82 protein-coding genes, 22 tRNA genes, 3 rRNA genes and 3 riboswitches are annotated in these 88,189 nt (G+C 37.0%); of the genes, 83 read left to right on the top strand and 24 right to left on the bottom strand.

Annotated features, from left to right (window positions below):
• The 13 genes from BKP35_RS06350 to BKP35_RS06290 all read left to right on the top strand — a co-directional run.
• Window positions 1-111: ribosomal RNA gene (locus BKP35_RS06350) — 23S ribosomal RNA — on the top strand; the annotation flags it as partial.
• Between the two features lie 289 nt (window positions 112-400).
• Window positions 401-516, top strand: a 5S ribosomal RNA gene (gene rrf / locus BKP35_RS06345).
• A 49-nt stretch (window positions 517-565) separates the two neighbouring features.
• Window positions 566-640, top strand: a tRNA-Asn gene (locus tag BKP35_RS06340).
• 1 nt (window position 641) lies between these two features.
• Window positions 642-717, top strand: a tRNA-Thr gene (locus BKP35_RS06335).
• 12 nt (window positions 718-729) lie between these two features.
• A tRNA-Glu gene (locus BKP35_RS06330) sits at window positions 730-804 on the top strand.
• 187 nt (window positions 805-991) lie between these two features.
• A tRNA-Val gene (locus tag BKP35_RS06325) sits at window positions 992-1,067 on the top strand.
• A gap of 48 nt (window positions 1,068-1,115) precedes the next feature.
• Window positions 1,116-1,188, top strand: a tRNA-Thr gene (locus tag BKP35_RS06320).
• Window positions 1,189-1,207: 19 nt separating this feature from the next.
• Window positions 1,208-1,292: transfer RNA gene (locus BKP35_RS06315), tRNA-Tyr, on the top strand.
• A gap of 9 nt (window positions 1,293-1,301) precedes the next feature.
• A tRNA-Gln gene (locus tag BKP35_RS06310) sits at window positions 1,302-1,376 on the top strand.
• Between the two features lie 5 nt (window positions 1,377-1,381).
• Window positions 1,382-1,457, top strand: a tRNA-Lys gene (locus BKP35_RS06305).
• A gap of 34 nt (window positions 1,458-1,491) precedes the next feature.
• Window positions 1,492-1,563 (top strand) — tRNA-Gly (locus tag BKP35_RS06300).
• A gap of 13 nt (window positions 1,564-1,576) precedes the next feature.
• Window positions 1,577-1,650, top strand: a tRNA-Gly gene (locus tag BKP35_RS06295).
• Window positions 1,651-1,654: 4 nt separating this feature from the next.
• Window positions 1,655-1,730, top strand: a tRNA-Ala gene (locus BKP35_RS06290).
• Window positions 1,731-1,959: 229 nt separating this feature from the next.
• On the opposite strand, the gene BKP35_RS06285 is transcribed toward BKP35_RS06290, so the two are convergent.
• Window positions 1,960-2,169, bottom strand: a complete 210-nt coding sequence (locus BKP35_RS06285) for an aspartyl-phosphate phosphatase Spo0E family protein (RefSeq protein WP_071312536.1) — start codon at window positions 2,167-2,169, stop codon at window positions 1,960-1,962.
• A 174-nt stretch (window positions 2,170-2,343) separates the two neighbouring features.
• On the opposite strand from BKP35_RS06285, the gene sigW reads away from it, so the two are divergent.
• The 6 genes from sigW (at window position 2,344) to glmS (ending at window position 9,815) form a co-directional block, all read left to right on the top strand.
• A complete protein-coding gene (sigW, locus tag BKP35_RS06280) occupies window positions 2,344-2,907 on the top strand; it encodes an RNA polymerase sigma factor SigW (protein ID WP_071312535.1) in 564 nt (187 codons plus the stop codon).
• A gap of 13 nt (window positions 2,908-2,920) precedes the next feature.
• On the top strand, window positions 2,921-3,544 hold the full coding sequence (locus BKP35_RS06275) for an anti-sigma factor family protein (protein ID WP_071312534.1): 624 nt from the start codon (window positions 2,921-2,923) through the stop codon (window positions 3,542-3,544).
• Between the two features lie 471 nt (window positions 3,545-4,015).
• Window positions 4,016-4,837, top strand: coding sequence for a diadenylate cyclase CdaA (cdaA, locus tag BKP35_RS06270; RefSeq protein ID WP_071312533.1), 822 nt, complete (start codon window positions 4,016-4,018; stop codon window positions 4,835-4,837).
• On the top strand, window positions 4,830-6,125 hold the full coding sequence (locus BKP35_RS06265) for a CdaR family protein (protein WP_071312532.1): 1,296 nt from the start codon (window positions 4,830-4,832) through the stop codon (window positions 6,123-6,125). Before cdaA ends, BKP35_RS06265 begins: the two co-directional genes overlap by 8 nt.
• A gap of 41 nt (window positions 6,126-6,166) precedes the next feature.
• Entirely contained in the window at window positions 6,167-7,516 is a 1,350-nt protein-coding gene (gene glmM, locus BKP35_RS06260; RefSeq protein WP_071312531.1) for a phosphoglucosamine mutase, read from the top strand.
• 496 nt (window positions 7,517-8,012) lie between these two features.
• Window positions 8,013-9,815: a glutamine--fructose-6-phosphate transaminase (isomerizing) gene (glmS, locus tag BKP35_RS06255; protein WP_071312530.1), complete on the top strand. Its 1,803-nt coding sequence runs from the start codon at window positions 8,013-8,015 to the stop codon at window positions 9,813-9,815.
• Between the two features lie 130 nt (window positions 9,816-9,945).
• Here the strand turns inward: glmS and BKP35_RS20060 are convergent, their stop codons facing one another.
• Window positions 9,946-10,080: a hypothetical protein gene (locus BKP35_RS20060; protein ID WP_281244184.1), complete on the bottom strand. Its 135-nt coding sequence runs from the start codon at window positions 10,078-10,080 to the stop codon at window positions 9,946-9,948.
• Window positions 10,081-10,455: 375 nt separating this feature from the next.
• On the opposite strand from BKP35_RS20060, the gene BKP35_RS06245 reads away from it, so the two are divergent.
• From BKP35_RS06245 to BKP35_RS06230, 4 genes are read left to right on the top strand one after another with little or no spacing between them, the layout of a single operon-like run.
• Window positions 10,456-11,376, top strand: coding sequence for a helix-turn-helix transcriptional regulator (locus BKP35_RS06245; protein WP_071312528.1), 921 nt, complete (start codon window positions 10,456-10,458; stop codon window positions 11,374-11,376).
• A 13-nt stretch (window positions 11,377-11,389) separates the two neighbouring features.
• Window positions 11,390-12,235: an ABC transporter substrate-binding protein gene (locus tag BKP35_RS06240; RefSeq protein ID WP_071312527.1), complete on the top strand. Its 846-nt coding sequence runs from the start codon at window positions 11,390-11,392 to the stop codon at window positions 12,233-12,235.
• A gap of 21 nt (window positions 12,236-12,256) precedes the next feature.
• Complete coding sequence (locus tag BKP35_RS06235) at window positions 12,257-12,955, top strand: ABC transporter permease (protein ID WP_071312526.1); 699 nt, start codon at window positions 12,257-12,259, stop codon at window positions 12,953-12,955.
• Window positions 12,952-13,689 carry an ATP-binding cassette domain-containing protein gene (locus tag BKP35_RS06230; RefSeq protein WP_071312525.1) on the top strand — a complete coding sequence of 246 codons (738 nt, stop codon included), beginning with the start codon at window positions 12,952-12,954 and terminating at the stop codon, window positions 13,687-13,689. The genes BKP35_RS06235 and BKP35_RS06230 overlap by 4 nt, the downstream gene beginning before the upstream one ends.
• 208 nt (window positions 13,690-13,897) lie before the next feature.
• Here the strand turns inward: BKP35_RS06230 and BKP35_RS06225 are convergent, their stop codons facing one another.
• Together BKP35_RS06225 and BKP35_RS06220 are read right to left on the bottom strand one after the other, a co-directional pair.
• On the bottom strand, window positions 13,898-14,434 hold the full coding sequence (locus BKP35_RS06225) for a hypothetical protein (RefSeq protein ID WP_169819151.1): 537 nt from the start codon (window positions 14,432-14,434) through the stop codon (window positions 13,898-13,900).
• Window positions 14,431-15,336 carry a flagellar assembly protein A gene (locus BKP35_RS06220; protein WP_071312523.1) on the bottom strand — a complete coding sequence of 302 codons (906 nt, stop codon included), beginning with the start codon at window positions 15,334-15,336 and terminating at the stop codon, window positions 14,431-14,433. Before BKP35_RS06220 ends, BKP35_RS06225 begins: the two co-directional genes overlap by 4 nt.
• 331 nt (window positions 15,337-15,667) lie before the next feature.
• Between BKP35_RS06220 and BKP35_RS06215 the strand changes: the two genes are divergently transcribed.
• Window positions 15,668-15,991 carry a BC1872 family protein gene (locus tag BKP35_RS06215; RefSeq protein WP_071312522.1) on the top strand — a complete coding sequence of 108 codons (324 nt, stop codon included), beginning with the start codon at window positions 15,668-15,670 and terminating at the stop codon, window positions 15,989-15,991.
• A 216-nt stretch (window positions 15,992-16,207) separates the two neighbouring features.
• Here the strand turns inward: BKP35_RS06215 and BKP35_RS06210 are convergent, their stop codons facing one another.
• Window positions 16,208-17,929: a BCCT family transporter gene (locus BKP35_RS06210; RefSeq protein ID WP_071312521.1), complete on the bottom strand. Its 1,722-nt coding sequence runs from the start codon at window positions 17,927-17,929 to the stop codon at window positions 16,208-16,210.
• Between the two features lie 494 nt (window positions 17,930-18,423).
• A riboswitch (cyclic di-GMP riboswitch) is annotated at window positions 18,424-18,515 on the top strand.
• Between the two features lie 265 nt (window positions 18,516-18,780).
• On the opposite strand from BKP35_RS06210, the gene BKP35_RS06205 reads away from it, so the two are divergent.
• The 9 genes from BKP35_RS06205 (at window position 18,781) to BKP35_RS06165 (ending at window position 26,036) form a co-directional block, all read left to right on the top strand.
• Window positions 18,781-18,963: a Flp family type IVb pilin gene (locus tag BKP35_RS06205; RefSeq protein WP_071312520.1), complete on the top strand. Its 183-nt coding sequence runs from the start codon at window positions 18,781-18,783 to the stop codon at window positions 18,961-18,963.
• A 166-nt stretch (window positions 18,964-19,129) separates the two neighbouring features.
• A complete protein-coding gene (locus BKP35_RS06200) occupies window positions 19,130-19,642 on the top strand; it encodes an A24 family peptidase (RefSeq protein WP_245741886.1) in 513 nt (170 codons plus the stop codon).
• Window positions 19,639-20,019, top strand: coding sequence for a TadE/TadG family type IV pilus assembly protein (locus tag BKP35_RS06195; RefSeq protein WP_071312519.1), 381 nt, complete (start codon window positions 19,639-19,641; stop codon window positions 20,017-20,019). Before BKP35_RS06200 ends, BKP35_RS06195 begins: the two co-directional genes overlap by 4 nt.
• A 13-nt stretch (window positions 20,020-20,032) precedes the next feature.
• On the top strand, window positions 20,033-20,941 hold the full coding sequence (locus BKP35_RS06190; RefSeq protein ID WP_071312518.1) for a Tad domain-containing protein: 909 nt from the start codon (window positions 20,033-20,035) through the stop codon (window positions 20,939-20,941).
• A gap of 9 nt (window positions 20,942-20,950) precedes the next feature.
• Window positions 20,951-21,622, top strand: coding sequence for a Flp pilus assembly protein CpaB (gene cpaB, locus BKP35_RS06185; protein WP_071312517.1), 672 nt, complete (start codon window positions 20,951-20,953; stop codon window positions 21,620-21,622).
• Window positions 21,623-21,887: 265 nt separating this feature from the next.
• Complete coding sequence (locus BKP35_RS06180; protein ID WP_245741884.1) at window positions 21,888-22,718, top strand: CpaE/TadZ family protein; 831 nt, start codon at window positions 21,888-21,890, stop codon at window positions 22,716-22,718.
• Window positions 22,719-24,158, top strand: coding sequence for a TadA family conjugal transfer-associated ATPase (locus BKP35_RS06175; RefSeq protein ID WP_071312515.1), 1,440 nt, complete (start codon window positions 22,719-22,721; stop codon window positions 24,156-24,158).
• Window positions 24,155-25,120 (top strand): type II secretion system F family protein, encoded by a 966-nt coding sequence (locus tag BKP35_RS06170; protein WP_071312514.1) that lies wholly within the window; start codon window positions 24,155-24,157, stop codon window positions 25,118-25,120. Before BKP35_RS06175 ends, BKP35_RS06170 begins: the two co-directional genes overlap by 4 nt.
• Before the next feature lie 4 nt (window positions 25,121-25,124).
• Window positions 25,125-26,036 (top strand): type II secretion system F family protein, encoded by a 912-nt coding sequence (locus BKP35_RS06165; RefSeq protein WP_071312513.1) that lies wholly within the window; start codon window positions 25,125-25,127, stop codon window positions 26,034-26,036.
• A 137-nt stretch (window positions 26,037-26,173) separates the two neighbouring features.
• Here BKP35_RS06165 and BKP35_RS06160 read toward each other — a convergent pair whose 3' ends face one another.
• The 3 genes from BKP35_RS06160 to modA are packed head-to-tail and all read right to left on the bottom strand — an operon-like array spanning window position 26,174 to window position 28,682.
• Window positions 26,174-27,214 (bottom strand): sulfate/molybdate ABC transporter ATP-binding protein, encoded by a 1,041-nt coding sequence (locus BKP35_RS06160; protein ID WP_071312512.1) that lies wholly within the window; start codon window positions 27,212-27,214, stop codon window positions 26,174-26,176.
• Entirely contained in the window at window positions 27,214-27,894 is a 681-nt protein-coding gene (gene modB, locus BKP35_RS06155) for a molybdate ABC transporter permease subunit (RefSeq protein ID WP_071312511.1), read from the bottom strand. Before modB ends, BKP35_RS06160 begins: the two co-directional genes overlap by 1 nt.
• 11 nt (window positions 27,895-27,905) lie before the next feature.
• Entirely contained in the window at window positions 27,906-28,682 is a 777-nt protein-coding gene (gene modA, locus BKP35_RS06150) for a molybdate ABC transporter substrate-binding protein (RefSeq protein ID WP_071312510.1), read from the bottom strand.
• A gap of 345 nt (window positions 28,683-29,027) precedes the next feature.
• Between modA and BKP35_RS06145 the strand changes: the two genes are divergently transcribed.
• From BKP35_RS06145 to BKP35_RS06135, 3 genes are all read left to right on the top strand, one after another.
• Window positions 29,028-30,638: a GGDEF domain-containing response regulator gene (locus BKP35_RS06145; RefSeq protein WP_071312509.1), complete on the top strand. Its 1,611-nt coding sequence runs from the start codon at window positions 29,028-29,030 to the stop codon at window positions 30,636-30,638.
• 186 nt (window positions 30,639-30,824) lie between these two features.
• Window positions 30,825-31,529 (top strand): response regulator transcription factor, encoded by a 705-nt coding sequence (locus tag BKP35_RS06140; RefSeq protein WP_071312508.1) that lies wholly within the window; start codon window positions 30,825-30,827, stop codon window positions 31,527-31,529.
• Between the two features lie 16 nt (window positions 31,530-31,545).
• Window positions 31,546-32,946, top strand: coding sequence for a sensor histidine kinase (locus BKP35_RS06135; protein ID WP_169819150.1), 1,401 nt, complete (start codon window positions 31,546-31,548; stop codon window positions 32,944-32,946).
• 213 nt (window positions 32,947-33,159) lie between these two features.
• Here BKP35_RS06135 and BKP35_RS06130 read toward each other — a convergent pair whose 3' ends face one another.
• Window positions 33,160-33,717: a flavin reductase family protein gene (locus tag BKP35_RS06130; protein ID WP_071312506.1), complete on the bottom strand. Its 558-nt coding sequence runs from the start codon at window positions 33,715-33,717 to the stop codon at window positions 33,160-33,162.
• A gap of 300 nt (window positions 33,718-34,017) precedes the next feature.
• The gene (locus BKP35_RS06125) at window positions 34,018-34,662 is read right to left on the bottom strand and encodes a GerMN domain-containing protein (RefSeq protein WP_071312505.1); all 645 of its coding nucleotides are present in this window, start codon (window positions 34,660-34,662) and stop codon (window positions 34,018-34,020) included.
• A gap of 223 nt (window positions 34,663-34,885) precedes the next feature.
• On the opposite strand from BKP35_RS06125, the gene BKP35_RS06120 reads away from it, so the two are divergent.
• Complete coding sequence (locus BKP35_RS06120; RefSeq protein ID WP_071312504.1) at window positions 34,886-35,029, top strand: BH0509 family protein; 144 nt, start codon at window positions 34,886-34,888, stop codon at window positions 35,027-35,029.
• Window positions 35,030-35,111: 82 nt separating this feature from the next.
• Here BKP35_RS06120 and BKP35_RS06115 read toward each other — a convergent pair whose 3' ends face one another.
• The 3 genes from BKP35_RS06115 to BKP35_RS06105 all read right to left on the bottom strand — a co-directional run bounded on the left by BKP35_RS06115 (window position 35,112) and on the right by BKP35_RS06105 (window position 38,099).
• Window positions 35,112-36,002, bottom strand: a complete 891-nt coding sequence (locus BKP35_RS06115) for a glycine betaine ABC transporter substrate-binding protein (RefSeq protein WP_071312503.1) — start codon at window positions 36,000-36,002, stop codon at window positions 35,112-35,114.
• 68 nt (window positions 36,003-36,070) lie between these two features.
• A complete protein-coding gene (locus BKP35_RS06110) occupies window positions 36,071-36,913 on the bottom strand; it encodes an ABC transporter permease (RefSeq protein WP_071312502.1) in 843 nt (280 codons plus the stop codon).
• The gene (locus BKP35_RS06105) at window positions 36,882-38,099 is read right to left on the bottom strand and encodes a quaternary amine ABC transporter ATP-binding protein (protein WP_071312501.1); all 1,218 of its coding nucleotides are present in this window, start codon (window positions 38,097-38,099) and stop codon (window positions 36,882-36,884) included. Before BKP35_RS06105 ends, BKP35_RS06110 begins: the two co-directional genes overlap by 32 nt.
• A gap of 432 nt (window positions 38,100-38,531) precedes the next feature.
• Between BKP35_RS06105 and BKP35_RS06100 the strand changes: the two genes are divergently transcribed.
• The 4 genes from BKP35_RS06100 (at window position 38,532) to BKP35_RS06085 (ending at window position 42,790) form a co-directional block, all read left to right on the top strand.
• Complete coding sequence (locus tag BKP35_RS06100) at window positions 38,532-39,089, top strand: GbsR/MarR family transcriptional regulator (RefSeq protein ID WP_071312500.1); 558 nt, start codon at window positions 38,532-38,534, stop codon at window positions 39,087-39,089.
• 578 nt (window positions 39,090-39,667) lie between these two features.
• Window positions 39,668-40,210: an RNA polymerase sigma factor SigX gene (gene sigX / locus BKP35_RS06095; protein WP_071312499.1), complete on the top strand. Its 543-nt coding sequence runs from the start codon at window positions 39,668-39,670 to the stop codon at window positions 40,208-40,210.
• Window positions 40,207-41,424 carry a GerMN domain-containing protein gene (locus tag BKP35_RS06090; RefSeq protein WP_071312498.1) on the top strand — a complete coding sequence of 406 codons (1,218 nt, stop codon included), beginning with the start codon at window positions 40,207-40,209 and terminating at the stop codon, window positions 41,422-41,424. Before sigX ends, BKP35_RS06090 begins: the two co-directional genes overlap by 4 nt.
• A 499-nt stretch (window positions 41,425-41,923) precedes the next feature.
• On the top strand, window positions 41,924-42,790 hold the full coding sequence (locus tag BKP35_RS06085) for a metal-dependent hydrolase (RefSeq protein ID WP_071312497.1): 867 nt from the start codon (window positions 41,924-41,926) through the stop codon (window positions 42,788-42,790).
• Window positions 42,791-43,014: 224 nt separating this feature from the next.
• Here BKP35_RS06085 and BKP35_RS06080 read toward each other — a convergent pair whose 3' ends face one another.
• Window positions 43,015-43,599, bottom strand: a complete 585-nt coding sequence (locus BKP35_RS06080) for a YitT family protein (protein ID WP_071312496.1) — start codon at window positions 43,597-43,599, stop codon at window positions 43,015-43,017.
• Between the two features lie 218 nt (window positions 43,600-43,817).
• Window positions 43,818-45,221 (bottom strand): sigma-54 interaction domain-containing protein, encoded by a 1,404-nt coding sequence (locus BKP35_RS06075; protein ID WP_071312495.1) that lies wholly within the window; start codon window positions 45,219-45,221, stop codon window positions 43,818-43,820.
• Between the two features lie 876 nt (window positions 45,222-46,097).
• On the opposite strand from BKP35_RS06075, the gene pruA reads away from it, so the two are divergent.
• From pruA to rocF, 4 genes are all read left to right on the top strand, one after another.
• Window positions 46,098-47,645, top strand: coding sequence for an L-glutamate gamma-semialdehyde dehydrogenase (pruA, locus tag BKP35_RS06065; RefSeq protein WP_071312493.1), 1,548 nt, complete (start codon window positions 46,098-46,100; stop codon window positions 47,643-47,645).
• A gap of 182 nt (window positions 47,646-47,827) precedes the next feature.
• Window positions 47,828-49,021, top strand: a complete 1,194-nt coding sequence (locus BKP35_RS06060) for an ornithine--oxo-acid transaminase (protein WP_071312492.1) — start codon at window positions 47,828-47,830, stop codon at window positions 49,019-49,021.
• A 221-nt stretch (window positions 49,022-49,242) separates the two neighbouring features.
• Window positions 49,243-50,148, top strand: a complete 906-nt coding sequence (locus BKP35_RS06055; RefSeq protein WP_211274599.1) for a proline dehydrogenase family protein — start codon at window positions 49,243-49,245, stop codon at window positions 50,146-50,148.
• Window positions 50,149-50,181: 33 nt separating this feature from the next.
• Window positions 50,182-51,084 (top strand): arginase, encoded by a 903-nt coding sequence (gene rocF / locus BKP35_RS06050; protein WP_071312490.1) that lies wholly within the window; start codon window positions 50,182-50,184, stop codon window positions 51,082-51,084.
• Between the two features lie 199 nt (window positions 51,085-51,283).
• On the opposite strand, the gene BKP35_RS06045 is transcribed toward rocF, so the two are convergent.
• Window positions 51,284-52,447 (bottom strand): MFS transporter, encoded by a 1,164-nt coding sequence (locus BKP35_RS06045; protein ID WP_071312489.1) that lies wholly within the window; start codon window positions 52,445-52,447, stop codon window positions 51,284-51,286.
• Window positions 52,448-52,775: 328 nt separating this feature from the next.
• Between BKP35_RS06045 and BKP35_RS06040 the strand changes: the two genes are divergently transcribed.
• Window positions 52,776-53,177: a rhodanese-like domain-containing protein gene (locus BKP35_RS06040; RefSeq protein ID WP_071312488.1), complete on the top strand. Its 402-nt coding sequence runs from the start codon at window positions 52,776-52,778 to the stop codon at window positions 53,175-53,177.
• 114 nt (window positions 53,178-53,291) lie between these two features.
• Here BKP35_RS06040 and BKP35_RS06035 read toward each other — a convergent pair whose 3' ends face one another.
• The 3 genes from BKP35_RS06035 to BKP35_RS19135 are packed head-to-tail and all read right to left on the bottom strand — an operon-like array spanning window position 53,292 to window position 55,644.
• Window positions 53,292-54,992 carry a b(o/a)3-type cytochrome-c oxidase subunit 1 gene (locus BKP35_RS06035; RefSeq protein ID WP_071312487.1) on the bottom strand — a complete coding sequence of 567 codons (1,701 nt, stop codon included), beginning with the start codon at window positions 54,990-54,992 and terminating at the stop codon, window positions 53,292-53,294.
• Window positions 54,989-55,459, bottom strand: a complete 471-nt coding sequence (locus tag BKP35_RS06030) for a cytochrome c oxidase subunit II (protein ID WP_071312486.1) — start codon at window positions 55,457-55,459, stop codon at window positions 54,989-54,991. The genes BKP35_RS06035 and BKP35_RS06030 overlap by 4 nt, the downstream gene beginning before the upstream one ends.
• Window positions 55,460-55,482: 23 nt before the next feature.
• A complete protein-coding gene (locus tag BKP35_RS19135; RefSeq protein ID WP_139192814.1) occupies window positions 55,483-55,644 on the bottom strand; it encodes a cytochrome c oxidase subunit 2A in 162 nt (53 codons plus the stop codon).
• A gap of 319 nt (window positions 55,645-55,963) precedes the next feature.
• Here BKP35_RS19135 and BKP35_RS06025 point away from each other — a divergent pair, with 319 nt between their 5' ends.
• The 8 genes from BKP35_RS06025 to BKP35_RS05985 all read left to right on the top strand — a co-directional run bounded on the left by BKP35_RS06025 (window position 55,964) and on the right by BKP35_RS05985 (window position 65,155).
• Window positions 55,964-56,227, top strand: coding sequence for a metal-sensitive transcriptional regulator (locus BKP35_RS06025; RefSeq protein ID WP_071312485.1), 264 nt, complete (start codon window positions 55,964-55,966; stop codon window positions 56,225-56,227).
• Window positions 56,228-56,637: 410 nt separating this feature from the next.
• Entirely contained in the window at window positions 56,638-58,068 is a 1,431-nt protein-coding gene (locus BKP35_RS06015; protein WP_071312483.1) for a spore germination protein, read from the top strand.
• 123 nt (window positions 58,069-58,191) lie between these two features.
• Window positions 58,192-59,289 carry a GerAB/ArcD/ProY family transporter gene (locus BKP35_RS06010; RefSeq protein ID WP_071312482.1) on the top strand — a complete coding sequence of 366 codons (1,098 nt, stop codon included), beginning with the start codon at window positions 58,192-58,194 and terminating at the stop codon, window positions 59,287-59,289.
• Window positions 59,286-60,440 carry a Ger(x)C family spore germination protein gene (locus BKP35_RS06005; protein WP_071312481.1) on the top strand — a complete coding sequence of 385 codons (1,155 nt, stop codon included), beginning with the start codon at window positions 59,286-59,288 and terminating at the stop codon, window positions 60,438-60,440. Before BKP35_RS06010 ends, BKP35_RS06005 begins: the two co-directional genes overlap by 4 nt.
• A 299-nt stretch (window positions 60,441-60,739) precedes the next feature.
• A complete protein-coding gene (locus BKP35_RS06000; protein WP_071312480.1) occupies window positions 60,740-61,798 on the top strand; it encodes an ABC transporter ATP-binding protein in 1,059 nt (352 codons plus the stop codon).
• A 217-nt stretch (window positions 61,799-62,015) separates the two neighbouring features.
• Window positions 62,016-63,149: an extracellular solute-binding protein gene (locus BKP35_RS05995; RefSeq protein WP_071312479.1), complete on the top strand. Its 1,134-nt coding sequence runs from the start codon at window positions 62,016-62,018 to the stop codon at window positions 63,147-63,149.
• Window positions 63,150-63,181: 32 nt separating this feature from the next.
• Window positions 63,182-64,867, top strand: coding sequence for an ABC transporter permease (locus BKP35_RS05990; protein ID WP_071312478.1), 1,686 nt, complete (start codon window positions 63,182-63,184; stop codon window positions 64,865-64,867).
• 132 nt (window positions 64,868-64,999) lie between these two features.
• Window positions 65,000-65,155: a DUF1540 domain-containing protein gene (locus BKP35_RS05985; RefSeq protein WP_071312477.1), complete on the top strand. Its 156-nt coding sequence runs from the start codon at window positions 65,000-65,002 to the stop codon at window positions 65,153-65,155.
• A 137-nt stretch (window positions 65,156-65,292) separates the two neighbouring features.
• On the opposite strand, the gene mgtE (BKP35_RS05980) is transcribed toward BKP35_RS05985, so the two are convergent.
• From mgtE (BKP35_RS05980) to mgtE (BKP35_RS05970), 3 genes are all read right to left on the bottom strand, one after another.
• Window positions 65,293-66,657, bottom strand: a complete 1,365-nt coding sequence (gene mgtE / locus BKP35_RS05980) for a magnesium transporter (RefSeq protein WP_071312476.1) — start codon at window positions 66,655-66,657, stop codon at window positions 65,293-65,295.
• 20 nt (window positions 66,658-66,677) lie between these two features.
• Window positions 66,678-67,391, bottom strand: a complete 714-nt coding sequence (locus BKP35_RS05975) for an MgtC/SapB family protein (protein ID WP_071312475.1) — start codon at window positions 67,389-67,391, stop codon at window positions 66,678-66,680.
• Between the two features lie 92 nt (window positions 67,392-67,483).
• A riboswitch (M-box (ykoK) riboswitch) is annotated at window positions 67,484-67,647 on the bottom strand.
• A 6-nt stretch (window positions 67,648-67,653) separates the two neighbouring features.
• Window positions 67,654-69,024: a magnesium transporter gene (mgtE, locus tag BKP35_RS05970; RefSeq protein WP_071312474.1), complete on the bottom strand. Its 1,371-nt coding sequence runs from the start codon at window positions 69,022-69,024 to the stop codon at window positions 67,654-67,656.
• 256 nt (window positions 69,025-69,280) lie between these two features.
• Window positions 69,281-69,447, bottom strand: a riboswitch (M-box (ykoK) riboswitch).
• 167 nt (window positions 69,448-69,614) lie between these two features.
• Here mgtE (BKP35_RS05970) and BKP35_RS05960 point away from each other — a divergent pair.
• Window positions 69,615-69,944, top strand: a complete 330-nt coding sequence (locus BKP35_RS05960) for a DUF2325 domain-containing protein (RefSeq protein ID WP_071312472.1) — start codon at window positions 69,615-69,617, stop codon at window positions 69,942-69,944.
• A gap of 919 nt (window positions 69,945-70,863) precedes the next feature.
• Here BKP35_RS05960 and BKP35_RS05955 read toward each other — a convergent pair.
• Window positions 70,864-71,613 (bottom strand): rhomboid family intramembrane serine protease, encoded by a 750-nt coding sequence (locus BKP35_RS05955; RefSeq protein WP_071312471.1) that lies wholly within the window; start codon window positions 71,611-71,613, stop codon window positions 70,864-70,866.
• A gap of 401 nt (window positions 71,614-72,014) precedes the next feature.
• Here BKP35_RS05955 and acpS point away from each other — a divergent pair, with 401 nt between their 5' ends.
• The 15 genes from acpS to BKP35_RS05880 all read left to right on the top strand — a co-directional run bounded on the left by acpS (window position 72,015) and on the right by BKP35_RS05880 (window position 85,263).
• Window positions 72,015-72,374, top strand: coding sequence for a holo-ACP synthase (gene acpS / locus BKP35_RS05950; protein ID WP_071312470.1), 360 nt, complete (start codon window positions 72,015-72,017; stop codon window positions 72,372-72,374).
• A gap of 393 nt (window positions 72,375-72,767) precedes the next feature.
• Window positions 72,768-74,294: an NAD(P)H-hydrate dehydratase gene (locus BKP35_RS05945; protein WP_337959634.1), complete on the top strand. Its 1,527-nt coding sequence runs from the start codon at window positions 72,768-72,770 to the stop codon at window positions 74,292-74,294.
• A 68-nt stretch (window positions 74,295-74,362) separates the two neighbouring features.
• Entirely contained in the window at window positions 74,363-75,388 is a 1,026-nt protein-coding gene (locus BKP35_RS05940; RefSeq protein WP_071312468.1) for a LolA family protein, read from the top strand.
• Between the two features lie 239 nt (window positions 75,389-75,627).
• A complete protein-coding gene (gene alr / locus BKP35_RS05935; RefSeq protein WP_245741888.1) occupies window positions 75,628-76,788 on the top strand; it encodes an alanine racemase in 1,161 nt (386 codons plus the stop codon).
• Between the two features lie 154 nt (window positions 76,789-76,942).
• Window positions 76,943-77,218, top strand: a complete 276-nt coding sequence (locus BKP35_RS05930; protein ID WP_169819149.1) for a CopG family ribbon-helix-helix protein — start codon at window positions 76,943-76,945, stop codon at window positions 77,216-77,218.
• A gap of 3 nt (window positions 77,219-77,221) precedes the next feature.
• Window positions 77,222-77,572: a type II toxin-antitoxin system PemK/MazF family toxin gene (locus BKP35_RS05925; RefSeq protein WP_071312465.1), complete on the top strand. Its 351-nt coding sequence runs from the start codon at window positions 77,222-77,224 to the stop codon at window positions 77,570-77,572.
• Between the two features lie 249 nt (window positions 77,573-77,821).
• On the top strand, window positions 77,822-78,643 hold the full coding sequence (locus BKP35_RS05920) for an RsbT co-antagonist protein RsbRA (protein ID WP_071312464.1): 822 nt from the start codon (window positions 77,822-77,824) through the stop codon (window positions 78,641-78,643).
• A 16-nt stretch (window positions 78,644-78,659) separates the two neighbouring features.
• Window positions 78,660-79,016 carry an STAS domain-containing protein gene (locus BKP35_RS05915; RefSeq protein WP_071312463.1) on the top strand — a complete coding sequence of 119 codons (357 nt, stop codon included), beginning with the start codon at window positions 78,660-78,662 and terminating at the stop codon, window positions 79,014-79,016.
• A 2-nt stretch (window positions 79,017-79,018) separates the two neighbouring features.
• Window positions 79,019-79,417: an anti-sigma regulatory factor gene (locus BKP35_RS05910; RefSeq protein ID WP_071312462.1), complete on the top strand. Its 399-nt coding sequence runs from the start codon at window positions 79,019-79,021 to the stop codon at window positions 79,415-79,417.
• 13 nt (window positions 79,418-79,430) lie between these two features.
• Complete coding sequence (locus BKP35_RS05905; RefSeq protein ID WP_071312461.1) at window positions 79,431-80,444, top strand: PP2C family protein-serine/threonine phosphatase; 1,014 nt, start codon at window positions 79,431-79,433, stop codon at window positions 80,442-80,444.
• A gap of 48 nt (window positions 80,445-80,492) precedes the next feature.
• A complete protein-coding gene (locus BKP35_RS05900) occupies window positions 80,493-80,825 on the top strand; it encodes an STAS domain-containing protein (protein WP_071312460.1) in 333 nt (110 codons plus the stop codon).
• Window positions 80,826-80,848: 23 nt separating this feature from the next.
• Window positions 80,849-81,310 (top strand): anti-sigma B factor RsbW, encoded by a 462-nt coding sequence (gene rsbW / locus BKP35_RS05895; protein WP_071312537.1) that lies wholly within the window; start codon window positions 80,849-80,851, stop codon window positions 81,308-81,310.
• On the top strand, window positions 81,270-82,055 hold the full coding sequence (gene sigB, locus BKP35_RS05890) for an RNA polymerase sigma factor SigB (RefSeq protein ID WP_071312459.1): 786 nt from the start codon (window positions 81,270-81,272) through the stop codon (window positions 82,053-82,055). The genes rsbW and sigB overlap by 41 nt, the downstream gene beginning before the upstream one ends.
• A gap of 1 nt (window position 82,056) precedes the next feature.
• Window positions 82,057-82,662: a SpoIIE family protein phosphatase gene (locus BKP35_RS05885; protein ID WP_071312458.1), complete on the top strand. Its 606-nt coding sequence runs from the start codon at window positions 82,057-82,059 to the stop codon at window positions 82,660-82,662.
• A 423-nt stretch (window positions 82,663-83,085) separates the two neighbouring features.
• Complete coding sequence (locus BKP35_RS05880; protein WP_071312457.1) at window positions 83,086-85,263, top strand: Tex family protein; 2,178 nt, start codon at window positions 83,086-83,088, stop codon at window positions 85,261-85,263.
• Between the two features lie 84 nt (window positions 85,264-85,347).
• On the opposite strand, the gene cmpA is transcribed toward BKP35_RS05880, so the two are convergent.
• The gene (gene cmpA, locus BKP35_RS19130; protein ID WP_139192812.1) at window positions 85,348-85,488 is read right to left on the bottom strand and encodes a cortex morphogenetic protein CmpA; all 141 of its coding nucleotides are present in this window, start codon (window positions 85,486-85,488) and stop codon (window positions 85,348-85,350) included.
• A gap of 369 nt (window positions 85,489-85,857) precedes the next feature.
• Here cmpA and BKP35_RS05875 point away from each other — a divergent pair, with 369 nt between their 5' ends.
• The 13 genes from BKP35_RS05875 to BKP35_RS05815 form a co-directional block, all read left to right on the top strand.
• A complete protein-coding gene (locus BKP35_RS05875) occupies window positions 85,858-86,325 on the top strand; it encodes a SprT family protein (RefSeq protein WP_071312456.1) in 468 nt (155 codons plus the stop codon).
• 136 nt (window positions 86,326-86,461) lie between these two features.
• Window positions 86,462-86,536, top strand: a tRNA-Asn gene (locus BKP35_RS05870).
• Window positions 86,537-86,541: 5 nt separating this feature from the next.
• Window positions 86,542-86,632 (top strand) — tRNA-Ser (locus tag BKP35_RS05865).
• An 8-nt stretch (window positions 86,633-86,640) separates the two neighbouring features.
• Window positions 86,641-86,715, top strand: a tRNA-Glu gene (locus tag BKP35_RS05860).
• Between the two features lie 60 nt (window positions 86,716-86,775).
• Window positions 86,776-86,851 (top strand) — tRNA-Val (locus BKP35_RS05855).
• Window positions 86,852-86,861: 10 nt separating this feature from the next.
• Window positions 86,862-86,937: transfer RNA gene (locus BKP35_RS05850), tRNA-Asp, on the top strand.
• Between the two features lie 17 nt (window positions 86,938-86,954).
• Window positions 86,955-87,038, top strand: a tRNA-Leu gene (locus BKP35_RS05845).
• 53 nt (window positions 87,039-87,091) lie between these two features.
• Window positions 87,092-87,177 (top strand) — tRNA-Leu (locus BKP35_RS05840).
• A gap of 11 nt (window positions 87,178-87,188) precedes the next feature.
• Window positions 87,189-87,262, top strand: a tRNA-Arg gene (locus BKP35_RS05835).
• A 21-nt stretch (window positions 87,263-87,283) separates the two neighbouring features.
• Window positions 87,284-87,360 (top strand) — tRNA-Pro (locus BKP35_RS05830).
• 15 nt (window positions 87,361-87,375) lie between these two features.
• A tRNA-Gly gene (locus BKP35_RS05825) sits at window positions 87,376-87,449 on the top strand.
• 29 nt (window positions 87,450-87,478) lie between these two features.
• Window positions 87,479-87,555 (top strand) — tRNA-Ile (locus tag BKP35_RS05820).
• Between the two features lie 310 nt (window positions 87,556-87,865).
• Window positions 87,866-88,189 (top strand): 16S ribosomal RNA (locus BKP35_RS05815); the annotation flags it as partial.

Genomic DNA, 88,189 nt, shown 5'->3' with positions numbered 1-88,189 from the left:
ATGGAGTTAATCCAGTAAGACCCCTTAGAGATGATGAGGTTGATAGGTCTCGGGTGGAAGCGTGGCGACACGTGGAGCTGAGAGATACTAATCGGTCGAGGACTTATCCTAAAAATAAGTTTTGAGTTATGAAAGTACCTCAAAGAAGCAAAACACAAACATCGAAAGATGAAGCTCAAAAATGAAATGAATGAAATACTCAAGTAACTTAATTGTGTCTGTTATCTAGTTTTGAAAGAACAATCTTTCAATGAATTATGGATATGAAGATTGATGCTAGTGAGCCTCCAAGAGACGCTTGTAAGTAACTCAACACTCAAAACTCATAATTCAAAACTAAAAAGTATTGACATAAACTTAAAAATGTTTTATTATATCAATTGTCTATATGATATATAAGCTTGGTGGCGATAGCGAAGAGGTCACACTCGTTCCCATGCCGAACACGATCGTTAAGCTCTTCAGCGCCGATGGTAGTTAGGGGTTTCCCCTTGTGAGAGTAGGACGTTGCCAAGCACTCTTGTTTTTTTGTTCTGCTTATTTTGGTAATGGATTTCATAAACATTCCACAGTAGCTCAGTGGTAGAGCAATCGGCTGTTAACCGATCGGTCGTAGGTTCGAGTCCTACCTGTGGAGCCATGCTTCCATAGCTCAGTAGGTAGAGCACTTCCATGGTAAGGAAGGGGTCATCGGTTCAAATCCGGTTGGAAGCTCCATTTACAAAACATGGCCCGTTGGTCAAGTGGTTAAGACACCGCCCTTTCACGGCGGTAACACGGGTTCGAATCCCGTACGGGTCACCATTTATTTTATGATAGCTTACTATTAATGTAAGAGCTAACATATTTTTTTTGAGTGTTGAAGGACTAGCTCAGCTACGAAGCAATACTTCATCGAATAATCTACGAGTTGTTTTGACGCACATACGTCTGAGTAACAATTGTAGAGGAAGAAACAGGATATTCACTGAATAGGCTTCATCAATACTACGGAGGATTAGCTCAGCTGGGAGAGCACCTGCCTTACAAGCAGGGGGTCGGCGGTTCGATCCCGTCATCCTCCACCAGAATTTTTTTGCGTAACAAAGTGAAGCGAAAAAAATTTACCTGTTTAAGCCGGCCTAGCTCAATTGGTAGAGCAACTGACTTGTAATCAGTAGGTTGGGGGTTCAAGTCCTCTGGCCGGCACTCTGTTTTAAAACTAAGTGGAGGGGTAGCGAAGTGGCTAAACGCGGCGGACTGTAAATCCGCTCCCTCCGGGTTCGGCGGTTCGAATCCGTCCCCCTCCACCATTTCATTTTTGGGCTATCGCCAAGCGGTAAGGCAACGGACTTTGACTCCGTCATGCGTAGGTTCGAATCCTGCTAGCCCAGCCAGATATGAGCCATTAGCTCAGTTGGTAGAGCATCTGACTTTTAATCAGAGGGTCGAAGGTTCGAATCCTTCATGGCTCACCAAAGTTCTTTTCTTAGGAAAATAACTTTTCATATTGCGGGAGTAGTTCAGTGGTAGAACACCACCTTGCCAAGGTGGGGGTCGCGAGTTCGAATCTCGTCTTCCGCTTTCTTAATATTTCGCGGGTGTAGTTTAGTGGTAAAACAAGAGCCTTCCAAGCTCTGGTCGTGAGTTCGATTCTCATCACCCGCTCCAATAAGGGGCCTTAGCTCAGCTGGGAGAGCGCCTGCCTTGCACGCAGGAGGTCAGCGGTTCGATCCCGCTAGGCTCCACCATTACAAATTTTATAATACATTCCTAGTTTATCTAGGTTTTTTGTTGTTTAAGGAAGATATTAATATGAATGACTTATGGATAACTTCTTGTCACTAAATATATTTAACTCTAGCGATGCTTCTAATCGAACTCATTAATAAATAGGCACAAAGGATCACACTGACCTCTGTGCCTATTTATTTTGGCTACAATCAACATTTTAATTTTCTTGTTGTACCATCTGTTCTTTTAAATTACATTTTTAGTATGGTTGTAACAACCATGTTTAAGCTTTTTTTGTTGATATTTAGTATAAATATTAAGGAGCTTGTCCAGTTTTTGACTAGCACTAACAACCTCTTCAGAATTAAGGGGCTTTTCTTTAGCTACTGTAATCATATGTTTTCTTGCTTTAGAAATTCTGCAAAGAATAACATTGTTCAATTGCCTATTTTCCATGCTAATGCCTCCCTTTTTCTATTTATCTTACTAATACCCGATGTTCCTAAAATTAAACATTTTTCTAAAAAAGTAGGGAATTTATTTTCTAGCATGTTAAAATAAAAAATGTTGAAACTTATTTTGACGTTTTTACGTAAATAGAGTAACCGCATAGAGCGGAGGTATAAACTTATGGAGACTTTAATAAAGAGGATCATAATTGATGTAAAAAAGGGTGACCAAGAGGCCTTTGCTGAGCTTGTTGAACTTTATAAAGATAAAGTGTATCAAATTTCTTACCGGATGGTAGGAAATGTTCATGAGGCACAAGATATCGCCCAAGAGTCTTTTTTACGGGCTTATGTGAACATTGATACTTATGATGTGAATAGGAAGTTTTCAACTTGGTTGTTTCGAATAGTCACGAATCTTTCCATCGATCGTTTACGAAAGAAAAAGCCTGATTTTTATTTAGAGCAGCACATAGAAGGGACAGAAGGATTGACATTGTCGTCGCAAATTGCTGCTACCGAAGAACTTCCCGAAGATCAAGTCATCACTCATGAATTACAGCACTGGATACAAGAAGAGATCTTAAATTTACCTTTAAAATATCGTTCTGCAATTATACTAAAGTATATCGAAGACTTATCATTAAAAGAAATTAGTGAAATATTAGATATTCCTGTAGCAACGGTAAAGACGAGAATTCATAGAGGTAGAGAAGCACTTAGAAAGAAATTAAGTAGTAAATAAAGGAGAGAATAAAATGAAATGTGATAAAGAAATAGTCTCCTTGATGCATAAGTATTTAGATGAAGAAATAACTGAACAGGAACGAAAAATTTTAAAGAAACATTTAAGTTATTGTGAAGCTTGCAATAAACATATGAGCGAGCTAAAGAAATCCATAGCCTTTGTTCAAAGCTCTTCTCACATTGAGGCGCCTGAAAATCTGACCGAACTAGTGATGAGTCAGTTACCAGAACAAAAACGGTCTGTAAATTGGAAGCGTTGGATGAAGAGGCACCCTGCCTTAGTTGCTGCTTCTATTTTTATCTTATTAATGGCGACAAGTATGTTTTCGGTTTGGATCGATGGTGGAAATGAACTAACAGTTTCAGGTGAAGCAAATTTATTAATTGATAAAGAAAAAAATCTAGTCGTAGTCCCTAAAGGGGAAGTAGTTAATAGTGATTTAGTTATAAAGAATGGCGGCTTGCAAGTGGAAGGGCAAGTTAATGGAAATGTGACTGTTATTAATGGAGAAAAATATATGGCGCAAGCTGGTAATGTTGCTGGTGATATCGAAGAGATAAATAAAGGATTAGAATGGTTTTGGTACAATGTTAAATCTTTCTTTTCTGATGTTATCAACGTTTTTGAAAAATAAAAAAATGAGAGTCTATTTGAATTTTTTATCCGAAAAACGTAAAAGAAAACTCGTCAAAGGGCGAGTTTTTCTAATTAATGAATTTCATAATCTATTATTTCCGCCACTAAGATCAATAAATATAGTTGCGTCAAAACCATACGCAAACTATATATTGCGTGATGTGGCTCATTTTAGATGATTATGAAATTCACTCAATAGATAAGAAATTATATCTTTTTTGAAGTAGAAAAGGTGTCTAGCTCTAAGACACTTCACTGACCAAGGCGCTTACGTATTTCTTACTATAAATAGAAAATATTGTTTATACTATAAAGTAAGCCTTGAAATTATTTTATAAATTTATAAAGACGGGTATTAAATGGTTAAATGGGACTATCACATATATAGGTTACTGATATACAGTTAAGCATATGATATAATTAAAAAGTTAAGCCTCATGATAAACTACGATTGTTTGGAGGAAAAAAGATGTTACCCGAAGATATACAACTTCTTAATATACTAAGAATCGCAGTAGATATTTTACTCGTTACTTTTGTTATATATAAACTTATAATGATTATTCGTGGTACACGAGCAGTGCAGCTACTTAAAGGAATTATCGTTATTTTAGCGGTATGGTTCTTAAGTGGATATCTAGGTTTACATACACTTAGGTGGATTATGTCTCAAGCTGTGATTTATGGGTTACTAGCGATTATTATTATTTTCCAACCTGAATTAAGAAGAGCTTTAGAACAATTAGGAAGAGGTAAATTTATATCTCGAAGTAGTTCCATTGATGATGAAGAAATGGAGAAAACGATTGATGAAATCGTTAAAGCTTCTATATATATGGGAAAACGTCGGATTGGTGCATTAATGTCAATTGAACGAGAGACTGGTATGAATGATTATATTGAAACAGGAATTTCTGTGAAAGGAAAGCTTACTTCTGAATTGCTAATTAACATTTTTATACCGAATACACCTCTTCATGATGGTGCTGTGATTATCAAAAATCAACAAATTATGGCTGCGGGCTGTTATTTACCTTTATCTGAAGATCCGTTTATTTCTAAGGAATTAGGAACTAGGCACCGAGCAGCACTTGGGATTAGTGAAGTAACCGACTGTATAACGGTGGCTGTTTCAGAAGAGACAGGAAGTATATCTGTGACTAAAAATGGAGAGATCCATAGAGACCTAGATGAAGAAGCTTTAAAAGAAATTTTAATGCAAGAATTAGTAACGGCAATGAAAGCGAACTCAACTTCTCTTTGGCAGTGGGGAGGGAAGAAAAATGGATAAATTGTATAATAACCCTTGGTTTGTGAAAATAACTTCTTTTTTTATTGCTGTTATGCTGTTTGCTGTAGTGAATTACGATAATGTGAACAACCAGCCAGGTGTTTTACCAACGATTACTAATGCATCAAAAACATTAGAAGAAGTCCCTTTACATGTACATTACGATGAAGATCAATATGCAATTACAGAAATTCCAGAAAATGTGCAGGTTCATTTAAGAGGACCGCAAAATTTTCTTAACATTTTACAAATACGACCAACGTATGAAGTATATATTGATTTGCGTGATCTAGGCCCGGGAAGTCATAATGTTGCTGTCGAACATCGAAATTTTCCGAATGAATTGAACGTGAACATTGTTCCACAAACGGTTAGAGTAACTATAGAAGAAAAACGAACGATATCTTTACCAGTAGAAATCGACTTAATCAATAAAAATGCAATAAATGAGGGCTATAGTGTTGGAGAGCCTGTCGTAAATCCAATCAATGTTGAGATTACTGCCGCAGAGAGCATTTTAAATCATGTATCGTTTGCGAAAGGTTTTGTTGACCTTGAAGGGGTTAAACGAACGGTTGAAACGAGTGTTCCAGTGAAAGTTTACGACCAACAAGGAAATGAATTACACCTTGATGTTAATCCAACAGTCGTTGACGTAAAAATACCAATTACAAGTCCTAATAAAGATGTGCCATTAAAGGTAAATCGACAAGGAGAACTGCCAGAAGGATTAAGTATTCGTTCAATAACTACTGACCCTAAAGAAGTAACAATCTATGCTCCGAAAGATATCTTAAATGAAATTTCATATATCGATGGATTAAATATAGATTTATCGACAATTACGGAAAATACAATATTTGAAGTGGAAATTCCAGTTCCAGAAGGAGTCGAAGAGGTTTCTCCATCCACCGTTGATGTAGTTGTAGAAGTTGATTTAGAAGAGCAGCTCGAAGTTGATAATTTAGTGATTGAGGTCATAGGATTAACAGAACAAATGGAGGTTGCCTTTGTAGAGCCTGAAGAAGGACTCGTCACGCTTACGGCAAAAGGTTCTCCTAATTCCATAGATCAATTACAAAAAGAAGATATTGTAGTTTATATAGATGTAAGTCAATTATCAGTCGGTGAGCATGAGGTTCCCCTTCAAATAAGCGGACCACAAAATGTTACATTTGGAAACGAAGGAACAAATGTAACGATTATCGTATCAGAAGTGTTAAATGCAAGTGATGAAGATGAGAGTAGTGAAAGTGAAGAGTTAGATGATGAAACGACAACTAATTGACTAGAGAATATTGGCTTGTAAATTTAAGGAGAGATATTAAAATGGGAAAATATTTTGGAACAGATGGTGTCAGGGGAGTTGCTAATACAGAATTAACACCGGAACTTGCTTTTAAACTTGGGAGATTTGGTGGTTATGTTTTAACGAAAAACAGTGGTGAAAAACCAAAAGTACTAATCGGAAGAGATACACGAATTTCTGGACATATGCTAGAAGGAGCTTTAGTCGCTGGCTTACTATCGATAGGTGCAGAAGTAATGCGTTTAGGCGTTATTTCAACTCCCGGAGTGTCCTTTTTAACAAAAGCATTAAGTGCACATGCAGGTGTAATGATTTCAGCATCGCATAATCCTGTTGAGGATAACGGAATTAAATTTTTTGGCCCAGATGGATTTAAACTATTAGACGTTCAAGAAGCAGAAATTGAAAATCTACTAGATAAGACACAAGACCAACTTCCTCGACCGGTCGGTGACGGTGTTGGTCAAGTAAATGACTACTTTGAAGGCGCTCAGAAGTATTTACAATTTTTAAAACAAACCGTTGAAGAAGACTTTTCAGGGATGCATATAGCCCTAGATTGTGCTCATGGAGCAGCTTCTTCGATCGCACCACATTTATTTGCTGATTTAGAAGCAGACATATCCACGATCGGTACAAATCCGAATGGCTCTAATATAAATGACGGAGTTGGTTCAACACACCCTGAGAAGTTAGCGGAAGTTGTTGTTGAAAAAGGAGCACATATCGGCTTAGCATTTGATGGTGATGCTGACCGTTTAATTGCAATTGATGAAACAGGAAATATCGTCGATGGCGATAAAATTATGTACATTTGTGCGAAATACTTTAAAGGAAAAGGTAAGCTTAAACATGATACTGTAGTTTCCACAGTAATGAGTAACTTGGGCTTTTATAAAGCTCTTGAAAAAGAAGAGATTGCTACGAAGCAAACGGCAGTAGGCGATCGTTACGTAATGGAAGAAATGAGAAAAGGCGGTTATAATTTAGGTGGAGAGCAATCTGGGCATATTATCTTTTTAGATTATAATACGACTGGGGATGGATTACTTTCAGCATTACAATTAGTAAACATTATGAAAGTAACTGGTAAACCATTATCTGAACTTGCATCAGAGTTAGAAACATATCCGCAAAAATTAGTAAACGTAAAAGTACAAAATAAGGAAGATTTACTTACAAATCAAGTCATTGCTGATGAAATACGTCGTGTAGAAGGAGTAATGGCTGGCAATGGGCGCATATTAGTGCGACCTTCTGGAACAGAGCCACTTGTACGAGTAATGGCTGAGGCTCCTACAATGGAACTTTGTGAGCAGTACGTAGAAGAAATCGTTAATATAGTAAAAAAAGAATTGGGATCATTATAAATCGTGAACCTTTTATGCACAGTTAGCACTATTTAGGTGCGCTGTGCATATTTTTATATTATAGCAACTTTTTGTTGCTTGGAAAAATTTAGTCAAAATTACTAATTGACGGTTTTTGTTAGGATGTAGTATGATTAATCTTGATTTTAAGAAAGAGAGGAGGACCGGACAACATATAATGGAAAGCGCCTGAACTATTCTAATGGACGGGAAAGCTAGAATAGTTGACGAGGAAGAGGTTTATCGAGGAAATCGGCGGATGCCTCTCGGTTGCTACACCACAATCGTAAGCTTTAGTGAAAAACAAGAAGGTGACTTCTTGAACAAAGGCTAAAGCATTGGTGTTCTGCGAAGAAAATAACGTAAAGAGTGGGGCAAGTAGCCCCAAGGTTAATAAGCACTTGGAATAATAAAATCATTAAATAGGACTGCTCATTTATTTTGCTGTGCTATTGAAGTGCATTTTTCTTGCCTCACATAGGGAGGAATATAAATTATGTGCGGAATCGTTGGTTATATCGGTAATCAAGATGCAAAAGAAATTTTACTAAGAGGATTAGAGAAGTTAGAATATAGAGGCTATGATTCAGCTGGAATTGCCATTGCTAATGGAAATGGAGTTCACTTATATAAAGAAAAAGGGCGAATTGCTGACTTAAGAAAAACGGTTGATGAAAATGAGGCAGGAACTGCAGGAATTGGTCATACACGTTGGGCGACACATGGTCCACCTAGCCAAGAAAATGCTCACCCTCACCAAAGTGAAACACATCGTTTTACGTTAGTTCATAACGGTGTAATAGAAAACTATGAAAGCCTGCAGCGTGAGTATTTAAATGGTGTTCATTTCACAAGTGACACAGATACAGAAATTATTGTGCAACTTATTGAGCGCTTCGTTCGCGATGGTTTGGAAGTAGAAGAAGCATTTCGTAAAACTCTTTCTTTACTAAAAGGATCATATGCTACAGCTTTAATCGATAAAGAAAATACCGACACAATTTATGTAGGTAAAAATAAAAGTCCATTACTTGTAGGTAAAGGTGATGACGTTAATGTCATTGCAAGTGACGCAATGGCAATGCTTCAAGTAACCAATGAGTTCATTGAACTTATGGATGAAGAGATTGTTATCGTTACTCGTGAAGCAATTACGATTAAAACATTAACTGGTGAAAAGATCGAACGTAAATCTTATATTGCTGAGCTAGATGCTAGTGATATAGAAAAAGGTACGTATCCGCACTATATGTTAAAAGAAATAGATGAACAGCCTCTAGTCATTCGTAACATTATTTCTAAATATCAAAAAGAAAATGGCGAAATTAAATTAGATGAAGATATTCGTAAAGCAATGCAAGCAGCAGATCGTATTTATATTATTGCTGCTGGTACTAGTTACCATGCGGGGCTTGTTGGGAAGCAACTTATTGAAAGTATTGCGAAAAAACCAGTAGAAACGCATATTGCTAGTGAATTTCTTTATAATATGCCGTTAGTATCAGAAAAACCACTCTTTATATTTATTTCACAAAGCGGTGAAACAGCAGATAGCCGCGGTGTTTTAGTTAATGTGAAAAAGTTAGGTTATCCAGCTTTAACGATTACAAACGTTCCAGGTTCAACTTTATCACGTGAAGCAGATTTTACACTTCATACGTATGCTGGGCCAGAAATTGCCGTTGCTAGTACTAAAGCATATACTGCACAAATGGCGGTATTAGCTATTCTTGCAGTTGATACAGCGAAAGCTCGTGGACTTACGCTAGATTTTGATCCAATTAAAGAATTAAGTATTGTTGGAACTGTAATGGAAACGTTATGTGACCAAAAAGAAGCACTAGAAAAAATTGCTCGCGAATATTTAAGTGTTACTCGAAACTGTTTCTTTATCGGTCGTGCTTCTGATTATTATGTTGGTCTAGAAGGTGCTTTAAAGCTAAAAGAAATCTCTTACATTCAAGCAGAAGGCTTTGCTGGTGGAGAGTTAAAGCACGGTACAATCGCTTTAATTGAAGAAGGAACACCTGTTATTGCTTTAGCAACACAAAAACATGTGAACTTAAGTATTCGTGGAAATGTAAAGGAAGTTGCAGCTCGTGGTGCAAATCCTTGTATCATTAGCTTAGAAGGCTTAAATGCGGATAATGATGCATTTGTACTTCCGAAAGTACACGATTATTTAACTCCACTTGTAGCTGTAATTCCTCTACAATTAATCTCATACTACGCAGCTCTTCATAGAGGCTGTGACGTAGATAAGCCAAGAAATTTGGCTAAAAGTGTAACTGTAGAATAGAAAAAAACATCGGAAGGTAAACTCCTTTCGATGTTTTTTCTATATATTTAGCAAAACGACCTCTATAAAAGTCGCTTTAGTGTGTGCATGCGGTTAATCGATCGATTTTCATCGCATTTCCCTTAGGAATTTATGAAAATGCTTGAAATCCAAGAACGAAATGGACAAATGAAAATACAAATACCATAAGTAAGAAACCGATAATTAAGCCTCTTATTGCTTCTTTAACTATATAGTCGTCTTTATTTTTTATATCTTTATCCATAAACTTTCCTCCAATTTTAATTTCCTTGTTATGTTATTGTGTACACTAAATACATTTTTATACAAAAACGAGCATGACAGATCTAAGATGGAAAAAGGCGAATGATTTCCTTCTCTTCGCTGTGACCTTCTATCGAATCGCAGAGGCTCGTTCACGAAATCATCCGCCTTTTTCATACAAAATTCATCATGACGATTAATCGTCGCTATTAAGAATGAAAATGCCAGTCGCCATTTTAGTTTGTTAGCTGCAAAAAACAATAAAACATAACATCCCTTAACGAAACTAAACAAAACTTAACGAAAAAGGTTGTGTTAATCATGAAAATAAGTTATTTTTAAATAAAAGTACTACTAATGAAAGGGTCTAACGACGATGAATGATACTACTTATACACCAGATGAAATTGCGAAAATGTTTAAAATTTCTAAACATACGGTTTATGAGTTAATAAAAAGAGGCGAGTTAAACGCTTTTAAAGTCGGAAATAAAATGCGAATTAACCGTGAAGAGGTAGATCGCTATAAAAATAGTACGCAAGCTTATCAAACAAAAACAAATCAGACATTAGCATCAAATCCTTCTTATAATTCAACGATTCGACTAACAGGAAGCCACGATTTTTTAGTTGAGCAATTAACAAAGTACGTTAGTCAACATACCGATATCCAGCTGCAACCTACGTACATCGGTAGTCTTGAAGGGTTGATGATGTTATATCGGGGATCGGCAGATGTTGCGGCTGTCCACCTTCTTGATCCAACTTCTAAAGAATATAATCTTCCGTTTATTAAGCAGCTGTTTGTTCATGAACGTATTTCTGTCATAAGTCTAGCTTCTAGAAAGCAAGGGTTCATTGTTGCTAAAGGGAATCCGAAAAAAATTATTAGTTTTAAAGAATTAACTAGAAAAGATGTTGTTTTCGTGAATAGGCAAAAAGGTTCTGGAACCCGTTTTTTGTTTGACGCGTTCTTGGCCGAACAACAAATAAAACCTAATGAAATTAATGGCTATGAAAATGAAGAGTGGAATCACCTAGCAACTGCATCGTACATTAGTAGGGGGAGTGCAGATGTAGGCTTTGGAATTGAGTCAGCGGCAAAACAATTAAACCTAGAGTTTATCCCTATCACAGAGGAACAATTTGACCTAGTATTTTGCTGGACAGATGAAAATGAAAAAGAACTTAGTCATTTATATGATTTAATTTGTTCAGAACCATTCAAGTCTAATATCGCTACTATACCAGGGTATACACTAAAAGGGTTAGGGGAAATAAAGTATAAAACGAATTAGGAGCGAGGGTCGAATGAAAATTGTTAGTCAAATAGTATTAATGTTTCTGTTAATATTTGTAATAACGGCCTGTAAGAGCAATGATAATAATGAAGGGCAACCTAGTCACGGTCAAAAAGATATGATTTTAGCGACTACGACGAGTACACAAGATAGTGGGCTTCTAGATGTTCTAATTCCAATTTTTGAAGAAAAATACAATATTAATGTAAAAACAATTGCTGTTGGAACAGGACAGGCGTTAGCAATGGGGAAACAAGGGGAAGCAGATGCCTTATTAACACATGCTCCAACTTCAGAGGAAGAGTTAGTAGAAACTGAAGAGGTCATTAATAGAAAAAGAGTGATGTATAATGACTTTATTATAATTGGTCCAAAAGCAGACCCTGCAAGGATTAGTGGTGCTGATATAAATACTGCGTTACAAAGAATTTCTGAGAATAAAGCGACATTCGTTTCGAGAGGAGACGGCTCAGGTACTCATAAAATGGAATTAGACCTTTGGGAAAAAGCAAGAGTCGATCCGTCGAATGAATCATGGTATATAGAAACAGGACAAGGAATGGGTAGCACACTGCAATTAAGTGCTGAAAGAGAAGGTTATCTATTAGCAGACCGAGCAACGTATTTAGCTCATGCAAATAACTTTGAGCATATGTCTGTTCTCGTAGAAGGAACTGATGAATTATTAAATATCTACCATGTGATGCAAGTAAATGATAAAAACCATGGATTAGTGAATGGTGAAGCAGGGTTACTTTTTGTAGAGTTTATGGTTAGCAATGAAGCTCAAGAAATTATAAAAGACTTCGGCGTTGAGCAATATAATCAACCACTGTTCTTCCAATATACAGAATAACAATTAAGCGAGTGTTGTAAAATGAATCTTTTTATAGAAGGAATATTAAAAGCAATCGAGATGATTTTAAGTGGTGATAGAGAAATATTCAAAATCACTTATACAACATTACAAGTTTGTTTAACAGCGATTTTTATAAGTACATTGATTGGTATTCCTTTTGGTGTCTTCTTAGGCCTTAATTCATTTCCGGGAAAAAAAATTGTCCTTGTTTTTGTCAATATTGGGATGGGTTTACCTCCGGTAGTCGCTGGACTTTACATTACAATGTTATTATGGCGTTCGGGCCCATTAGGACATTTAGGGTTACTATATACAACTCATGCGATTGTTATTGCTCAAGTGTTAGTTTCATTACCAATTATTATCGGTTTGACATCAGCCGCTTTTCAGCAAATGGATAGTAAAATGCTTATGCAAATTAAAGCACTAGGGGCAACGCGTTTTCAAAAGGTTGGCCTCTTACTTCGAGAAACGAAATTAGCAATTATGGCTGCGATCATGGCAGGGCTTGGACGAGTGTTAGCAGAAGTTGGGGCTGCTATGATGGTCGGAGGAAATATAAAAGGAGACACTCGTATTTTAACAACTTCAATGGTAATGGAAGTTTCGCAAGGGAATTTTGATGTAGCTATCGCCCTTTCATTTATTTTAATGACTTTAGCATTTATTATTACGTTTATATTAACGTCGTTACAACAAAGGAAGCAACTAGTATGAAGAAGATATTACAATTACAAGAAGTAAAGGTGATTGCTAAAAAGCAAACGCTTTTGGATGTTCCGGAGTTTACTTTGCAACAAGGAGATTTATTAGGAGTGATTGGTCCAAATGGTGCGGGAAAAAGTACGTTGTTAAAAGTATTATCATTCTTACAAGCCCCTAATGAGGGGAGAGTCGTTTATAAAGGTGAAGAAAAGCATGCTAATACTTTAAGTTTAGATATTAGAAGAAGGTTTGCTGTCGCTATGCAACAACCACTGTTATTTGATACGAACGTTCAGCAAAATGTTGTGCTTGGCTTAAAGTTAAGAAAAGAAAACAAAAAAATAATAAATGAAAAAGTGGACTATTGGTTAAACAAATTTCAGATTGATCATTTAGCCAAAAAGAATGCTTTATCATTATCGGGTGGCGAAGCACAACGAGTTAACCTTGCACGGGCTTTAATTTTAGAGCCCGAGGTACTATTTCTTGATGAACCGTTTTCCGCTCTTGATTTTCCAACAAAAGCGCAGCTTATTCAAGATTTAAAAGAAATATTAAATGATACTAGTACTACGACTTTTTTTGTTAGTCATGATCTATTAGAAATTAAACACTTAACAAAAAGTTTAGCTGTGATTATGAATGGAAATGTCGAGCAAATTGGGTATACAAAAGAAGTTATTGACCAACCAAATCAAGCTGTGGCACCGTTTTTGAATAAATGGAAAGAACTCTATACGTTATAAAAAAGAAACGGGGATTAACCGAAGCGTTAATGAATCCCCGTTTCTTTTTTTAGATGCAATGAATTTCATAATTCAGTTCTCGTCACTAAGATCAATATATTGTTGCGTCAAAACCGTTCGCAAACTATATATTGTTTAGTGTGACTCGTTTTTGGTAATTATGAAATTCACTCGATTAACTAATTTTAAGACTAACAAGTCCAAATTATTAGCGGTGGACGGTTTTCAGTTCATCTGATTTTTCATCATAATAAATAGTAACGTTTTTTAATTGCTCAAAAAAATTTCTTGTTCTAGAAAGAATTTGGACTCTAGCATTTCTTAAATAGTGGACGAATATTTTATCCCCTGCTATTAAATAAGGTGGTTTTCCGGTTTCGGTCCCTATTTCTCCAGCTTTAATTGATCCTCTTGCTTCGATTTTTCCACCGCGTAATACGGCGTTTTCTTTGTTGAAACGGATGTCTCTGTCAGAGTATAGATCGGTATTAATTACGCCAATGTTTATGATATTAATTGACCCGTTTGTTTTAATAGTTGAAGCATTGGACGTTGAAAACCCAATATCGCTATCTTCGTGGACCATTTGCTCTGATTCGTCAAAAACAGTTTCTAAAAATTTAATAATATTATTAAGTGTCTTTTCAGAAGTGACTAAAAGAGCCAGGTTTTTTTTGGAAAATTTATTGAGTAAATTTTCAACTTTTAAGATATTTTCAGGAATGGGCATATCATTCTTTCTCATGTCACTAATAAAATCTTCGAACTTATTAGTTTCATGACAATTTGACCGTTACTTAATATATTTACATTTTCTTTTGCACGGATATTGACTGGTTTCGGTTTTTTAGGATAGATACTTTCACCGAAAACATTAACACCCTCTTTACCTTCGATCGCTTCATGAACTTTGCCGATGATATTTCCTGCTTCAACGGTTGGGATTTTAAATCGATTTTTAAAGTTTATTTTTCCACCAACTTCTTCGTACACTTCTTCCTTCTTGTTTTTAAAATAATATTCAACAAAGCCGTCTTTTCCTTGAACAGGTGGACTACCTTGGACGATGACAATTTCTTCAAATGTTGGTTGGAGCAACTCAGTCATAATCGCCGATAAATTAATTTCAAGCCGAATTCCTAATTGGATAAGGTCTTCTCTTACTTTTAATAACTCGCTTTGTATCTCTAGAGAAGGGGTAATTTCGATAACATCAACTTTAAGTTTCACTGTAGGGGCTGCTTCTTTTAAGATTAACTTCTTTTTTAGTTGAAAAGTAACTTTTAGTTTGTCCTCGCTTATAAGGATATGATAAGGAGAAGAATTAGAAAGTTCTTTTATTCGTATTTCATCGCCTTCACTAACAATAGTTTCTGAGTCGATTTGTTTTCCATTGACGAGAGTAGTGAGGTTATCGTTTGGAATAAGGGATGGTTGCTGACCGTTATCCTCCCCATCTTTTATGAATATTTCATTGTTTTTAACAGTGATATATCCATCATTCTCTTCCGGTTTAATAGTAAATACTTTACTGTTTTTATCGACTTCCTCATCAGCTGCTGTTGGTTTATTCGTTTTTCTTTGCTTCTCTTTTTGATCTATTTGGCTAATTAAATCGATGAGCTCTTTATCACTTCCTTGCCTCATTTACAAACTCTCCCTTAAAGTGATGAAACTTTTATCACTGTTACTATTTATATATGTAAAAAAAGGACAATTGGTACGACATATACCTAGAGTGAAAAGTTAGTCAGGACCTTCGTACCAATTATATTAGATGGTGACGATGCTTCGTCATGAACGTTTTGTATGAAAAGAGTCCTTTTAAATTGTTGTATTACACAAGTGGTTAAACGCCTTTTTTGAAAAATTAATATATAACAGTTGAAATCGCTTCTCTCCTGTTATATAATTTAATCAAATAAAACAAATTGTTATATAACATTTAATGATTAAGAATTTATGGGGGGAATTGGATATGACTAAAACGGAATCAATAGCTCGTAAAATTCTAGGTTGGAAGTTAAATCGGTGGGACAGATGGTATGATTACGAAAAGGCTATCTTTATTCAAACTTCGAAATTTCAACCAGAGAAAAACCTTGACCATGCGATGTTAATCGTTGATAGATTAAAAAAGTTTGGCTTTTCATATACTACAGATGGGGTTTCAGAGGCTTGCTTTAATGATGTAAGAGCATCTGGAAATACGTTAGCAGAAGCCATTACAAATGCAGCCCATTCCATCATTGAGAAAGATTCAACTGTTGATAGCAATAAGCTATGGCGACAATTGTGCTAAACATTTAACATTTATTTACTCTTAATTGGCAATCAAGTTATTATTTGAATGAATTTCATAATCACAAAAAATGAGCCACATCACGCAACTATATATTGATCTTAGTGGCGGAAGTAATGAATTATGAAATTCATTGATTTACCGTAATAATTAAAAAAAGAGGGGAGACCATAATAAAATGCTAAATCGGCACTTAAGGTCTGCCCTCTTTTTTGTTTATTTGTTTTGTTGATCGTCTTGATCAGAGTCAAAATGATCAAGGACTTCTTCCTTCACTTCATCAATGACTTCTTCTTTTACTTCTTCAATAACTTCCTCTTTAATTTCTTCATATAACTCTTCTTTTACTTCATCGTAAATGTCACTTTTAATGTCGTCGTACATTTCTTCACGAATCGTTTCTTTAATCGTTGTTAATTGCGCTTTTGTTCTCTTTTTCTTTATTTCCTTTAAGTCTTTGCTAAACATAATGATGATAGAAAAGCACATCGCTACCATAATAATAGCAAACGGAAGAGCCGCTACAATAGATGCTGTTTGGAGTCCTGTTAAACCGCCACTTAACAGAAGCACTGTTGCTGTACCTGCAATAAGTAGACCCCAAATAACTTTTATACCTAGTGAGGGGGTTAAGCTTCCTTTAGAAGTCATTGCCCCTAAAACGTAAGATGCCGAATCTGCTGAAGTAATAAAAAATATTAAAATTAAAAACACCGCTATTCCACTCATAAACATTCCTAATGGTAGCTCACTTAAAGTCACGAAAAGAGCGAGTTCAACGTTGTTCATGACAACATCAGCAATCCCTGAGCCTTGTGTTTTGATAAGATGAAGAGCAGTTCCACCAAAAGCAGTAAACCATATAAGTCCTAAAGCTGAAGGGACGATAAGAACACCGAAAACGAATTCACGAATCGTTCTGCCACGAGAAATTCGAGCGATAAACAAGCCCATAAACGGAGCCCAAGAAATATGCCATGCCCAAAAGAAGATCGTGTAAGCACCGAGCCAAACACTATCGGTAAATGGAGTCATCGTTAAACTCATTGGCACTAAATTAGAAATATACCCACCTAAAGTCGTTACGGCACTTTCAGCAATAAAAAGAGTTGGACCAAAAACAATCATGAACACTAATAAAATTCCAGCGATCGTTAAGTTCGTAATACTTAAAATACGAATTCCACGATCTAATCCCGACGCAGCCGAGATAATAAACAGGATTGTTACAATAAAAATAACAATTAATTGTGTAACAACGTTATTGGGAATATTGGTGAGGTGTGAGAGACCACCAGTAATTTGAATGGCACTTAATCCAAAAGTAGTTGCCACACCTGTAGAAGTTGCAATGACAGCTAAAATATCAATCCCTTTCCCGAAATTACCGTGTGCTTTTTTTCCTAAGAGGGGGTAAAAAGCACTACTAATTAGAGCGGGTTGATCTTTTCGATATTGGACGTACGCTAATGCTAAGGCGACCAGTGAAAAAATAGCCCAAGGATGAAAGGCCCAATGGAAAACGGCATAACGTAAACCAATTCGAGCAGCATCTGCGGTTTCTGGAGTGACTCCGTATGGAGCATCGATATAATATAATACCGGTTCAGCTACACCCCAAAATACGAAACCAACACCAATTCCCGCTGAAAATAACATACCAATCCAAGTGTAATATGAATATTGTGGAGTTTCATCTTGTTTACCAAGCTTTAACTTTCCAAACGGGCTAATTGCTAGAAAAAGAATAAAACCGATAAAAAAGGCAGTAACAATCATATAAAACCAACCAAAGTTTTCAATCGTTAAACCAAGGAAGTGATTGGCAGTTGATTGCAAAGAAGTTGGAGAAATAATCCCCCATGAAACGAATAAAGCGATAATAATACTTGAAATATAAAATACAATTCCTGGCTTTTCTTTTACATTCATATTCATAAATTTTTACTTGTCCAAAGATTTAATAATTCCAAATCGACAAGTCTACATAACCCCCTATATATTTAATAGTATTTTTATAGTATATCACTAATAGTAGAGTTGAAAAAAATAATGTCTTGAAGTATTTGTGGAATTTTCAAATTGTTGTAAAACAAAAAGGAGGCACTAAATTTCGAAGTAACACTAACGAAATGAAAGAAAACTAGACCTTTTATCACAGTATAAAAGGTTTTTAGTTTTTCTTTTTTTATTGTAGTAAAGAAGATGTAGAAGATCCTTTCGTAGTTAGTTAATAACGATACTTTAAACCTAAATTAATTAGAAATATTTAATAATAACGTACTTTTATGGGTTCTTTGTTAATTTTTATAGGTGATAGTGACCAATTAGGCGTTAAAATAAAATGAGAACTATGATGGATAGGCGAATTTTAACAGTTGTAATAAGATGAACTCATAACACAACGAAGATCCTAATCACAAACTACTGGATCTCGATAAAGGCAAAGCTAGCGAAAGTTAGTGACGCAAAGCTACAGGGGCTAAGGTGTATTACAAGTACACTACGCCAGCCAGTTACCGAAAGAAAAAGGGAGTTTGTTTTGTGCTACCTAAATGTAGTATAAATACATCGCACTTTTATTTAAGTGTGCAACCCCACTTTCGGTAAGGTGGGGTTATTTATATTGATGGAGGTGAACATGGAGAAAAGAGGGTGGACAAAAAACAAGTGTCAGACACTTGTTTGCCCCCTCCAATTGAACCCCGCCGATTCGATTTACACGTTAGAGCAAGTCTATTCGTGTTCACATGCTAAAAAATACACTAATTTAAAAGGAGCGATTTGTAATGGTAGATAAGTTAAAACAATTAGTAGTAGAAGAAGAAGGACAAGGGATGACAGAGTACGGATTAGTATTAGGTTTGATTGCAGTGGCGGTTGTTGGAGCGTTAGCGATGCTACGTGAGGAAATTATTGAAATGTTCGATGATGTTGTAGGAATTGTACAAAACCGAGAGGATACACCTTAATAAGAAAACACTTAAAAAGTAGGGCTGTCCCAAAATAAAGTGTCAGACACCGTTAGACACCGAAATATAGACCATTTGAAATCTATAGGTCTATATTTATTAGTAACGCGTGGTGATCTGACACTAATGGGACAGCCCTTTTTTGAAAGATTGTGAGGGGATGAAGATGATAGCGATCAATCTGTTTTTGATTACAGTGTTAGCAGTTTGTGTCGTTACTGATTTAAAGAGTAGGAAAATATATAACAAAGTTATCTTTCCGAGCTTAGTTATTGCTTTTATTGCTAACTTTTTTATTTACGGTTTTAGTGGAGTAACAACGGCCGTTATCGGTTTTTTTCTCGGCTTAGCCATCTTGATAATTCCATTTTTACTAGGTGGAATGGGGGCAGGTGACGTGAAGCTTCTTGCTTTTATCGGAGCATTGAAAGGAACATCTTTCGTTTTTATAACGGCTATTTATATGGCTATTATTGGGGCGATTATTGCGTTAGCGATTGTAGTACTTCGCAAAGGGTGGGCAAAGAACTGGTTATATTTCTTATACGGAAGAAAGTGTGGTTTAGATGTCCCACTAACATTTGATAACCGATCAATGAAAGCAACATATCCGTACGGAGTAGCGATTGCCTTAGGAGCAGTATTTACACTCGTATTTCAGGAGTTGCCTTTTTTATGATCAAAGATGAAAAAGGACAATCAATGGTTGAAATGGCTTTGCTCTTACCGATACTACTACTTTTATTAGTAGGGATATTTGACTTAGGTAGAGTTTTATATACTAACATTCATCTTCATTTAGCGACTCAAGAAACTGTTCGCCTTGGGGGACTCGGCGCTAGTGACGAGGAGATGAAGCAATTTGCAAAAAATTATGTTCACGTCGGTGATGTTTCATTATTAGATGTGGCTGTTCAACCGCCTCAAGCTGAGCGAGTTTCTGGAGAATACGTGACGGTTGTGCTAGAGTATCCGATCGAATTTTTTACTCCTTTCATCTCAAGGATTATTCCACCGTTTTCGCTGCAAACAAATTCGACGATACGAGTGGAGTGAGGAGAGGATAAAGATGTTATTACAATTAATAAAAAAAGAAAATGGCAATGCACTTGTCTTCGTTTCATTTGCGATGGTAGGACTTTTAGCAATTACGGGACTTGTTCTTGATGGTGGGACATTGTATATGACGAAAAGTCACTTACAAAAAACAGCCAATGCTGCTGTGTTATCAGGGGCACAAGAGTTGATAGGAACAGACGAAGAAGTAACTAGTATTGTCGAACGGGTTTTAAAGGAGCACGATGAAACAGAAAGTCTTCTTTCAATAGAGTTTACACTCGGTAACCGTGTTGAGGTAGAACTTGAAAAAGAAGTTCCACTCGCGTTTTCAAAGTTGTTTGGCCGCCAGACAGCACCGGTTCATGTTCATGCAGCAGCTGAGATCGGAACAATGGGAAGAGCACATGGTGCAGCACCATTAGGAATCGATGAGGCCATCGAATTAGAGCATTACGTAGAATATCTATTAAAGGTCGATGAAAAAGATGTTGATACAGGAAACTTCGGTGTTTTAGCACTCGGTGGTCCGGGGGCAAATACGTATGAAGATAATTTACGAAATGGCTATAATGCAGAAATAAAAATCAATGACATTTTAGAAACTCAAACTGGTAATATTGCAGGGAAAACGAGGTCGGTGATCAATGAATTAGTTCAAAACTGCCCTTATAGTCCAGGTGATGCGATTGAACGAAACTGTTCAAGAGTTCTTTTAGTTCCTGTATACAAGCCACATTATATTAGTACGAATCAGTTAAAAGAGGTTAAAATAACTGGTTTTGCTTATTTTTTTATAACAGAACCGATGAGTAATAATGACACGACAATTACTGGGATGTTTATAAAAAGAACGGGAACAGGATTTATTGAGCCAGATAGTAGCTACCAAGGAGCATACAGCGTTAGATTGACAAAGTAGGTGAAATGATTGAGATCTAAATTTATATTACTATTAGCAATTGTCATGGGGAGTATTACAACGATATTATTTTACAGTTATATGAAGCAGTATGATGCCACAGCAGCAATTACTGAGAGCATGGTGGAAGTAGTAGTTGCCGCACAACCATTGAAAAAAAATGAACGAATTACAACAGATAAAGTAGAAGTAACGAGCGTCCCAGAAAAAGGACTTCATCCTCAAGCGATCACATCGATGGAACAGTTAGACGGCCTCATCGTTAATGCCGACATTTCCACTGGAGAAGTCGTTTTATCCCACCGGGTACAGCGTGAAGAAGATGAGAAACTATTCGTTTCGCGAAAAGTGAAGGAAGGTCTTCGAGCGGTTTCAGTAGGAGTAAACTTCGTTCAATCTGTTTCAAATTTAGTCGAACCAGAAGATTATGTCGATGTTGTGTTTAGTGAAGTGATTAAAGTCGATGGAGAAAATATCGTTAATACAGAACTAATTTTAGAAAATGTTCGTGTATTAGCAGTTGGGCGAAAATTAATCGAGTCAACAAGTGGTGAAAACTACATGGAATATAGCGCAGCAACATTAGAACTAACACGAGATGATACAGTAAGACTGGTAAACGCCTCCGAACGCGGCAATATCCAGTTAACACTGCATAGTCGGGTCGAAGAGGGATCTTAATTAAAAATTAAGAATTAAGAATTAAGAATTAAGAATTAAGAATTAAAAATTGAAAATTATCAAAAGAAAAGCTCCGAAGAATAGGCATTAAAAAAATTCTAAATTTTAAATTGTCCTAAATTAAAAATCGACGAAGCTTCACAAAAAACAACTCAACACTTAACACTCAAAACTCAAAAATTAAAGAAACTACGCAGCTTAAACTCTCACAATTTTGAATTTTAAATTGTAAATTTTACATTAAAACGCGATGGAGGTGACGGGAATGGCTCATCGAGAAAAAAGTCAACGTGGGGAAATTATAGCTGTTTGTAGCGCAAAGGGTGGAGTTGGCCGAACTGTGTTAACCGTTAACCTCGCCATTGCCCTTAGAAAGAAAAATATTCAAATTAGTGTTGTCGATGGTGACTTCCAGTTTGGTGATATAGGGCTTGCATTAGACATCCAATCGACGTTAAGTATTAAAGATATTGTTGAAGAGGCTGATAGTTTAGATCAATATAGTCTCGTAAACTTTTTAAATAAGCATGAAAGTGGCATAAAAGTTTTATCTGCACCTGATCGCCCAGAGTATGCGGACTTAATTAACGAGCCAATTATTGATAAGGTATTAGATCTGTTAGCCCTAGAGCATGATTATGTTTTAGCAGATACAGGTGTTGGACTGCAAGAGAAAAATCTTCCTTTCATTGAAAAAGCGGATCAAATTTTACTAGTGACAACATTAGAGATGGCAACATTAAAAAATACAAAATTAATGTTAGAAACGCTCGAGACGTTAGGGTTAGAAGATAAAGTACAGATTGTTATCAACAGGTCGACGATGACGAGTGTCATAAATGCGGGAGATGTATCGGGAATTTTAGGAATTGAAAGTCCGTATTATATTCCGAATGATTTTAACGTTGCCTCACAATCTCTAAATATCGGTATTCCGTTTGTCATTAACCAAGGGAAAACCGACATTTCAAAAGCTTATTTTAAAATGGCCGAACAATTAACGTCGAGGCGAGAGATAATGGTATTTAAACAAAAAGAGCCATCGATTTGGTCAAAACTATTTCAACAGTCAAAACGCATAAAGGAGGGTGGATAGATGAGCCTTTTAAAGCGAATTCAAGAAAAGAAAGTAGAGCACCCCGAGACAGAGGTAACCGAGGATAAAACCCCTATTGTGAAAAACGATTTTGTCACAGCTTTTAGACAAACGAAAGAAGCAAAACCTTCTCGTGAAAAGCAAGAAATAGGAAAACAAAAACAAAGGCGAAAAGAATTAACGAAGCACCAAGAGTTAAAAGCGAGACTCCATAAAAAAATTATTACTGAATATAAAGATGCAGAAGTAGACGAGATTGTTGAAAAATTAGATGAACTAGCGATAGAAATTATTAAAGAAGATGAAAATTTTCGAGGTAACATTGATCGAAAAAAAGTGGTCACGGAACTCGCTAATGACTTAACCGGTTTTGGACCGATTAATCCTTTACTAATGGATCCTACTATTTCAGAAGTAATGGTCAATGGACCGAATCAAGTTTTCGTCGAGCGAAAAGGTAAGATTGAACTGTCAGACGTCACGTTTCGCGATGATGACCACGTTCTCCAAGTCATTGATAAAATTGTTGCTCCAATTGGTAGGAGAATAGATGAAAGTAGTCCAATGGTTGATGCACGATTACCGGACGGCTCAAGGGTTAATGCCATTATCCCCCCTTTAGCGTTAGTAGGACCGACAGTAACGATTCGAAAGTTTTCTCAAGATCCTTTTCAAATTGATGACCTTATAAACTTTGGAACGGTCACCCCGGAAATGGCAACGTTCATCGAAGCGTGTGTCAAGGCAAATTTAAATATTTTTGTTAGTGGTGGTACAGGATCAGGAAAAACGACGACGTTAAATGTGCTATCTTCGTTTATTCCAAATAATCAACGGATTATTACGATTGAAGATGCTGCAGAGTTGCAACTTTGGCAAGATCATGTCGTATCGCTAGAATCGCGTCCTCCGAACATTGAAGGAAAGGGTGGGATTACGATTCGAGACCTCGTGCGTAACTCACTTCGAATGAGACCAGATCGGATTGTTATTGGGGAGGTTCGTGGTGGAGAGGCGTTAGATATGCTCCAAGCGATGAATACTGGTCATGATGGTTCACTTGCTACCGGTCATTCCAATAGTCCGCGCGATATGATTTCAAGACTTGAAACGATGGTGCTTTTAGCAGGAATTGACCTACCGATCAAAGCGATTCGTGAACAAATTGCTGGTGCGATCGATGTCATTATACAGCAATCAAGGCTTAAAGATGGAACGAGAAAAATTGTAAATATAACTGAAGTACAGGGAATGGAAGGGGACGTGATTGTTCTTCAAGATATTTTTTCTTTTCAACAAGAAGGTGTCGATGAAGAAGGAAAAATTATCGGTCGACTTGTCCCAACCGGGGTAAGACCTAAATTTTATAGTCGCTTAGAAAGTTCTGGGATCCATATTCCCCCTAGCGTATTTATCGATGAGGAGGATTGGGGAGAATGACATATTTATTAATCCTCCTTGTCCTATTTTCATCTTGTTTATTTTTTATTGCCATTTTTCAATTGTTTTTTTTGACAGATAAACGTATGCAAAAAAGGATTAAACATTATTTGAAAAAGGGTCCTGAGGGCATAAAGCTTGACCGTAAAAAGTTCAATTTCATCGTTCAGTTTCGAGTCGCAAATCAGCAGTTAAAAAATCGTCTATTAACGAAAAAGAAAGATATTAAGTTAGATTTATCGTTAAAAAGAGCGGGGGTACCTTTAAAGCCAGAAGAATATTTGTTGTTTCAATTTATCTCAACTGCTTTATTAGGAATGTTTTTATATATTTTATCCGGTAATTTATTCTTTTTATTTTTAGGATTTTTTATTGGTTACTTTATCCCGATTTGGTGGGTAAAAAAGAAGCAATTAGAAAGAATGAAAAAGTTTAATGATAGTTTGCCAGATATGATCACGACGGTTGTTGGTTCACTTAGAGCAGGGTTTAGTTTTCCGCAAGCATTAAAGACGGTTGTGGAAGAAGCAAATTCACCAATGAAAGAGGAAATGGAGATCGTTCTTCGTGAGATGCAATACGGAAGTTCAATTGAGGAAGCATTGACAAGTTTAAAAGAACGAATGCCAAGTGAAGACTTAGAATTAATGATTCAAGCAATTTTAATCCAAAGGCAAGTGGGCGGTAACTTAGCTACCGTTTTAGATAAAATCGTTGAAACAATTCGTGATCGAACGAGAATTCAGCAGCAAATCTTAACGTTAACGGCGCAAGGGAGACTTTCGGGAATTGTCATTGGCCTTTTACCGATTATATTAGCCATCGTTATTTACTTTATTGAACCTGACTATATCGGAACACTTTTTTCTCATCCGATCGGTCTTGGGATGATCCTTATTGGACTTGTTGCCGGAATCATTGGTTTCATTTTAATCCGAAAATTAACAGTAATTGAGGTGTAGGAGGATGGTTTATTTCACCTTTTTCTTTACGATTACACTGTTTTTATACGCATTTTTACTATTTCATGATGAACGAAGGCAAAGGATTCAAAGACGGATGGCCATGTTTTTAAATAAAGAAAAACAGAAGCAAAGTGCTGAGGAAGAAACGGCTCCCTCATTTTTCAAACGCATATGTTATCCGCTTTGGTTAGAGCTCAAAAAAAGCTTTAAACGACGTCGTGTTCCAGGAGAAAAAGAAGCAAAGTTAGAAATCAAGTTACTTCAAGCAGGAAACCCATTTGGTATGGCAACCGTTGAATTCCGGTTGCTACAATTAGCGCTAATGCTTTTATTACCATTCTTTTTTGGAGTTTATGCTGTCATGTTAAAGGCTTCTTTTGCAGCAGTATTTATATTTGCATTATTTGGTTTGGTGATGAGTCTTTTTTTACCACATTTTTATTTGAAGCAAAAAATTAAAACGAGAAGCCATTTAGCGTTAAAACAATTACCTGATATTTTAGATTTACTGACGGTTAGCTTAGAGGCAGGGCTCGGCTTTGATGCGGCATTAAGTAAAGTCGTCGCCAAAAAAAACGGCGTCTTATCACAAGAGTTTCATCGTTGTTTAGAAGAAATCCGTCTCGGAAAAACGAGGCGTGAAGCACTAGTAGGAGTAAAGGAAAGGCTCGTCGTTGATGAAGTGAGTGTTTTAATTAGTAATATTTTGCAAGCTGAGAAGCTAGGGATCGGAATGGTTCAAGTGTTAAGAGTTCAATCGAATGAAGTTCGAGAGCGTAGAAAACAACGAGCCGAAGAAGAAGCAATGAAAGCCCCAATTAAAATGTTATTTCCACTCGTACTTTTCATTTTTCCTAGTCTCTTTATCGTTCTTTTAGGACCGGCGGTTATTCAGTTTATCGAGGCGTTTTAAAAAGAAGTAAGTGATTTTCCATTATATAGAAAGCGGCTGACCTTAGTAGGCGGCCGCTTTCGTGTGCGTCTCAGGTGGACAAATTGCCGAAATGTCCACGAGCGGTGTCTGACACCTTGTGAAAATATCACAAGGTGTCAGACACCCAATAAGAAAATCTTTTCAGGTGGTAAGTAGAGAAGTGTGTCACCTGCGGTAATTTGTTTAACGTTATCTTTTCGAACGTCAACTTTGAAAATCAAGTCACCTACCGTAACTGTAATTGTTGAATGGTCGATGCCTTCAACGATGTTCCTAACATCGAAACGAAATGTATTCGTCGTACAATCATTTTCATCTGTAACAAAAGTAACATCATAGCTGTGAATTCCTACGTATTTTCCTTCTTGCGCATCTGTATTAGCGGTTTTTAACTGTAAGCCCCCAACAGTGACGAAGTGACCTTCATAAGAATCGATTTCGTAAATATTTTCACAACCAACAATCCGGGCAGCCGCCTTATTCACTGGTTGCCTTAATACGTCCACTTTCTTTCCAAATTGAATATTACGACCACAATCATACAAACAAATGTAATCACATAGGCGGTAAGCTTCTTCGATGTTATGAGTGACAAAAAGTACGACTCCGGAAAAATTGTGTTTAATAATTTCTAAAAGTTCTAGTTCTAGCATTTTTTTTACATGTTGATCTAATGCTGAAAAAGGTTCATCTAATAGTAGAATATCGGGTTTTGTAACTAGAGTTCTTGCTAATGCCACCCGTTGTTGTTGTCCGCCAGATAGCTCATTAGGGTAGCGTTTTGCTAACCCTTTAAGTTGGACAGTTTCTAAAATATCGTCTACTTGTTTTTGTACTTCCTGTTTCGGTAGCCCCTTTAGACCATATCCGATATTTTCAGCAACAGTTAGATGAGGGAAAAGAGCATAGTTTTGAAAAACATAACCAACATTTCGTTGTCGAGTTGGAATATTTACCTTTTGCTCTGTATCAAAAAGAGTACGTTCCCCAATCGCTATACGTCCAGTATCAGGAGTTAATAAACCAGCAATCGCTTGTAATGTTAAACTTTTTCCACAGCCAGAAGGGCCTAAAATACCGATAATCCCACTTTCGACTTGAAACTCGACATTTAAATGGAAATCACCGAGATCCTTATTAATATTCACATCTAACATTACTTAGCCACTCCTTTCGACACACGTTTTTCAAGGCGGTTAATCGTATATAAAACGAGGAGGGAGACAGCTGTCATAATAAAGACAAGTATATTTGCAAGTTCACGATTCCCTGCAAGTAGCGCATCATAGATGGCGATCGGCATCGTCATCGTTTGGTTAGGAATGCTACCAGCGACCATTAATGTTGTTCCGAAATCTCCTAATGCTCGGGCAAATCCTAACGTAATGCCGGCAGCAATCCCTCGCCAAGCAAGCGGTACGGTGATCGTTAAAAAGATATTTAATTCTGTTCTTCCTAATACACGGGCAGCATTGACAACATTTTGATCAATTCCTAAAAAGGCTGCTTTTGCAGACTTAATTAAAAACGGAATTGAGACAACTGTAGCAGCAATAATAGCCCCCGTCGGTGTAAAGACGATCATAATGTTAAACCGTTCTTCAAGAAAACTACCAATTGAACTTTGTCTACCTAAAAGTACTAGTAAGTAGTAACCTAGGACGGTCGGTGGAAGAACAATCGGTAACGTGATCACTGTATCTAAAAAGTCCGCAAATCTACCACGGGAACGACTTAAATAATAAGCAATAGGAAGTCCGATAAAAATGGTAATTACCGTTGCCGTTAAAGCCACTCTTAAAGACAAATATAATGGAAATAAATTAATTTGATCCATATTGAAACTCCTTAAGGAAGGGAATACCCATACTCCACCAATGTTTGTTGCCCTCGTTCACTTAATAAGAAATCAATAAAAGCTTGAGCTTCTTCTTGTTTCTCCGACCTTTTTAAAATAGAAATCGAGTGGTTTAAAGGCTTATGTAGCTGCTCGTTTATCGGTGTAAAAGTTAATGTTTCTTCATCTTTTAATGATAAAGCGATCATTGCTACTTCGACATTTTTCGTTTGTAATAATGCTAACGTATCGGAAATATTTCTTCCATACACTAACTTTTCTTCTACCTTCCCCCATACGTCTGCTTCTTCAAGTGCTTGTTTCGCAGCCATGCCGTACGGTGCATGCTCTGGGTTAGCGATAGCGATTTTGACAATATCGTCATTAAGAAGGTCTTCAAAAGTATCCACCTGGAGATCATTTTCTTTTAATGTCGAAAAGCCAATCGTTCCAAATGCATATGTCGTATAGTTTTCTTCTAGTAATAAACCTTCATTACCTAATTGGTCTAGAAACTCGATATTGGCTGGAGTGAACATATCGTATGGGGCACCGTTAATGATTTGGTCTGATATCTGTCCAGAAGAACCGAAACTAAAAACTAATTCAATCGGGTGTTCTTCTTCAAATTGTTGCCCTAACTCAGTAAATACTTGTACTAAGTTACTTGCTGCAGCAACGTGAAGCTCTTGTTTACGCTCATTAACATCATTATTTGTAGCACAACCTAGTGAAATATTTATAAATAAAAGCACAATGATCAGTAATAAAATACGTGTGTTTGCCATGTGATTACCCCTTTAACTCGTCCATTTCAAACCTTCTTCTAATTAAAAGTTTGGCTCTTTTCTAAAAGATAGTTGCTTTTCACTTTGTGATCGATCGTAGACAAGCGCATGCTTAGAAAATTCACTCTTATATATAATAACAAACTAATGGTGACTAAAAAATCATTTTAAATGGAGGAACGATAAAATTTTTACAAAAAACTGTCGAATGAGATAGACTTTTCGCTTTTTTATTGTAAAAATAGGGTATATAGACTACATAAAAAGACTTATAGCGACTTGCATATAAATTAGTAGGAAGATCGCAGGATGGAATTAATATAGATTAATATAAGGGGAGAAAAAATGGAGAAATATCAAAAAATGTTTTTTGAGCGGATGAAAAAGACATTAAATCAGTGGGAGTTAAAAGATTTTGTTGAAGAAGGGCATATTTACCGTTTCCTTCATACGGTGAAAGGAACTGCTGCTTCAATAGGATTGGTTGATATTTCTAAAGAGGCCGAACAAAAAATAGAACAAGTAAACGAAATTGAAAGCCGGCCTTGGGGCATAGATGAATGGCAACCTTTTCTTCAGTTTATATTTGCTAAGGACACTATAAATGAAGAAGTACAGCGCGAGGAGGAAAAAATTGGAAAGATTACAGAAAATGAAAAATTAATCCTCCTTGTCGATGAAGATATTACAACGGTGAATGCTCTAAAAGCGAACTTAGAAAAAGAAGGATATATGGTATTGGCGGCACTATCGGCAAATAAAGCGTTAAAGCTTTTTTATGATCAAAAACCGGATTGTATTTTGTTAGGTATCGGTTTACAAGGTGAAAATGGATTTGAGTTATTAGATACACTTTTCGAAAAATCACAAGCATATTTGATACCGATTATTCTTTTAAGCTCAGAAGATACAAAAGAAACAAGATTAAGAGGATATAAGAGGGGTGCAGCAGATTATCTTGTTAAACCTTTTGAGTTTGATGAGTTACTCGTCAGGGTAGAAAATCGAATTAAATCTAAAGAGATGGCAAGTAATGCTGTACTTATTGATGAACTAACTGGCGCTTTTAATCGCAAGTTTTTTAAGATGGAATTAAGCAGGTATTTATATGAATTAACAAGAAAGAAAAGTGCACTAACACTAGTAGTAATAGATTTAGACAATTTTAAGAAAGTTAATGATAAACACGGACATATTGTCGGTGATATTGTATTAAGTGGCTTCGCTCAATGTATTTTAAAGAATAAAAGAAGCTCTGATTATTTGATACGCTACGGTGGGGAAGAATTTATATTATTACTACCGCATACAAAAAAGGAAGAAGCTAAAACCTTTGTTGAACGACTATTAAAAGAGTTCTCTGCAATTTCGTTTCTTTCGGAGCAAGGTGAAAGTTTTTCAGTAACTTTTTCGGCGGGTGTTGTTGAAGTGGATAATCCTAGTACTGAGATTGAAGAGTACGTCAAACAGGCAGACACCGCTCTATACGATGCAAAAAATAATGGGCGCAATCAAGTTTGTATTTATGATCAAAACCATGGAGTACCGGTGGCGAAAAAGAATGCTATTCATATTGCAGTTATTGATGATAGTGCAGTTGTTCATGAATTAGTGAAAGACCGACTGTCAAAACTATCTTTTGGCAAGACTGATATTGACTTACAATCGTTTCGAGACGGAGAAACATTTTTTACATCTCATTGGCATAAACAACCAGGGAAGTTTCTTATTTTATTAGATGGTATTATGCCGGGAATGGACGGGCTTGAAGTTCTTCGTAAGCTTAGGCATGAATATCAAGAGGACAAATATATCGTTCTTATGCTTACCGGAAGAAAAAGTGAAGAAGATATCGTAAGAGCGCTTGAGCTAGGTGCCGACGATTACTTAACGAAGCCTTTTAGCGTTGCAGAATTAGAAGCAAGAGTGAAGCGACTAGTAAAAAGAATGATGTAAAATTGGGGGAATAGGGCACTTCTTAAAATAGCCTTATTCCTCGATTTTATCTCCACACTTTTTTCATAAAAATATAGTATATTTTATGAAGGTTATTCGAGTGATGAAGATGATATTGCAGATATAAATTTTAACATATTATACTGAAATAATTGGATCGGAAGTTTACTAAAAGGGGTGATTAGAATGGCTTATAAAGTTTTAATTGTTGATGACGAAAAAGAAATGCGTACCCTTTTAACCGTATGTTTAAAACCTTATGGATATGAGATGGATGAGGCGCAAACAGGTTATGATGCAATGCAAAAATTAATCGACAATAAATATGATTTAATTATTCTTGATATTATGATGCCGACAATTGATGGATTTGAAGTATTAATGAATGTACGAGAAATGATTGATAAAGATATTCCAATCATTCTATTAACCGCATTAGGCGATACAGAACGGATTGTTGAAGGTTTACAGCTAGGTGCTGATGACTATATCGTTAAACCATTTGAACCGAGGGAGCTCGTTGCAAGAATACACTCGATCATGAGACGTGCAAAAAAAGAAGATGAAAAAGAAACCGTTAATTTCATCTTACATGGTTTGAAATTTGAAGAAAATAAATTAAAAGTTTCGTATCAAGATCAAGCACTTCCGTTAACGAAAAAAGAGTATAAAGTGTTGGTTCGACTAGCCAAAAGCCCTGGAAGAGTATACAGTAGAGAGCAGCTTGTTCAGTTAGAATGGGACGATTATTACGAAGGCGATGCTCGAACGATTGATACACATATTAAAAACATTCGTGAAAAGTTAAAAGAAGTTGGATACACAAAACAAATTATTGAAACGGTTTGGGGCGTTGGATATCAAATGATTGAAGAAGGGTCTAAGAATTAGAGGGATGATAAAATTTTTGAAACGAAGGCTGTCACAGAAAATAACGATATTCGTTTTACTTATACTTTTACTGATTATTAGTACGATGGTACTATTTTCTTATCACTTTTTTAAAAATTTTTATAAAGAACACTTATCACATGAAGTGTATGAAGAATTACGAGCATATACATCAATGATTGAAAATGGTTATGATGAAGAGGTGATCTCATACTTTATTATAGAAAAAAATCGCGAGCGCCATGCCCATTTAGTTTATTTCAGTCCAGACTTTGAGCTGATTTATTCTTCTCATCCTATAAGTGATCAGTGGTTGAGTCAGTATGAGGAGTGGGTGAAATATCAATATCAAACAGGCGGTGAAACATTAGAATATGTCGATACTGGGATTGACTTTCATATTCCTCACATATGGGCGTATCAACCGATATATAAAGAAGGGCAGCTAACCGGTTTATTTTTTATTGACAAAGATACTGGTGAATTTGAAAAAGCGAAGATGCAACTATTCTTTTTGCTTTTTTCAATGGGGTTATTTGCTTTTATTATCGGAATAGCTTTAACCCTATATTTAACGAAAGTTATTTCTATGCCACTCATTAAAATGGGGGAGACAACGCGAGAAATTGCCAAAGGTGATTTTGATACAAAACTAACCGTTTATGGTGAAGATGAAGTTGGCCAATTAGCCGAAGATATTCGGGTTATGACCAAGCAATTAAAAGATTTCCGTGATTCAAAACGACAGTTTATCTCACATATTTCGCATGACTTACGAACACCAATCACTTATATTAAAGGGTACTCTGCAGTTATGAAAGATGCACCAACGGTAGATGATAAAGAGTGGCGTCGAAATTTAGATGTTATTTATAATGAAGCAAAAAGGATGGAATATTTAGTCAGTGATTTATTTCAGCTTACAAAGCTAGAAGAAGGTAAAATTATCCTTCATAAAGAGAAGGTTAATGTTTTACCATGGCTTGAAGCGATAGTCGCTACAAGGCAGCTTATGTTGGATAACTTATCGATTCATTGTGAGGCTATTTCAACTAATAATGAAATTACCGTTTGTATTGATCAACAGCGACTAGGCCAAGCAGTAATCAACATTCTTGAAAATAGTATTCGCTATACACCAAAAGGCGGCTCGATAAAAATAGTAGTTGTAGAAAAGGAAACTGACGTAATCATCGAAATTAGTGATACTGGCGTCGGCATTGGAAAGGAAGATTTGCCTTACATTTTCGAACGCTTCTATCGAGTTGATAAGTCCCGTTCTCGTGAAAGTGGAGGCAGTGGTCTAGGGTTAGCGATTGTTAAGGAGATTGTTGAAGTTCATAATGGTAGTGTAGATGTGAAAAGTGAAGAAGGGAAAGGTACTAGCTTTTATATTAAAATTCCTAAAGGGGAATAAGTTGAGTGTCTCGTATTTAAAGCACTACGAAATAAGCACGAATTGGACCTAACTATTCAAATGGTTACACATAGATTAGAGGCTTTGATGGTCTTAAGATAAAGAAAATGAGAAATGAGCTTTGGAGACAAATTAGCCTGTCACTAAAGCTCATTTTTTTACAAGAACCCGAAAAGCAACGTAAAAAAGCAAGTTTAATTTGGTTATTAAAGACTACTTCTTTAAATCAATGGAGATCTTTTTCGAGTCTTTATTGGCAATTAAATACTCAGATTGACCAACGTAAAGAGGCATTTCAAGCTTGTTCCAATTAGGGCTAAATCCGTCAAAGCGAGTTTCATCTTTATGGAATTTCGTAATATCTCCGACGATCCAGTCGTGATCGCCATATTTTTGAATGTCTTTCACTTTACATTCGTAAACGACATAAGCTTCTGTCAGAATAGGAGAATTAATCGTTTCACCTTTTTTATAAGGGATATTTAAAGCTTCGAATTTGTCGCCATCGTTTCCAGTCAGTTTACCGGACCCTTCAATATATTTGGCAAATTCAGCAGGAACAAACTGAATAGCGAATTCGCCCGAATTTTTTACTAAATGGTGAGTAAAACGTTCTTCTGCAATCGCGACACCGTAAATAGGTGGTGCAAAAGATATGTATGAGTGCCAGCCAGCAGCCATAATATTTTTCGTTCCATTCCACTCGGCAGTAACTAATGCAATTAATCCAGGGTAACAATGGAGTACCGTTTCATCTGTACTTTTAAGCATAATTTCACCTTCCTAAAGCAATTAATATTTTTTATGTATGTAAGTGAGTGAATTTCATAATTACCTACATTAAGCAATATCAAACTATGTGTAGAAGCTAGCGATTTAACGCAACTACATATAGATACGTAATGGCGATAATATTGAATGATGAAATTCATTAAAGTATTACTACTCATAGTATAGTTGATTTTCAATAGTGATGCACCTTTTCATAGAAAAAACCTTGGCTCCCCACAGAAGATGTGGAAGGTCAAGGTTTTCATTGCTTAATAAGAAATATTACTCAGTGATTTTTCTTTAGTTTGTATATAATTCGTAGTCTTCAGGAGAATTTGTAGTAAATATTTGGTCTAAGCCGACATGTCCTAAAAACTCTGTATCTATTTCACCATCAATTAAGATAAATACTTCGTTATAGCCAAACTGCTCTACAACCATGGTGATTTGTTGAATTAGGAACGATTCTCCTGTAGATCCTAAATTGGCTTGTTGTAGTTCGTTTGAAAATGAAACGTGAAGGACGTCATCAATATTTTCGACAGATTGGACCGTTACACCTTCTGGAAGAAGACTTGTTAAACCATCTTTAGTCGGTTCTGGTCCGTTGATCCAAAGTTGTAACGCCTCTTTAAGACCCTCACTATCTTTTGTCAATGATGTATCAACTTTAACCCTATAAATATTCATTAAGTCTAGGTCAGAGAAGTACAAGTTAATAGGGTTTAAAACTTCAACTTCATTTGTAACTTTGGTAGTTTCCTCATTAGATTCGACAGGTTGTTCGACTTCCTCATTAGTCTCATCTTTTGTTTGTGATTTTTCAGTGTCTGTTCCTGCTTGTAGATTTTCTTCTTGCATATTATCACTAGTTGCTTGTCCACACGCTGAAATAACAAGGAGTAATAACAGTGTTAAAACTAGGTAACTTATTTTTTTCTTCATATTAACACCTTCCCTAATAGTATAATGGCTAAATTATTTTGATGCTTTAATGGTGTGAAATTCATTAAATGGCTTGTTAGTTACAAGAATAGCATAAAAATGTTGAGAAGTTACAATAAAAAATTAAAAAACTTGAAATTTCAGTTGACGTAAAAAAGTTAACTGTTATATAATACAAATACAATATTAATTATTGTACTAATACAAAAAGGGGGAGATAATTATGAGTCGACAAGAACGCAAAAACATGGTTAATTTTATTGAGAAAATGAATGGGGTTGAATCGAGTCAATTAAAAAATATGACAGATCAAGAGGTTGAACACATTTATAACTCGATTTATTCTCAGCTCGAACATCAAGAGTAGTTCAGGGAAATCGGTCTTTTTATTTTCCCCTTGTTGAACTGAAATGCAGACTGAACGAAAAAAAGGGCCCCAGGCCCTTTTTTTAATTATTTAAATCTTCAATTGAGTCGATATCCATGTAAGCTGGTACAACTAAACCAATTCCAGCGCCTTCTAGGTTAACACCTAAGTCGATAAAGTCCTCTTTATAGTCTTCATAATATGCTGCATGTGTGCCTGGTAACCAAGCAGCAACAATTGCATCAGCACTTCCAGTAGCAACAGCAGTCCACATACCAGCTGCTTCAAGAGATACTAATTCTACATCATATCCGATGTCTTCTAAAACTTTTCCGATCATATGAGTTGAAGCAATTTCAGAATCCCAAGCAACAAATGCTAACGTAATTTGGTCACCATCAACATGAGATACACCGTCTGTCCACTCAGATACTTTATCTTGGTTAGCCGCTACCCAGTCAGCTGCAGCGTCTACAGGATCCGCACCTTCATTTACATCGATCATGATTGCACCCATGTCATCCTGTTCCCAGTAGAAGTTTTCTAATACTTGATATGCTGAAGGGTGGTCTGTGTCAAGCCCAGCTCTAGCAATTGTATGAATAACCTCAGACTCTCCAAAAATTCCTTGTGGGTCTTCTAAATATTTAAGGTCATATTTAGCAAACTTCCAGTGTGGTGTCCAACCTGTAACAACGATTGGTTCTTCATTTGTATAAGCAGCATCAAGAGCTGCTGTCATCGCTGCTGAAGAGCTAGTTTGTAAGTTGTAGTCTTCTAGTCCGTAAGCTTCGATCGCTTCTTCTGTAGCAGCCATGATACCAGCACCTGCATCAATTCCTGTAATAGTGTAATCTAACGAACCTCCTACAGAACTGTCATCACCAGTTGTCGCATCAGAACCACAACCTGCAGCTAATAATGTAAGTGATAATCCTGCTGCGATACTAAGTCTTTTTAAGTACTTCTTCATTTTTTGACCCTCTCCTTATTTTCTATGTTTTATTTAATCCCTTTTTTAAAAAAAGAGTGAAAAACGATTTATGCTACGCCTTTTTGACGGTTGAAGCTTTGTGTTAGGCGGTCTAAAATGATTGCTAAAATAACTAGCGCAATTCCTGCTTCAAAACCACCACCAGCATCGTTACGGCCGACTGCATAATAAACTTTTGTTCCTAAACCTGCAGCACCAATCATTGAGGCGATAACAACCATTGATAAAGCAAGCATGATACTTTGGTTTACGCCAGCCATAATCGTCTTTTTCGCCATTGGCAACTGAACTTTAAATAGTTTTTGTAAAGGAGTACTTCCAAAAGCATCAGAAGCTTCAATAAGCTCAGTTGATACTTGACGTATTCCTAAATTCGTAAGCCTTACAGTAGGAGGCATTGCGAATATAACAGAAGCAATAACACCAGGGACCATTCCAATTCCAAAGAACACTACTGCTGGAATTAAGTAAACAAATGCAGGCATCGTCTGCATGAAGTCTAGAATTGGCGTAATAATACTTTCTACGGTTTTGTTTTTCGCCATCCAAATTCCAAAAGGAATACCTAGTATGACAGAAATACCAGCTGATGTTAACACGAGTGAGAGAGTTAACATCATATCACTCCAATAGCCTAAGTTATGGATAAACATTAATCCAAAGAAAACAAAGGCAGGTAAACCTAATCTCTTTTTCGTTGCAAAAAAGGCTAAACCAGTTAATAAGATTATAAATAACCACGCAGGGATAAAGCTTAAACCATTACTTAAATGATTAACAGTAAAACCAATAAATTCTTTTGGAACATCGAATAAGCCATCAAACCCTTTTAACCAATCAACAACAGCATCAATTCCATCAGCTAGCGGAAGCCTCGGTAGTAGACTCATCTTTGTTCACCTCCTGACCTGATGATAAGGCAGCTAAAACTGCTCCACGAATAATAATTCCTTTAAGTAACCCTTCTTCTACAACTGCTAATGGAACAGGTGAAGTTGAAACAACATCAAACAGTTCATTTAACGGTGTATCTGGGTGAACAGTAGGAACGTTTTCCTCAATAATATCTAGTAAACTACGATTCTCTTTCACTGCTTTAGAAACTTCCTCAGCACTTACGATACCTAGTAACTCTTTTTTACGATTTGTCACATAAATGCTAGAAATACCAGTGTCCTTCATTCTTTGCATGGCTACACGAGGACCATCTTTTTCTGCATTAACAGTTTCAGGACGCTTCATAACGTGGCTTGCTGTGAACACTTTTGAACGGTCAACATCTTCAACGAACCTTTCTACATAATCGCTTTCTGGATTTGTTAAGATATCTTCTGGTGTTCCAACTTGGACAATCGAACCGTCCTTCATAATCGTAATTCGATCACCAATTCGAAGTGCTTCGTCTAAATCGTGCGTAATAAAGATAATGGTTTTTTGCATTTTTTGCTGTAAGTCTAGTAATTCGTCTTGCATATCTTTACGAATTAATGGGTCCAAAGCTGAGAAGGCTTCATCCATTAATAAAACGTCTGGGTCGTTTGCTAAAGCACGAGCTAAACCGACACGTTGCTGCATGCCACCAGATAATTCATTTGGATACATATTTTCATAGCCAGCTAAACCAACTAACTCCAATGAAGAAATCGCTTTTGCTTTTCTTTCATCTTTTTCTACTCCTTGAACTTCAAGACCGAATTCAACGTTTTCAAGAACGGTACGGAACGGGAATAACCCGAACTTTTGAAAGACCATACTTAATTTTTTACGTCGAACTTCTCTTAGCTCTTTATCACCCATTGCTGCTAAGTCGACACCGTCAATCCAAACATTACCGGTTGTCGGTTCGATTAAACGATTAAGAAGGCGGACGAGCGTTGACTTACCACTTCCTGATAATCCCATGATAACGAAAATTTCGCCATCTTGAACTTCAAAGTCTGCTTTGTTAACACCGACCGTATTCCCGGTTAGCTTTAAAATTTCATCTTTTGATGTATTTTTGTTTAAAAGATCTAACGCTTTTTTCGGCTTTTTACCGAAGATTTTCGTTAAATTTTCTACTTTTATTTTTGCCATGGTACACCTCTATTTCTTTTAAGTATTGTTTATGTTGCGTTAAGTAATGTTTAGCAAGTGTTAAGAACATCAGAATTCGCCTGCCAGCTGAGTGAATTTCATAATTACCTAAACCAAGCCATATCAAACTATATGTAGTTGCGAACGACTTAACGCAACTACATATAGTTACTTAATGGCGATGATATTGAATTATGAAATTCATTAGCTTTTGCTGTTATAACTATATTCTTTTTTTATTTATCACACAAACTGTATATTCTTTAGAATTCGAATAAAAAGTACGTACAGAAAAAACTGTACAACGTATATAGATTGAATGCTTATAAATGCTACTATATCCTCCCATTTACGGTAGAGATGTAAACTTTTAACTTTATTTTTCCTTTGTTACACTACTATTAATCAATGAAACTGGTTGGAGGAGGAATGATGGATAATAACGTTCAAGAATTACAAGACTATGAAAAATTAAAGAAAGCACGAGATCGCTTTGTTAGTGAAGTTGCTAAAAATATTCATTTATATGATATATCTCATTCTGTCGGGAGGTTATATGGAACGGTTTTCTTTTCCGAAGATGCAATGACATTAGACGAAATGAGCGATGAGCTAGGCATGAGTAAAACTAGTATGAGTACTGGGATTAGGTCATTAGTAGAGGTCAACATGGTTGAGAGAGTTTGGGAAAAAGGCATAAGAAAAGATTTGTATAAAACGGAGGATGATTGGTATAAATCATTTTCCAACGTTTTTATTAATAGATGGAGAAATGCGACTGAACAAAATACAATCGCCATCCAAGAAACGAAGGAAATGCTACACGAATTAAATGATACAACAGGTAGCGATCATTTAAAGCAGTTAATTAAAAGTGATTTAACAAAACTTAAACAGGCAGAAGCTTACTATACATGGTTAGATGATGTAATTTCTTTATTTGAAACAGGAGAAATCTTTGATATTGTACCGAAGCGAGAACCTAATTAAGTTGGTTAGTTGGATAGTTGGAAAGGGCAGTGCTCGACTTTTACATTATAAAAGGTGAATGTATGGTCATTAGGGTTGTATAAAAAAAGTCGGGGGTATTTTCCTGAACGAGCCTCATAAACTAGATAGAGGGGTGCTCCTGCGGTTACTCGTCGCAAAGCTGCATGATGAATTCTCTAAGGAGTTTCACATGATGTGATTGAGGTCAGTAGCTTTACAGCGAAGAGAAGGAAATTGTCCGACTTTTTCATGCTAAAAGGTGCCGGTATGCGGTCATGAGGGTTTTGTATGTAAAGTTGTAGGAAAGACTAGAGAGATTAACTCTTTAGTCTTTTTTTATTGTAAAATAATGTTACAATTTAAATGGCAATTAAAGAATTTCATAATTATTTATTTAACGCCTAACGCCACTAGGGTTCTAAATCGATGGGACTAAAATCGTTCTCAACAAGGTGTAGTTGGATGTGGCTAGTTTGTTGGAATTATGAAATTCATTAATAAAGGAAGTAATTTTTATAAATTTTAATGTAACTTTTTTTATAAAAAATCGACTAGATTAGTAAGGGGGAACGTAAAAGGTGAATCATGAATTTGAACGCTTGTACGAAACTTATCACCACGCATTATTTCAGTTTTTATTTTATATGGTTCGTAATCGTCAAGTGGCTGAAGAATTAGTACAAGAAGTATATATAAAAGTACTCAATTCCTACTCATCTTTTAAAGGAGATAGTAGTGAAAAGACTTGGCTTTATTCAATTGCACGACATGTTGGGATTGATTGGATTCGTAGCCAAAATCGAAAGAAACGGAAATTTTTAGGGGTCTTTGAGTTATCTGAAAAAGAGTACCAAATTAAAGATGAAGATCCTTTACCGGAAGAAATTGTTGAAGAGCGCGAAGAAATGAAGCAAGTGTATGACGCCCTTCGAAAATGTACATTAGACCAACAACAAGTAATTATTTTAAGATATATAGAATCTCTTTCAATAAGTGAAACTGCAACGATTTTAGGTTGGTCAGGAAGTAAAGTGAAAACAACACAACATCGAGCGATTAAAGCGTTGAAAGAACTCCTTAACGTTAATGAACAATCAGAATTAAAGGAGGTGGGAAAATGAAGCGATCCTCTAATTGGGATGAAAAAACGATTGAAAGTCAACTAAAGAAGATGCCGAAAATTGAGGATAAGCAAAGTAAAGAAGCCTTATTCGAACGGATTCAAGAAAGACTTCAAGAAGATGAGGTGAAAGTCCGCAAGAAGAAAAGCTGGTTTATTCCCGCCGTTGCATCTGCTGCTGTTCTATTCTTATTACTATTACTCGTCCCATCGTTTTTAAATGAAACAGAATTTGCAACCGATGTTCCAGAAATGGGAGACGATGCAAATTTAATGATGGAAATAAATGATCACCCTGAAGAAGAAGCAGATGTAGCTAGAACAGAAGAGGCACCAGGAATTCAAACTACAGAAGAAGTCAATAATGGGTATTATTTAAGTGCTGGTCAACCGATTGACGAACTTGAATTTTCAGGAGAATTAGTGACACTAGCTGTTGTGGCGCATTATCCAAAAGGGGAGATAGTCATCCCAGTAACAGTGTTATCTGAAGGTGATAATGTATTGGATAGATTTATGGTAGCAAAAGATTTATTTTCTGGAGAAGCGTTTGGAATTGGGAGTTTTCCTAAGATCGAAATTAACTCTGTTACTGAAGAACAAGAAGGAGTAGTCGCTATAGACGTTCCTAGTAATAGCTTAGAAAATTTAACTTCAGCGGAGAGTACAGTTTATAGCTTAGCATTACAAGAAACATTTTCGAAATTAGGTTATGATCAAATTCAATTCACTTCTGATGGTGAGCAAGGTGTATTTTGGGGACAACATGGAATGTTACAGACGATGGAATTACAAGGGCCAAGGCGAGGCTATTATGTTTTTCACACGGATACAGGACATCAGTTTTTAATAAATGGTAGAACGGTGAGTGATCCACTTATTAATGCTAACTTTGATGATTTAAGTCTTGAAGAAGTATTACAGTTAATGCAACAAGGGGGCGAAAATAGTGCGTATAGTGCTTCGATCCCGACAGATGTTGTAATTACTAATGTCGAAAAAGAGGGCGATATCGTCACCGTTACTATAGATGAAAACTCAATTGACAGTTACCGTGAGGAATATTTAATCATGGTCGAAGCGATTATGTTTGCGGCACGAGATTTTGATATGAATTATGTTCAATTTGAAGGTTTAGATCAGTTATATCAAGTTGGACCTTATGTCATGAACGAGCAGATTGAAATTCCGAAGTATATGAATTTTATAAGGTGATTTAACAATTGAATGATGTGACTTCTTTTGGTAATTATGAAATTCACTTAATTGAATGAAAAATATAAATGTGAAAAAGCTTAGATGGTCGTGTCTAAGCTTTTTTAATTTGTTCAAAATTAAATGAATTTCATAATTCATTATTCTCACCACTAAGATCAATATATAGTTGCGTAAAAACCATTCGCAAACTATTGCTAAAAGTAGTCGTGCAAAATAAAACGGAAAAATCGCAAGTGAAACGAGGCGGATCGCAAGTAAAACAAGGAAAAACGCAAGAAAATTGAGGTTAACTCAATAAAAGAAGGTGCTAAAAGTAGTCGTGCAAAATAAAACGGAAAAATCGCAAGTGAAACGAGGCGGATCGCAAATAAAACAAGGAAAAACGCAAGGAAATTGGGATTAACTCAATAAAAAAATAACCTAAAGTTGTTTTTAACATTAAATTATTGTTATTATTACCATTATTAACCTCAAAATAAGAGGATGGTGATAGTTAATGGATTCTGTAACACACACTTTGTTTGGTCTAACATTATATGGAGCAGTAGATAAACGCGACTTCACAAAAGAAAAGAAACGTGCGTTGCTATTTACTACAGTAGTAGGAAGTCATATTCCCGATATTGATGTTATTTCAAGACTCTGGGATACGGAAGGTCAGTACCAAATGTGGCATCGTGGAATTACACATTCAATCTTCCTGGTTCCGGTTTGGGCTATTGTCCTTGCATTACTTTGTTATTTGTTTTGGAAAGTAAAAGATAGGCGCATCTTCCTTATGGGTGCACTAGCGGTATTTATTCATAATACGAGTGATCTGTTTAATGCTTGGGGGACGGGTTACTTTGAGCCTTTTTCACAAGCAAGAATTACTTTCGGGACGATACCGATTGTTGACTTTGTGATCTGGGCAATAATTTTAGGTGGATTTATCATTGCAAAGAAATCAAAGCTTGCTTCATTTCAAGTGTATCGATTTGTGTGGGCAGCGATTCTTTTACATTTCACTTTACAAACAGGACAGGGTTATATTATATACCAGCAACATAATGAATATTATGAACAACAAGCGCTTTCCGCTAGTTTTATACCTTGGAATTATACGTTAATCGGAAAAAGTGACGACACAGTAGAACTTATACAAGTTAATTTGTGGTCTAAACCAACTGTTGAAGAAGTGCTTATTAGTCATAAGGAAGCTGATTTAGATCATTTATTTGCCCACAACCCAGAAGCGAAAACTCTATATGAATGGTCACCGTTTGTTGTAATTATTGAAGATGACGATCTTATCGGAATATATGACCCTCGTTTCTACAGAAATGGCCAATCATTTTTATTCGAGTATATTGAAAAACAATGAACAAAATCACGATAAGCAAAAAAGCGGCAGTAAAGCACGCTCCCTACTGTCCCTAAGCTATTTATAGATTGAAATGAAAAATCGAGCGAGAAAATAGTCGCTCGATTTTTTGACTTAAAATAAAGGCTTAGTAATAATTTTTTTAAGAAACTGAGCATTTGTTGGCGACAAATTTTGTATTTTGTAAATAATTGTGTTTTCCTGGGAAAGATAATGTCGTTTATTTACGTATTTTCCCATCTGAACATGACGATTAATGTCGTCGCCACCCCTGTCGCTGTAACGGCAATGACAGATAGAATTAATTCATCAAATGTAATTACAGTAAATCCGAGAAAAACGACCATTAAATCAAAGAAAAAAATGATGATGCCGACATTAGCTCTAATGAAGTCGGCGATCATTTGCGCTAATAAATCAAAGCCACCAGTACTTATGTCGTATAAAAACATCACACCTACCCCGATACCGAGAAGAACGCCACCAACTAACGCTCCGACAAGAGGATGTATATGTTCGACATCGAAGGTTAACCACTGAAAAACATCAATAAATAAAGAAGAGACTACAAAACCAACAATACTGTTATAAAAAAAAGTCCTGTACCAAATCCATGCCGCAATGTATATAGGGACGCTCAATATAATGATCGTAATTCCGATACTTACATCAAATTTATAATGAAGAATTAAACCTAAACCAATCATTCCACCATCTAAGATGTGAAAGGGAACAAAAAAGTTATTGACCCCAAAACTAATAATAAAACTTCCAGCTAAAATAGCTAGTAATCTTTTAGTGTCATTCATGTACAATCAACCTCATTTATAAGGACATGTTGTATTGTATGCATGACTATCTATTGAATATGTTTAAAATCTAAGCTGATGGATGAACAGGTTATCACTAAGTTCTCAAAATGTTTAATAATGAAGAGTTTCATATAAATAACGGACTAATAAGGCCGCTTACAAAAAATAATGGCGCAGAAACTAAATCATAGTTTCGAGCGCCATTTTTATATATACTATTGAAACTTCTTGATTCGATATTGTAAACTTTGCCTACTAAGTCCGAGTTGTTTTGCTGCTTTAGTTATATTGTGATCATGCTGTTCGAGTACTTTTTGAATATAATATTCTTCAAATTCTTCGAGTTGTTCTTTTAACGGCTCCGTGAACGGTTTATAATCATTTTTTTGAATCGGGTGAAACATTTCGGGGATGTCATCTTTGAATTGCATTTTATTTCGAAAATGACTTGGTAAATGGGAAAATTCTATCCGGTCCTCGTCAATAATTAAGTTCATTGCTCCTTCAATCACGTGTTCGAGTTCGCGAACATTTCCAGGCCAATCATAGTCATAAAATAACCGTAATATATCTTCGTTTACTTTGCGGACATTCATTTGAAATTTTCGATTTAAGTTTTGAATGAATAGATTTACTAGTAATGGAAGGTCGGCTTTACGTTTGCGCAAAGGTGGAATATGAAGCGAAACCACACTTAGTCGATAATAAAGGTCGTTTCTTAATCTACCTTCTTCGATGGCTTGATTAGGGTCTTCGTTAATCGTTGCTAAAATTCGTACATTAATTGGTGTATTCTTTGTATCGCCAACACGCCGAAGGCTTTTTTCTTGAATAACTCTAAGAAGTTTAGCTTGTAAATTGGTGCCTAAAGAGTTGATTTCATCAAGAAGGATCGTCCCGCCATCAGCTTGTTCGAAAAGTCCTGGGCGTTCTGTCGCACCGGTGAAGGCTCCTTTTTTAGTTCCAAACAATAGTCCCTCTATCAAACTTTCAGGCATAGCTGCACAGTTTTGACTAATGAATGGTTTTTGACTACGGTCGCTTCCGTGATGAATACTTTGAGCAAACAACTCTTTGCCTGTTCCCGTTTCACCAACAATTAACACTGACGAGGAAGTGCGAGTTGCTCGCTTTGCTTGCTCAATGACCTCTTTAATAGCAGTACTTTCACCGATAATTGAATCGAACGTATAAAAGCGTTCACCGGTGTTAGCACCGTTTTCACGAATGAGCTTTTCAAGTTTTGTTATATCTTTGGCAATTTCAATGGCGCCGATTACTTTTCCGTTTTCGATAATTGGGTGAGTATTGTTAATCGTCGTTATTTCTTGGCCTTTATTATTAAAGTACGTTTGTTTTTTGTCTTGGATCGTTTGTCCTTCAAGTAAAGCTTTAAGAAGAGTGCTATCTTGGTCTTCATAAAATCTAAAAACATCACGTAAATTTTTATGAATAACGTCTTCTACATGCATAGCCTCTATTTCCATCATTTTATTGTTATAAATAATCGTTTTTCCGTCCTCGTCGATGACGTGAACCCCGATATCAATTTCATCAATGACATGTTGATAATACTTTTCTAGCTTTTTTAATTGATGTGTATCTTTATAATCCTTCATAGATATCACCTACCGTCTTATAAATTTTTATGTAATTGAGTGGATTTAATAATTACCTATACTAAGGTATATACAAAACGTTCATGACGGCCCCCGTCACCATCTAGGAAGTAAATGCCGGCCGAATTCTCTCGCTTCGCTGTAAACCTCTATCGAGTTTTAGAGGCTCACTCGAGAAATCCGGCCGGTCATTTTCATACAAAACGTTCATGACGGCCTCGCCACCATCTAATATGAAAATTAAGGCGAGGACACGACCTAACCAACAAGCCAACAAACTAACTTTCATACAAAACCCTTATGACGGTAACGGTAACTGTCACCATCTGAAATGAAAAAGGCACATGACGACCATTCCGTCACCATCTAATACGGAAAAGGCGAATGATTTCCTTCACTTCGCTGTGACCTTCTAACGAATCTCAGAGGCTCGTTCACGAAATCATCCGCCTTTTTCATACAAAACCCGCATGACGGATACCCATCACCATCTAAAATGTAAAAGGCGGGTGCTTTCCCTCACTTCACCTTGACCTTCTTACGAATCTCAGACGTTCGTTCGTAAAAGCACCCGCCTTTTTTCATACAAATCTTGCCTTTAGAGTGATGTTTTTATTGTTTTATAACTCGTCTATGAGGGTAATTTAGCGATAAAGTCATCACTTGTTATTGCTTCTTTATTTATTTTACAGTAAAACAACAACAAACAGCAAAAAAAATTGGCGTTAGGTGCAATAACAGTTTGCTTAGCAAAAAAACTTTGCACCTTTTTAATAGTTTCATAGGCATTGTTAGCGTTTTCAAAGTTGGCACGATACTTGCAATTTTAAAAAGTGGAATTATAAAGATATTTCAGATAAAGGAGAGGATTTAACAATGGTAGTACCTTACAAACACGAACCATTTACAGATTTTACAGTAGAGGAAAACCGTAATGATATTGAAGCAGCTCTAAAACAAGTAGAGGCTGAGTTTGGTAAAGATTATGACTTAATAATTAACGGTGAAAGAATCGCTACAGAAGATAAAATTGTCTCTCTTAACCCATCAAATAAAGAGCAAGTGATCGGAAATGTTTCAAAAGCAAACATTGAGTTAGCTGAAAAGGCAATGCAGGTTGCTAATGAGACATTTAACACTTGGAAAAAAGTAAGCCCAGAAGCACGTGCTGATATTTTATTTAAAGCGGCGGCTATTGTTCGACGTCGTAAGCATGAGTTTTCAGCATACTTAGTACATGAAGCTGGTAAGCCGTGGAATGAAGCTGATGCAGATACAGCAGAAGGAATTGACTTCCTTGAGTATTACGCTCGTCAAATGATCGAGCTTAGCAAAGGTTACCCAGTTGAAAGTAGACCAATCGAACATAATAAACTTTCTTACATTCCACTAGGAGTAGGTGTGGTTATTCCGCCTTGGAACTTTGCGTTCGCGATTATGGCTGGAATGACATCTGCAGCAGTAGTAGCAGGAAACACAGTATTACTTAAGCCAGCAGAAACGACTTCAGTTGTTGCATATAAATTTATGGAAGTACTAGAAGAAGCAGGCCTTCCAAAAGGCGTTGTTAACTACATTCCAGGTTACGGATCAGAAATTGGTGACTATATTGTTGATCACCCACGTACTCGTTTTATCTCATTTACTGGTTCAAAAGCTGTTGGAGTACGTATTTATGAGCGTGCTGCAAAAGTTCACCCAGGTCAAAAGTGGTTAAAACGCGTTGTTGCTGAAATGGGTGGTAAAGACGCAATTATCGTTGATAACGATTGTGACCTAGAATTAGCAGCACAATCAATCGTTAAGTCAGCATTTGGCTTCGCTGGTCAAAAATGTTCGGCTTGCTCAAGAGCAATTATTCACGAAGATGTATATGATGAAGTATTAGCAAGAGCGGTTGAACTTACGAAAGAGTTACAAGTTGGTTCTCCTGTTGATTTCAATAACTTCGTTGGACCTGTTACAGACCAAAAGGCGTTTGATAAAATTACTGGTTATATTGAAATCGGAAAAGAAGAAGGAAAGCTTATGGCAGGTGGTACGGCAGATAATTCTAAAGGTTTCTTCGTAAACCCGACAATTTTTGCTGATGTTGATGAAAACGCACGTATTATGCATGAAGAAGTATTCGGCCCATTTGTTGCTTTCTGTAAAGCAAAAGACTTTGACCATGCATTAGAGATTGCCAACAATACTGAATACGGCTTAACAGGTGCGGTTCTTTCAAGAAACAGAGCGCATCTTGAAAGAGCACGTGAAGAATTCCATGTAGGAAACCTTTACTTCAACAGAGGTTGTACAGGTGCAATTGTAGGATATCATCCGTTCGGTGGCTTTAATATGTCCGGAACAGACTCAAAAGCTGGTGGACCTGACTATTTATTACACTTTACTCAAGCAAAATTAGTAACTGAGCAATATTAAAATTAGAAAGTGGACAAAAGAGGGTGGGACAAAAGTGTCTGACACTACGCGGATCCTACTAAATATAGACGTACAGATTTATCATATGTCTATATTTGGTGCCTAGCGGTGTCTGACACTTTGTTTTGTCCCACCCTCCACTTTTCTAATTAAACGTTTAATTAATAATGGGGGTACTTGCGATGAGCAAAACGAAACAAATCATCGATCAAACAGAACAGTACGGCGCGAGGAACTATCACCCGCTTCCTATCGTAATTTCAAAAGCTGAAGGTGTGTGGGTAGAAGACCCTGAAGGAAATAAATATGTTGATATGTTAAGTGCGTATTCAGCCGTTAACCAAGGGCACCGCCACCCAAAAATAATTTCAGCATTAAAAGACCAAGCAGATCGTATTACTTTAACTTCAAGAGCCTTTCATAATGACCAATTAGGTCATTTTTATGAAAAAGTCTCAGAGCTTACTGGAAAAAACATGGTGTTACCGATGAATACGGGAGCTGAGGCTGTTGAAACTGCAGTTAAAGCTATTCGTAGGTGGGCTTATTCTGTTAAAGGTGTTGCTAGTGACCAAGCAGAAATTATCGTGTGTGAAGATAATTTCCATGGACGTACGATGACGGCTGTTTCGCTTTCTTCTAATGACGAATATAAACGTGGCTTCGGCCCGATGTTACCAGGGATTAAAATTATTCCTTATGGCGATATTGACGCCTTAAAAGCAGCTATTACTGAAAATACGGCGGCATTTTTACTTGAACCGATTCAAGGTGAGGCAGGAATTATTATTCCACCTGAAGGGTTTTTGAAAGAAGCTTTTGACTTATGTAAGCAAAAAAATGTTCTATTTGTTGCTGATGAAATTCAGTCAGGATTAGGACGTTCAGGGAAAGTATTTGCGAGTGATTGGGAAAATGTTGTTCCTGATATGTATATTTTAGGAAAAGCACTCGGAGGCGGTGTAATGCCAATCTCTTGTGTATGTGCCAATGACGATATTCTTGGGGTGTTCGAACCAGGTTCTCACGGATCAACGTTTGGTGGAAATCCATTATCATGTGCTGTAGCAGTCGCTGCTTTAGAAGTCATTGAAGAAGAAAAGTTAGTTGAGCGCTCGCTTGAGCTTGGAAACTACTTTCAAGAAAAATTAAAGAAAATCAATAGCTCCATTATTAAAGAAGTTCGCGGCAAAGGACTTTTTATCGGTGTTGAGCTAACAGAGCCTGCTCGCAAATATTGCGAAGCTTTAAAAGAAAAAGGGTTACTGTGTAAAGAAACGCATGTTAATGTCATTCGCTTTGCACCACCTTTAGTTATTTCACAAAAAGATTTAGACTGGGCACTTGAGCAAATTACAGCTGTTTTAGAAGATTAATATAATCAATGCTTGCTTACTAGGAGGGCTTTTAATTACCTGCCCTCCACTGAAAAGAATCTAGTTCTTCAAATTTTTCTACTCTTTCGGTAGTGTGAATTTAGCAGTTAATTGAAGTGGTTTTTTGTAAGCGTTAACACACTGTGGGAAAGCTAGTTTTACAGAAAAGGCATAATGCCAAAAAAAATATATTTAATTAAAAGGGGTTTTTTATTATGGAAATGATTTTAAGAAATTTTTTCCTCTTTCTATCACAAAACAAACTATTAAATAAAAGTGCCAAAAAGTATGGATTAAAGTTAGGGGCAAAGCAAGTCATCGCTGGAGAAACGATTGAAGATGCGATTGAAACTGTACGCAAACTAAATGACAAAGGACTTATTTGTACGGTAGACCATTTAGGGGAATTTGTTTTTAATCGAGAAGAGGCGATTGAATCAGCAGACTATTGTGTAAGAACGCTTGAAGCGATCGCTGCATCAGGTGTCAATTGTAACTTATCGTTGAAGCTAACTTCACTAGGGTTAGATGTCGATCGCAATTTATGTCGCGATAATATGAGAAAAATACTCGCTACTGCCGAAAAGCATAATAACTTCGTTCGTATTGATATGGAAGACTACGCACATTTGGATGCAACGTTAGATTTATTAAACGAATTACGTCGTGAATATTCAAATGTAGGAACAGCAGTTCAAGCATATTTATACCGCGCTGAAAGAGATGTTGAAAATTTAAAGGGTACATCGATTCGCTTAATCAAAGGAGCGTATAAGGAGTCTCATAAAGTTGCGATCCAAGACAAAAACGAAATTGATGAAAACTATATGAAAATAATTAAGCAACACTTATTAAATGGTAGTTATGCAGCGGTTGCTAGCCATGACCATAACGTCATAGAAAAAGTAAAACAGTTTGCGAAAGAAAATAACATCCCAAAATCTCAATTTGAATTTCAAATGCTTTATGGCTTCCGCACTGATTTACAATTGGCGATTGCCAAGGAAGGCTATACAATGAGAATTTACGTACCGTTCGGTAACGACTGGTATGGTTATTTTATGAGAAGGCTTGCTGAAAGACCGCAAAATGTCGCTTTTGCAGCAAGAGGAATTTTTAATAAGTAAGAAAATCAACTATGTTGAAAAGAGGTATTTTGCATGAAAAAGAAAATTTCAATCATCGGTGTCCCGATGGACTTAGGGCAAAGAAGACGTGGCGTAGATATGGGACCGAGTGCGATGCGTTATGCTAATGTAGTGGAACGTCTTCAAGCTCTTGGTTATGAAGTTCATGATTTAGGAGATATCGAAATTGGTAGACCGAATGAATTTGATGTGATCGATGAAGATAATTTAAAAGATTTGAAAGAAGTCGTTAACGCTAATCAAACGCTTGCTGAAGCCGTTTCTAAAAGTGTTGTGAATGGTTCATTTCCGTTAGTGTTAGGTGGTGACCATAGTATTGCGATTGGAACTCTTGCCGGAGTGGCAGAGCATTATAAAAACTTAGGGGTCATTTGGTACGATGCACACGGTGATTTAAATACTGGAGAAACGTCGCCTTCAGGGAATATTCATGGGATGCCACTAGCGGTAAGTCTTGGAATTGGTCACCCTTATTTAACTGGCCTTGGTGGATACGCTCCGAAAATCAGACCAGAAAATGTTGTCATTATCGGTGCCCGTTCTTTAGATGATGGTGAAAAAGAGTTAATTCAAGAAAAAGGGATTAAAGTATACACAATGCATGAAATAGATCGTCTCGGTATGACAAGAGTAATGGAAGAAGCGATGGAATATGTCACGAAAGACACGGACGGTGTTCATTTAAGCTTAGACCTAGATGCCCTTGATCCGCACGATGCACCAGGTGTCGGTACACCTGTTCTAGGTGGAACATCTTACCGTGAAACTCATTTAGCGATGGAAATGCTCGCTGAAGCTGATATCGTTACTTCGGCAGAATTTGTAGAAGTAAATCCAATTTTGGACGATAAAAATACGACAGCGACTGTCGCGGTTGCCTTGATGGGATCGTTATTTGGTGAGAAACTTCTTTAAGTTAGGTTGTTTCCGTAAATATTGTTGCTTTTGGAGTCGTCTGTTGAGGATAAATAAGCTAATCGTAAAAAAAGTGTAGAGATGTATGTGGTAATTTCACCGCAAACCTCTACACTTTTTATTTGCTTAGTTTCAATTTTCTACTTTTGGCAATGGTCTAAAAGCTTTTCAATATGTTCTTCATTAAATTAATCATAATTTATTTTTCTCTAAAGGCTGCTAATAAAGAGAAGGATAAAAGTGCTGCAAGAACAGTTAGTTTTAAAAAATAGTTGGGGATTAATATGATCGTACTACCAACACTAGCTCCAAGTAAAAGAATGAAGCTATATAACGAAATCGCATAAGTCCGCTGACCAGCTCCATTTTTTCCAATTAGCTGTATAATCGCTGGAATAACGATAGCGACTCCAGCCACAAAAATCATCGACCCTAATGTTATTACATAAATATTTTGGCTCACACTACAGGCTAACCCGATTAATTGTAATGTTAATCCCGCGATCACAGCATTTACATAGCCAATTCGATTAGTAATTTTTTCAAAAAAAATAGTAAGAAGTAGTCCAACTAAACCGAAACCTCTAATCATAAGCGCGTTTGTAGCTGATAATTGCAACTCATGAGTAAAGTAGCTTTCTAAAGCCGTATAGTAAGCAACAAAAGATAAAAGAATTGTAAAAGTAATAAAGTAAAACCTTTTTAATCTAGGTTGAAAAGGTAGTTTAGCTAACACTTTAATAATGTTTCCGATAGATTTAGGATGGTTCGACTTTGACGGTCTAGGCAATTTTTTTATCGCATATATGAGTAGAACAAAATATAGTAACGCTAATGTAGCAAAAATCGCTTGCCATGAAAATACGATGTTGACGGTTGAACTAAGTAATTGTCCAAAGACACCAGCAGATAAAAATCCTGTATTAATCACAGCGATTGTAATGGTTTGGTGTTTTTCCTCAAGTACATTTAAGACGTAAATAAATGAAACGGGGGCAAACGAGGCAGCCCAAAAACCTTGAATCCCTCGAAGGATAATAAATAATAAAAAACTATTAATAAAGAAACAAGCCAACATTAAAATAATTAGCATAGCGAGCCCGGAACAAATCGTCTCTTTTAAACCGAAGCGCTCAGATAACGTCCCGAAAAAAATAAGCCCACAAGCATAAAAAAATGAAAACACACTTATTGAAAGACTAGCTTCCGATGTGCTTATCGTATAAGTATCACTAACGTTTTCTAACAGAGGTATCATTATATAAAGATTTGATACGATAAGCAATGCGAGTAAAGCAAAAAGAGTTAAAATATGATGGATTGAATATGTTTGAGCTATTTTTACTGTTTGGCTTTGTTCCATAAGTATCACCTATAAATGTTGTATATTGATCATAGTGGCGAGAATAATGAATTATGAAATTCATTAAGAAATGTAGTGATTATATCTATATGTTAGATTTTTGTAATTGCTTAAAAAATTTTAAACTAAATTCATAAAAATTAATGAAGAAAAACATTATTTGTATTATAATAAAAGTAGTTAGTATACCTATAGGGGCATTATCTTTGTATAAAGACTTATGATTATCAGACTATAAATGTAAATGCTCGGTGATTTCTTGAGCGAGCCTCTAAATAAGTATCTATCATGCGAACAGATTAAGTTAAGGCGTAGTAAGGAGGAGAAAATGAAAAAATTATTAAGCGTTTTAATAATTGGTTTTTTATCAATGATAGTTGTTACTGGTTGTAGTGAAGGAGAAGCAAGCGCAATTAAGCAAATGCATGTTAACGATATTCTTGAGAGAATGGCTCAATCCGAAGAAAGTGGGGATGGAGCTATTTATATCGATGTTAGAGAAGTACATGAGTTTGATGAGGCGCATATAGACGGTTTTATAAATTATCCGTTAAGTACCCTTGAAAATACATTGAGTGATTTACCAATGGATAATGAAATTATCATTATATGTCGTAGTGGCAATCGAAGTATGCAAGCAGCGTCGTTGTTAAAAGAAAATGGCTTTAATGAACTTACAAATGTTCAAGGCGCGATGGTAGAGTGGCAAGGAGAAACTAGTTCAAATTAATTTTACCGTAATAAAAGAGAGCTGTCCCTTAAGTGTCTGACACTTTTTTATGGGACAGCCCTTTTTGTGTGTTTAGCTCATTTGAGCTTAGATTACAATATCAATCTCCAACAATTATTTTATCAGGAAATCAAACGTTGGTGATCCTGGAGGTGCGTTTACGATCATATCGTAAATCGGGATTGTGTAAGCAAATAAAATTAATACAATCGCAATTCCAATCCATAGTTTCCAGTTTTCAAAGACTTTCGGTGTTTCTGATGCATCTTCTGCTGGTTCACTAATTGGGAATTCAGTATCACCTTTAGGAGCTAACCATGTCATATAAATGAAGTTATAAAACATCATTACAGCAGCGACGAATAAAATCACGCCACCGATCGCAATCGTTACATAGTTAGTGAAAATTCCTTCAAACCAAACTAATGCATCAGGATGGTTTTGATATGTCGTATAAGCTGTACGACGAGGTGCACCTAGTAAACCAATTAAGTGCATCGCACCAGACATGAAGAACATACCGATCGCCCATAACCAAGTTTGTACCATACCTAAACGATTTAAAAATGGTGTGAATTTTCTTCCAGTTAAATGTGGAATTAACCAATACGAAATACCGAAGAATGTTAGTAACACTGTTGATCCGACTGTTAAATGGAAGTGCCCTACAACCCAAAGAGTGTTGTGGATCACTGCATTCATTTGGAAACTAGCATTTATAATTCCACCGGCTCCTGCAGGGATAAAGATGATCATTCCCATGAACGGCGCAAAGAAACGAACATCCTTCCAAGGAAGTTTATGCAACCAGTATAAGATACCAGTACCGCCTTTAGCGCGACCAGTTTGCTCAAACGTTCCGAAAATCGAGAAAGCGGTCATTAATGAAGGAACGATAACAACGAAAGTTAGTACTGTTTGAATGAATTTCCACATTTCTGAAATCCCAGATTCCATCAGCTGGTGGTGAAATCCTACTGGGATTGAGAATAATAAGAATAAAACGAATGCCATACGAGCAAGAGAGTCACTAAATAACTTTCCGCCGATGATCTTAGGTATTGAAACATACCAAGCAATGTAAGCTGGTAATAACCAGAAATATACTAATGGATGCCCGAAATACCAGAAAAGTGTACGACTTAATAAAACATTAATTTCATCTGTAAGTCCAAACGCCCAAGGAATCATTTGTAATAAGACTAATACTGCCACTCCTAAACAAGCAATGATCCATAAAACAATGGTTGCAACAGTCATATAACCGAACAACGGAGTACGCTCGCCTTTATGCGCTTTTTTCCAACCAAAATAATGCCCAAGAAGTGTTGCTCCACTAATCCAACTACCAACAACGAACAGTGTTAAACCGACATAATATAGTGGGTGTGCGGTTAATGGTGCGTAAAAAGTATAAAGAACAGAAGCTTCATTTAAAATAATTAAAATTGCTGCTAAAAGTGTACCGATCGTTAGGACCGTAAAACCCGTCCAGCCAAGCTTACGAAGTCGATCACTGAAAGCTCCATGAGTTCGGCTCATCCCAGCAAATAAAAATGCGAATATAAAATAAGTAGTAAATACAAGTGCAAGTAAAACACCGTGCGCTGTTAAAATCTGATAATATCCGAGCCAGTTTGGTAGCTCAATCATGCCACCTCTAACTAAACCTTGCAAAAGTCCGGCAATCGCGCCGACTAAAAATGCAGAAAACGCAATATATATGTGGGCCATACTTAACTTAGCATCTTTTGGTGCTACTGTAGTCCCGATATTTGAATTATAATCTTCAACTTTTAATGCTGAATTTCTCATTCGACCACCTCAATTGTCATTTGCATATAATGATGCCCCGTACCGCAATACTCGTTACATAGAACGAGGTAAGAACCAGCCTCTGTAAATGTATGTTCAGCCATATTAATATGTCCAGGTGTTACCATGAAGTTTACGTTCGTATTTGGAATTGTAAACGAGTGAACAACGTCAGAGCTCGTTACATGAAAACGAACCGTAGACCCAACTGGAACTTCAATTTTATTAGGTTGATAAGTAAAAGCCATAGCGATAATGTTCGCTTGGTAAGTCGTTTCATTTATTTGTCGTAAGCCAGGCTCATCGAATGGTGCCGCGTCCCTTACGTTTTGTGGATCAACTTTAGCCATGTGACTTGGTGGTTGTTGTCCAAAAGCAAATGCGCTCACGCCCAAAACAGTTAAAAAGATAACAAGTGAGCCAATACCAAATGTTAACCAAATTTTTTCATAACGATGTAAATGCATAAAATAATTCCCCCTCCCGAGTGTTACATTCTATTTAAGAATAAAAAGAAAATTGCTGACCAAGATAATACGATAAATAAACCGATCGACATTGTAAAAATAAGCGTTCCTTTTAACGATGATGAATTAGTTTCTGTTGGAACATGGTTTCTGTTTGGTTCAAGGTTACTATTATTTTTAGCCATGTAATCCCCTCCTTGTCATGATAATTAAGACCCCCATAGATACATAATATAGGAAAAATAAGAGTGACTTTTCATAAAAGTTTGAATAAATAGTGACAGTTTGTAACTTAAGTTTGGTATAAAACATAAAATCAGTAGAAAACGTAAAAACTTAATTCTTCTACTATTATAAAGAGATTGATTTGTAATTCTGTGACATAAGTCACATTTGAAGAGTTTTAAAAAGATAATTTACATTGCTTCAAGGGCGCGCATATCATAAAATAGAGGTAGTAATTGTCGGATTTCTGATTTTATTAAATTTACGGAGGAATTTATTATGGAAAAATACGATGATAAAGTAAAAAATAGATTAAAGAGAATCGAAGGGCAAGTTCGAGGAATTATTAAAATGATGGATGAAGAAAAAGACTGCCAAGATGTTGTTACACAGCTAGCAGCTGTAAGAAACGCCTTAGATCGAACAATTGGTGTCGTCGTTAGTGTTAACTTAGAAGATTGTATTCGCAAGCAAATTGAAAACGGCGAAGATACCGACGAGACGATCAAAGAAGCGGTTAATTTATTGGTGAAAATTCGTTAGTAGTTTTGAGTGAAGAGTTTTGAGTTTTGAATTGTTTTAGCATCGCTTCGTCGTTTTATTGGTGCGCTGATTGTCCGCAAAAATCAATATATGTATTTTCAAACGCATTAAACGAGGGTGTCCTATTAGTAGTAGGACACCCTCGTTTTTGTTGTCTAGCTCCGGCGCCTACCCCTTCGAGCGTTTCGATCCATCGATGTTTATCTACTCGGAGATGTATCTCAAGGGGGAGATAAACCGTCGCTGGCTCTCCAACGCTTTTCAGGGGTGAACAAGGCGCCTGCGCTTTTCTTGTTTCCACTAAAGTGTAAAATTGGAATAAAAAATTCAATTTAGCTAAACACTACCTTTAAAATATTGGATTAATAATGAGGGGTAGTATGAGTATTATTAATGGGAGACATAACTCGTTGGGGGACATTAACGGGGTATTGAAAAACTTAAATATTGAAGATGAAGTAGATCTTAACAGTATCGATTTTAAACATACAATGGAAAAGATCTTTGCTGATTGTAGTGATTTAATTACTCGAATTGTTCCGTTAGCGAATGGTGAGGAAGTATTTATTTATTATTTTGTCGGTGCTATTAATGAAGAGTTGCTTGAGAGCAGTGTGATTCGTCCATTAACTAGTAGTAATGAAGAACTGGAGTTAGAGGACCTCCGCTATTGTATATATAGCGCAGATATGAATGAGTTGAAGACTTGGAAAGAGGTCGTTAATGCAATATTAGATAGCAGTGTTATTTGTCATAAGAGTAGGGGCTTTCCTATTCAAATTTCCCTTTCTAGTCAACAAAAGCGAGCGATTGAAGAACCGACGACAGAATATCAAGTGTACGGTCCTAAAATAGGTTTTATTGAGGATATGACGTCTAATCTCGCACTCATGAGACAATTAATTAAAGACCCACGCTTAAAAACTAAGGTATACACAGTTGGTACTATCACTCATACCAATGTATCTGTCATGTATTTTGAAGGTGCGGCAGAACAAAGTATGTTAGAAGAACTAGAAAGGAGAATCGAAAGTGTAGAAATTGATAACCTTTTAAATATAGGGCAATTAAACAAACAAATAGTAAATGCACCGTTATCTGTTTTTCCACAAGTTTTGTTAACTGAAAGACCAGACCAAGTCGCATTTGCATTAACAGAAGGGAAAGTAGCTCTTTTTTTAGATAATTCAGGACAAGCGACGATCATCCCCATATCAGTGTTTGATTTTTATTTGCCGAGTGGAGATCGTAGCTTTAGCTCGGTTTGGACTATTGCTTTTGTTCGTGCGTTACGTTTATTTTGTATGATTATTGCAACGGCGATACCAGCACTATACGTTGCTTTAGTTGCCTTCCACCCTGAACTGATACCGCAAACATTAGCGTTTGCCATTGCCGAATCAAGAACACAAATCCCGTTTCCGGCAGCTGCTGAAGCATTTATGATGATGTTAGCCTTGGACATTTTAGTAGAAGCAAGTATACGTTTACCTAGCTTTGTCGGTCAAACGATTGGTATCGTTGGTGGTCTAATTATTGGAACGGCAGCGGTAGAGGCGGGGCTAGTCAGTAGTTTAATGGTCATAGTTATTGCACTAACTGCAATAGCCTCATTCGTTTCCCCGTCGTGGGATTTCGTGGCATCACTACGGACGGTCCGATACGGCTTATTAATTATTGCTGCTACTTTTGGTTTGTATGGGTTTGCCTTAGGGTTTTGTGTAATTTTTATACACATCTGTCACATTAATTCCTTTTCAAGACCATATGTTTCCCCGGCTATGCCGATTAAGTATGAAGAGATAAAACAAGTTATTCAAACGTATAAAAGTAAAATTTGATTTGTTGATTAGTAAAAGTCGGTTAGTGGCTTGTTGGTTAGGGCCGGCGTCCGACTTTCCATGTTAGGTGGCGGCGGTCATGCCATAAACGATTTGTATGAGTATATTTAAAGGGTGGATACGATGAATTTAACACCGGTGAGGCAGTTTCGTGGAATTGAAATTTTTGCGTTTACGTTTTGTTCTACAATTACATTAGGAGTAGCTTTTTTACCGTATGTCGCTGATGAAGAAATTCGCAGCGCCTGGTTAAAAGTGATCGTTGCTGTTTTTCCCTATTTATTACTTGCCTTTTTAATTAAAGTTTTTTGTTCAAAATATGACAGCTATGACCTCTTTAAGGAATTAAAGCAATCAATGTGGAAATGGCTGTATGCAGTAATAGGTATTTATTTTTTAGCAAGTACGATCGCCTCGATAGTTTGGGGTGTTGAAGGGCTAGGTCTAATGACAAGCACGTACTTACTTCGCAATACAGAGCGATGGATACCGATGTTATTATTTATCGTTGTTTCGGCTATCGGAGTGCTTTACGGTATTACAGCGATTACTCGTTTCGTCGTATCGTTAATCTTTTTGGAAGCTGTTGTTCTTTTAACGATTATATATTTAGGGTTCAGCGACTATTTCAAGTGGGTGTACATTCCACCCGTGTGGTCGACAGATGTATGGACATTTTTGAAAAGCTCGCTTTCCGATATGGCAAGGTATGCAGGTGTAGTAGCTCTTTTAGGCTTTTTACCGTATGTCCAAAAAGGGACATCTGTCTGGAAACCGATTAGCTTAGCGTTGTTAGGTATTATGGTTATTTTTGCTTCTCTTAGTATCGTTGTGTTAGGGACGTTTGGATTTGAGCAATCGTTACGGCTTTTATCCCCTGCCACCGCGTTAGTCCAATCGACATCAACGAGAACAGGGGTGTTTGAAAGGTTAGATTTATATTTTATCGGTGTTTGGCTGATTGCTTATTATAAAATCATGATTATTCAAACGTGGTTTGCCGTCTTTTTAGTAGAGCGAATTTTTTCTATACAAAGAAGGGTTTTATTAGTTATTGGAGTACATGCCTTCATATTTATAATTACTCTTTTTACCGAAAGCTTTGTAAATGTCGCTTGGGTATATGTGGGCTATAATCAACTTATTTATTCTCTTTTCGTACCGATCGTTTTACTTTTATATTTAATCGTCAAGAAAGGGGCGCATGGAAATAACAAATGAAAAAGTTAAGAATTTTCATCATGTTGGTCATTGTTGTAGCTCCTCTGTTAGGGTGTGTTGAAGACTCGCGAGAAATTGATCACCGATCTATGATTGTAGGCTTAAGTATTGATCAAGGAGAGGAAGAAGGTAGTTATGCTGTAACCATTCAAATTCCGCTCCTTCGCTCGACTACTGATGAAGGAGCCTCACCGATGGATAAAGAGTTTGAAGTATTTACCGCTGAAGGTGAAACGTTATGGGATGCAATCGGCAACTTAGAAGCGAATACTCCAACGGTTCTTTTTTTAGGACATTTAAAAGTAGTGACAATAAGTGAGGCTGTAGCAAGAGAAAGTCTAAAAGAAGTCATAGATTTGTTAGACCGAACTCCTGAGATTGCTAATCAAATTTATTTACTTATTATTGAAGAAGGATCAGCAGAAGAGTTTATTGCGTTAGAATCGCCACTCGTGAATTTGCCAGCACTGTATTTAAACCGCTTTTTCCAAGCAGATCAGAAAGTCGGCCGAACCACTGATGTGAAGTTATTTCAATTTATAAGGGATATGAATATGATCTCACGTGCGTCGGTGATTCCGTTAGCAAAAATAGTAGAGGGCGATATTAGGATCGAAAACATGGCGGTTTTTCAAGATCATCGGCTAGTAACTAAGTTACTCGATGATGAGGTTGCGATGAGTCGTTTGATGAAAAGAAAAGAAGTCGGACCAATGAATTATACCATTGACATTGAGCATGAAAGTGAAGCGTTGAAGGTTGCCCTTTCAAGAATAAGTCTAAAGGTTGATATTGATTTTGAAAAAACAGATCCTATTAAATATCACCTTGAAATAAAAGGAGGCGGAGAAGTTGTCGAACTTTCAACAGCTGAAATTCGTCTATCAAAAGAGTTAATATTGAAAATTAACGAAAAAATGAATGAAGAGATAGAAGAGGAACTAAGAGATGTGATTGCTAAAATGCAGGAAAAGAATGTTGAACCGTGGTTAATGGGGCATCGCATTTGGGCGAATAATTATCAATTTTTTGACACGTTAAATTGGGAAGAAACGGGTTGGCAACAAACAGAGTTTGAAATCAGTGTTGACTTTAAAGTAGAAATGACTGGCCAAAGAGCGTTGCTCGAGAAAGAAAAGATTGGACGATAGAGAAAGGTATAGAAAGTATAGAAAGTATAGAAAGGGATAGGAGAGTTTCCTGGTAAGGGGAAAATAACCGTTAAAGTCGATATTGTTGCGCATGAAAATAAAATTAATTCAGAAAAAATAATTTGTAAAGGCTTTCGAAAAACTGTGACAACCTTTTGAACTTTATTGACGGTTAAAAAAGCCCTGTGATATAATCGATCTACAATGAAAATCATTATCATTAAGAAAAGCTATTGAGAATATATATGAGTTAAGAATAAATAAGGCAGATACATATTTGTCTAAGGGGGTTGGGTATCGTGAGCTTTATTCATCTAGAGCAAGTGTCGAAGTTTTTTAATAAATCACTACAACCAGCAGTGGATACGTTAGATTTGGAGATTGAACAAGGGGAAATTATTACGTTGTTAGGACCTAGTGGTTGTGGAAAAACGACAACACTGAGAATGATCGCAGGCTTCGAACAACCTAGCACAGGAAAAATTTCCATTGGAGATCAAGTTGTTTACGATGATCACCGCTCATTACCACCAGAAAAACGTGGAATTGGTATGGTGTTTCAAGATTATGCCTTATTTCCGCATTTAACAATTGAGAAAAATGTGATGTTTGGTTTAAATAAATGGAAGCGAAGTGAACGAAAAGAACGAGCGCTTGAAGTATTAGAGCTTGTAGGATTAGCAGAGTACGCTAATCGTCTCCCGAGTGAATTATCAGGTGGACAGCAGCAGCGTGTCGCTTTAGCAAGAGCACTTGCGCCACGTCCCCATGTGGTATTAATGGATGAACCGTTCAGTAATTTAGACGCAGGTCTTCGTGAAAAAATGCGTTTTGACGTGACGAATATTTTAAGAAAAGCAAATACTACCGCGATTATCGTTACCCACGACCAGAAGGATGCCTTTGCAGTTTCTGATAAAGTGGTCGTGATGAAAGATGGCGTAATTCAGCAAGTCGCTTCACCTCGAGATATGTATCGCTGCCCGAAAAACTGTTTCGTCGCGCAATTTCTTGGTAAAACAAATTTAATTACAGGTAAATTAGAAAAAGATTTAAAACATGTTACAACAACGATCGGTACGGTATGCCTTCCTAATCAGACAGATGGCATGTGTGAAAATGTAAAACTTTCGATTCGCCCAGAAGGCTGTCAAATTGTCGCTGAAGGCGAAGGAAGTTATTGTGGAACCGTCGATCGAGTCACATATAGTGGGGAATATCAAGAGCTATATGTAAATTTACAATCAGATCCATCAGCAGAACCGATGGTTATTTATGCACCGATGGAACAAGATATTGAAGTTGGATCGGTCGTTTCCTTTAATATAAAATCTGATTTAGTTTGTGTTGTTGAATAAAATATACGGAAACTAACAAGCTCCCTCTATGAAACGAGGGAGTTTTTAATTTAATCTGAGCATATTATTTGACAAATCTGTGAAACTATTAAAAAACAAAAAATATTTTTACGGAATACATTGACAATGATTATCAATCACACTATACTATGAATTGTGATAATTAATTGAGAATGAATTTCATTCTTCAGACAAAATACTTAGGGGGAAACCAACTATGAACAAGACATTAAAAGCGATCCTTTTTGCAATATTAGCATTAGGATTAGTATTCGCAGCAGGTTGTGGAAATAACGAAGATGAAAACACTGCTGAACCAGATCCGAGTGAAGTTGGAAGTGGTCAAGATGAGCAACAAACTGATGAAGAAGTAGTAGAACTAGATGGTGAAATTGTGGTATACTCAGCACGTAATGAAAGATTTGTTCAAGCTTTACTTGATAAGTTTACAGCGGACACTGGAATTGAAGTTCAAGCTTTACATGATGCTAATCCATTGCAAGTTGTAGAGGAAGCGAATAATGTACGAGCAGATGTATTTATTTCTAATGACTTAGGTGCATTAGGATACTTACACATGGAAGGGTTATTACAAGGTTACGATTTTGACGGGATTGATTCAATTCCAGCAGACTTCCGTGCTGATGATAATGCATACTTTGCAATCTCAGCTAGATCTCGTGGATTTATTTATAACAAAGATATGATTACTGAAGATGAAATGCCAAAAAGCATTGAAGAGTTATTTGACCCTAAATGGGCTGATGTAGAAGGTGGCTATGCAATTACTCGTGGTGGGAACGGTGGTATGATCGGTCACATCTCAGCATTACGTTATGAGTGGGGCGATGAAAAAACAGCCGAGTGGATTGAAGTGGTTAGTGAAAATGCTGCAGCAATCACTCAAGGTCACGGTGACATCCGTCGTGCTGTAGGTGCTGGTGAGCATTCATTTGGACTTGTTAACAACTATTATTTCCATCAACAATTAGTAGAGCCAGATAACAATAATGTAGGTTTCATTTACCTTGATCAAGAAGCAGATCAAATGGGTGTAGTTGCCAATGCAGCAGGTGCAGGACTTGTTAAAGATGGACCAAATCAAGAAAATGCAATTGCGTTTATCGAATGGTTATTATTACCTGAAAACCAAGTGATGTTTGTTGGTGAGTCTTTAGAACTTCTTATTAACTCAGACTATGGTGCTAGTTATCCAGCAGAAGTAGAACCACATATCGTTGACTTTAACGACTTAAAAGTTCAAGATATGCCAATTAAAGAGCTTGGAAACTACTTCCAAGACACTAGAGCTTTAATTGAACAATCAGGTTTAGATCTTGAATTAAGGTAGTATTTAAAAGCAATTTTAGGAGACGGCATAATATGAAAAATGACAGTAAAAATAAGTCACAACTAAATAATAATCAAAATGCCAAGGTTGGGGAAAAAAATTCCCCAACCATTCTCCATTTCTTCAGAAAGAAATGGTTTGATAGTTGGCAAGGCAATCCGCCAGGCTCAGGTTTACTTCTATTAGGAATGATTGTAGCTGCCATTATGTCGATACCGATTATTTATGTCGTGTGGCGTTCACTTTTTGCTGGCGTTGATCGTTGGAAGCGTCTTCTTGACGGCAGAATCCCGGAACTATTATGGAATACATTCTCTCTTACGTTCGCTGTAACGGCATGTGCCGTTATCATCGGTGTAACGCTCGCCTGGATTGTCGTTAGGACGGACTTGCCTGGTCGTAAATATTGGCAATGGTTACTTGCATTACCATTAGTTATTCCACCGTACGTAGGTGCAGTAACCTATATTATCGTATTCGGCCCAAGTGGTTGGGTTCGCAACATTTGGCGTGATACACCGTGGCTCGTTGATACTTTCGGGAATTATCCGTTAAATATATATTCTTTTTGGGGTGTATTCTTTGTTTTAACAATGTTTACGTACCCTTATGTTTATTTAATCGCTAGTGCGTCACTAAGAAAAATGAACCGAAACTTTGAAGAAGTTGCTCGTTCACAAGGAATGACAACATCGCAAATTTTCTGGAAAGTAAACTTACCATTTTTAAGACCGGCCATTGGTGCAGGTGCAATTTTGATCTCGTTATATGTGCTCTCTGATTTCGGTGCGATTGCGATGTTAAGATATGTAACGTTCACTGCAGCTATTTACTTCCAGCGAGCCGGGTTTGATACCGCTTCGGCATCTGTTCTAAGTTTAGTACTAATCATATTAACAGTAGGTATTTTATGGATTGAAGCTCGTACTCGTAAGAAAAATAAATATTACCAGACTTCTAATACGTTTAGAGAACCAGACATTTTAAAATTAGGAAAATGGAAACCGTGGGCAATTTTATATGTGGTAGGTGTATTTTTTGTATCTGTCGTATTACCAATCAGTGTACTTGTATATTGGTCAAATATCGGTATTCGAATGGGTGCTTTAGATGAAAGATTCTTTAGCTTTGCATGGAACAGTTTGAAAGTCTCCGGGTTGGCGGCGATCCTATGTATGCTACTTGCGTTACCGATTATATATCTAAAAACGCGTTACCCATCCACGATCACAACGATTATTGATAAGTTATGTTATGCGGGGTATGCGTTACCTGGTGTAATCGTTGCTCTAGGCTTTGTATTTATTTTTAATAATCATATTCCAGCACTTTATAGCACGTTTTATATGGTTGCTCTTGCTTTTGTCGTTCGCTTCTTGCCACAGGCAATGCAAGCAGGTGAGGCTTCATTAAGTCTAGTATCACCGAGAATTGATGAGGCAGCACGAAGTTTAGGTTATCCACCATGGAAAATTATGTTTAAAGTTATTTTACCGACGATTTTACCAGGGGTTTTAGCAGGGGGGGCGCTTGTCTTTGTTAGTTCGATTAAAGAGCTTCCGGCAACATTAATGTTGCGACCACCGGGATTTGATACGTTAGCTGTTCGCGTTTATTTTGAAGCGTCAGAGGCAATTTATCATCTAGCAGCACCAGCCGCATTATTACTTGTTATTGTATCGATCATTCCGTTACGTTATTTATTAAAAAAATATTAGAAAGATTAGGCTTGTCGCAGAAATTATTGCGACAAGCCATTTTTAATTACAAAACGTCATTAATCGGTTGAATTTAGTATTATAACCCTACAATATGGCCATCCTAATTTAAAGAAATGGAGGTGAAGTATTTTGGCACAAGATGTACTATGCGAAGTAAGTAACTGTACGTACTGGGCAAAAGGTAACAAGTGCGCTGCAGAAGAAATTTATGTTATAAGTCATAAGGGGAAAGAAGCTTCTAAACAAGAAGAAACTGATTGTAAAACATTTGAACCAGGAATGTAATATTTTTGAGAATGGGTAGTTAGCCGACTGCCCATTCTTTATTTTTATTATTGATAATATTTCTCAATTGTATACATATTTTACAAAATAATTAAAAGTATTTAATTTTAAATTGACATAAATTTAAGAAAAAATTGCTATAAATATTGTAATAACACTGTTGCAATTGAAAAATAAGTTAAAAGCCCAATAATATCGTTAATCGTTGTAATAAATGGACCAGATGCTAATGCCGGATCAATGTTAAAGCGATGGACGATAAGTGGAATGATCGTACCAGAAATCGTTGAGAAAAGTATCGTAATCATTAATGAAGTTCCAATAATAATGCCAAGGAGGACATTCCCTTGAGGAATGATTAATGCGATAACTGAAACGATTAAACCACAAATAACACCTAACATAATGCCTGCTCCAGCTTCTCTTTTTAATAATTGGATTATTTTATTTCGGTCCAACTGATCGAGAGCTAACCCACGAACGACAACGGCTAATGATTGTGTACCTGTGTTTCCTCCCATATCAGCGATGAGTGGAATGAATAGTGCTAAGATAGCAACTTCTGCTAATGTCGCTTCAAAACTACTGATTAAACCTGCAGTTAACATCCCGATAAACATTAGTAGGACTAGCCAAGGTAATCGTTTTTTCGTTGCGACGAAAGAGTTCACTTCAAGATCGACAGCTCCTTTCACGGCTGCGAAATCTCCGAGGTCTTCAGTTGTCTCCTCTTCTAAAACATCAATGATATCATCAACCGTGACGATACCAATAATTTTTCCGTCAGAGGTAGTGACAGGAACGGCAAGTAAATCGTAATCTCTAATCACTTTTGAAACTTCTTCTTGGTCAGCGAATGGAGACACGGTGATTAATTGCTCTTTCATTAATGTTTCCACACTCTCTTCTAGAGGAGCGGTAATCAGTTCTCGTAAAGAGATAACACCGTTTAATGTTCCGATTTCATTCGTGACATATAAGTAATAAATCGTTTCGGCATTTTCTCCTTCTCGTCGCAATTGCTCCATGATCTTAGACACTGTTTCGGTAGGTTTGACGGTTACAAATTCTGTTGTCATTAACGAGCCAGCTGTATCTTCTTTGTATGATAAAAGTAACTTAATATTTTCTGCTTCTTTTTTCTCCATTTTTTCTAATAAATAGTTGGATATATGATCTGGGATTTCACTAAAAAAATCGGTAATCTCATCGGCAGGAAGTTCCCGTAACATTTCAAGTCCATACATATCCTCAAGTTCCGAAAAAACTTCTTTCTGGTATTTCAAAGATAGCCCTTTAAATATGTCCGCAAATTCTGCAGCAGTTAAATATTCATAAACACGTTTTCTTTTCTCAAGGCTCATTTGAATAAATAGCTCATTTTGATCTGTTGGGTGTAAATCTAAAAACTCTTCACGAAATCGAACTTTATCTTGATTCTTTAAATAGAGAAAAAGATAATAAGTAAATTCTTCACGGTTTTTCAAGCTTATTTTTTTCATGGTAAAGATCCTCCTTTCTTTTACAGGTGTTCTACTTCAACTGTTAGAACATGATCGATTTTTTTAATTAAGTAATAGACCTCAGTAGTATATTTATTTTCCGGAGCAGAGATTGTTAAATCAATCTGTTGGTTACCGTCTTTAATATCTTTCAGCTTTATATTTCGAATTTTTATTTCACTTTTTTCTTCGTTGTTGAGACCTTCGCTTTTTTTCTCGATAGCTTTAATTAGTTCAGTCATCCGGTAATTTGGCTCCATCACAATTCGAACCGAAACATCTCGTTCTCTTAGTGCTGAAGGACCAATGGCTTTTATTAAAATAGGTAAAAAGTTTACAGCGATTATTAAAAGGGTTACCGCAACACTTGCAGGAAAGTAAAAACCGGCACCTACAGCAATTCCTAGACCAGAAGCAGCCCAAATCATTGCTGCACTAGTTAAACCTGAGATCACATCATTTTGTCTACGTAATATGACGCCAGCTCCAATAAAACCGACGCCTGAAACGATTTGTGCAGCTAATCGCATCGGATCGATGGCATTAAAAGTTGGTGAAGCGAATTTATAAAATGATTCAATGGAAACGATCGTTACGAGGCAGCTAGCAACACATATGACCATACTTGTTTTTAAACCGAGTGGTTTGTGCTTTAACTGCCGATCGATGCCGATCAACATTCCGAATACTAAAGCAATACAAAGTTTGATTAAAATTTCAGTATTAAAAACCATTTTTACCACCTTCTAGCAATAATTTGTACAATAATAACATACCCCAAAAAAAGAAATAGCACCCTCAACAAAAGAAGGTACTATTTCAATTAATATATCTTCCAAGTTGAGCTTTAGCACTGTGTGGCATAGGACATTTGCCAGCTACATTAAAAACTACCTTGATCGATAGTTCCTGTTGACCCGTTGGCGTCTCTCGACATTTCTGGGCAGTAGCATATCTCCAACACAGGAGCCTCACCTAACGAAGCGTTTATTTAGTTTATTGCGGTAAATAATCAAGTAATGCTGTTGCAATCGAGAAGAAGATAATTAATCCCATGATGTCGTTGATCGTTGTAATGAATGGACCTGATGCAACGGCTGGGTCAATTTTTAGCTTGTTAATGATTAATGGTACGATTGCTCCAACCATCGTTGCAAGGCTTAGTGTAATGAATAACGATACCCCAACGATAGCTGCTAACATAATGCCACCTTCTGGATAAAGGAAAGGAACAACGATTAATAATGTAATTGCACAAATTACACCGAGCATTAAGCCAGTTCCGAATTCACGTTTCAATAACTTCCCGACGGATGAGCGGTCTACTGTTCCTAATGCTAAACCACGAACGACAACAGCTAACGCCTGTGTACCAGTGTTTCCAGCTGAGTCCATAATTAAAGGAATGAATGCCGCTAAAATTATAACTGCTTCTAGTGTTTCTTCAAATTCTCCGATTACTCCAGCTGTAACAAGCCCTAAAAACATTAACATAATGATCCATGGAGAGCGCTTTTTCGCTGCGGAAAAAGCAGAAATATTAGCGTCTAGAGAACCTCTAGCGGCAGAAATCTCCCCGAAATCTTCTTCTGTTTCTTCGTCTACAACGTCCATAATATCGTCAACTGTAACGATACCGACAAGTTTTCCTTGAGCTGTAACAGGAACGGCAAGAAAATCGTACTTTTTCATCATTCTAGCTACTTCTTCCTGATCAGTATGTGTTTCAACGGAGCGAACTCTCGTTAACATGACGTCTTCGATTTTTTGATCTAATGAAGAAACGATCAAATCTCTTAATGAAAGAACACCGACTAATTTTAACTGTTCATCAATCACATATAGATAATAAATCGTTTCAGCTTCTGGTGCCTCTAAACGAATACGTTCCATGACGTTTCCGACGGTATCAGTCGAAGAAACTGAAATGTATTCTGTCGTCATGATCGCCCCAGCTGTCTGGTCATCGTATTTCAGTAATTGAATAACCTCTTCAGAGTCTTCTTTATTCATCTTACTTAAATAAAGGTCTTTAGTCGTCTCTGGTAGTTCAGCTAAAAAGTCAGCGACATCATCATACGGCATATTATTAATAACGTCGATTGCATAATTTTGTTGTAGCTCTGAGATGTATAGTTTTTGTTTTGTCACTTCTAGGCCTTGGAAGATTTCTGCGAATTCTTCCGGTTTTACATACTTGTAAATTGCACTTCTTTGCTTTTTAGTAACCGAATTTAAAATCTCAATTTGATCTGTTGGGTGTAACTCAAAAAATAATTCTCTAAAGTCACTCATGTTTTGATCCACAAGAGTCTGGATAATTTGATTCGTATAAGTTTTACGATTTTGTTGGTCTAATTTTACCATGATGCTTTCCTCCTAGTAGGAATTCATCACATCTGCCATCTGGGATGTAGAAATGGAATTCCTAGTTTCTTATTCATAGTGTGTTTTAACATAAAGTTTTTGATGACCACCGATGAAGTTTTCCTACTATCCGAGTCACTATCCATTTCCCCACCCCCATAATAATTTAAACGTGAAAAAACACCTTCAACGAATGAAGGTGCTTTAAATGCACAACAAAAATAGCTTGCTTGCCAAAAAAGGCAAGACAAAGAAGTTTTTTCCTCCATTCGTAGAGCTTTAGCACTGTGCGGCATAGGATCAAATCCAGCTACATTAAGAACCACCTTAATTCGATAGTTCCTGTTGACCCATTGGCGTCTTTGGACATTTTTGGGCAGCAGCGTATCTCCAGCACAGGAGCCTCACCTAACGAGGTATTTAATTCTAAGGAAGACTTTAAAGGTTTTTGGGAAATCTGTCAACCCTATTTTTATTTTAAAAATGAAATTGAATTGTCAAACTCTTCTTAAATAAAGTGTTGACATTGATAATCGTTATCAATTAAAATGAAAATAAGAAAACGACGATAAAAGTAGGTGACAATCATTATGAAATCTTTATTAATTGTAGGCGCGGATAATTTAGGGAATATTCCAGGGAAGTTAGAGGAACTCGGGATCAACGAAATTATTCATATAAATGGTCGCAAGGTACGACAAGTAAAAAGAGATATTCCAGAAGGTATAGATTCGGTTTTGGTATTAACAGATTTTATTAATCACAACCTCGCAAAAGTAGTCAAAAAGAAAGCTCAAGAAGCATTGGTCCCAATTTATTATGCTAAAAGATCATGGTGTTCAATACACCAAGCTCTATCAAAGTGTGAAACGCTTTGTCCACATCATGCCCAATGTGTGAAAATGAAGAAGGCTAACTAATGAACAATGTATTTTTTGAAGGTAGTTAAACGGAATTGCAAATTCAAATGAAGGCTTTAATCCAGGTGGTATTGTACCATCTGTTTTTCTTTTTATATAAGGCTCTTTTCGTAAAGATTGTTGCTTTTACTATAAATTAGGTTATAAATGACTTGTTTTAATGGGATTATTGTTGTTACAGAAAACGAAAAGATGCCAACCCTTGAAATTACATGTAATAACAGTTAATTTGAAAAGCAACAATTAATACGGAAACAGCGTTATATAAAGGTGTGACGGCTGTTTTATAGTATGGGGGGAGTGCGTTTTAGTTCGAAATTTCTCGGTATCGCGCATTATGGGGGGACTGTGCAGTAAAACAGGGGTTGATGTGCAAATTAGTGTAAGTGCCTGAATTCAATGTTGTCGCTCAAGTTCGGCCACTTAACCTTAGTCTAAGTGCCCTAATCGTACTCTACATTAGCTAAAAGGTAACGCGAGACCTTCTCGCGCGCCCAAACAAAGCGTCACATCACCCAAAAGGTGACGCGAGACCTTCTCGCGCGCCCGAACAAAGCGTCACATCAACTAAAAGGGAACGCGAGACCTTCTCGCGTGCCCGAACAAAGCGCTACTTCACACAAAAGGAAACGCGAGACCTTCTCGCGCGCCCGAACAAAGCGTCACATCAACCAAAAGGAAACGCGAGACCTTCTCGCGTGCCCGAACGAAACGTTACACTCACCAAAAGGTAACGCGAGATCTTCTCGCGTGCTTGACCCGATAAGGAACCCAACTACAGCACACTCTCCCCATAATGCATACTATCGAGCGAGTGCGAATTACTGCACATCACCCCCACTCCGCACCACCAACCCAAACCCAAAAATTCCCCAAACAAAAAAGGATGGCGTCCAGCCATCCCTCAATTCATTTCTATTTACCTATAAATAACCCCTATTATAACAAAGAGAATAAACGCAGCCCAAAGTAACTTCTGTTTCATAGCAGGGCTTAAGCGACGTTTTTTCCAACGGTTTGGATTGAACGTAACTTCATCTTGGTCAAATACGTGCCGATATTTTGGAACAAATCTCTTCAATTTATATAAGAAAATTGGAGCGAGAGCAGCACCGGCAATAAGCCCAAAAATATGAGCATAAATATTAATTCGTGGATTAACGAACGTCATAATTAACCCGATGACTAGGATCGTCATTACTACTTGAGAGTTGTCTTGATCAATTAAATCTTTACGGTAAAGGACCATATAGGCGTAAATTCCAAATAGCCCAAAGATAGCTCCTGAAGCTCCCAGATGCGGTGGATAACCGAGGCCACCTATATAATAAGTAGCAATGTTAGCAGCAATCCCTGCTAATAAATAAACAGTAATAAATCGTACTTTACCTAACTGTCTTTCTAAAGCTGGACCGAATAACACTAGCGAAAATGAATTAAATAAAAAGTGTCCTGCGGAAACGTGCATAAATATTGGCGTAACTAGTCGCCATACTTCGCCTTGAGCAATTGATAAATTATGTCCAACTCCAAGTAAAAAGATGAGGTCTCCACCTAGAGGTCGGAAAATAGACATCCATAAAAACAAAATGAGATGAATAGCTACAAGTCCAGAAACTATTTGGTAAGAGCGTATAAACGAACCGAAACTTTCATTTCTCACAAACATTTTTTATCACCTAATTTTCATTTAGAATACTACTATTTTAGCATAAAGTCATGACCCAATAGAAACAATTGGTGATGAAATGAATAATCATTGTTATTTTTATCCTATGACAACCATTATGATAAAATGAAAAAAAGATTGTAAAAGTTGGATAGGAAGGCACTCAATTTTTTATTGTAGGTGGTTATGGAAAAACCTATCATTATAGCTTTATGTGTAAAAAGAATGCTCGGTCGCTTTTCTTGATCGAGCCTCTAAAAGTCGATAGAAGTTTAAAGCGAAGCGAGAGAAAAGCGACCGACATTTTCCATGTTAATTGATGACTTTACACCGTCACTGGCGTTTTGAATAAAAAATGATCTCAAGATTGAATTAATTTATAGAATGGAGTACGCATCTTTATGATCAAAGGAATTGGCATTGATATTGTAGAATTAAAAAGAATTGAAGCTGCTATACATAGACATAAAAGCTTTGTAGACAGAATTTTAACTAATAAAGAGCAAAGCTATTTTCATAAGTTATCTGAAACAAGAAAGGTGGAGTTTCTAGCTGGACGTTTTGCTGCTAAAGAAGCCTTTGCGAAAGCTGTAGGATCAGGCATTGGCAAAAATTTATCATGGCAGGACGTTGAAATCATACCTGATGAAAACGGCAAGCCGATACTGAAGTGTAATACAGAAGTTGGCCAAATTCACCTTTCAATTTCTCACAGCAAAGAATATGCCGTGGCGAATGTCGTTATTGAGAGTTGTGAGTGAAGAGTGTTGAGTTTTGAGTTATTTGTGGGTTAAACTTCCAGGAGATTTCCGGAAATTTAGCATAGATAACTAAGGAGTTGTGGTTGGTTATATTCCTTATAGTTGTAAATTTCTTCGTAAGTGGTGTATTGTCGAGCGTAAAACCCTTCAATAAACTACATAATAATGCTTTCAACCAACTCGAAGTCACCAGCAACCATCGAAGTTCAACTCAAAACTCAAAACAAATCATCAAAGCTTAACCCAAGCAACTCAAAACTCAAAACTCAAAACTCAACACTCAAAATTCAAAACTCAAAACTAAATTTTTTACACGCTTGTCATGCTAGTCTGCATATTGTGTGGGACAGTCTCATATAGTGGTAGTGCGGATAGGAGGGAACTATTTTGAATGTGGTAACGGGTGAGGAAATGCACCAAATCGATCGCTATGCCATTGAAGAAATCGGGTTAAAAGAAGAATTACTAATGGAAAACGCAGGTCTTGCTTTTGTTAATTGTATATTACCATTGTTAGAAAAGAAAACAGATCGAGTAGCTGTACTCATTGGTGTTGGAAATAACGGTGGTGATGGTTTTGTTATTTCTAGGTCTTTGTTAGAAAAGGGATACCAAGTTGATGTTTGGCTAATTCCTCCTTTAGAAAAGGTAAAAGGCACGGCAAAATACCATATGGAAGTGTTCGCAAAGTGTGGCTATCAAATATTAAATTTTGAAAACTTCACATATGAACATTTTTTAGAAAAGTTAACTAGCTGCACGTACTTGATTGATGCGTTGCTCGGAACAGGAATTCGTGGTTCGTTACGTTCACCGTATAAGGAGATTATCCCGGCGGTGAATAAGTTAGATCGTACCGTAATTTCTGTCGATCTACCGAGTGGATTGCCTTCAAGTGAAGTTTGTGAGGTAGAAGAGGCGATTAAAGCAACTTATACTGTCACACTTCAATGTCCGAAACTTAGTGCTTTTACGTATCCAGCTAGAGAGTATTATGGTGAACTTTCGGTTGTGGATATAGGCATTCCTAGGCTAGCCATTAACGAGATTTCTAACGAACGCTTCTTATGGACAGAAAAAGATGTAAAACGTACGTTGCCGGTAAGAAAGCCATCATCACATAAGGGAAGTCATGGAAAAGCGCTGATTATTGCCGGCTCAAAAACGATGACTGGGGCACCAGTTTTAACGACAAAAGCATGCCACCGCTTAGGTGCTGGGCTAGTTACATTAGCGATACCTGATGTAGCTCATGAAGTTGTTGCAAGTCAAATCATTGAAGCGACTTTTCACCTTTGTTCATCAAAAAATGGTGAGATTAATGATACCCATCTTTCTGATAAGCAACTAAAAGACAGGTACGATGCGATTGCAGTAGGGCCAGGGATTGGTAGAAATAATACCGGTAGCTTTTTAAAAACACTATTAACGGATTTTCAAAAGCCGATCATCATTGATGCAGATGGACTTTATTATTTAAAGCGTTACATTTCAACGTTACGAACACGAGGAGGGGCCACCATTTTAACCCCTCACTCGGGAGAATTTGCTTTCTTAATAAATGAGAGTATCAAAACGGTTGAAGAAAATCGGTTTTCTCTTTCTAAGCAGTTTGCGATGCAACACGGTGTCTACCTTCTGTTGAAAGGTCCTAATACGATTGTTACAACACCAACTGGAAATCAGTTTATTAATCCAACTGGAAACAGTGCTCTTGCAAAAGGTGGTTCTGGTGATGTGCTCACTGGAATGGTGTTAGCTTTAGTGATGCAACAACAAGATTTACAACCTGCCATTAGTAATGCTGCATTTCTTCATGGTAAAGCAGCGGATATCTTAACTAGTCACGGTTTTAGTCCGTTAAGCGTTCTCGCTTCTGATTTAGTTGAGATTATGCCACAAGTTTTGGATCGATTTTAACCGTTATCGCAACTACCGATAGAATTCCCTCCTTTGTCGTCTAAATGAGACAAAGGGGTTGAGAATGGATGAAAAAAACAATTGCACTTATGTTCTCGTTCATATTACTTCTAGGGGTGTTGACAGCTTGCGGCGAGAAAACACAGGAAGATATCATCGAAGAGCTTGGGAATAAAATAAAAGACATGTCTGGCTATAAAGCTGAGGCAATGATGACATTAGAGACAGGAAAAGAGCCTCAACAGTACGAGGTAGAAATTTGGCATATGCAACCGAGCTATTATCGTGTCGCTTTAAACAATGCTCAAAAAGAACAAAGCCAAATTATCTTAAGAAATGATGAAGGGGTATTCGTTTTAACACCTGCTTTAAATAAAAGCTTTCGTTTCCAAAGTGACTGGCCAGAAAACAACAGCCAAGTATACTTATACGAATCTATTGTCAATGACATTTTAATGGATCCTGAAAGAACGTTTACAGCAACAGATGATTATTATATTTTCCAAACAAAAACAAACTACACAAATAAAAACTTACAACAGCAAGAAATCACACTTAGCAAAAAAGACTTAACGCCTGTATCAGTAAAAATTATGGATGTTGAGTTAAAAGTGTTAGTAACGGTTGATTTCAAAGACTTTAAGTTAAATGCTAGCTTTAACGACGGCGACTTTGACATGGATCGCAATATGACTGGGGCACAATTAGAAAGTCTTCCGGCGATGGCAGGAGAAAGTGACGAGCCACTAACGCCACTGTTCCCGATGTATGTTCCAGATGGAACAATGTTAAATGAATCAGAAGAAGTAGACATTGAAGATGGTAAGCGAATTGTCTTATCATACACAGGTGATAAAAACTTCACACTAATTCAACAACGAAGTCGAGTAAGGCAAGCGAGCACACCGATGCACATTACTGATGGTGAGCCTGTTGATTTAGGTTTTACCATTGGTGCGCTATCTAGCGATGGGCAAGTAAGTTCAGTAAATTGGTCTTATGAAGGAGTCGACTTCTTCTTAGCTTCACAAGATATGAGTACGGAAGAGATGATGTCGATCGCAAAATCAGTCTACGGTACACAAGTGAAATAATTAAACTAGCAACTATAGACCCCAAGTTTAGCTTTGGGGTCTGTTTTTTTACTGTCTAGGTACAGCGCTTAGCTTCTCGAGCGTTTTGGTCCATCAAGATTAAACTTAACGTATCCTGTGAAAAAATTAACAGTTCTTATTTTGCACTTCTTTATTGACAATCGGTATCAGGGCATTATGATTATCATATATATATGAAGTTTAGTTCGTGGGAAAAGGAGTGCCCTTTGTTGGAAAACTTGAATTTATTTTATCGGGATACGTGGGTAGAGATCGATCTTGATGCGATAGAAATTAACGTTAAAAATATAAAAAAGGCGCTGCCAGAAGATGTAAAAGTTATGGCGGCGGTGAAAGCGAATGGTTATGGTCACGGAGCTGTTCATGTTGCAAAAACGGCATTGGATGCTGGAGCACATTATTTAGGAGTTGCTATTTTAGATGAAGCAATTGCTTTAAGAAAACAAGGTATCAATGCTCCGATTTTAGTTCTTGGTTGGGTGAGACCAAGTGATATCAATTTTGCTGCCCAAAACAATATCGCTTTAACGATTTTTCAAGAAGAATGGTTAAAAGAAGCGAAACAATACCTTCAATCAGACCTTATTTGTTCGTTTCATTTGAAAATTGACACTGGGATGGGTAGGATTGGAATAAGATCGAAAAATGAAGGAAAAGCTGTTATTGATTGCATAAAAAATGATCAACAATTTGTGTTGGAAGGTGTATATACGCATTTTGCGACAGCTGATGAAAAAGGTTTAGACTACTTTCATATGCAGTATAATCGTTTTCTCGATATGCTTGAATGGTTGAAGGATAATGATGTAGAAGTACCTTACATTCACTGTGGAAATAGTGCAGCGACGATCCGTTTTCCTTCGAAAATGTTTACGATGGCAAGAGTAGGGATTTCCATGTATGGTCTAACTCCATCTAAGGAGATTGAAGATGAAATTCCCTTTTCGTTGAAACAGGCATTTTCACTTAAAAGCAAAATAATTCATGTGAAAGAAATTAGTAGTAATGAAGGAATTAGTTATGGGGCAACCTATAAAGCAGAGGGTCAAGAATGGATTGCGACAATCCCGGTTGGTTATGCAGATGGCTGGCTTCGTCAAAACAGCAATAATGGCTATGTCCTTGTCGATGGTCAAAGGGCACCAATCGTTGGTAGGGTATGTATGGATCAAATGATGGTAAAGTTGGATAAGAAGGTTGCTATCGGGACCGAGGCAACTTTGATTGGAAAACAAAACGGTGAGATGATCTCCGTTGATGAGGTAGCTACTCGCCTCGGGACGATCAATTACGAAATACCATGCATGATTAGTTATCGTGTGCCGCGAGTTTTTATGAAGAATGGGGAAATTATTACAATTAACAACGAAGTTTTTTAAAAAAAGCTTGAATTAGCAGGAATGAAACACAATTTTGGCGAATATTTATCGTGAGAGAAACAAGATAGGTCTTTGCAAAACGGTAAAGGTAATGCTATGATTAATGATGGATATAATTAAAATTGAGTTGTAGGTGTACGTTGGAGGTGTTTTTGTGTCTGATAACACAAAGAGAATCACGGTAAGCTTACCACAACATTTATTAAATGAGGTTGATGGCTTGATCAAACGAGAAAATGTAAACCGAAGTGAATTTATTCACCAAGCTACAAAAGCATATCTTCGTGAGAAAAAGAAGCGGCAAATCAGAGAAACGATGCAACAAGGTTACATGGAAATGGCCAAAATTAATTTAAATATTGCTTCAGAAGCTTTTCTTGCTGAGGAGGAAGCTGAACACACACTAGACCGCCTAGTTAGTGGGGTGTAGATTTTGATTGTAAAACGTGGCGACGTTTATTTTGCTGACCTCTCACCAGTTGTTGGTTCGGAGCAAGGGGGAGTAAGGCCTGTCCTCATCATTCAAAATGATATCGGAAATCGTTTTAGCCCAACAGTCATCGTCGCAGCAATTACAGCTCAGATCCAGAAGGCGAAACTACCAACACATGTAGAAATTAGTGCAAAGCGTTATGGTTTTGATCGCGATTCGGTAATCTTATTAGAGCAAGTTCGTACGATTGATAAGCAACGTCTGACAGATAAAATCACTCACCTTGATGAGGATATGATGACGAGAGTGAATGAGGCGTTACAAATTAGTCTAGGACTTATTGATTTTTAGCGTTCAAAGCAATAAATGCATACGAATGATAAGGAAAGTTGCTAAAGATAAAAGAGCAACTTTTTTTATTTGTTTGAAACTAAAGTCAGATTTTTCTGATAAAATAAAAATAGACGAGAGAAATTGAGTATTTATCAAATTTGATACATGTGTCTAAAGTAGTCAAGTAATATAGAAATCGCCAATTTCTTTGCATCAAACTAGCATAAATGAAATAATAATAGAAACAGTTTGAGAGGAGAGAAAAAAATGAAGCCTTCTGTTGCGAAGCTTATTGAAACAAAGAGGGAAATTATTAGTGAAGATTGGTTAAAGAAAGTTGAGGAAGTAAGAAGGGAACATCATTTAGAGAATATCTCTGATCACGTATATACGAATACGAATAAAGAATTTGTTGAAATTATTTTAAATGCTGTCGGTCAGGGGCAAGAATCTTGTGATGAGCAATTGAGCGGATTTACAGAAAGACTGATCCAACTCGGATGGCCGTTGTCGTATTTAACGAGAGGTTTGCAAACATTTAGAAAAGTGATTTTAGATACATTATTTGAAGATCAAGAAGGTAAAGGAGATTTCGAGATTTATTATGAAGTTGAGAGTTGGGTAGATGAAATTGTTAATACGTTAGTAAATGAATACTCTGGTTCTTGGGAGAACACTGTATTTTTACAAAAGATGGCGTTAAAAGAATTGTCAGCCCCGCTCATTCCAGTATTTGAACATATTAGTGTGATGCCTCTTATTGGAACGATCGATACAGAAAGAGCAAAGTTAATTATGGAAAACTTATTAAATGGAGTTATTGAGCACCGCTCACAAGTTGTACTTATTGATATAACGGGAGTTCCGGTCGTTGACACGATGGTAGCTAACCATATTATTCAAGCATCTGAAGCGGTTCGGTTAGTAGGTGCGGATTGCATTTTAGTAGGCATTCGACCAGAAATTGCTCAAACGATTGTTAACTTAGGGATTGATTTATCGAAATTCCCAACGAAAAGTACGTTGAAAAAAGGGATCGCTAGTGCCTTAGAAATGACTCAAAAAAAGATTGTTAAGATAGAAAACTAGTGAAGGAGAGGTAAGAATGAGAATACCTATTTTGAAATTAAAAGAATATTTACTAGTTTCTGTTCAAATTGAACTAGATGATCAAACGGCGTTACAATTTCAAGAAGATATTTTGAATAAAATACATGAAGAAGGATCTCGCGGTGTCGTGATCGATCTTACGTCGGTCGATTTTATCGATTCGTTTATTGCGAAAGTGTTAGGTGACGTTGTTGATATGTCCAATTTAATGGGGGCAAAGGTTGTCTTAACGGGCATTCAACCAGCGGTCGCGATTACTCTAGTTGATATGGGGATTTTAATGCACGGAGTTCCTACCGCTCTTGATTTAGAACAAGGCTTGGAAAAATTACAACAGGAACTGGAGGGATAGAGATGTCCCAAACCTGTGTCGAAGTTAGAAGTGAATGGAGCATTGTTGCTGCAAGACAAGCTGGTAGGACGATCGCCAAGGAAGTTGGCTTCGGGTCTGTTGATCAAGCAAGAATTACGACGGCGATTTCAGAGCTTGCTAGAAATATATATTTATATGCTAAAGTCGGTGAAATCTGTATCGAAAAAGTCGTCGAAGCTAATAAAGTAGGAGTGAAAGTTTCTGCTTCTGATAACGGTCCAGGAATAAAGGACTTACGAAGAGTTATGGAAGATGGATATACAACATCAGGTGGGTTAGGAGCAGGGTTACCTGGTGTGAAGCGGCTAATGGATGAATTTCTTATCGACTCTAAAGAAGGTGAAGGCACGAAAATTCACGCGGTGAAATGGCTCCGTTAGAAAGGGGAGGAGTATGGAGAAAACCGACGTTAGTTTACAGGAAATGTATAAATCGATTCTTGAAGGGTATTTGCATACAGGTAGTGAGCACGCCTTATACGAAGCTCAACAGTTTTCTAGACAATTAATAAAGGAAAATATGACACCTGAGGAAATGGTCAATCTTCATGTAGTTGTAGCCCGGGAGTTGATTCCGGATTTGCCTTCAGAAGTGTTGGAGGCGAATGATTTTCTTCTAGAAGTAATGGTTGGGTACGGTTTAGCTTATAGGGAACACCAAAGTTTAAGAGATCGTCAACAGCAGTTGGAATCCGAATTAGCTGTTGCTGCCCAAATGCAACAAGAACTACTTCCGAAGCGTATCCCTAAAAGCCCGGTATTAGACATTGGCATTAAAACAGTTGCCGCAGATGTTGTGAGTGGGGATTATTATCATTTTATTGAAGACGGCAATGACCATATTGGTATAGCGGTAGCCGATATCATCGGAAAAGGGGTTCCTGCTGCATTAAGCATGTCGATGATTAAGTACGCCATCGACAGCTTGCCGGAACAACGCTTGCAACCAAGTGCGTTACTTGAAAATTTAAATAGAGTTGTCGAACAAAATATCAGTTCGAATATGTTTATAACGATGATTTATGGCTCATATGATTTAAAAGAGCATAAATTTCAGTATTCAGGGGCGGGGCACGAGCCCGGATTTTATTACAATCACAGCTCCAGGCAGTTTGTTGATTTAAATACAAAGGGCCTAGTTCTTGGTGTAATGAAGAAAGCGGTATTTAAAGAGTATGAACAAAAATTGTCTCCTGGAGATTTAATCATTCTTCTTTCAGATGGAGTAACTGAATGTAGAGCGGAAAGTGGCTTTATCGAAAGAAGTGAACTTACGGAAATTATTCGTAAGTATGAGCATTTATCAGCACAAGAAATTGTTGAAAATGTATATTCTGAATTAGAGCAATTCCAGAACTTTCAATTACAAGATGATTTTACATTAATGATTTTAAGACGAGAAGTTTAAAACATTAAACCTTGTGGTATATAAAAAGTGTGAATGAGGAGGGTAATAATGAATTTAGAAATTAATCACATTGAAAAAGAAGGAAAAGAATATTTGTTTCTTCAAGGAGAAATTGATGTTTATACATCCGAAAAACTTAAACAGACTTTACTTCCTTTAACGGCGCAAAAAGGGAATGAAGTGATCGTCAATTTTTCCGATGTTAATTATATTGACAGTACTGGTTTAGGGATTTTTATTGGCGCTTTAAAATCAACACATAACCATGAAAGTTCTATGAAACTGACTGGGATGGCTGAGCGAGTTAGAAGACTTTTTAATATTACTGGGTTGGATGAAATTATTGACATCGAAGATAGTGAGAGGGAGGAAGCGAAGTGAATCAAACATCGGATTTTATTGAGATGAAAGTACCGGCAAAACCTGAATATGTTGGTGTTATTCGCTTAACGATATCTGGGATCGCTAATCGATTAGGGTACACGTATGATGACATTGAAGACATCAAAATTGCAGTTGTCGAAGCGTGTACGAATGTAGTCAACCACGCCTATGAGGCTGAGGAAGGTCAAATGACGATTGGTTGTGGTGTTTATGAAGATCGGTTAGAGGTTATGGTTGCAGACCGTGGACAAAGTGCGTCTGTTGATGTGTTAAAGGATAATGTAGGCCCTATTAGCACGGATAAACCTGTGACTCAGTTAAAAGAGGGTGGTCTAGGATTATTTCTCATTGATACATTAATGGATAAGGTAGAAATAAATAATGATAATGGCGTGATCATCATTATGACGAAGTTTCTACAAAGAGGTGAGGTGGAACAGAATGCCGGAGGGATCTCAGCAACAACCACTGATCGACAATAGTGTAGAAGATTTAATTATTGAATTTCAACAAACGAAATCGGAAGAGGTTCAAACGCAACTTGTAAAAAAATACGAAGGTTTAGTCCATACGTTAGCTAAAAAGTTTTCCAAAGGTAGAGAGTATGATGATGATTTAATCCAAGTAGGAATGATTGGGCTTTTAGCGGCATTAAGAAGGTTTGATCCGACATTTGGGAGAAGTTTTGAATCTTATGCAGTGCCGACAATTATCGGAGAAATAAAAAGATATTTACGAGATAAAACGTGGAGTGTTCATGTTCCGAGGAGAATAAAAGAACTTGGACCTAAAATTAAAAATGCTGTAGAGAAATTAACGACGGAATTACAACGCTCCCCAAAAGTAGCTGAGATTGCAAGTTTTTTGGGTGTGTCTGAAGAAGAAGTGTTAGAGACGATGGAGATGTCGAAAAGCTATCAGGCTCTATCTGTAGATCGTTCAATTGAAGCTGATCAAGAAGGTGGAGCGGTAACATTATTAGATTTAGTTGGCGCCACTGACACGGGGTATGAAAAGACAGATCAGCAACTGTTAATTGAAAAAGCATTTTCGGTATTAACAGACAGGGAAAAACAAATCTTATATTGTACTTTCTATGAAGAGCTAAGCCAAAAGGAAACCGGTGAAAAACTGGGGATTTCGCAAATGCACGTCTCACGCTTACAAAGAAAAGCTTTAGAAAAACTAAAAGAATCGTTACCGGTAAAGTCTTCGGAGTGTTTATGATATGATTGAATCAAAACTATATAATTATGTAGAAATTGCTTCCTTTCAAGAAGCAAAAAACAATAATGCTTGGTGTGGAGATGCCTTTTTTTGTATTGAAACAGATGAATACTTTATTTGTGCAATTTCGGATGGTCTCGGTAGTGGTCAATTAGCGCATAATGCTTCACAATTAGTGATTTCATATATTAGAGAAAATCATCATGAGCCACTTGTTTTTTTAATGGATCGCTGTAATGAATTGTTACTAAATAAACGAGGCGTCGTGCTGTCGATTGTAAAAGTTGATTTTATTAATAAAGAAATTATTTATAGTAATACGGGGAATATTAATTGTATTTTTTATACAACTAACGGCATTTTGACTAGGACGATACCGAAGCGAGGTTTTCTTTGCGGGAGGAAATCATCATTTACTACCCAGTGCATTCCCTATGATAAGGGAATGAGGTTTGTTCTTTTTACTGATGGTATTGAATTACCTACCTCATTGCATGATGTAATTGCTAAAGAAGTTCCGGTTTCACGTGTAATTGACTTTGTGAAAGAAAGAGCAACGCTAAAAGAAGACGATATCACCTTTTTGGTCGGAGATATTTTAGATTAGAAATACTCAAACAAAGATGTGCTAATGCATTGTCTTGACGGTTTTGTATGAAAAAATGTGGATGATTTCGTGAACGAGCTTCTGAGATTCGCCAGAAGTTGCTCCTGCGTGTACTCGTCGCAAAGCCTCACGATGCCTATGCTAAGAAGCGTGACATGATGTGATTGAGGTCAGTAGCTTCACCGCGAAGAGAAGGAAATCATCCGCCTTTTCCATATTAGATTGAGACGAGTAAATCGTCACCATGGTTTTGTATGTAAGACGGCTTATTAGTAAGTCGTCTTTATTTTTACTGTAAGAAACTATAAAATAGATACCGTGCTTAAAGTTTTATAAGGGAAAGTGTCGTACCTAAAGGGGTTTTAATTCTTATAGTTGTGTTTACACTTTTCATAGATATTGAAGGAAGATGGTGTTTGTTAAATGGAAGAGAAAAGACAAAGTATGTTACAGCTACTTAGTAAAGAAACATCTTTTTCGAGTAAAGTTATTCAAAATGTTGTTTCATTAATTGAAGAAGGAAATACGGTTCCGTTCATTGCGAGGTACCGAAAAGAGTTAACGGGCTCTCTCGATGAAGTGCAAATTAGAACGATCGTCGACAGATGGACATACATAAACAATTTAGAAACGAGAAAAGAAGAAGTTGTTCGTCTTATACAAGAGCAAGATAAGCTAACAGAAGAACTTCACGGCAAAATTTTAAAAGCAACAAAGCTTCAAGAAGTGGAAGATTTATACCGGCCGTATAAACAAAAGCGCCGAACTCGTGCTACTGTAGCTAAGGAAAAAGGGCTAGAGCCTTTAGCGCAATGGTTGATCTCATTTCCGAGTGAGGGGGATGTTGAGAAAGTAGCTAGTGAATATATCTCCGAAGAAAAAGAAGTAAATTCAGTTGAAGATGCGCTTTCAGGTGCGAAAGATATAATTGCAGAATGGATTTCTGATGACCCTGAAATTCGCCAAAAAGTTCGTCATATGACGTTTAAAGAAGGTAGGCTCTCATCTTCAGTTAAAGATAAAGAAAAAGATGAAAAAGGCGTCTTTGAAATGTATTACGAATATGAAGAACACGTTGGAAAGATCGTTCCTCATCGAATTTTAGCGCTTAATCGTGGAGAAAAAGAAGGGGTAATAAAAGTTTCTCTGTTACCTCCATTAGACAAAATTATTAGTCTTATTGGCAGAAAGTATATTAAACAGTCAAGTTCACCGGTAACTTCTCATATTGAAGAGGCAGTGGGTGACAGTTATAAACGGCTAATTGAACCTTCGATTGAACGTGAAATTCGTAAGGAACTATCGGAAAAAGCAGAGGACCAAGCAATACATATTTTTTCAGAAAACCTACGAAATTTATTGTTACAACCGCCTTTAAAAGGAAGAGTAGTATTAGGAGTAGACCCTGCTTATCGAACAGGTTGTAAGTTAGCGGTCGTAGATGAAACAGGGAAAGTTCTTCACATAGCCGTGATTTATCCTACTCCACCGAAAAATGAAATTGAAAAAGGGAAGCAGGCCGTCCTTGAATTAATTAAGAAATTTGACATTGAAGTAGTAGCGGTCGGAAATGGCACGGCATCAAGGGAAACAGAACAATTCATAGCGAATGTAATTAAAGAAGTAGAAAAAGAAGTTTATTACTTAATTGTTAATGAAGCGGGAGCGAGTGTATATTCTGCTTCGCCATTAGGGAGAGAAGAATTCCCTGACTTACAAGTTGAAGAGCGCAGTGCAATTTCGATTGCAAGAAGGTTACAAGATCCTTTGGCAGAATTAGTGAAGATTGATCCGAAATCGGTAGGGGTAGGGCAATACCAACATGATGTGACTCAATCGAAACTGAATGATCAATTAACATTTGTCGTTGAGACTGTTGTAAACCAAGTAGGTGTGAATGTAAATACGGCGTCAAGTTCGCTTTTACAATATGTTTCAGGATTATCTAAGACGGTTGCTAATAATATAGTGAAGAAACGTGAAGAGGAAGGGAAGTTTTCAAATCGATCGCAACTAAAGAAAATTCCACGCTTAGGTGCAAAAACGTATGAGCAATGTATCGGTTTCTTAAGAGTAATAGATGGTGCTGAACCATTAGACCAAACTGGAATTCACCCTGAAAGCTACAAAGAAACGAAAAAGATATTAAAGGAAGTAGGAGCATCTACAGAACAGATCGGTTCAGATGAGTTAAGTGAAAAGCTAAAACAATTGAATGTACGGGAAATGGCCGAGGAGTTAGGAATCGGGGTGCCGACATTGCAAGATATTATTGACGCCCTTATCCGTCCTAGACGTGACCCGCGTGATGAAGTGGCAACGCCATTACTGAAAAAAGATGTATTACAGTTAGAAGATTTACAAACTGGAATGGAACTTCAAGGGACAATCCGTAATGTTGTCGACTTTGGGGCATTTGTCGATATCGGGGTTAAGCAAGACGGACTTGTCCATATTTCGAAACTAACAAATCGTTTTGTTAAACATCCGATGGAAGTCGTTTCAGTGGGAGATGTTGTAACAGTTTGGGTAGATTCCGTTGATATTAAAAAGCAGCGAATTGCTTTAACCATGCTTCAACCAGAAAAGCAATTATCATAACGTTAATTGGTTGTAATTGCCCGTGACTTCACTTTGTGATGTATAGTCACGGGCGCTTTAGTTATAAAGCAATTTTGTGTGTATTTATTTTGTTCGTTTTTTTGAAACCTCTTCTGGTTCATACCTCCGATAATAGTAGTACCAGCATTGATTTAAAAGACGAATTTGGTGTAGGTTTTTCTCGCGAAAAGCATTTTTAAGTTGTTTTTGCAGCCAGTCAGGCATCGGAAGTCCCCCTTTCTTCTTTGGTATGGTTTGATTTTTTAATTAATAATCCAACGCTTCGGTTATTGTTTTTGATTTTTGGAATTTGTTTCGGATTTTTGAGGTTAAATGTTCGAGATGTTAGGGTTAGTTAAGTAGAGTGTTTTAGCTTTTATAGAAAAATATAATTGTGTTAGTATGATTAGTATATGAAGGAATGGTTGTCATTGTTGAACGTTTTTTATAAGTTATTGGTTATGCTTTACAAGTTAAAGAGAAAAAGTATTTTGGTTAGTAATACACTGTATAGCTAAGAGGTTCTGATAGAGGTACTGATATTGCATAATGTAAATTCAATAATTGAAAGCAAAAATAAGGAGATCTATTTTTATGAAGGATCACGAATTACAAAAACTAGTTGAAGAAATTTCGTTAAACTTCTTTAACTTACCCTTTAAACATAATGCTAAATTTAATGGCAGGCTAAGAACTACTGGGGGGAGGTACTTGCTGGGCTCTCATGATATAGAGATTAACCCCAAGCAATTACACTATCACGGTGTTGATGCTTTGGTCGGCATTGTTAAGCATGAATTATGTCATTACCATCTTCATATTCAAAAACGTGGGTATCGTCATATAGATAAAGACTTTCAACAACTATTGGCCAAAGTAGGTGGCACGAAATACTGTGATGTTATTCCGGGCCAAAGGCGAGAAAGTAAAACATTACATGTATATAGTTGTACTTCGTGTGGTACACAGTTTAATAGGAAAAGAGCTATTGATACGAACAGATATGTTTGTGGTAAGTGTAAAGGGAAAATAAGGAAAGTGAAAACTCTCAAAAAAAGTTGACTCTGAAAAATGGATGTGTTAAATTATAAAAGTCGCCAAAACGAGTTGAGCACAATGTTGCTAAATTTCGAGGCTGAAAAACTTATTGACAAAATTAATAAAACAAGTTAGACTTATCTAAGTCGAAACAGAATATTCCACAGTAGCTCAGTGGTAGAGCAATCGGCTGTTAACCGATCGGTCGTAGGTTCGAGTCCTACCTGTGGAGCCAATTTTGGAGAAGTACTCAAGTGGCTGAAGAGGTGCCCCTGCTAAGGGTATAGGTCGTGTAAGCGGCGCGAGGGTTCAAATCCCTCCTTCTCCGCCATTTATTTTGGCCCGTTGGTCAAGTGGTTAAGACACCGCCCTTTCACGGCGGTAACACGGGTTCGAATCCCGTACGGGTCACCACTTAAATTTTCATTAAGTAGATTTGAAAAGAAAGTGACGCAATACTCATAAGTGTAAAATGGAGGATTAGCTCAGCTGGGAGAGCACCTGCCTTACAAGCAGGGGGTCGGCGGTTCGATCCCGTCATCCTCCACCATTAAATATGCGGACCCGTGGTGTAGTGGTTAACATGCCTGCCTGTCACGCAGGAGATCGCCGGTTCGACCCCGGTCGGGTCCGCCATATATACAATAAAAAATGCGGGTGTGGCGGAATTGGCAGACGCGCTAGACTTAGGATCTAGTGTCTTTGACGTGGGGGTTCGAGTCCCTTCACCCGCACCATTTTTTATTTTCAAAAGTTTTTTGAGGTCTTCATTGTCTACTGTTTATATAATGCGGTCGTGGCGGAATGGCAGACGCGCTAGCTTGAGGGGCTAGTGGGGGTTACCCCGTGGAGGTTCGAGTCCTCTCGGCCGCACCAAGATACAACATGCGCCCTTAGCTCAGCTGGATAGAGTGTTTGACTACGAATCAAAAGGTCGGGAGTTCGAATCTCTCAGGGCGCGCTCTTAATTTCATTACTATATCGGGAAGTGGCTCAGCTTGGTAGAGCACCTGGTTTGGGACCAGGGGGTCGCAGGTTCAAATCCTGTCTTCCCGACCATTGTTGTAATTAAATGCGGGTGTAGTTTAGTGGTAAAACAAGAGCCTTCCAAGCTCTGGTCGTGAGTTCGATTCTCATCACCCGCTCCAAGTTTATTGTTGGACAAGCAATATTATATGGGCCTATAGCTCAGCTGGTTAGAGCGCACGCCTGATAAGCGTGAGGTCGGTGGTTCGAGTCCACTTAGGCCCACCATCTTAAAATAAAAGTGTTGACTTATTTATTTTAAAGATGTTATACTGATCAAGTCGCTTAAATGGTGACAAAATAATTTAAAAAAATGTTGTTGACGCGAGAAAGTTATTCTGATATAATAAAGTTCTTGTTGCAAAAAACAACGAGGGAATTTAGAAGCAAAAAGGTCGAGGAACCAAATAAGGTGAACGATGGAAGCTTTTAAATTACCTGATCGTCCTTTGAAAACTGAACACACAGCCAAGCGAATTAAAGAGATAGTAATATCTCGTCAATGAATTTTTATTTTTTTTGAGCTATATCAAACACTTTTATGGAGAGTTTGATCCTGGCTCAGGACGAACGCTGGCGGCGTGCCTAATACATGCAAGTCGAGCGGAGTTTTAAAAGCTTGCTTTTAAAACTTAGCGGCGGACGGGTGAGTAACACGTGGGCAACCTGCCCTGTAGACTGGGATAACTTCGGGAAACCGAAGCTAATACCGGATAATCTTTGGAACTTCATGGTTCTAAAGTAAAAGTTGGGTTTACCTAACACTACGGGATGGGCCCGCGGCGCATTAGCTAGTTGGTAAGGTAACGGCTTACCAAGGCGACGATGCGTAGCCGACCTGAGAGGGTGATCGGCCACACTG

It is taken from the genome of Anaerobacillus arseniciselenatis (assembly GCF_001865995.1).
GTDB classification, from domain to species: Bacteria; Bacillota; Bacilli; order Bacillales; family Anaerobacillaceae; genus Anaerobacillus; species Anaerobacillus arseniciselenatis.
Note: the sequence above shows the minus strand (reverse complement) of the source record. Positions and strands in the feature narration are given on the sequence as shown.

Coding starts and splice junctions, on each gene's coding strand:
- BKP35_RS06035 (WP_071312487.1), bottom strand. CDS start 54,992: ATGAGAAATTCAGCATTAAAAGTTGAAGATTATAATTCAAATATCGGG.
- rocF (WP_071312490.1), top strand. CDS start 50,182: ATGAAAAAGAAAATTTCAATCATCGGTGTCCCGATGGACTTAGGGCAA.
- BKP35_RS06080 (WP_071312496.1), bottom strand. CDS start 43,599: ATGAATGACACTAAAAGATTACTAGCTATTTTAGCTGGAAGTTTTATT.
- BKP35_RS06230 (WP_071312525.1), top strand. CDS start 12,952: ATGAAGAAGATATTACAATTACAAGAAGTAAAGGTGATTGCTAAAAAG.
- acpS (WP_071312470.1), top strand. CDS start 72,015: ATGATCAAAGGAATTGGCATTGATATTGTAGAATTAAAAAGAATTGAA.
- BKP35_RS06225 (WP_169819151.1), bottom strand. CDS start 14,434: ATGAGAAAGAATGATATGCCCATTCCTGAAAATATCTTAAAAGTTGAA.
- BKP35_RS05885 (WP_071312458.1), top strand. CDS start 82,057: ATGATTGAATCAAAACTATATAATTATGTAGAAATTGCTTCCTTTCAA.
- modA (WP_071312510.1), bottom strand. CDS start 28,682: ATGGCAAACACACGTATTTTATTACTGATCATTGTGCTTTTATTTATA.
- BKP35_RS06160 (WP_071312512.1), bottom strand. CDS start 27,214: ATGTTAGATGTGAATATTAATAAGGATCTCGGTGATTTCCATTTAAAT.
- pruA (WP_071312493.1), top strand. CDS start 46,098: ATGGTAGTACCTTACAAACACGAACCATTTACAGATTTTACAGTAGAG.
- BKP35_RS05880 (WP_071312457.1), top strand. CDS start 83,086: ATGGAAGAGAAAAGACAAAGTATGTTACAGCTACTTAGTAAAGAAACA.
- BKP35_RS06240 (WP_071312527.1), top strand. CDS start 11,390: ATGAAAATTGTTAGTCAAATAGTATTAATGTTTCTGTTAATATTTGTA.
- BKP35_RS05900 (WP_071312460.1), top strand. CDS start 80,493: ATGAATTTAGAAATTAATCACATTGAAAAAGAAGGAAAAGAATATTTG.
- cdaA (WP_071312533.1), top strand. CDS start 4,016: ATGTTACCCGAAGATATACAACTTCTTAATATACTAAGAATCGCAGTA.
- BKP35_RS06145 (WP_071312509.1), top strand. CDS start 29,028: ATGGAGAAATATCAAAAAATGTTTTTTGAGCGGATGAAAAAGACATTA.
- BKP35_RS06190 (WP_071312518.1), top strand. CDS start 20,033: ATGTTATTACAATTAATAAAAAAAGAAAATGGCAATGCACTTGTCTTC.
- BKP35_RS06130 (WP_071312506.1), bottom strand. CDS start 33,717: ATGCTTAAAAGTACAGATGAAACGGTACTCCATTGTTACCCTGGATTA.
- BKP35_RS06025 (WP_071312485.1), top strand. CDS start 55,964: ATGGAAAAATACGATGATAAAGTAAAAAATAGATTAAAGAGAATCGAA.
- BKP35_RS06115 (WP_071312503.1), bottom strand. CDS start 36,002: ATGAAGAAGTACTTAAAAAGACTTAGTATCGCAGCAGGATTATCACTT.
- BKP35_RS19135 (WP_139192814.1), bottom strand. CDS start 55,644: ATGGCTAAAAATAATAGTAACCTTGAACCAAACAGAAACCATGTTCCA.
- sigW (WP_071312535.1), top strand. CDS start 2,344: ATGGAGACTTTAATAAAGAGGATCATAATTGATGTAAAAAAGGGTGAC.
- BKP35_RS06090 (WP_071312498.1), top strand. CDS start 40,207: ATGAAGCGATCCTCTAATTGGGATGAAAAAACGATTGAAAGTCAACTA.
- BKP35_RS05910 (WP_071312462.1), top strand. CDS start 79,019: ATGTCCCAAACCTGTGTCGAAGTTAGAAGTGAATGGAGCATTGTTGCT.
- BKP35_RS06045 (WP_071312489.1), bottom strand. CDS start 52,447: ATGGAACAAAGCCAAACAGTAAAAATAGCTCAAACATATTCAATCCAT.
- BKP35_RS06125 (WP_071312505.1), bottom strand. CDS start 34,662: ATGAAGAAAAAAATAAGTTACCTAGTTTTAACACTGTTATTACTCCTT.
- BKP35_RS05995 (WP_071312479.1), top strand. CDS start 62,016: ATGAACAAGACATTAAAAGCGATCCTTTTTGCAATATTAGCATTAGGA.
- BKP35_RS06075 (WP_071312495.1), bottom strand. CDS start 45,221: ATGAAGGATTATAAAGATACACATCAATTAAAAAAGCTAGAAAAGTAT.
- BKP35_RS05955 (WP_071312471.1), bottom strand. CDS start 71,613: ATGTTTGTGAGAAATGAAAGTTTCGGTTCGTTTATACGCTCTTACCAA.
- BKP35_RS06100 (WP_071312500.1), top strand. CDS start 38,532: ATGGATAATAACGTTCAAGAATTACAAGACTATGAAAAATTAAAGAAA.
- BKP35_RS06120 (WP_071312504.1), top strand. CDS start 34,886: ATGAGTCGACAAGAACGCAAAAACATGGTTAATTTTATTGAGAAAATG.
- BKP35_RS06005 (WP_071312481.1), top strand. CDS start 59,286: ATGAAAAAGTTAAGAATTTTCATCATGTTGGTCATTGTTGTAGCTCCT.
- glmS (WP_071312530.1), top strand. CDS start 8,013: ATGTGCGGAATCGTTGGTTATATCGGTAATCAAGATGCAAAAGAAATT.
- BKP35_RS05940 (WP_071312468.1), top strand. CDS start 74,363: ATGAAAAAAACAATTGCACTTATGTTCTCGTTCATATTACTTCTAGGG.
- BKP35_RS06220 (WP_071312523.1), bottom strand. CDS start 15,336: ATGAGGCAAGGAAGTGATAAAGAGCTCATCGATTTAATTAGCCAAATA.
- BKP35_RS06060 (WP_071312492.1), top strand. CDS start 47,828: ATGAGCAAAACGAAACAAATCATCGATCAAACAGAACAGTACGGCGCG.
- rsbW (WP_071312537.1), top strand. CDS start 80,849: ATGAAAGTACCGGCAAAACCTGAATATGTTGGTGTTATTCGCTTAACG.
- BKP35_RS05975 (WP_071312475.1), bottom strand. CDS start 67,391: ATGGTTTTTAATACTGAAATTTTAATCAAACTTTGTATTGCTTTAGTA.
- cmpA (WP_139192812.1), bottom strand. CDS start 85,488: ATGCCTGACTGGCTGCAAAAACAACTTAAAAATGCTTTTCGCGAGAAA.
- BKP35_RS06285 (WP_071312536.1), bottom strand. CDS start 2,169: ATGGAAAATAGGCAATTGAACAATGTTATTCTTTGCAGAATTTCTAAA.
- BKP35_RS06235 (WP_071312526.1), top strand. CDS start 12,257: ATGAATCTTTTTATAGAAGGAATATTAAAAGCAATCGAGATGATTTTA.
- BKP35_RS06010 (WP_071312482.1), top strand. CDS start 58,192: ATGAATTTAACACCGGTGAGGCAGTTTCGTGGAATTGAAATTTTTGCG.
- BKP35_RS06085 (WP_071312497.1), top strand. CDS start 41,924: ATGGATTCTGTAACACACACTTTGTTTGGTCTAACATTATATGGAGCA.
- BKP35_RS06195 (WP_071312519.1), top strand. CDS start 19,639: ATGATCAAAGATGAAAAAGGACAATCAATGGTTGAAATGGCTTTGCTC.
- BKP35_RS06105 (WP_071312501.1), bottom strand. CDS start 38,099: ATGGCAAAAATAAAAGTAGAAAATTTAACGAAAATCTTCGGTAAAAAG.
- BKP35_RS05920 (WP_071312464.1), top strand. CDS start 77,822: ATGAAGCCTTCTGTTGCGAAGCTTATTGAAACAAAGAGGGAAATTATT.
- BKP35_RS06210 (WP_071312521.1), bottom strand. CDS start 17,929: ATGAATATGAATGTAAAAGAAAAGCCAGGAATTGTATTTTATATTTCA.
- BKP35_RS05990 (WP_071312478.1), top strand. CDS start 63,182: ATGAAAAATGACAGTAAAAATAAGTCACAACTAAATAATAATCAAAAT.
- BKP35_RS05915 (WP_071312463.1), top strand. CDS start 78,660: ATGAGAATACCTATTTTGAAATTAAAAGAATATTTACTAGTTTCTGTT.
- BKP35_RS06055 (WP_211274599.1), top strand. CDS start 49,243: ATGATTTTAAGAAATTTTTTCCTCTTTCTATCACAAAACAAACTATTA.
- modB (WP_071312511.1), bottom strand. CDS start 27,894: ATGGATCAAATTAATTTATTTCCATTATATTTGTCTTTAAGAGTGGCT.
- BKP35_RS06275 (WP_071312534.1), top strand. CDS start 2,921: ATGAAATGTGATAAAGAAATAGTCTCCTTGATGCATAAGTATTTAGAT.
- BKP35_RS06175 (WP_071312515.1), top strand. CDS start 22,719: ATGAGCCTTTTAAAGCGAATTCAAGAAAAGAAAGTAGAGCACCCCGAG.
- BKP35_RS06030 (WP_071312486.1), bottom strand. CDS start 55,459: ATGCATTTACATCGTTATGAAAAAATTTGGTTAACATTTGGTATTGGC.
- BKP35_RS06180 (WP_245741884.1), top strand. CDS start 21,888: ATGGCTCATCGAGAAAAAAGTCAACGTGGGGAAATTATAGCTGTTTGT.
- BKP35_RS06170 (WP_071312514.1), top strand. CDS start 24,155: ATGACATATTTATTAATCCTCCTTGTCCTATTTTCATCTTGTTTATTT.
- BKP35_RS06215 (WP_071312522.1), top strand. CDS start 15,668: ATGACTAAAACGGAATCAATAGCTCGTAAAATTCTAGGTTGGAAGTTA.
- BKP35_RS06265 (WP_071312532.1), top strand. CDS start 4,830: ATGGATAAATTGTATAATAACCCTTGGTTTGTGAAAATAACTTCTTTT.
- BKP35_RS06200 (WP_245741886.1), top strand. CDS start 19,130: ATGATAGCGATCAATCTGTTTTTGATTACAGTGTTAGCAGTTTGTGTC.
- mgtE (WP_071312474.1), bottom strand. CDS start 69,024: ATGGTAAAATTAGACCAACAAAATCGTAAAACTTATACGAATCAAATT.
- glmM (WP_071312531.1), top strand. CDS start 6,167: ATGGGAAAATATTTTGGAACAGATGGTGTCAGGGGAGTTGCTAATACA.
- BKP35_RS05875 (WP_071312456.1), top strand. CDS start 85,858: ATGAAGGATCACGAATTACAAAAACTAGTTGAAGAAATTTCGTTAAAC.
- BKP35_RS05905 (WP_071312461.1), top strand. CDS start 79,431: ATGGAGAAAACCGACGTTAGTTTACAGGAAATGTATAAATCGATTCTT.
- BKP35_RS06165 (WP_071312513.1), top strand. CDS start 25,125: ATGGTTTATTTCACCTTTTTCTTTACGATTACACTGTTTTTATACGCA.
- BKP35_RS20060 (WP_281244184.1), bottom strand. CDS start 10,080: ATGGATAAAGATATAAAAAATAAAGACGACTATATAGTTAAAGAAGCA.
- BKP35_RS06110 (WP_071312502.1), bottom strand. CDS start 36,913: ATGAGTCTACTACCGAGGCTTCCGCTAGCTGATGGAATTGATGCTGTT.
- BKP35_RS06040 (WP_071312488.1), top strand. CDS start 52,776: ATGAAAAAATTATTAAGCGTTTTAATAATTGGTTTTTTATCAATGATA.
- mgtE (WP_071312476.1), bottom strand. CDS start 66,657: ATGAAAAAAATAAGCTTGAAAAACCGTGAAGAATTTACTTATTATCTT.
- BKP35_RS06205 (WP_071312520.1), top strand. CDS start 18,781: ATGGTAGATAAGTTAAAACAATTAGTAGTAGAAGAAGAAGGACAAGGG.
- BKP35_RS06245 (WP_071312528.1), top strand. CDS start 10,456: ATGAATGATACTACTTATACACCAGATGAAATTGCGAAAATGTTTAAA.
- BKP35_RS06140 (WP_071312508.1), top strand. CDS start 30,825: ATGGCTTATAAAGTTTTAATTGTTGATGACGAAAAAGAAATGCGTACC.
- sigB (WP_071312459.1), top strand. CDS start 81,270: ATGCCGGAGGGATCTCAGCAACAACCACTGATCGACAATAGTGTAGAA.
- BKP35_RS05960 (WP_071312472.1), top strand. CDS start 69,615: ATGAAATCTTTATTAATTGTAGGCGCGGATAATTTAGGGAATATTCCA.